The organism is Streptomyces albipurpureus, assembly GCF_023701525.1.
Lineage (GTDB): Bacteria > Actinomycetota > Actinomycetes > Streptomycetales > Streptomycetaceae > Streptomyces > Streptomyces albipurpureus.
The window spans coordinates 173,014-286,861 of sequence record NZ_JAMQAW010000001.1 but is presented as its reverse complement, the minus strand read 5'-3'; the positions used below and the strand labels follow the sequence as shown (position 1 = coordinate 286,861).

Annotated in this window: 101 protein-coding genes and 1 tRNA gene (1 of these 102 cut by a window edge); 51 read left to right on the top strand and 51 right to left on the bottom strand. The window is 69.3% G+C overall.

Features of this window, described 5'->3' with window-relative positions; genetic code table 11:
• Positions 1–88: 88 nt before the first annotated feature.
• The 4 genes from NBG84_RS01240 to NBG84_RS01225 form a co-directional block, all read right to left on the bottom strand.
• Entirely contained in the window at positions 89–2,134 is a 2,046-nt protein-coding gene (locus tag NBG84_RS01240; protein ID WP_250917302.1) for a methylmalonyl-CoA mutase family protein, read from the bottom strand.
• Between the two features lie 8 nt (positions 2,135–2,142).
• Positions 2,143–3,480 carry a crotonyl-CoA carboxylase/reductase gene (gene ccrA, locus NBG84_RS01235; protein ID WP_250917319.1) on the bottom strand — a complete coding sequence of 446 codons (1,338 nt, stop codon included), beginning with the start codon at positions 3,478–3,480 and terminating at the stop codon, positions 2,143–2,145.
• Positions 3,481–4,206: 726 nt separating this feature from the next.
• The gene (locus NBG84_RS01230; protein ID WP_425608552.1) at positions 4,207–5,112 is read right to left on the bottom strand and encodes a TetR family transcriptional regulator; all 906 of its coding nucleotides are present in this window, start codon (positions 5,110–5,112) and stop codon (positions 4,207–4,209) included.
• A 143-nt stretch (positions 5,113–5,255) separates the two neighbouring features.
• Complete coding sequence (locus tag NBG84_RS01225) at positions 5,256–7,055, bottom strand: 3-hydroxyacyl-CoA dehydrogenase family protein (RefSeq protein WP_250917300.1); 1,800 nt, start codon at positions 7,053–7,055, stop codon at positions 5,256–5,258.
• A gap of 498 nt (positions 7,056–7,553) precedes the next feature.
• On the opposite strand from NBG84_RS01225, the gene NBG84_RS01220 reads away from it, so the two are divergent.
• Positions 7,554–8,120, top strand: a complete 567-nt coding sequence (locus NBG84_RS01220; RefSeq protein ID WP_250917299.1) for a HEAT repeat domain-containing protein — start codon at positions 7,554–7,556, stop codon at positions 8,118–8,120.
• A 205-nt stretch (positions 8,121–8,325) separates the two neighbouring features.
• Here NBG84_RS01220 and NBG84_RS01215 read toward each other — a convergent pair whose 3' ends face one another.
• On the bottom strand, positions 8,326–8,916 hold the full coding sequence (locus tag NBG84_RS01215; protein ID WP_250917298.1) for a hypothetical protein: 591 nt from the start codon (positions 8,914–8,916) through the stop codon (positions 8,326–8,328).
• Between the two features lie 177 nt (positions 8,917–9,093).
• Here NBG84_RS01215 and NBG84_RS01210 point away from each other — a divergent pair, with 177 nt between their 5' ends.
• The gene (locus NBG84_RS01210; protein WP_250917297.1) at positions 9,094–10,848 is read left to right on the top strand and encodes a helix-turn-helix domain-containing protein; all 1,755 of its coding nucleotides are present in this window, start codon (positions 9,094–9,096) and stop codon (positions 10,846–10,848) included.
• A gap of 57 nt (positions 10,849–10,905) precedes the next feature.
• Here NBG84_RS01210 and NBG84_RS01205 read toward each other — a convergent pair whose 3' ends face one another.
• A complete protein-coding gene (locus NBG84_RS01205) occupies positions 10,906–11,430 on the bottom strand; it encodes a GNAT family N-acetyltransferase (protein WP_250917296.1) in 525 nt (174 codons plus the stop codon).
• Positions 11,431–11,972: 542 nt separating this feature from the next.
• Here NBG84_RS01205 and NBG84_RS01200 point away from each other — a divergent pair.
• The 4 genes from NBG84_RS01200 to NBG84_RS01185 all read left to right on the top strand — a co-directional run bounded on the left by NBG84_RS01200 (position 11,973) and on the right by NBG84_RS01185 (position 15,546).
• Positions 11,973–12,242, top strand: coding sequence for a sigma-70 family RNA polymerase sigma factor (locus tag NBG84_RS01200; protein WP_250917295.1), 270 nt, complete (start codon positions 11,973–11,975; stop codon positions 12,240–12,242).
• Positions 12,243–12,573: 331 nt separating this feature from the next.
• Positions 12,574–13,029 (top strand): SRPBCC family protein, encoded by a 456-nt coding sequence (locus tag NBG84_RS01195; RefSeq protein WP_250917294.1) that lies wholly within the window; start codon positions 12,574–12,576, stop codon positions 13,027–13,029.
• Between the two features lie 565 nt (positions 13,030–13,594).
• Positions 13,595–14,458, top strand: a complete 864-nt coding sequence (locus tag NBG84_RS01190) for a PAS domain-containing protein (RefSeq protein WP_425608551.1) — start codon at positions 13,595–13,597, stop codon at positions 14,456–14,458.
• A 341-nt stretch (positions 14,459–14,799) separates the two neighbouring features.
• Positions 14,800–15,546 carry a class I SAM-dependent methyltransferase gene (locus NBG84_RS01185; RefSeq protein WP_250917293.1) on the top strand — a complete coding sequence of 249 codons (747 nt, stop codon included), beginning with the start codon at positions 14,800–14,802 and terminating at the stop codon, positions 15,544–15,546.
• A 288-nt stretch (positions 15,547–15,834) separates the two neighbouring features.
• Here the strand turns inward: NBG84_RS01185 and NBG84_RS01180 are convergent, their stop codons facing one another.
• Positions 15,835–16,299 carry a DoxX family membrane protein gene (locus NBG84_RS01180; protein ID WP_250917292.1) on the bottom strand — a complete coding sequence of 155 codons (465 nt, stop codon included), beginning with the start codon at positions 16,297–16,299 and terminating at the stop codon, positions 15,835–15,837.
• 1,235 nt (positions 16,300–17,534) lie between these two features.
• On the opposite strand from NBG84_RS01180, the gene NBG84_RS01175 reads away from it, so the two are divergent.
• The 5 genes from NBG84_RS01175 to NBG84_RS01155 all read left to right on the top strand — a co-directional run bounded on the left by NBG84_RS01175 (position 17,535) and on the right by NBG84_RS01155 (position 26,266).
• Complete coding sequence (locus NBG84_RS01175) at positions 17,535–18,368, top strand: M55 family metallopeptidase (RefSeq protein WP_250917291.1); 834 nt, start codon at positions 17,535–17,537, stop codon at positions 18,366–18,368.
• Position 18,369: 1 nt separating this feature from the next.
• Complete coding sequence (locus NBG84_RS01170) at positions 18,370–19,725, top strand: M20/M25/M40 family metallo-hydrolase (RefSeq protein ID WP_250917318.1); 1,356 nt, start codon at positions 18,370–18,372, stop codon at positions 19,723–19,725.
• A 12-nt stretch (positions 19,726–19,737) separates the two neighbouring features.
• Positions 19,738–21,780 (top strand): S9 family peptidase, encoded by a 2,043-nt coding sequence (locus NBG84_RS01165; protein ID WP_250917290.1) that lies wholly within the window; start codon positions 19,738–19,740, stop codon positions 21,778–21,780.
• On the top strand, positions 21,777–22,709 hold the full coding sequence (locus NBG84_RS01160) for a S66 peptidase family protein (protein WP_250917289.1): 933 nt from the start codon (positions 21,777–21,779) through the stop codon (positions 22,707–22,709). The genes NBG84_RS01165 and NBG84_RS01160 overlap by 4 nt, the downstream gene beginning before the upstream one ends.
• A gap of 257 nt (positions 22,710–22,966) precedes the next feature.
• Positions 22,967–26,266, top strand: a complete 3,300-nt coding sequence (locus NBG84_RS01155) for an NACHT domain-containing protein (RefSeq protein ID WP_250917288.1) — start codon at positions 22,967–22,969, stop codon at positions 26,264–26,266.
• 164 nt (positions 26,267–26,430) lie between these two features.
• On the opposite strand, the gene NBG84_RS01150 is transcribed toward NBG84_RS01155, so the two are convergent.
• Both NBG84_RS01150 and NBG84_RS01145 read right to left on the bottom strand, forming a co-directional pair.
• On the bottom strand, positions 26,431–27,510 hold the full coding sequence (locus NBG84_RS01150; RefSeq protein WP_250917287.1) for an adenosine deaminase: 1,080 nt from the start codon (positions 27,508–27,510) through the stop codon (positions 26,431–26,433).
• A 104-nt stretch (positions 27,511–27,614) separates the two neighbouring features.
• Positions 27,615–28,361 (bottom strand): GntR family transcriptional regulator, encoded by a 747-nt coding sequence (locus NBG84_RS01145; RefSeq protein ID WP_250917286.1) that lies wholly within the window; start codon positions 28,359–28,361, stop codon positions 27,615–27,617.
• A 189-nt stretch (positions 28,362–28,550) separates the two neighbouring features.
• Between NBG84_RS01145 and NBG84_RS01140 the strand changes: the two genes are divergently transcribed.
• The 3 genes from NBG84_RS01140 (at position 28,551) to NBG84_RS01130 (ending at position 31,565) form a co-directional block, all read left to right on the top strand.
• Positions 28,551–28,793: a lipopolysaccharide assembly protein LapA domain-containing protein gene (locus tag NBG84_RS01140; protein ID WP_250917285.1), complete on the top strand. Its 243-nt coding sequence runs from the start codon at positions 28,551–28,553 to the stop codon at positions 28,791–28,793.
• A 30-nt stretch (positions 28,794–28,823) separates the two neighbouring features.
• Complete coding sequence (locus tag NBG84_RS01135) at positions 28,824–29,477, top strand: GNAT family N-acetyltransferase (protein ID WP_250917284.1); 654 nt, start codon at positions 28,824–28,826, stop codon at positions 29,475–29,477.
• 117 nt (positions 29,478–29,594) lie between these two features.
• Positions 29,595–31,565 (top strand): DUF5107 domain-containing protein, encoded by a 1,971-nt coding sequence (locus NBG84_RS01130; RefSeq protein WP_250917283.1) that lies wholly within the window; start codon positions 29,595–29,597, stop codon positions 31,563–31,565.
• 197 nt (positions 31,566–31,762) lie between these two features.
• Here NBG84_RS01130 and NBG84_RS01125 read toward each other — a convergent pair whose 3' ends face one another.
• The 4 genes from NBG84_RS01125 to NBG84_RS01110 all read right to left on the bottom strand — a co-directional run bounded on the left by NBG84_RS01125 (position 31,763) and on the right by NBG84_RS01110 (position 35,513).
• Positions 31,763–32,359, bottom strand: coding sequence for a TetR/AcrR family transcriptional regulator (locus NBG84_RS01125; protein WP_250917282.1), 597 nt, complete (start codon positions 32,357–32,359; stop codon positions 31,763–31,765).
• A 135-nt stretch (positions 32,360–32,494) separates the two neighbouring features.
• On the bottom strand, positions 32,495–32,848 hold the full coding sequence (locus tag NBG84_RS01120) for a VOC family protein (RefSeq protein ID WP_250917281.1): 354 nt from the start codon (positions 32,846–32,848) through the stop codon (positions 32,495–32,497).
• Positions 32,849–33,114: 266 nt separating this feature from the next.
• Positions 33,115–33,924: a class I SAM-dependent methyltransferase gene (locus NBG84_RS01115; protein ID WP_250917280.1), complete on the bottom strand. Its 810-nt coding sequence runs from the start codon at positions 33,922–33,924 to the stop codon at positions 33,115–33,117.
• A gap of 83 nt (positions 33,925–34,007) precedes the next feature.
• A complete protein-coding gene (locus tag NBG84_RS01110; RefSeq protein ID WP_250917279.1) occupies positions 34,008–35,513 on the bottom strand; it encodes a bifunctional phosphatase PAP2/diacylglycerol kinase family protein in 1,506 nt (501 codons plus the stop codon).
• 434 nt (positions 35,514–35,947) lie between these two features.
• Between NBG84_RS01110 and NBG84_RS01105 the strand changes: the two genes are divergently transcribed.
• The 3 genes from NBG84_RS01105 to NBG84_RS01095 all read left to right on the top strand — a co-directional run bounded on the left by NBG84_RS01105 (position 35,948) and on the right by NBG84_RS01095 (position 39,572).
• On the top strand, positions 35,948–37,156 hold the full coding sequence (locus NBG84_RS01105; protein WP_250917317.1) for a sulfite oxidase: 1,209 nt from the start codon (positions 35,948–35,950) through the stop codon (positions 37,154–37,156).
• A 106-nt stretch (positions 37,157–37,262) separates the two neighbouring features.
• A complete protein-coding gene (locus NBG84_RS01100) occupies positions 37,263–38,480 on the top strand; it encodes a pyridoxal phosphate-dependent aminotransferase family protein (RefSeq protein ID WP_250917278.1) in 1,218 nt (405 codons plus the stop codon).
• A gap of 12 nt (positions 38,481–38,492) precedes the next feature.
• Positions 38,493–39,572, top strand: a complete 1,080-nt coding sequence (locus tag NBG84_RS01095; protein ID WP_250917277.1) for an MBL fold metallo-hydrolase — start codon at positions 38,493–38,495, stop codon at positions 39,570–39,572.
• Positions 39,573–39,639: 67 nt separating this feature from the next.
• Here NBG84_RS01095 and NBG84_RS01090 read toward each other — a convergent pair whose 3' ends face one another.
• Both NBG84_RS01090 and NBG84_RS01085 read right to left on the bottom strand, forming a co-directional pair.
• Positions 39,640–40,308 (bottom strand): DedA family protein, encoded by a 669-nt coding sequence (locus tag NBG84_RS01090; protein WP_250917276.1) that lies wholly within the window; start codon positions 40,306–40,308, stop codon positions 39,640–39,642.
• Positions 40,305–41,075: an MBL fold metallo-hydrolase gene (locus tag NBG84_RS01085; protein ID WP_250917275.1), complete on the bottom strand. Its 771-nt coding sequence runs from the start codon at positions 41,073–41,075 to the stop codon at positions 40,305–40,307. Before NBG84_RS01085 ends, NBG84_RS01090 begins: the two co-directional genes overlap by 4 nt.
• A gap of 152 nt (positions 41,076–41,227) precedes the next feature.
• Between NBG84_RS01085 and NBG84_RS01080 the strand changes: the two genes are divergently transcribed.
• Both NBG84_RS01080 and NBG84_RS01075 read left to right on the top strand, forming a co-directional pair.
• Positions 41,228–41,632: a serine integrase family protein gene (locus NBG84_RS01080; protein ID WP_250917274.1), complete on the top strand. Its 405-nt coding sequence runs from the start codon at positions 41,228–41,230 to the stop codon at positions 41,630–41,632.
• Between the two features lie 431 nt (positions 41,633–42,063).
• Entirely contained in the window at positions 42,064–44,307 is a 2,244-nt protein-coding gene (locus NBG84_RS01075; RefSeq protein ID WP_250917273.1) for a phage holin family protein, read from the top strand.
• A gap of 303 nt (positions 44,308–44,610) precedes the next feature.
• On the opposite strand, the gene NBG84_RS01070 is transcribed toward NBG84_RS01075, so the two are convergent.
• Positions 44,611–45,090 carry a peroxiredoxin gene (locus NBG84_RS01070; protein ID WP_250917272.1) on the bottom strand — a complete coding sequence of 160 codons (480 nt, stop codon included), beginning with the start codon at positions 45,088–45,090 and terminating at the stop codon, positions 44,611–44,613.
• 263 nt (positions 45,091–45,353) lie between these two features.
• Between NBG84_RS01070 and NBG84_RS01065 the strand changes: the two genes are divergently transcribed.
• On the top strand, positions 45,354–45,782 hold the full coding sequence (locus NBG84_RS01065) for a hypothetical protein (RefSeq protein ID WP_250917271.1): 429 nt from the start codon (positions 45,354–45,356) through the stop codon (positions 45,780–45,782).
• Here the strand turns inward: NBG84_RS01065 and NBG84_RS01060 are convergent.
• The 6 genes from NBG84_RS01060 to NBG84_RS01035 all read right to left on the bottom strand — a co-directional run bounded on the left by NBG84_RS01060 (position 45,772) and on the right by NBG84_RS01035 (position 52,168).
• Positions 45,772–46,584 carry a helix-turn-helix domain-containing protein gene (locus NBG84_RS01060; RefSeq protein ID WP_250917270.1) on the bottom strand — a complete coding sequence of 271 codons (813 nt, stop codon included), beginning with the start codon at positions 46,582–46,584 and terminating at the stop codon, positions 45,772–45,774. The two genes, NBG84_RS01065 and NBG84_RS01060, sit on opposite strands and share 11 nt — an antisense overlap.
• Before the next feature lie 57 nt (positions 46,585–46,641).
• Complete coding sequence (locus NBG84_RS01055; protein ID WP_250917269.1) at positions 46,642–47,070, bottom strand: SsgA family sporulation/cell division regulator; 429 nt, start codon at positions 47,068–47,070, stop codon at positions 46,642–46,644.
• A 136-nt stretch (positions 47,071–47,206) separates the two neighbouring features.
• Positions 47,207–48,646 (bottom strand): MAB_1171c family putative transporter, encoded by a 1,440-nt coding sequence (locus NBG84_RS01050; protein WP_250917268.1) that lies wholly within the window; start codon positions 48,644–48,646, stop codon positions 47,207–47,209.
• A gap of 3 nt (positions 48,647–48,649) precedes the next feature.
• Complete coding sequence (locus NBG84_RS01045; RefSeq protein WP_250917267.1) at positions 48,650–49,201, bottom strand: hypothetical protein; 552 nt, start codon at positions 49,199–49,201, stop codon at positions 48,650–48,652.
• 307 nt (positions 49,202–49,508) lie between these two features.
• Complete coding sequence (locus tag NBG84_RS01040) at positions 49,509–50,987, bottom strand: FAD-dependent oxidoreductase (RefSeq protein WP_250917266.1); 1,479 nt, start codon at positions 50,985–50,987, stop codon at positions 49,509–49,511.
• Entirely contained in the window at positions 50,984–52,168 is a 1,185-nt protein-coding gene (locus tag NBG84_RS01035; RefSeq protein WP_250917265.1) for an MAB_1171c family putative transporter, read from the bottom strand. Before NBG84_RS01035 ends, NBG84_RS01040 begins: the two co-directional genes overlap by 4 nt.
• Positions 52,169–52,954: 786 nt before the next feature.
• Between NBG84_RS01035 and NBG84_RS01030 the strand changes: the two genes are divergently transcribed.
• Positions 52,955–54,535 carry an ATP-dependent DNA ligase gene (locus NBG84_RS01030; protein WP_250917264.1) on the top strand — a complete coding sequence of 527 codons (1,581 nt, stop codon included), beginning with the start codon at positions 52,955–52,957 and terminating at the stop codon, positions 54,533–54,535.
• 146 nt (positions 54,536–54,681) lie between these two features.
• Here NBG84_RS01030 and NBG84_RS01025 read toward each other — a convergent pair whose 3' ends face one another.
• Positions 54,682–55,533, bottom strand: a complete 852-nt coding sequence (locus tag NBG84_RS01025) for an NmrA family NAD(P)-binding protein (protein WP_250917263.1) — start codon at positions 55,531–55,533, stop codon at positions 54,682–54,684.
• Between the two features lie 80 nt (positions 55,534–55,613).
• On the opposite strand from NBG84_RS01025, the gene NBG84_RS01020 reads away from it, so the two are divergent.
• The gene (locus tag NBG84_RS01020) at positions 55,614–56,606 is read left to right on the top strand and encodes an AraC family transcriptional regulator (protein WP_250917262.1); all 993 of its coding nucleotides are present in this window, start codon (positions 55,614–55,616) and stop codon (positions 56,604–56,606) included.
• Positions 56,603–56,848 carry a hypothetical protein gene (locus NBG84_RS01015; protein ID WP_250917261.1) on the top strand — a complete coding sequence of 82 codons (246 nt, stop codon included), beginning with the start codon at positions 56,603–56,605 and terminating at the stop codon, positions 56,846–56,848. Before NBG84_RS01020 ends, NBG84_RS01015 begins: the two co-directional genes overlap by 4 nt.
• Before the next feature lie 52 nt (positions 56,849–56,900).
• Here NBG84_RS01015 and NBG84_RS01010 read toward each other — a convergent pair whose 3' ends face one another.
• The 4 genes from NBG84_RS01010 to NBG84_RS00995 form a co-directional block, all read right to left on the bottom strand.
• Complete coding sequence (locus tag NBG84_RS01010) at positions 56,901–57,401, bottom strand: RICIN domain-containing protein (RefSeq protein WP_250917260.1); 501 nt, start codon at positions 57,399–57,401, stop codon at positions 56,901–56,903.
• 366 nt (positions 57,402–57,767) lie between these two features.
• Positions 57,768–58,601, bottom strand: coding sequence for an aldo/keto reductase (locus NBG84_RS01005; protein WP_308311987.1), 834 nt, complete (start codon positions 58,599–58,601; stop codon positions 57,768–57,770).
• A 208-nt stretch (positions 58,602–58,809) separates the two neighbouring features.
• Complete coding sequence (locus NBG84_RS01000) at positions 58,810–60,609, bottom strand: AMP-dependent synthetase/ligase (protein WP_250917315.1); 1,800 nt, start codon at positions 60,607–60,609, stop codon at positions 58,810–58,812.
• A gap of 312 nt (positions 60,610–60,921) precedes the next feature.
• Positions 60,922–61,821: a LysR family transcriptional regulator gene (locus NBG84_RS00995; protein ID WP_250917259.1), complete on the bottom strand. Its 900-nt coding sequence runs from the start codon at positions 61,819–61,821 to the stop codon at positions 60,922–60,924.
• Between the two features lie 260 nt (positions 61,822–62,081).
• Between NBG84_RS00995 and NBG84_RS00990 the strand changes: the two genes are divergently transcribed.
• The 9 genes from NBG84_RS00990 (at position 62,082) to NBG84_RS00955 (ending at position 74,008) form a co-directional block, all read left to right on the top strand.
• On the top strand, positions 62,082–63,101 hold the full coding sequence (locus tag NBG84_RS00990; protein WP_250917258.1) for a bile acid:sodium symporter family protein: 1,020 nt from the start codon (positions 62,082–62,084) through the stop codon (positions 63,099–63,101).
• 243 nt (positions 63,102–63,344) lie between these two features.
• Positions 63,345–65,618, top strand: a complete 2,274-nt coding sequence (locus tag NBG84_RS00985; protein ID WP_250917257.1) for a SaeA-related protein — start codon at positions 63,345–63,347, stop codon at positions 65,616–65,618.
• Position 65,619: 1 nt separating this feature from the next.
• A complete protein-coding gene (locus tag NBG84_RS00980) occupies positions 65,620–66,849 on the top strand; it encodes a TRAFAC clade GTPase domain-containing protein (RefSeq protein ID WP_250917256.1) in 1,230 nt (409 codons plus the stop codon).
• A complete protein-coding gene (locus tag NBG84_RS00975) occupies positions 66,846–69,272 on the top strand; it encodes a GTPase-associated protein 1-related protein (RefSeq protein WP_250917255.1) in 2,427 nt (808 codons plus the stop codon). The genes NBG84_RS00980 and NBG84_RS00975 overlap by 4 nt, the downstream gene beginning before the upstream one ends.
• Positions 69,269–70,882 (top strand): TRAFAC clade GTPase domain-containing protein, encoded by a 1,614-nt coding sequence (locus NBG84_RS00970; protein ID WP_250917254.1) that lies wholly within the window; start codon positions 69,269–69,271, stop codon positions 70,880–70,882. The genes NBG84_RS00975 and NBG84_RS00970 overlap by 4 nt, the downstream gene beginning before the upstream one ends.
• A 58-nt stretch (positions 70,883–70,940) precedes the next feature.
• Complete coding sequence (locus NBG84_RS40380) at positions 70,941–71,075, top strand: hypothetical protein (RefSeq protein ID WP_285366197.1); 135 nt, start codon at positions 70,941–70,943, stop codon at positions 71,073–71,075.
• Positions 71,076–71,139: 64 nt separating this feature from the next.
• Positions 71,140–71,811 carry a vWA domain-containing protein gene (locus NBG84_RS00965; RefSeq protein WP_250917314.1) on the top strand — a complete coding sequence of 224 codons (672 nt, stop codon included), beginning with the start codon at positions 71,140–71,142 and terminating at the stop codon, positions 71,809–71,811.
• A 2-nt stretch (positions 71,812–71,813) separates the two neighbouring features.
• Positions 71,814–72,671 (top strand): PP2C family serine/threonine-protein phosphatase, encoded by an 858-nt coding sequence (locus tag NBG84_RS00960; protein ID WP_250917253.1) that lies wholly within the window; start codon positions 71,814–71,816, stop codon positions 72,669–72,671.
• Positions 72,671–74,008, top strand: coding sequence for a protein kinase domain-containing protein (locus NBG84_RS00955; protein ID WP_250917252.1), 1,338 nt, complete (start codon positions 72,671–72,673; stop codon positions 74,006–74,008). Before NBG84_RS00960 ends, NBG84_RS00955 begins: the two co-directional genes overlap by 1 nt.
• Before the next feature lie 59 nt (positions 74,009–74,067).
• Here the strand turns inward: NBG84_RS00955 and NBG84_RS00950 are convergent, their stop codons facing one another.
• The 4 genes from NBG84_RS00950 to fdhD all read right to left on the bottom strand — a co-directional run bounded on the left by NBG84_RS00950 (position 74,068) and on the right by fdhD (position 77,847).
• Complete coding sequence (locus NBG84_RS00950) at positions 74,068–74,412, bottom strand: hypothetical protein (RefSeq protein ID WP_250917251.1); 345 nt, start codon at positions 74,410–74,412, stop codon at positions 74,068–74,070.
• A gap of 28 nt (positions 74,413–74,440) precedes the next feature.
• Positions 74,441–75,955, bottom strand: coding sequence for a hypothetical protein (locus NBG84_RS00945; protein ID WP_250917250.1), 1,515 nt, complete (start codon positions 75,953–75,955; stop codon positions 74,441–74,443).
• A gap of 130 nt (positions 75,956–76,085) precedes the next feature.
• Positions 76,086–76,541 (bottom strand): hypothetical protein, encoded by a 456-nt coding sequence (locus NBG84_RS00940; protein ID WP_250917249.1) that lies wholly within the window; start codon positions 76,539–76,541, stop codon positions 76,086–76,088.
• A 466-nt stretch (positions 76,542–77,007) separates the two neighbouring features.
• Positions 77,008–77,847: a formate dehydrogenase accessory sulfurtransferase FdhD gene (fdhD, locus tag NBG84_RS00935; RefSeq protein ID WP_250917248.1), complete on the bottom strand. Its 840-nt coding sequence runs from the start codon at positions 77,845–77,847 to the stop codon at positions 77,008–77,010.
• 430 nt (positions 77,848–78,277) lie between these two features.
• On the opposite strand from fdhD, the gene NBG84_RS00930 reads away from it, so the two are divergent.
• Together NBG84_RS00930 and NBG84_RS00925 are read left to right on the top strand one after the other, a co-directional pair.
• The gene (locus NBG84_RS00930; protein ID WP_250917247.1) at positions 78,278–79,261 is read left to right on the top strand and encodes a beta-ketoacyl-ACP synthase III; all 984 of its coding nucleotides are present in this window, start codon (positions 78,278–78,280) and stop codon (positions 79,259–79,261) included.
• Between the two features lie 36 nt (positions 79,262–79,297).
• Positions 79,298–79,786 carry an NUDIX hydrolase gene (locus tag NBG84_RS00925; RefSeq protein WP_250917246.1) on the top strand — a complete coding sequence of 163 codons (489 nt, stop codon included), beginning with the start codon at positions 79,298–79,300 and terminating at the stop codon, positions 79,784–79,786.
• Positions 79,787–79,919: 133 nt separating this feature from the next.
• Here the strand turns inward: NBG84_RS00925 and NBG84_RS00920 are convergent, their stop codons facing one another.
• Positions 79,920–81,269, bottom strand: coding sequence for a DUF2254 domain-containing protein (locus NBG84_RS00920; protein ID WP_250917245.1), 1,350 nt, complete (start codon positions 81,267–81,269; stop codon positions 79,920–79,922).
• A gap of 189 nt (positions 81,270–81,458) precedes the next feature.
• On the opposite strand from NBG84_RS00920, the gene NBG84_RS00915 reads away from it, so the two are divergent.
• A tRNA-Leu gene (locus tag NBG84_RS00915) sits at positions 81,459–81,546 on the top strand.
• Between the two features lie 88 nt (positions 81,547–81,634).
• Here NBG84_RS00915 and NBG84_RS00910 read toward each other — a convergent pair.
• Positions 81,635–82,876 carry a tyrosine-type recombinase/integrase gene (locus NBG84_RS00910; protein ID WP_250917244.1) on the bottom strand — a complete coding sequence of 414 codons (1,242 nt, stop codon included), beginning with the start codon at positions 82,874–82,876 and terminating at the stop codon, positions 81,635–81,637.
• A gap of 39 nt (positions 82,877–82,915) precedes the next feature.
• Here NBG84_RS00910 and NBG84_RS40960 point away from each other — a divergent pair, with 39 nt between their 5' ends.
• A complete protein-coding gene (locus NBG84_RS40960) occupies positions 82,916–83,149 on the top strand; it encodes a helix-turn-helix domain-containing protein (RefSeq protein ID WP_250917243.1) in 234 nt (77 codons plus the stop codon).
• A gap of 68 nt (positions 83,150–83,217) precedes the next feature.
• On the opposite strand, the gene NBG84_RS00900 is transcribed toward NBG84_RS40960, so the two are convergent.
• From NBG84_RS00900 to NBG84_RS40370, 5 genes are all read right to left on the bottom strand, one after another.
• A complete protein-coding gene (locus tag NBG84_RS00900; protein ID WP_250917242.1) occupies positions 83,218–84,072 on the bottom strand; it encodes a hypothetical protein in 855 nt (284 codons plus the stop codon).
• Positions 84,053–84,958, bottom strand: a complete 906-nt coding sequence (locus NBG84_RS00895) for an aldo/keto reductase (protein WP_250917241.1) — start codon at positions 84,956–84,958, stop codon at positions 84,053–84,055. Before NBG84_RS00895 ends, NBG84_RS00900 begins: the two co-directional genes overlap by 20 nt.
• Positions 84,955–86,139, bottom strand: coding sequence for a JmjC domain-containing protein (locus NBG84_RS00890; protein WP_250917240.1), 1,185 nt, complete (start codon positions 86,137–86,139; stop codon positions 84,955–84,957). Before NBG84_RS00890 ends, NBG84_RS00895 begins: the two co-directional genes overlap by 4 nt.
• A gap of 14 nt (positions 86,140–86,153) precedes the next feature.
• Entirely contained in the window at positions 86,154–86,291 is a 138-nt protein-coding gene (locus NBG84_RS00885) for a hypothetical protein (RefSeq protein WP_165289379.1), read from the bottom strand.
• Between the two features lie 77 nt (positions 86,292–86,368).
• Positions 86,369–86,491 carry a hypothetical protein gene (locus NBG84_RS40370; protein ID WP_285366193.1) on the bottom strand — a complete coding sequence of 41 codons (123 nt, stop codon included), beginning with the start codon at positions 86,489–86,491 and terminating at the stop codon, positions 86,369–86,371.
• Between the two features lie 425 nt (positions 86,492–86,916).
• On the opposite strand from NBG84_RS40370, the gene NBG84_RS00880 reads away from it, so the two are divergent.
• Entirely contained in the window at positions 86,917–88,173 is a 1,257-nt protein-coding gene (locus NBG84_RS00880; RefSeq protein ID WP_250917239.1) for a helix-turn-helix transcriptional regulator, read from the top strand.
• A 14-nt stretch (positions 88,174–88,187) separates the two neighbouring features.
• Entirely contained in the window at positions 88,188–88,547 is a 360-nt protein-coding gene (locus NBG84_RS00875; RefSeq protein ID WP_250917238.1) for a hypothetical protein, read from the top strand.
• 508 nt (positions 88,548–89,055) lie between these two features.
• On the opposite strand, the gene NBG84_RS00870 is transcribed toward NBG84_RS00875, so the two are convergent.
• Positions 89,056–89,277, bottom strand: a complete 222-nt coding sequence (locus NBG84_RS00870; protein ID WP_250917237.1) for a hypothetical protein — start codon at positions 89,275–89,277, stop codon at positions 89,056–89,058.
• Between the two features lie 79 nt (positions 89,278–89,356).
• The gene (locus NBG84_RS00865; protein WP_250917236.1) at positions 89,357–90,208 is read right to left on the bottom strand and encodes a class I SAM-dependent methyltransferase; all 852 of its coding nucleotides are present in this window, start codon (positions 90,206–90,208) and stop codon (positions 89,357–89,359) included.
• 48 nt (positions 90,209–90,256) lie between these two features.
• Between NBG84_RS00865 and NBG84_RS00860 the strand changes: the two genes are divergently transcribed.
• On the top strand, positions 90,257–90,838 hold the full coding sequence (locus tag NBG84_RS00860; protein ID WP_250917235.1) for a helix-turn-helix domain-containing protein: 582 nt from the start codon (positions 90,257–90,259) through the stop codon (positions 90,836–90,838).
• A 259-nt stretch (positions 90,839–91,097) separates the two neighbouring features.
• Here NBG84_RS00860 and NBG84_RS00855 read toward each other — a convergent pair whose 3' ends face one another.
• Positions 91,098–91,595: a hypothetical protein gene (locus NBG84_RS00855; RefSeq protein ID WP_250917234.1), complete on the bottom strand. Its 498-nt coding sequence runs from the start codon at positions 91,593–91,595 to the stop codon at positions 91,098–91,100.
• Between the two features lie 231 nt (positions 91,596–91,826).
• A complete protein-coding gene (locus NBG84_RS00850; protein WP_250917233.1) occupies positions 91,827–93,797 on the bottom strand; it encodes an APC family permease in 1,971 nt (656 codons plus the stop codon).
• A 240-nt stretch (positions 93,798–94,037) separates the two neighbouring features.
• Here NBG84_RS00850 and NBG84_RS00845 point away from each other — a divergent pair, with 240 nt between their 5' ends.
• From NBG84_RS00845 to NBG84_RS00825, 5 genes are read left to right on the top strand one after another with little or no spacing between them, the layout of a single operon-like run.
• A complete protein-coding gene (locus NBG84_RS00845) occupies positions 94,038–94,313 on the top strand; it encodes a hypothetical protein (protein WP_250917232.1) in 276 nt (91 codons plus the stop codon).
• A complete protein-coding gene (gene kdpF, locus NBG84_RS00840; protein WP_037823947.1) occupies positions 94,310–94,399 on the top strand; it encodes a K(+)-transporting ATPase subunit F in 90 nt (29 codons plus the stop codon). Before NBG84_RS00845 ends, kdpF begins: the two co-directional genes overlap by 4 nt.
• Before the next feature lie 7 nt (positions 94,400–94,406).
• Positions 94,407–96,071, top strand: a complete 1,665-nt coding sequence (kdpA, locus tag NBG84_RS00835) for a potassium-transporting ATPase subunit KdpA (RefSeq protein ID WP_250917231.1) — start codon at positions 94,407–94,409, stop codon at positions 96,069–96,071.
• Positions 96,068–98,173, top strand: a complete 2,106-nt coding sequence (kdpB, locus tag NBG84_RS00830; RefSeq protein ID WP_250917230.1) for a potassium-transporting ATPase subunit KdpB — start codon at positions 96,068–96,070, stop codon at positions 98,171–98,173. The genes kdpA and kdpB overlap by 4 nt, the downstream gene beginning before the upstream one ends.
• 5 nt (positions 98,174–98,178) lie before the next feature.
• Positions 98,179–98,862 (top strand): potassium-transporting ATPase subunit C, encoded by a 684-nt coding sequence (locus NBG84_RS00825; protein ID WP_250917229.1) that lies wholly within the window; start codon positions 98,179–98,181, stop codon positions 98,860–98,862.
• 191 nt (positions 98,863–99,053) lie between these two features.
• Here the strand turns inward: NBG84_RS00825 and NBG84_RS00820 are convergent, their stop codons facing one another.
• From NBG84_RS00820 to NBG84_RS00795, 6 genes are all read right to left on the bottom strand, one after another.
• The gene (locus tag NBG84_RS00820) at positions 99,054–99,851 is read right to left on the bottom strand and encodes an N-formylglutamate amidohydrolase (RefSeq protein ID WP_250917228.1); all 798 of its coding nucleotides are present in this window, start codon (positions 99,849–99,851) and stop codon (positions 99,054–99,056) included.
• A 118-nt stretch (positions 99,852–99,969) separates the two neighbouring features.
• Positions 99,970–101,283, bottom strand: a complete 1,314-nt coding sequence (locus NBG84_RS00815) for a cation:proton antiporter (protein WP_250917227.1) — start codon at positions 101,281–101,283, stop codon at positions 99,970–99,972.
• A 2-nt stretch (positions 101,284–101,285) separates the two neighbouring features.
• Positions 101,286–101,756 carry a cation:proton antiporter regulatory subunit gene (locus tag NBG84_RS00810; RefSeq protein ID WP_250917226.1) on the bottom strand — a complete coding sequence of 157 codons (471 nt, stop codon included), beginning with the start codon at positions 101,754–101,756 and terminating at the stop codon, positions 101,286–101,288.
• 373 nt (positions 101,757–102,129) lie between these two features.
• Positions 102,130–103,383 (bottom strand): ROK family protein, encoded by a 1,254-nt coding sequence (locus tag NBG84_RS00805; RefSeq protein ID WP_425608550.1) that lies wholly within the window; start codon positions 103,381–103,383, stop codon positions 102,130–102,132.
• Positions 103,384–103,402: 19 nt separating this feature from the next.
• The gene (locus NBG84_RS00800; protein WP_250917312.1) at positions 103,403–103,933 is read right to left on the bottom strand and encodes a toxin-antitoxin system, toxin component; all 531 of its coding nucleotides are present in this window, start codon (positions 103,931–103,933) and stop codon (positions 103,403–103,405) included.
• A gap of 110 nt (positions 103,934–104,043) precedes the next feature.
• The gene (locus NBG84_RS00795; RefSeq protein WP_250917225.1) at positions 104,044–104,703 is read right to left on the bottom strand and encodes a helix-turn-helix transcriptional regulator; all 660 of its coding nucleotides are present in this window, start codon (positions 104,701–104,703) and stop codon (positions 104,044–104,046) included.
• 242 nt (positions 104,704–104,945) lie between these two features.
• On the opposite strand from NBG84_RS00795, the gene NBG84_RS00790 reads away from it, so the two are divergent.
• The 6 genes from NBG84_RS00790 (at position 104,946) to NBG84_RS00765 (ending at position 111,668) form a co-directional block, all read left to right on the top strand.
• Complete coding sequence (locus tag NBG84_RS00790; RefSeq protein WP_250917224.1) at positions 104,946–106,025, top strand: helix-turn-helix domain-containing protein; 1,080 nt, start codon at positions 104,946–104,948, stop codon at positions 106,023–106,025.
• Positions 106,026–107,022: 997 nt separating this feature from the next.
• The gene (locus tag NBG84_RS00785) at positions 107,023–107,640 is read left to right on the top strand and encodes an RNA polymerase sigma factor (RefSeq protein WP_250917223.1); all 618 of its coding nucleotides are present in this window, start codon (positions 107,023–107,025) and stop codon (positions 107,638–107,640) included.
• Complete coding sequence (locus tag NBG84_RS00780; RefSeq protein WP_250917222.1) at positions 107,640–108,467, top strand: zf-HC2 domain-containing protein; 828 nt, start codon at positions 107,640–107,642, stop codon at positions 108,465–108,467. The genes NBG84_RS00785 and NBG84_RS00780 overlap by 1 nt, the downstream gene beginning before the upstream one ends.
• A gap of 20 nt (positions 108,468–108,487) precedes the next feature.
• Complete coding sequence (locus NBG84_RS00775) at positions 108,488–109,384, top strand: ABC transporter ATP-binding protein (protein ID WP_285366224.1); 897 nt, start codon at positions 108,488–108,490, stop codon at positions 109,382–109,384.
• Positions 109,381–110,970, top strand: a complete 1,590-nt coding sequence (locus NBG84_RS00770; RefSeq protein WP_250917220.1) for an ABC transporter permease — start codon at positions 109,381–109,383, stop codon at positions 110,968–110,970. The genes NBG84_RS00775 and NBG84_RS00770 overlap by 4 nt, the downstream gene beginning before the upstream one ends.
• On the top strand, positions 110,958–111,668 hold the full coding sequence (locus tag NBG84_RS00765; RefSeq protein ID WP_250917219.1) for a hypothetical protein: 711 nt from the start codon (positions 110,958–110,960) through the stop codon (positions 111,666–111,668). The genes NBG84_RS00770 and NBG84_RS00765 overlap by 13 nt, the downstream gene beginning before the upstream one ends.
• A 361-nt stretch (positions 111,669–112,029) precedes the next feature.
• Here the strand turns inward: NBG84_RS00765 and NBG84_RS00760 are convergent, their stop codons facing one another.
• The 3 genes from NBG84_RS00760 to NBG84_RS00750 all read right to left on the bottom strand — a co-directional run bounded on the left by NBG84_RS00760 (position 112,030) and on the right by NBG84_RS00750 (position 113,294).
• On the bottom strand, positions 112,030–112,323 hold the full coding sequence (locus NBG84_RS00760) for a hypothetical protein (RefSeq protein WP_250917218.1): 294 nt from the start codon (positions 112,321–112,323) through the stop codon (positions 112,030–112,032).
• A 69-nt stretch (positions 112,324–112,392) separates the two neighbouring features.
• Positions 112,393–112,809: a hypothetical protein gene (locus NBG84_RS00755; protein WP_425608549.1), complete on the bottom strand. Its 417-nt coding sequence runs from the start codon at positions 112,807–112,809 to the stop codon at positions 112,393–112,395.
• Positions 112,803–113,294, bottom strand: coding sequence for an ATP-binding protein (locus NBG84_RS00750; RefSeq protein ID WP_250917217.1), 492 nt, complete (start codon positions 113,292–113,294; stop codon positions 112,803–112,805). Before NBG84_RS00750 ends, NBG84_RS00755 begins: the two co-directional genes overlap by 7 nt.
• Positions 113,295–113,423: 129 nt before the next feature.
• On the opposite strand from NBG84_RS00750, the gene NBG84_RS00745 reads away from it, so the two are divergent.
• A protein-coding gene (locus tag NBG84_RS00745; protein WP_250917216.1) for a helix-turn-helix domain-containing protein crosses the window boundary here: on the top strand, positions 113,424–113,848 show its 5' portion. 436 nt of this gene lie beyond the right edge of the window; the window shows 425 of its 861 coding nt (coding positions 1–425); its start codon is at positions 113,424–113,426; the stop codon falls past the right edge of the window.

Here is a 113,848-nt window from a genome sequence, read left to right as displayed (position 1 = left end):
AGCCCCTGGGCCTTCTCCAGGAACCGCGGGTTGGAGCCGGGCACCGCCAGACAGGAACGACGGGGACGCAGACGGTTCAGCGGCTGGGTCATACGGAAACCTCCAGAGGGTCGAGCTTGTTCGCTACACGGATCTCATCGACGATACGGCCGATGATCTCCGTGATGCCGAAGTCCTTCGGTGTGAAAACGGCGGCCACCCCCGCGGCCCTCAGCGCGGTAGCGTCCGCGCCGGGGATGATCCCGCCGACGATCACCGGGATGGGGGTGTCGCCAGCGCCGCCGCGCCCGGGGGAGGAGGCGGCGCCCGCCGCACGGAGCCGGTCGAGCACATCGGGTACCAACTCCGCGTGTGAACCGGAGAGGATCGAGAGGCCCACACAGTGCACATCCTCCGCCAGCGCGGCCGACACGATCTGTTCGGGGGTCAGCCGAATGCCCTGGTAGATCACCTCGAAGCCGGCGTCACGCGCTCGTACCGCGATCTGTTCGGCGCCGTTGGAGTGCCCGTCGAGACCCGGCTTGCCGACCAGCAGCCGCAACCGTCCCACCCCCAGCTCAGCGGCGGTCCTGGTCACCTTGTCGCGTACGGCGGCCAGCGGTGTGCCCGCCGCGGCGGGCACCGCGACCGGTGCGCTGGAGACCCCGGTGGGCGCCCGGAACTCACCGAACACATCGCGCAGCGCCCAGGCCCACTCTCCGGTGGTGACCCCCGCACGGGCACACTCCACGGTGGCCGGCATCAGATTGTCGCTACCCGCCGCCAGCTTCTTCAGCGCGGCCAGGGACTCGGCGGCCCGCGCCTCATCCCGGTCGGCCCGCCACTGATGGAGCGCCGCTACGACCCGTGCCTCGTTGGCCGGGTCCACGGTCATGATCGCCCGGTCGAGATCGGCGGTGAGCGGATTCTCCTCGGTGGACTCGAAGATGTTGACCCCGACGATCTTCTCCTCGCCCGCCTCGATCCGGGCCCTTCGCTCGGCGTGTGATGAGACCAGTTGTGATTTGAGATAGCCGGATTCGACCGCGGCCATCGCGCCGCCCATCGCCTGGATGCGGTCGATCTCGGTCAGACACTCCTCGACCAGGGCGGCCACCTTGGCTTCGATCACATGGGAACCGGCGAAGATGTCCTCGTACTCCAGCAGATCCGACTCGTGCGCCAGCACCTGCTGGATGCGGAGCGACCACTGCTGATCCCATGGCCTGGGCAGACCCAGCGCCTCATTCCAGGCCGGGAGCTGCACGGCACGGGCCCGTGCGTCCTTGGAGAGGGTGACGGCGAGCATCTCCAGAACGATCCGCTGCACATTGTTCTCCGGCTGCGCCTCGGTGAGGCCCAGCGAGTTGACCTGTACGCCGTAGCGGAAGCGGCGCTGCTTGGCGTTCTCGATGCCGTAGCGCTCTTGTGTGACGCGGTCCCAGATGCGCGAGAAGGCGCGCATCTTGCACATCTCCTCGATGAATCGCACGCCCGCGTTCACGAAGAAGGAGATACGGGCGACCACCTCACCGAACTTCTCCGGCGGGACCTGTCCGGAGTCCCTGACCGCGTCCAGCACGGCGATGGCCGTGGACATCGCGTAGGCGACCTCCTGGACGGGGGTGGCCCCCGCCTCCTGGAGGTGGTAGCTGCAGATGTTGATCGGATTCCACTTGGGGATGCGGGCCACCGTGTAGGCGATCATGTCCGTGGTCAGCCGCAGCGACGGGCCGGGCGGGAACACATGCGTTCCGCGTGACAGGTACTCCTTCACGATGTCGTTCTGGGTGGTGCCTTGCAGCGCACCCATCTCAGCGCCCTGCTCCTCCGCGACCACCTGGTAGAGGGCCAGCAGCCACATCGCCGTGGCGTTGATCGTCATCGAGGTGTTCATCTGGTCGAGCGGAATGTCGTGGAGCAGCTTGCGCATGTCCCCCACATGGGAGACCGGAACGCCGACCCGACCCACCTCGCCACGGGCGAGGATGTGGTCGGGGTCGTACCCCGTCTGGGTGGGCAGATCGAAGGCGACCGAGAGTCCGGTCTGGCCCTTGGCGAGATTGCGTCGGTAGAGCTCGTTGGACGCTTCCGCGGTGGAGTGGCCGGCGTAGGTTCGCATCAACCACGGCCGGTCCTTCTGGCGATCGGTCATGGGTGGCCTCAGACGTTGCGGAAGCGGTTGATGGCGTCGAGGTGTTGGGCGCGCATCTCCTCGTCGCGGACACCGAGCCCCTCACCGGGCGCGAGGGCGAGCACACCGACCTTGCCCTGGTGGAGGTTGCGGTGGACGTCGTAGGCGGCCTGCCCGGTCTCCTCCAGGGCGTAGACCCGGGAGAGCGTCGGGTGGATCTTGCCCTTGGCGACCAGGCGGTTGGCCTCCCACGCCTCCCGGTAGTTGGCGAAGTGGGAGCCGACGATCCTCTTGAGTGACATCCAGAGATACCGGTTGTCGTACTCGTGGTTGTAGCCGGAGGTCGACGCGCAGGTGACGATGGTGCCGCCCTTGCGGGTGACGTACACGGACGCGCCGAAGGTCTCCCGGCCGGGGTGCTCGAAGACGATGTCGACGTCCTCGCCGCCGGTCAGTTCGCGGATGCGCTTGCCGAACCGCTTCCACTCGCTCGGGTCCTGATGGTGTTCGTCGCGCCAGAAGCGGTAGTCCTCGGCGCTTCGGTCGATGATGGCCTCGGCGCCCATGGACCGGCAGATGTCGGCCTTGAGGTCGCTGGAGACCACGCAGATGGGGGTGGCGCCGCCGGCGAGGGCGAACTGGGTGGCGTATGAGCCGAGCCCACCACTCGCGCCCCAGATCAGCACGTTGTCGCCCTGCTTCATCGCGGCCCCGTTGCGCGAGACCAGTTGACGGTACGCGGTGGAGTTGACCAGTCCGGGGGCCGCCGCCTCCTCCCAACTGAGGTGCCCGGGCTTGGGCATCAGCTGGTTCGACTTGACCAGGGCTATCTCGGCGAGTCCGCCGAAGTTGGTCTCAAAGCCCCAGATCCGCTGTTCGGGGTCGAGCATGGTGTCGTTGTGGCCGTCCGACGATTCCAGCTCGACGGAGAGGCAGTGGGCCACGACCTCGTCGCCCGGCCGCCAGGCGTTGACGCCGGGGCCGGTGCGCAGGACCACGCCCGCGAGGTCGGAACCGATGACGTGGTACGGCAGATCATGGCGCCGGGTCAGCTCGGAGAGCCTTCCGTACCGCTCCAGGAAGCCGAAGGTGGCCAGTGGCTCGAAGATCGACGTCCACACCGAGTTGTAGTTGACCGAGGACGCCATCACCGCGACCAGCGCCTCACCGGGACCCAGCTCGGGCACCGGCACCTGCTCGACATGAAGTGACTTGCGGGGATCCTTGTCCTTGGTCTCCAGACCGGCGAACATCCCGGTCTCGTCCTTGTGCACGGTCACCGCGCGATAGGACTCGGGAAGGGGCAGCGCGGCGAAGTCCGCCGGCGTACTGTCCGCCGACTGAATCGCGTCCAGGATTTCCTTCACGGTGTTGCCTCCGGCCAAGCGCATCGGGGGAGTCCCTGGGGATACCCCGCGGAAAGTGAGGGCGGTGCTGCTGTGGAGGTGTGCCGTCGGTTCGGCTGGGGTGGTGCTGGTGGCTGCGCGGGTGGGCGCGGCGGGAGCCTGTGACGCAGGCGTCCGGGCACTCAAGCTCGATGATTTGAGGGGACAGCCGGCGTACGAGAGGTCTCTGCACGCCGGCCGCCCGGACGTTCTTCACGCTATGGCACGCCGTGCCATGTGACAAGACACTGCGTGCCAGTATTTTCTTTCAAGTGTGAACCTCGGGGCACGAATGAGCAACACGCGGTTCACCTCGGACGGGGCGGCCGCCCTACCGAGCCCGGTGCGGCGGCGGGCGCTGCGGCACTTCACCCTGGCTGTTCCGGGGTTGCCGAGACGTCGTGATACCTGGCACCCGATGTCAGTCAGCCACTCGCCGCGGAGGCTGCACGCGACGCCGGGAAGATCCGCCTCGACGGTCCTGGTGAGGAGCGTGCACCCGGCAACAAGGGCGGGGTCGGGCTGTTCCTCGGTGTCCCCAGCACCCGCGGATGCTGTCCGACACGGCTCTGGGCCTCCTCGGGGCGCGTCGGTCTCGACGGCCACCGCGGGCGGAGCTGGCCGGGACCGCCCGGCCAACCTGGGTGGGTCGTGAAACGGGCCCCCTGGGCCGAGGCGCCCGGTCTGGTCGTCCGCCCTGCTAAGGCATCAGTTGAGACGGCCCTGCAGCGCGCGCTCGATCGTGCGCATCACATCGTTCAGCGGCGCGTCGGTACGGGCCACGGCCACCAGGACCTGCTCCTGGCCGGTCACCATGGCCGAGGCCACTCCCTCCGGGGCGGTGATCAGCCGGGCGGGCGCATCCGCGTTCGGTGGGCCTTCGGGCGCCGACTCGCCGACACCCGCCCGCCCCGCCCCGATCCCCGTGCCGAAGGTATCCCGGACGATCGCGAAGGCATGGTCGAGCTGGCCCTCCACATCACCTTCGCCGCCCGCCCGCAGCCACCGCCGCAGCACATGGTTGTGCGCCGTGACGACCGCGGACGCCGCGACCTCCGCGAGCAGGGGGTCGTCGTTGCCGTCATGGTGGTCCCGCTCATCGAAATGGCCCAGCAGATAGCGGGTGAACAGCCGCTCGTAGCGGGCCACCGAAGCGATCTCCCGCTCGCGCAGGGTGGGCACCTCGCGGGTGAGCCGATAGCGCTCCACCGAGACCGCGGGGGAGGCCGCGTACATCCGCATGACCTCCTTGATGCCCCGGCAGACGGTGTCCAACGGATGCTCGTGGGCCGGCGCCGCGTTCAGCACTGCCTCGGCCCGTACGAGGGTGTCGTCGTGATCGGGGAAGATCGCCTCTTCCTTGGAGCGGAAATGCCGGAAGAAGGTCCGCCGTGCGACACCCGCCGCCGCGGCGATCTCATCGACCGTCGTCGCCTCGTACCCCTTGGTCGCGAACAGTTCCATCGCCGCGGTCGCTAGTTCGCGGCGCATCTTCAGGCGCTGTGCGGCGGCGCGATTGCCCGCCGCGCTTTCCGGAGCGTCAGCGGCTGACTTCTTACGGGGTGACCGACGACTGGGGTCGGAGGGCTGGGGCATGAGCCGAACGTACTCCATCGGCGCAGGAGAGCGCGCCTGCGATACGACGGTGACCGAGCCCTGAACGGGGTCCCGGCCGGGCGGTCGGGACCCCGTCGGACGCGGCGCCACGGGCGGTCCGACGAGTGGGGCCGGGCAACCCGCCCCAGCCCGCTCCGCGATCAGCGCCGGGCGTATTCGCGAAAGCCACGCCCTGTCTTACGGCCGAGACACCCCGCGGCCACCAGGTGTTCCAGTAGGGAAGCGGGTGCCAGACCGGGATCGCGGAACTCGCGGTGCAGCCCCTTCTCGATCGCGAGTGACACATCGAGCCCCACCACATCGAGCAGTTCGAACGGGCCCATGGGGTAGCCGCCGCCCAGCTTCATCGCCGTGTCGATCTCATCGGTGCTCGCATAGTGCTGCTCAAGCATCTTGATCGCGTTGTTGAGATAGGGGAAGAGCAGGGCGTTGACGATGAAACCCGCCCGATCGCCGCAGTCCACCGGATGCTTCTTGATGCCCGCCGTCACCGAGCGGACGGTGGCGTGGACCTCGTCCGATGTGAGGACCGTACGGACGATCTCCACCAGCTTCATCGCCGGCGCCGGGTTGAAGAAGTGCATCCCGATCACGTCCTCGGGACGTGAGGTGGCCCGGGCGCATGCCACGACCGACAAGGACGATGTGGTGGTGGCGAGTACCGCGCCCGGCCGGCAGACCTGGTCGAGAGCGGCGAACAGTTGCCGTTTGACCTCCAGGTCCTCGGCGACCGCCTCCAAGGCCAGATCGACTTCGCCGAAGGCGTCGAGGGAGCCGGCCGGGGCTATTCGGTCCAGGGTCAACTGCCGTGCCGCGGACGTCATCCGCCCTTTGCCGACGGAACGGGAAAGGGACTCGGCGATACGCAGCTTGGCGTTCTGAGCCTTCTCCAGCGAGCGGGCAGCCAGCACCACGTCATAGCCGGCCTTGGCGAACACTTCCGCGATACCGCTGGCCATCGTGCCGGAACCGGCCACTCCGACCGAGCGGACCTCTCGCCCCACCGCCTGCTTCAGGTCTGGTCGCGGGGTGAGTGAGTCCGGCACCACGGCCGATGAATCCGGGTCGCACGAGGTGCCGGCCGCGGCGTAGGTGTAGAACCCCCGGCCCGCTTTACGCCCGGTCAACCCGGCCTCGCTCAGTTGCTTCAGGACGGGGGACGGCGCGTGGAGCCGGTCCTTTGACTCGGCGTACATCGCCTCCAGGACGGTACGGGCGGTGTCGATGCCGATCATGTCCAGCAGGGCGAGCGGGCCCATCGGCAGCCCGCAGCCGAGCCTCATCGCGGCGTCGATGTCCTCCCGGGACGCGTACTTCGACTCGTACATCGCCGCGGCGTGGTTGAGATAGCCGAACAGCAGTCCGTCGGCGACGAATCCCGGCCGGTCACCGACCGCGACCGGTTCTTTGCCCAGATCGCGGGCGAGTGCGGTGACGGCCTCGACGGCGGTGGGTGAGGTCAGCACGGAAGAGGCGACTTGGACCAGTTTCATGGCGGGCACCGGATGGAAGAAGTGCATTCCCAGGACGCGCTCCGGATGTTCCGTTTCGGCTGCCAGCCGGGTCACCGACAGTGCGTTGGTGCCCGTGGCGATGATGGTGGTGGGGCTCACGATGCCGTCTAGCTGGTCAAGGACCTGCCGCTTCGCCTCATAGGACTCAGAGATCACCTCGATCACCAGATCGACATCGGCCACCGACTGGAGGTCGCAGGAGACCCGGAAACGAGCCAGAGTGTCACGGCGCTGGTCTTCGGTGATCCGCCCGCGCCGTACCGCGCGGGCGGTGGACGACGCCAACGAGATGGTGGCTCGACGGGCGGCGGCGGCACAGAGGTCGACACCGATGACCTCGCGTCCCGAACGGGTCAGGACGTCGCAGATGCCGGTGCCCATGGTGCCGAGACCAACGACGGCAATGGTGGGGAGTGGGATGTCCATCGGGGGACTCCAGAGTGAGTGACGACGACAAACAAGGGGAAAAAAGCCACAACGCGATGGAAACGACGCAAGGCGACTCTGCTGACTGCGGCCATCAAGGGCACGCGGGCGTCCAGAGCGGCAGTCCGCCTGTCATGGCGCAGATGCGGGGATTCATGGTGAGCGCCCGCCCTGTGTGCTGGGCGGAGAACCACAACGAGCGGCGGGAGCCGAAAGCCGCAACCGGCTTACGGAGCAGGCGCGTCGCTGAGTGGAAGAGGGGCCGACGGACTCTGTCCCGGAGCCCTGCCGTACTGCGGTGCGCTACCGACGTGCGCACGTCGTGCTGGCCGAACCGATGGCACTCATGGCGGCTGCGTCACCAGGCCGCCCGGAGCAATACGGGGGTTGCCCGCTCACCTGAGATTAACTGGCGAGTAACGAGCGCGCCAGACCTGGCCCGGTGTGATCTGAGTCGCCGTTCGGATGCGGCCGACTCCGGCACTACGCTGATCGCCCATGGACGAAGAGTTACGGTCGCTCGTGACGCGACTACGGGGGGAGTCCGATGGATCAGCGGATTTTGACCGATTGCTGCTGACGGCGGACCTCGAAGAACTGGCTGCTGTTCTCATCGAGCGCGAACGCCCCCTGTGGGCAAGGGAACTGGCTGCCTTCCGGCTCGGCTGCGCAGGCGACCCCCGAGCGTTTGAGCCACTGGTCCTCCTCCTCAACCATCGCGACGCCGAGCGCTGCGTCTCAGCGGCCCACGCGCTCGCCGAACTGGCCGACGCCCGTACCGCGCGGGCCGCCGCCGCCCTCGCCACCAATGAGTTGCGGGCCGCCTACGCCCTGGTACCCGTCCGGCTGCTGACCCGGCTGCGCGCCCCGGAGTCCGTGCCGGCCCTGATCACCGTGCTTCGCCGCAGACTGGCACCGGCCGATCCCTACGCGAGGTTGGCGCTGGCCTGTGTGGAGGGTCTGGGGGCACTGGGTGACGCTCGTGCCGAAGCGGTGCTGGAGTCCGCGCGGACGCATCACCGGCTCGCGGCAGCGGCAGAGGCGGCGCTCGCCCGACTGGGCTGACATCCGCTCGGCGCTTCGCAGCTGAGCTCTCGGTACGGTGTGAGCGCATGCCGCGGTCGGCGCGCCACGCACCGGTACGCGCCGAGGGCTCCGGGCCGCCGCTGCGGTCCCGAAGCCCTCGGCTCCCCCGATTCCACCCGCCGTACGCCGGGGTCCTGGCGATGGCAGGTGTGTCCTTGGTGCAACCCCAGAGTGGGGTCGCGGCTCAGTAGAGCTTGGCGACCGCGGTCTTCGTGGTCTTCTTGAAGCCGGCCAGCGGCGCACCGCTGAGATCGCCCAACTGGCTCCAGCCGATGACCGTCACCGTCCGGCCGTCCCGACCGACCGAGTAGAGCGCGATGTCCGTCGACCCGACCTTGGGGTCGGCGGTGTCCACGCTGTAGACGTACGCACCCTCTTCGACGCTGACCTTTCCGTGGTACTTGGTGGTGCCCTTCAGGGTCGGGTACTGCTGCTGAAGCCGCTTGAGGCAGCCATTGACGGAGCTGCGCAGTTTGGTGACGAGAGCCTTCGCCTTGGCCTCGCTCCCCGCGACCGTGATGGTCTGGTGAGCGCTGGTGTCCAGTTCGGTCTGGAAGAGGCGGTGCTTGCTCGATGACTTGGGAGCGATCTTCTTGGTGCAGAAGTCGGCGGCCGCCCCGGCCTTCACCGAACCCCCCGTCCACGGGGTGAGCGAAGCCGGCAGCTGCTTCGCGCTGAGGAAGGCCGGGGCGGGAGCGGCGGTGGCTGCGGACATCGAGCCGATGGTCATACCGATGGCTGCGGCGGTCACGGCAGCGGTACGGAGCATGTTCATGGAAGTGCTTCCCCCTGATGGTGGTTGGTGGAACGTCACCAGCTTCGGCCGCTCATCGGCCAGCGGGCAAGCATCCGGGCACCGGGTGGAACAGTGGAACCATTCCACCCCCGTTGACGTGGGAATACTCGGTAGGGGTGGAATGCCACCCTGGGACGGGTCGGGGAGCTGGAACGGGTGGGCACACACGACACGGAGGCATTCGCGCGGCGGCTGGCTGAGCTGCGGGAGGCATCGGGGCGCAGCTATGGGGCGCTGGCGCGCCGGATGGGGGTCAGCGCGTCGACCCTGCACCGATACTGCTCGGGTCACACCGTTCCGCTGGAGTTCGCGCCGATCGAGCGGCTGGCACGGCTCTGCGGATGCCGGGGGGAGGAACTCGTCGCCCTGCACCGGCTGTGGGTGCTGGCGGATGCTGATCGCCGCAGGCGCCAGGACGCGGCGGCGGTTTCCGGAGCACAGACCGGAACCGATTCTTCCGGCGGGGCGGACGGTACGGGTGCGGCCAGTGCTCCCGAGGGGCGCTCGGGCAAGAGCTCACCAGCTCCCGCCCACAACGGTGGTCCCGAGACCACGGGGCCGAAGGCTCCGCCGGTGAAGGCGGCGGAAGCAGCGCCGCAAACGGAAGCGGTACCGGAGTCAGATCAGACCGCCCGGGTCGGGGAGCCCAAGCCGCGAGTTGAGCGGGCCTCTGGAGCTGCCGGCCTTCCGACCCCTGCTGATCCGGCTCCTGCTGGCGCAACCTCCGCCGATCCAGCCTCTGCTGGTCCAACCCCGGCCGATCCGGTTCCGGAACGACCGATTCTCAGTCGTGCACCCCAGCCTGAGGCCCAGGCGCAGGGGAGCGACGCGGGCCGTCCCCGCGCGGATGCCGGGCCGGCCGACGGCCCTCCCGAAGCCACGGTGGTGCTGGGCGCTGGTGTCCCACGGCGTCGACGGCGGGCTGTTTACGCCACCGCCGCGGCGGTCGTCACCACGGTCACCCTGGTGCTCCTGCTGGCCTTCGACCGCTCGCCCCTCCACGGTGTGAACAGAGAACGCGCCACCGTCGGGCAGCCGGACGGGGTGAAGTCCACCTGGCCGTCCGCGATGACTCCCGATGGTCGTCGGAGCAGCCCGTCCCCATCCAAGTCCCCATCCTCCGGTTCTGTGACCGCCACCTCGTCTTCGCGTCCGTCCCCGGTGAGTACCGGCCCGACCGGTTCAGCTGCGGCCTCCGCCGGATCGGCCACCAAGGCACCGCCGCTCAGCGGCACACCCTTCTCCTGGAGCCTGGACCAGCATGTCTGGGAGAACGGCTGCGGCCATGCCTATCTCGTCGACCGCCCCCTCTCCGCCGTCCCCCCGCCGCCGGCCGAGTCCGACGCCGAACCGTGGGCCGGCTCCCTCGGCGCCGTGCACGGGGGCGAGACCATGGTGCGCATCACCGTGCAGGGCAAGAGCGACCAGGCGGTGGTCCTCCAGTCGCTCAGGGTGCGGGTCACGGCCAAGCGCACTCCGCCGAAGGGGAACGTCTACCTCATGAGCGTGGGCTGCGGCGGGTCCATCACCCCGCGAATGTTCGATGTCGATCTCGACCGCCCGCGCCCCCTCGCCCGGTCCGTGGCGGGTAGTGATGCCGGAGTGGACATTCCGGCGGTCTCGTTCCCCTACCGCGTTTCGGCGACCGATCCCGAGGTCCTGCTGGTTACGGGGCGCGCGGTCGGGTGCGACTGCGACTGGTACCTGGAGCTTGAGTGGAGTAGCGGTGACCGCAAGGGAACCGCTCGGATCGATGACAGCGGACGGCCGTTCCGTACCAGCGGGGTGAGGGGCAGGCCGACCTATGAGTACGACACGATCACCCGGGGCTGGCGCCCGGTCGAATCCGCCGAGAGCCGGGATGGGGCGGACCGGGGTACCCCCTCGGTGCAGGGCAGCCCATCGGCCTGAGCTGATTCCAGGTCGCAGGGGGTGTGTGAGGCGGGCGGTTGGATGGCCGGAGGGATGCTAGGGCGTCGGCGGGTGGGAGAAGTGCCGCATCGGCCCCCGGGCGTAGCGCACCTCTGGCACCTGCACCCCGGCCACCTCGAACGACTCCTCGGGGCCGTCGGGTGCGAAGCCCGCCTTCTCATAGAAGCGGCGAGCCCGGTCATTCCCCTTCACCACCCAGAGCAGCAGCTCCGGCAGGCCCCGGGCCTCGGCACGGGTGGTCAACTCCGTCATCAGCGCCCGCCCCACCCCGGTCGATATCTCCTCCGGCACCACATACAGCGCATACACCTCACCCTGGGTGGCCGGGGCGCCCTCGTCTCTACACGGTCCATAGCAGGCCCAGCCCACCACGCCGCCTTCGCGTTCGGCGACGAGATGGGTGGTGGCACCAGAGCCGTCGCTCAGAAATCCGCGCAACTTCTCCGTGTACTCGGCCGCACTCATCGCGTTGAGGTATGACCGCGGCATCAGCCCGGCATAGGCGTACTGCCACCCCCGCAGCCGAATCCGGGCGACTGCCCCGCAGTCCTCGATCGTCATGTCCCTGATAAGGAGGCTATGGAGTGTCATGGTGCGGACACAATCAGCGCGGTGACCCGTACGGTCCGACTGGCGGGCAGTAGCTCGGGAGCGAACACCTCATCTCGGGCAGTCCCTATGCCGACCGGATCTCGGAGATCGGCGATAGAACAGGGCAACCTCATGAGGTCATCCGGGGAAGCGGCTGCCGCGGTGAGGCACCGGCGAAGACCGTCACCACCCTGCCGCGCTTGCGTCCTTGGATCGCCCACTCCTCGGCACCTGTGCTTCTCATCGAACGCGCACCGCACGGATACGCCGACGAATCCGCCAGCACCCCGGGCGGCACGGCCATAGCCGCTGGGGGGAGCGACACCCCCGGCGCAGGGATCTGGGTGGGTTGCGTGGTCATATGGCCATCCTTGCCTGCACCACTGACAATCCAGTCGGGAATCTCGTGGAGATCGGCCCTGCCTTCATGGGGCCTCGCACCCTCCCCGCTGGGGACGATCCCGCTCCGGGACGGCCCTCAAGCGCTACAACCAAGGGGGTACCCTTAAAGCATGACCGACCTCGATGCCACCACCGCCATCCGAAACGTCTTCGCTCAGCTGGGAAGCATTCCGGACCCCGTCGATCGAGCCCGCGCGGTCGGTGTCGTACTCGACGACATCCCGACCCTCCAAGCCGAACTGCGCGCCCTGCGTCAGGACGCCGTGCTCGCCATGCGGGAGACCCGCAGCCTCGCCGAGACGGCGGCGGCCCTGGGTATCTCCCTGCCTCGTGTCTCTCAGATCGTGAAGGGCATCAGCCGCACCAGTAAGAAGAAGTAGCCCCGCGCTGCCCCTGGTCGCAGCCCGGGAGCCTGCTGATCGGTCTCCGGCGCCTCCCGCCCGCTCATGGTCGATCGTCGGCATGGCCGCCCATGGCGATGAGCGGCCCGCTACTTCCGCGAGCCGGGGCAGGGGCGCGGCGGCTTGGGCGCCGCGGTCGGCGCCGCGCCCCTCACCGCGATTTCACGAGGGAACAAACGTTCCCGCCAATGTGGGAACTCCGGCGCTCCATGCCATCAGGCGGCCCCGGATTTGGGCCCCCGCACCTGAGGTGATTGGCTAGGGCGCCCCTTGGGGTACCCCCGAACAACCGAGTGCTGGAGGAACAGCAATGGCGCAGGTCGAGTCCACGACGCAACGGATCATCGCGGCGGACGCGGCAACGGTGTTCGACACACTGGCCGACTACGAAAACACTCGCGCGAAGCTGCTCCCCGAGCAGTTCAGCGAGTACGAGGTCCGCGAGGGTGGCGATGGCGAGGGCACCCTCGTGCACTGGAAGCTGCAAGCGACCAGCAAGCGGATCCGCGACTGTCTACTCGAAGTCACCGAGCCGACCGACGGTCAGCTGATCGAGAAGGACCGCAACTCCTCCATGGTCACCACCTGGACCGTCACCCCGGCCGGGGAGGGATCGTGCCAGGCCGTTGTCACCTCGGTCTGGACCGGTGCCGGCGGTATCGGTGGATTCTTCGAGAGGACCTTCGCGCCCAAGGGGCTCGCCCGGATCTACGACCTGGTGCTCGCCAACCTCGCCACCGAGGTCGAAAAGGAGGGCAAGGAGTAGCCCGCCGGGTCGGATGGTCGTAACACTCTTTGATTCGAGTGGTTTTCCCGCGGGGCCGTGCTGCGCTTGGTGCGCCGTGGACCGCGGGAAAGCCTCTGCCGAGCGCCTCCCCGCGCTGTCGCACGCCCCATGCGCCCCCTCATTGGAGCGCTCTGCCGCACGATCATCCGTTCGAGTCGATGCCGAGTGGCGCCTCTCGCCCTGTCCGCTCCCGTGCGCGTCCCGGCTCCCGGATTCCGCGGTGTTCCCCTGTGCCCCGCGCTGCGCAGCGCTCTCGTAGGCCCCTCTGAACAGCGGTTATCCGCTACTCCTCGGCCGTGTCGAGGTGACTCCCCGAAGGCGCCCAGCTCGCGGTTTCGCCGCCCGTACTCGCTGCCCGATGGCCAGGCGGCGCTCGGTTTGGGGAACGTCAGTGCTATCGACTCTGGGAGTGGGCAGACTGAACAAACGTCAGTTTTGCGCGGGCGCACTACCTTTTCGCCCGTTGCCAGGCGGATGGAGTGCGCAGCGCCGTACGGTGATGACAGGCCGCGTGCCCAGGCGGCGGGGAAGGAGCCTTCCACCCATGGACAAGGGCGTTCCGTCGAAGGGGCCGCAGCGGTACGCCGTGGCCAGCAGAATCCCGCTCGCCGTGGTGATGGTGGATGGCGACGGCCTGGTATCCCACTGGTCAACCGGGGCGCGGCGGCTGTTCGGCCGTGCTCCGGAGGATGCTGTGGGGCGGCCCGCCGGCGATCTTCTGCCCGTGACGGGGGCCCTGGCGGACCAGGGTGAGTACGAGGCGTACGGCAGCAGCAAGAGGCTGGAGCCGGGCCTGGGCACCTCCCTGCGGGGGCGCACCTCTACGGCGATAGCCGGCCGAGCCCGTCTTTCTGATCTCGGCCGCGAGCAGCTCGATGTGCTCTGGTGGGCCTACCCCCTGGTCGGCCCGGGGGCTGAGCGCCTTCTGGTCCTGGCCGCCGATGCCCGTGCCTCCGGCGCTGCCGCGACCCTCGACGCAGGTGTTCCCCCTGGTGAGCCTGAGCGCCAGGGTGGGATCGGCATGGGTGAAGGGGGCGGACGCGGGGGTGCTGTCGATGCCAGCGGAGGCGCTCTCGGGGCCAGCGCTGGAGGTATGGAGCGCATCGCACCGGGCTTCGGCCGGCACGCCGAGTTCGTCGGCTCCGACGAGTTGGCTCGTGGACTGCCCGAGATCCTGCCGAGCATGAGCGTCGAGCAGTCGAAGCGGATCGTCTCGCAGATTCTTGACCTCGGTTATCCGATTCTGGAGTTCAGCCACCAGGATCGGATGTCGCTCACCTCTGACTGGGGTGTGTCCGGACGCGTCGAGCGTTCGAGAGCGCCGAAGGGCCGCAGCGGCCGAGGCGGCCGGCGCCCACTGCGTCGATGCCGGCCTGGCCAGGGGCCTCAGGCGCGCGGTGGTCCATGAGCGGGGGCGGTTCCCCGATGGGGGAGCGGATGGATCGGCCTTGGTGGCCTTGCGCGTATGAACCATGAGGTCAGTGCGGCGCCCCGGCACAGGAGCGGGCGCCCGCCGTACGGGGGATGGCACGGCGGTCTGGTTCGAGAGGGCATTGCCCTGATCGCGGGTGAGGCCTACGGTGGCGCATGAGGCCAGTGAACGCCATGAGCTTCGCCTGGGGAAAACGACGGTGCCCGTCCCACTCATGCCCGCACGCCGGGTGAAGGTCAGCTCCGCACACTTGCCCTGAGAACCCGCAGGCGATAAACCCCTCTTGACGTTGTGTCATATCCCTGGGGGAGTCGGACATGAGCGTGACGAGCCAGTATCGGGATGCTTGGGAAGGTTTCTGGAGCGAGGCGACTGAGGAGCCAGGGGCAGTCTTCTGGGACGCGGAGCCCGCTCTCACGGCCGGAATGCATCTGGCCCGGTATGAACCACTGGTGGATGACGCCGGTCTCACCATGCTGGACCTCGGTTGCGGCAACGGAACCCAGACCCGCTTTCTCGCGGATCGTTTCCCCAAGGTGATGGGCGTCGATCTATCGGCCGCCGCCATAGACCTGGCCCATCGGCAGCAGGCGCTCAACCCCGGGAAACATCCCACCGGAGAGCTCGTCTTTCGGCGGTTCGACGCGGTGGACGAGGAATTGGTCGCCCTGCTCCACGCGGAAGTGGGCGACTGCAATGTCTATATGCGCGGGGTCCTCCACCAGACCGATCCACCGGATCGTCAGCGCCTGGTGGACTCGATCGCCGTACTGGTCGGCGAGCGGGGCAGGGCCTTCGTGGTGGATCTGGCCGAGGCCGCCGGGGCGAAGCTGGGGCAGTTGGCGCAGTTGCCGTCGGGGCCGCCGCCCAAGCTCCAACCGGTCTTCCGGCACGGGCTGGTGCCGGGTGCGGTGACGGACGAGGAAGTCGCCGAGTACTTCACCGCCGCTGGCCTCACGGTGTTGATCAGTGGTGATCTGCCCCTGACGACAACGGAGTACGAAGCGGACGGCTCCCGTATCCAGCTGCCGTCGAAGTGGGTTGTCATCGGACGCGGGGCATGACCCAGCCGGGTGCCCGGCGCAGTTGAGGCAGACGTGGGGCAACGGCTCGACCTTCGACCCAGCGAGGTCAGTGAGCCCAGCGAACGGCTGGAATGGACCGGGGAAGTGAATGCCCCGCGTCCTCGATCTCCCGCGCGTCGAGGGCGCGGGCCGTGTCGGCGAGATCAGCCCCCGGCGAGATCCGTGGGCGTACGGACGTACGGGGCGGGAAACGGGGCGGCGGGGCGTACGGGCGGGTGTTCCCGTTCCGTACGCCCCGCACGGTGGTGAGCGGGCTCTGGAATGCGCCTATGGCCCGCGTTGATCGGCTGCCACGGCCAGGCAGGCGGCGATCAGCACCACATTCTTGATGATGTACTGCCCCTCCAGGGTCGGCGTGGCCATTTGGGCGTTCCACATCTCGTTGGGCAGTAGGAACAGTGCCGCGAACACGCCGGTCATATGGAGGAAGAAGGCCGTGAGTACCAGGCGTAACAGCACTCCGGAGATGAGTCCCACACCGATCGCCGTCTCGAACAGCGCCAGCAGGGGTCGGGAGAACTCCGGCGGTACGAGGTCGAAGGTCAGCACGCTCATGGTGCGGGTGGCGACATCTTCGGCGGGGCTGGCCGCCGGGACGAACTTCATCACCCCGAACCAGAAGAAGACCAGCCCGACGGAGACCCTGAGCACGGTCGTGCTGTGGAGGCGGTAGCGCGCGAGGGCGGTCCCGATGAGGGGTTTGCCGCGCCGGCGCCGACCAGTCGGGCTCATGAGCAGGGGGCGCTCACTCGTCCGCCGGGAAGTGCCCGTTGTTGTCTGTCCGGTATGACCCATCATTGTCAGTCCTTCCCGATAGCGTGGCCCCGCCCCTGGGTATCCCTGTGCTCTCCACTTGTAGGAGCGGGTCGGCCAACGCCTCGGTCTTGTGTCCTTCCTGTCGGTCGCTCGTGGGGTGCGACCGACAGGTTTCTGCGCAGGAGTGGCAGTGACCGCTGGCCCGGGTACCCGCCAGCCCATTGAGGTAGTCCGCGCATTCAAGCCATGGCTCGGTGGACCTCGCGCCTGGCTCAGGCCAATCCCGCGGTCAGGTGCTGTCTGCGTTTCGGCTATGCCGTCTTCACCCGTGGCCCGCCGGGCAGGTACGGACCGGCCCAGCAGGACCGCGTGCGCGAGGGGCTCGCGGCCTCCCGGGCTGGGGACGCGCGACCGGGGGATGCCGGAGGTCTCCCGTCGCGATCGAGCAACCTGCGGGTGGGAACGGCGGTCTGGCGTGGCGGGCGAGCACCATCGGGGGCGGTGATGGGGCGGCCGGCCGCTACGAGGCCCGCGTGCTGCGGCAGGGCCACCGCGCGAGGGGCAATCATGTTGGGGGCATGATGTTCGACGGCATGGTGGTAGTCATCCGTTGTGATAGGCGGTGTGGGGGCGCCGATCGGCTCTCGGTCAAACGCATGGTTCCTCATGGGGGTGGGGGGATGCAGCTGAGCTATGCGTTCGAATCTGGCGTCACGTTATAAGCTCCAGCCCATGTCCGTAAAGGTCTGGACCAGTACCCGTTTCCTGTATGCGGGTGCCGGCCCCGCCCGCCGCGGCCATCAGCCGGGCTCCCATCGGGCGCCGGGCCCTCGAAGCCGCCGCCCATGAGGTTGCCCCGCTCCGCCCCCGCCCCTGGAGGCCCCGCCCGATGTCCCCGGTGCGGCCGGCCCCGGGCTGGCGCGGGGTGTGGGCGGGTTATCCGCGGCACGCCTCCCAGGTCAAGGGGCCATACCGTCGAGTAGGCCCCATGAGGGCCTCCGCTCAGGCGCCTTGCCGCCGCCGTTGTCCTGGCGATTGGCTGGGTGGTGGTCCCGGGCCACCCGTCCCAGTCCCCTCCGGGAACACGGCAAGGGCCCAGTGCCGTGCCGGGGACCGGGGGAATGATCTACTCAAAGCCGACAGGACCGATGTCAACGACTGAGGTCAGTGGGCCGGCGGACCCCACTGACCTGGGAAGAGCAGGGCACGTAGTGAAGATCCTCATCAGCGCCGACATGGAGGGCGCGACCGGTGTCACCTGGCCGGCCGATGTACTGCCCGGGACCCCTCAGTGGGAACGCTGCCGCGGTATGTTCACCTCCGATGTGCAGGCGGCTGCCCTGGGTTTCTTCGACGGTGGCGCCGATGACGTCCTCATCAACGAGGCGCACTGGTCCATGCGCAATCTGCTGCTGGAGCAACTGGACGAGCGCGTGCAGATGCTGACCGGACGGCATAAATCACTCTCCATGGTCGAGGGCGTCCAGCACGGGGATGTGGACGGCATCGCCTTCGTCGGCTACCACACCGGGGCGGGTACCGAGGGCGTTCTCGCCCACACCTATCTCGCCAACTCCATCACCGGCGTCTGGCTCAACGGAACACGTGCCAGCGAGGGGCTCCTCAACGCACAGGTGGTCGCCGAATACGGCGTCCCGGTGATCCTGATCACCGGCGACGATCTGACCTGCGTCGATGCCGATGGCTACGCTCCCAACGCGCGGAAGGTCGCGGTCAAGGACCATGTCTCGCGCTACGCCGCCGTCTGCCGCACCCCCACCCGCACCGCTGCCGACATCCGGGCGGCGGCCAAGGACGCCATGACACTGGCCGTCCGGTATGAACCGGTTCGCGGCGGCCCGTTCACGGTGGAGTTGGAGTTCGACGCCGAGCACCTCGCCGCCGCCGCCACCGTGGTCCCCGGCGTCGCGGGCAGCGGTGAACGGCGTATCTCGTACACCAGCGAGACCATGTATGAGGCGATCCGCACCTTCAAAGCGGTCACGACCATCGTTTCGGCAGCTGTGGAGGAGCAGTATGGCTGACATGAACACACACGGCGGGCCCCCCTCGCCCGCTGACGGTCCCATCGATGGACTGGCCCTCGACGAGGTGGTGGACTTCACCTCCGAGTTGATCCGCATCGACACCACCAACCGCGGCGGCGGCGACTGCCGGGAGCGCCCCGCCGCCGAGTACGCCGCTGAGCGGCTCGCCGCCGCGGGTCTCGAACCCCTCATGCTGGAGCGCACCCCGGGGCGCACCAATGTCGTCGCCCGGATCGCGGGCACCGACCCCTCGGCGGATGCCCTGCTGGTGCACGGCCATCTCGACGTGGTGCCGGCCGAACCCGCTGACTGGTCGGTTCACCCCTTCTCCGGCGAGGTGCGCGACGGGGTCGTCTGGGGCCGTGGGGCCGTCGACATGAAGAACATGGACGCGATGATCCTGGCCGTGGTCCGGTCCTGGGCGCGGGCGGGCGTACGGCCACGCCGCGATATCGTCATCGCCTTCACCGCCGATGAGGAGGCCAGCGCCGAGGACGGCTCCGGCTTCCTCGCCGAGGAGCACGCCGGCCTCTTCGAAGGGTGTACCGAGGGGATCAGCGAGTCGGGAGCCTTCAGCTTCCACGCCGGTCCCGGAATGACGCTCTACCCCATCGGCGCGGGTGAGCGCGGCACCGCCTGGCTCAAGCTCACCGCGCACGGACGGGCGGGCCACGGTTCCAAGGTCAACCGCGCCAACGCGGTCAGCCGTCTCGCCGCCGCCGTCGCCAGGATCGGCGACCACCAGTGGCCGGTTCGGCTCACCCCGACCGTGCGTGCCTGCCTCGCCGAACTCGCCCGGTTGCACGGCATCCACACCGATGTACACGCCCCGGACTTCGACGTCGACGACCTCATCGGCAAACTCGGCCCGGCCGCGGCCTTCGTCGAGCCCACCGTGCGCAACAGCTCCAACCCCACCATGTTGGACGCCGGCTACAAGATCAATGTGATTCCGGGGCACGCCACCGCCTTTATCGACGGACGGATGCTGCCCGGCGCCGAGGACGAGTTCGCGCGGACGATGGACCAACTGACGGGACCCGATGTCGAGTGGGAGTTCCAACACCGCGAGATCCCGCTCCAGGCGCCCGTGGACTCGCCGACGTTCGCCAAGCTCCGTGCCGCCGTCGAACGCTTTGACCCGGACGGACATGTGGTGCCGTACTGCATGGCCGGCGGCACCGACGCCAAGCAGTTCTCCCGACTCGGCATCACCGGCTACGGCTTCTCACCGCTGAAGCTGCCCCAGGGGTACGACTACGCGGCGATGTTCCACGGAGTCGATGAGCGCGTCCCCGTCGAGGGCCTGCACTTCGGTGTTCGGGTGCTGGACCACTATCTGCGACTGGCCTAGGGGGAGTCGGACATGGCAGCCACAGCCGCCTTTGGCACCTGGCCCTCACCGATCGATGCGGCCCTCGCCGCCTCACACGACGGGCGGCCCGAGTTCCTCGGCACCGTCGGCGACGAGGTCTGGTGGACGGCCCCGCGACCGGCTGAGGGCGGTAGACGCGCCCTGATCCGCAGCCGGGCGGACGGCTCCGTGGGATCGGTGCTTCCCGTGCCCTGGAACGTCCGCAGCCGGGTCATCGAGTACGGCGGTCACCCCTGGGCGGGTGTGCAGCGCCCCGACGGCACCCCGTTGGTCGTCTTCGTCCACTTCCCCGACCAACGCCTCTACGCCTATGAACCGGACACCCCGGGCGCTGAGCCACGGCCGCTCACCCCGCTCTCCCCCCGCTCGCCGGGTGGCGGCGGACTGCGCTGGGCCGACCCCCAGATGCTGCTGGACCGGGGCGAGGTGTGGTGCGTACTGGAGGAGTACACCGGTGAGTCGCCCACCGATGTGCGTCGGGTGATCGCCGCCGTGCCCCTGGACGGCTCCGCCGCGGATGACCGCACCGCCGTACGTGAACTCTGCGATGACCGGCACCGCTTTGTCACCGGGCCCCGGCTCTCCCCCGATGGGCGGCAGGCCGCCTGGATCGCCTGGGACCATCCCCAGATGCCCTGGGACGGCACCCAGGTGATGCTCGGGCAGGTCAGTGCGGCCAACGGCCCGTTCACCCGGGTACGACCGATCGCCGGCGGTACGGAGGAATCGATCCCCCAGGTCGAATGGGCACCGGATGGCTCGCTGCTCCTGCTCTCCGACTCCGCCGGCTGGTGGGAGCCGTGGCGCATCCGACCCGATGCCCTGTCCGGCAGCGAGACCGAAGCCCTGTCGGTCGGGCAGGGCGGCTTCGGCGAAGCGCTCTGCCCCGGGCGCGGCGAGGAGTTCGGCGGACCGCTGTGGAAGATCGGCCTCCAGTGGTTGCGGCCCCTGGACAACGGACTGATCGCCGTCATCCACGGGAAGGGCACCACCGCACTGGGCATCCTCGACCCCGAAACCGGGGAAGTCGTCGACGCCGCGGGCCGCTGGACCGAGTGGGCCGCCTCCCTGGCCGTCCAGGGGGACCGGGTCATCGGCATCGCGGCCAGCCCCCGCAGCGCCTACGAGATCGTTGAACTCGACACCCGCACCGGCCGCACCCGGGTCATCGGTGCGGCGCATGAGGACCCCGTCGACCCCGCCCACTACCCGCGACCCCAGATCCGGACCTTCAGCGGTCCCGGCGGTCGCGAGATCCACGCCCATGTCTATCCGCCGCACAGCCCCGACCGGGTCGCGCCCGACGGTGAACTCCCGCCCTTCGTCATCTGGGCGCACGGCGGCCCCACGGGCCACTCCCCGCTCGTACTCGACCTGGAGATCGCCTACTTCACCTCACGGGGCATCGGCGTCGCCGAAGTCAACTACGGCGGCTCGACCGGCTACGGCCGCGACTACCGCAACAGCCTGCGCCACCAGTGGGGCATCGTCGATGTCCAGGACTGCGCGGCCGTCGCCGGCGCGCTGGCCGACGAAGGCACCGCCGACCGCGCCCGGCTCGCCGTCCGCGGCGGCAGTGCCGGAGGCTGGACCACCGCCGCATCGCTGACCAGCACCGATATCTACGCATGTGGCAGCATCAGCTTCCCCGTCCTGGACCTTCTGGGCTGGGCCACCGATGAGACACACGACTTCGAGTCCCACTATCTGGAGTCGCTCATCGGCCCCCTCGCCGAAGTCCCGGACCGCTACCGGGAGCGCTCACCGATCCACCACAGCGATCGCATCACCGCCCCCTTCCTCCTGCTCCAGGGGCTCGATGACGTCATCTGCCCGCCCGCGCAGGCCCAGCGGCTCCTGGCGCAGATGGTGGGACGAGGCGTGCCCCACGCCTACATCGCGTTCGAAGGGGAGGGGCACGGCTTTCGCCGAGCGGACTCCATGGTGCGGGCCATCGAGGCCGAACTCTCCCTCTACGCCCAGACCTTCGGCATCAGCCGACCCGATGTACCCCTGCTGGAGCTCAAGAAGTGACCCTCACCCCCCTCACCCGAGCCCGCCGGTTGCAGCCGGGGGCCAAGGTCGCCATCGTCGCCCCCAGCGGACCCGTGCCCGATGAACGACTCGACGAAGGTCTGGAGTTCCTCCGCGGTTGGGGGCTGGAACCCGTGGTCATGCCCCATGTCCGCGGCGCCCACCGGCAGTTCCCCTATCTCGCCGCGACCGACGGCCAACGGGCGCGCGACCTCAACGAAGCCTGGTGCGATCCCTCGGTCTCCGCCGTCCTCTGCGCCCGTGGCGGCTACGGGGCACAGCGGATGGTGGACCTGCTGGACTGGACGGCGATCCGGGCCGCCGGGCCGAAGGTGTTCGCCGGCTACAGCGACATCACCGCACTGCACGAGGCGTTCGCCACCAGGACGGGCCTCGCGACCCTGCACGGGCCGATGCCCGGTTCACTGACCTTCCTCAAGGACGAGTCCACCCGCGAGTCGCTGCGCGCCACGCTCTTCGAACCCGAGTCGGTCCGAGTCCTCGGCCTGGAGACCGCCCGCCCCCTGGTGCCCGGTCGGGCCCGGGGAATCACCCTCGGCGGCTGTGCCAGCATGCTCGCCGCTGACCTCGGCACCCCCCATGCCCGTACCGACGCGGCCGGTGGACTGGTGCTCCTCGAAGACGTGGGGGAGGACAGCTACCGAATCGACCGTATCCTCACCCAGCTGCTGCGCTCCGGCTGGCTGGACGGCATCACCGGTATCGCCCTCGGTTCCTGGGCCGAGTGCGGACCCTACGACCGGGTACGGGAAGTGCTGGTGGACCGGCTCGGTGGACTCGGTGTACCGGTGGTCGAGGAGTTGGGGTTCGGGCACGGGGACCGCAATCTGACCATGCCCCTGGGGGTGTCCGCGGTCCTGGACGCCGATGCCGGAACGGTGACCCTGGACGAGCCCGCACTGAGCTAGCCCAGGCCGGAGTGGGGACGCCACCCCAGGAAGGGGCCCGCGGCCCGCCCCCACCGACCAGTGGGGCAAGCGCCGCCCAGCGGAACACCCACACCGCGTGGGGTGCCCCACCGGGTTCTCCACGCGACGACGATCCCCGGCCGACCCGTCCGCGGCCGGCGCCATCGTCCCCGTATGTCTCGCCGATCGGGCGGCACTGCGCGCGTAGACGGCGACAAACGGGCGTGCACTGATCGTCCGAATGGCACGATGGGGGCATGAGGGGGCAGTTGGATGTGTGGCGTGCACGACGAACACGCCCTGTCCCCACCACCATCGTCACCCCGAAGAACGGCGGATACGCCGCGAACCTCACCCAGACCGGCCGCCCGGACGCCGGTCCCCATCTCCGCACCGACGCGCCAGGGCCCAGCAAGCCCCGGCCCTTCGGCACCGTTGTGGCGCTCCTCCTCGTCACGGCCGGTGCTTCCCTGGCCCTCTGGGGGGCCGACTCCCACGGGAAGGGCCCGAATTGGCTCGGGGCCGGCGTGCTCATCGTCGGAGTCCTGCCATGGGTCGGTGCCGGCCTGACCCGGCGCAACAGGGTCTTCGACCTCGACACCGAGCGTCTCGACAGCGCCGCGGCGCAGCTCGGCGGATGGCTGCGCACCGCCTACGACCAGGAGGAGCGCCGCTCCCGCATCCACGAGCCGGTTCCCCTGCAGCTCCGCTGGGGCCCGGGCGACCCCCTGCTGGTCGATCACTGGAAGAACATCAGCCTGGGCAGTAGCCAGCTCCCCGACCTGGGTGGGGAGTTCGACGACATCAACGATGTCTTCCACCGGCTACCTTCCCGCCGGCTCGTGGTGCTCGGGGCACCCGGGGCGGGCAAGTCCGTGCTGGCGCTGCGCCTTGCCCGCCGGGCACTGGGCAAGGGACCGGTACCCGTGGTGCTTCCGCTGGCCTCCTGGCAACCCGGGGGGCAGGGGCTGTGGCAGTGGGCCGCCGAACAACTCGCGGAGCGCCACCCCCGCCTCGCGGACTCGGCGGATGAGCGCACGGCCATCGCCCTGGCCCTGCTGGAGAGCGGCCGGGTCCTTCCCGTACTCGATGGATGGGACGAGATCCCGACGGCCGTCCAGGCATCGGCGTTCAGGGAGTTCAGTGCCAGCCTGCGGTCCGAGGCGCGGTTTGTGCTCACCAGCCGCACCGATGCCTACGCGCGTGTCGTGGCGGAGTGCGGTGTGCTGTCAGCGGCGGCCGTGATCGAGTTGGAGCGGCTGACGGTGGCGCAGCTCGCTGAGCATCTGCCCCGCACCAGCAGACCCACCAGTGCGGCAGGTCGCATCGCCACCAAGTGGGACCCGGTCCTCGATCGGCTACGCCAAGGTGGCGACGGCGGCGGCGATGCCCGGAGCGATACCGAGAGCGACAGGGCCGCACATCGGCTGCGCACCGCGCTCGCCACCCCGCTGATGGTCCAACTCGCCCGCGCCGCCTACAGCGATACCCAGGCCGACCCCGCGGAGCTCCTGGACGACACCGCCAGATTCCCGGACCACCACGCCATCGAAGCCCATCTCATCGACCGTTTCCTTCCCTCCGTGTACGCGGGTGCCCTCGCCGATCGGCGTTGGGACCCGGCTGCGGCCGAGGGCTGGCTGCGCTTCCTGGCCCGCCACATCCGCGCCGGCAGCACCCAGGAGCTGGAGTGGTGGCGGCTGGATCTCGCGGCTCCCCGATGGGCCGGCCCCCTCGGTTTTCTGCCCTCGATAGTCGCCATGACCGCCATCGCCTACGGGATCGGTCTCGGGGCGGCCCGTACCACCGCGGTACCCGCGGGCAGGGTCTGGCCCACACTGGCGCTTCTGGCACTGGTCGCCCTGGTGGTCGGCTGGCGCAGCATCGACCCCGCCGCACTGCCCGCCCCCCGCCGCTGGCGCGCCCGGATATCCCGCCCGCTGCCACTGACCGAACCCGCCGACACCTCCGCGGCCACTCCCTGGGAGGTGCTGCGCCAGGACCGGACCACGGCCCTCCTCACCGGCGTACAGCGCCCGCTCTCCCCGGACGGCTGGCTCGGCGCCCTCCGCACCACACTGATCCTCACCCCGATCGCCGTGCTGCTCTGGCTGCTGTCGGCCGGTGCGGACACCCCGGGGGACAGGACCTGGGCGGCGCCCGCCCTGCTGGGGTTGATCGCCTGGCTGCTCTACGGTGTCGCGCTCTCCGCCTGGGGACGCTATACGGTGGCGCGGATCTACCTCGCCGGGCGGGGCAAGCTGCCCTGGCGGTTGAGCGCCTTCCTCCAGGACGCTCATCGCCGGGGGGTGCTGCGACAGAGCGGCGGGCGCTATCGCTTTCGCCACCGTGAACTCCTCCACCGGCTCTCGGGTGACACCGTCTCGCTGCGGCCCGCTGCGTCCCAGGGCGGAAGACGTGCGGGCCGGGTGGGCCTGGAGGTCGGAGTCGGGCTCACCGTCGTCGTCTGGCTCGGTGCGGCCGCGGTGCACACGGTCGGCTCCGCGGGGCCCGTCCGCGCCGTTGCTCCCGCCTGCTCCCTGCTCACCACCGCGCAACTGGCACCCGCGATCAGTGATCCCTACAGCCGACCGGCCGGTCCAACCGGCGAAGCCGACCAGTGTCAGTGGAGCGAACTCGCGCCGTTCCACCGCGATGTACGGGTGGAGCTGACCATCACCGTCACACGCCCCGACGGGGGCAGGAGCGCACTCACCGTCGCCGACCGGCGCGTTCGGGAGGGGAACGGCGACAAGCTCACCGGTGTGGGCGACGCGGCGGTGGCGGACACCTGGAGCAACGGCTCCGGGCCGGGAGCGGCCACGGCCTCGGTACGTGCCCGGGCCAAGAACGTCGTGGTTGACCTCCGATACAGCGAACAGGTATCCGATCAGCCCCGGGTCATCTCCATGGCGGGCATCCTGACGCGTCAGGTGCTGCACAACGCCGGACTGGGGCCGTCCCCCGGCGTCGCTCTCTCCACCGTCTCCAGCCCTGTGCCGCCCACCCACTCCCCGTACTCCCGCTACCGCCGGGAGAGCCCGAGCTCCCTGGTCGGTCCGGTGTGGCAGCCGACCGACCGCTCCCAACTCCTGGAGGTGGACGGCGTCCCGCTGGTGTTCCGGGCGCCCAGGACGGACTGTGAGAGCGGCCCGGTCTGCGGAATCCGGGTCACCGGTGCCGGCGGGGAGATCGAGACCGTGCCCGGCTCGCTCAAAGCCGGCCTTCGACCGTGTGGAGCAGCGCCCTGCGACCATCAGGCCGTCGAACGCTCGCTGCGCGACCGCACCAACCCGAGCACCACGGAAGCCGACTGGTCCTGGGCTGATTCCACCACCGCGTTCGCCGATGTCCCCTGTCGGCCGGAGCCCTCCGTCGACCGGTCCGGCACGGACGATCCGCACTGCGTCGAACTGGTGCGGGCCATCAGCTACGACGGTCGCCACTATCTGCTGGAGCTACGGACCACCATCGCCAAGGAGCACGCGGATGTGATGCGCAAGACCGTGAACGACCTCTACACCCAGAGCCGCCCACCCGCCTCAGCACGGCGCTGATCACCTCACCGACCCAACGGAAGCGTCCGGGCGCCACGGACCGGGACCTCATGGTGGACGCGGCTGACCGACGGTGGCGGTGATGGTGACCACCACCCGTCCGGCAGCGGGCGTCGACGCCCGGTCCGCTCATGATCCACGTGGATGGCCCGGTGTTCCGCGGGCTACCGCGTCGGCTGAGTGGCGAGCGCCGCGTACCCCGGGCGGATGACCTCGTCGATCAGCCGCTGCCGCTCCGGCAGCGGGAGGAAGGCCGACTCGATCGCCGCGACGGTGAACTCCTCGAACACCTCCGGCCCGTACCCGAACGCCCGCACCATGTGCTGGAACTCCTGGCTCATGGTGGTGCCGGAGACCAGTCGGTTGTCCGTGTTGAGGGTCACGCGGAAGCCGAGCCCGCGCAGCAGATCGATCGGGTGGGTGGCGTAGTCCTTCGCCGCGCCCGTCTGGAGGTTGGAGGTCGGGCACAGCTCCAGCGCGATGCGGTTGTCGCGGACGTAGGCGGCCAGATGGCCGAGGGAGGCCGTGCCGTCGTCGTGCACCGTGATGTCATCGGTGATGCGCACTCCGTGTCCGATCCGCTCCGCGCCGCAGATCCCGACGGCCTCGTGGATGGACTCGGCGCCCACGGCCTCACCGGCGTGGATGGTGAAGTGGCAGTTGTGTCGCTTCAGATGCTGGAAGGCGGTCAGATGGCGGGCCGGCGGGTTGCCGACTTCGCCGCCCGCGATGTCGAAGCCGGCCACTCCGCGATCGCGGTGGGCGACCGTGAGCTCGGCTATCTCCAGTGAGCGGTCGGTGTGCCGCATGCCGGTGAGCAGCGTACGGACCGTGATCCGTCCCCGCGCACGACGCTCGCCCTCCCGGAAACCGGCGTTGACCGCGTCCACGACCTCATCGAGGGTCAGCCCGCGCTCCAGATGCTGCTCCGGGGCGTAGCGGATCTCCGCGTAGACGACCCCGTCGGCCGCCAGGTCCTCGGCGCACTCGGCGGCCACCCGCTCCAGGGCGCCCTGGGTCTGCATCACCGCGCAGGTGTGGGCGAACGTCTCCAGATACCGTTCCAGCGAGCCGGAGTCCGCCGCGTCCCGGAACCACTCGGCCAGGGCCCTCGGGTCCTCGGTGGGCAGCGCGTCATAGCCGTGCTCCCGGGCCAGCTCGATGATCGTGGCGGGGCGGAGACCGCCGTCCAGATGGTCATGGAGTACGACCTTGGGCACGGTGATGATGTCAGACAAGTGCATGGCCCGGGAGTGTACGGCACCCGAGGGCGGTGCCGCCGTGACGGCCGTCTCGGCCGCTGCCCGCTCCCCGTCGTCCCGGGGCTCCTCCGCGGCCGGTCGCCGGATCAGCCCGAGTGGAGCACGGGCAGGGCGGGCGCGCCCGTCGGCAACATGTGCTTGGCCGCCAGCACCGGGGTACCGCCCGCCCGCACCACCTGGGTGATCAGCACCGCGGGGGTCCCCGGGGCGCGGTCCAACTGCTCCCCGCGACGCTGTCCGAGGAGCGTCGCGGTCACCGCGCTGTGTCCGGTCAGCTGTGTCTCGCGCGAGGCCCCGACCAGTACGGCGAGCATGGAGCCGGCCGGGGCCGAAGAGGATCGCAGCGCCTTGGCGAAGGCGGGATGGGCCCCTTGCAGGACGTCTTCGGGGGCCGCCCACTCCTGGCTGAGCACGGCGGCCATGCCCTCGGTCTCCAGTACGGACTCCCAGAACCGCAGCTCGGACCCGGCGGGGGCGAGCAGTTGCTGAGTGGTGAAGTCGGTGGGCTCCTCGACCGCCCGCAGCAGCGGTCCCACCCGCGCCGCCGAGCCGCTGGACAGCAACTCCTCCAGGGGCTGGATACGCTCATGGCCGCGGCGCGGCGGGCTGATGTTGACGGTACGGCCGACCCCGCGGCGCACGGTCAGCAACCCGTCCTCCTGGAGCAGCAGCAGGGCCTCGCGGAGCGCGGGCCGGCTCACCCCGAGCTCGGTCGCCAGCCGCGGTTCCGACGGCAGGGTGGAGCCAGGGGGGTAGGCGCCTTCGTTGATGGCGTCGGCGATCCGTTCGTACAGGACGACAACAGGTCGGCGCTGTGGTCGGCTGACTGCCACCATCGACTCCTCTTCCAGGGCTCTTCCACGGAATGACTCTCTAGCTTGTCAGACAGGAGCCGGGAGGGTTTCGAGGTTCCAGAACCTTTGGCACTCACGCCGACGACGCGCTCTGCCGCCCCGACCGTTCCTCACCCGAACGGCCCGCTCCACCGAACCCCCCTGCCGGACTCGACCCATTCTGGTGGCATGAGCGCCCAGGGAACATCGAGAGGCCGGAAGAGCGGCTTCCGGGATCGGCTGACGCCCGCGCGGATCGCGGTCGGCGTACTCACGATCCTGGCCATCGTCTTCATCTTCGAGAACACCCGGGAAGTCAGGATCCGACTGCTCATCCCGGAAGTCACCATGCCGCTCTATCTCGCCCTGCTGGCCATGTTCGTCATCGGGGCCCTGTGCGGCGGCTACTTCTTCCGGCGACGCCCCAGATAGCGGCCCCAGCAGAGCCGATAACCTGCCGAGATGCCCACCTCCCCGCCCACCGGGTCAGCTGGCCACCACTATCTGGCGGTCGGCCCCAGAGTGGGCGTCCGACCCTTCACCCAGGAGGACGGCGAGGAGTTCACCGCGGCCGCGCGGGCCAGCGTCGGTCACCACCGGCCCTGGCTCTTCCCGCCCCTCACCGTCGAGGCGTACGCCACCTATGCGCGGCACCTCATCGACGACCCCGCCAGAGTGGGGCTGCTGGTCTGTGCGAGGGAACCGTCCCCCGGGAGTGAGGCCGGCCCTGGCGCGGCTCGCCAGCGTGAGCCTGGGCGGGCGAGCCCATCGGCGCGAGGACCGGATCGCATCGCCGGATTCATCAACATCAACAACATCGTTCGAGGCTCCTTTCGCTGCGGAGCCCTCGGCTACGGTGCCTTCGCCCACGCCAGCGGGCGCGGGCTGCTGCGCGAGGCCCTTGACCTGGTGCTGCGCTACGCCTTCGGTCCGCTCGACCTCCATCGGCTCGAAGCCAACGTCCAGCCCGGGAATCTGGCCTCCCTGGCGCTCATCCGGGGTGCGGGCTTCCGGCTGGAGGGCTATTCACCCGACTTCCTCCACATTGATGGAGCCTGGCGCGACCATGAGCGATGGGCGATCACCAGCGCCATGCGTGAGAGCGCCGAGTCGTAGTTGGCCAAAGACTGACCCCCCGGTACCCCTGTTCGCCGGCCCGATGACCCTGTTCCATGGTCATCGGGCCGCCGCCCGCTGGAGTCGGCGGCCTCCGAGAAGCGAAGTGAGGTTGCCTTGGCCACCACCGTGCGGCGTACCGTACTGAACCTGCCCGCGGCCCCGGTGGGCCCGGCCAATCCGCTGCCCGCACTGCGACCGCTCGGCGAGAAGCACTCCCTCAGCGAGCGGGCGATGGCGGAGCTGCCGCGCGACATGGCGCGCCAGATCCGCTATGAGCCACTGCGCACCTTGCTCCCGGTGCGGGTGCTCGACGGCTACGACCGAGAGCGCACCCCGGCTGAGTTCGCCGCCATCGTCATCGAGAACGACCAGCTGCGCGCCACCGTACTGCCGGAGTTCGGCGGCCGGATCCACTCCCTGCACCACAAAGCGACCGGACGGGAACTCCTCTACCGCAACCCGGTGTTCCAGCCAGCGAACTTCGCCCTCAACGGCGCCTGGTTCTCCGGCGGCATCGAGTGGAACATCGGCGCGACCGGACATTCCACCCTCTCCTGCGCACCGCTGCACGCAGCCGTGGTCCCCGCCCCCGACGGCGGCGAGATGCTGAGGCTCTGGGAGTGGGAACGACTACGCGACCTCCCCTTCCAGATCGACCTCTGGCTACCGTCGGACTCCGCCTTCCTCTACGCCGGCATCCGCGTCCGCAATCCCCATGAGCGGCCCGCACCCGTCTACTGGTGGAGCAGTACGGCCGTCGAGGAGCGCCCCGACACCCGCGTTCTCGCCCCCGCCGATGAGGCCTGGCACTGTGACTACGCCCGTAACCTCGAACGAGTGCCGGTACCCGAACAGCAGGGTGTGGACCGCACCTATCCACTGCGTAGCGACCACCCGGCGGACTACTTCTATGAAGTTCCCAGCGGCGCCCGCAAATGGATCGCCGCGCTCGACGGGGAAGGCCATGGACTCGTCCTGACGTCGACCGACACGCTGCGCGGCCGCAAACTCTTCCTGTGGGGGGCCGGCGGCGCCGGACGGCGCTGGCAGCGTTGGCTGACCGACCCGGACACACCCGGATACGCCGAGATCCAAGCGGGACTCGCCCGTACCCAGCTGGAGCACGTACGTCTCGAAGGCGAGAGCGACGTCAGCTGGCTGGAGGCATATGGACCGCTCAGCGCCGATCCCGCCGCGGTACACGGCGAGGACTGGGCCGGAGCCAGGACCGAGGTCGAGTCACGGCTGAGCGCGGCGCTGTCCCGGGAGGCCGTGGACGCCGCGTACCGGGCGTGGCTGCCCCATGCGGACACCGAGCCGGTCAGCTCGCTCGCCGCCGGATCGGGGTGGGGCGCCCTGGAGGTGCTGCGCACCGGCTTCAAACTGCCCGGCACCCCCTTCGGCGAGGCGACGCTCGGAGACGAACAGGCTCCCTGGCATGAGCTGCTGACCTCCGGGGTCCTTCCGGAGCCACGCCGGGTCCTTCCCCCGGGGCCATCGCTGGTGGCCCAGCACTGGCGCGACATGCTGGAGACCGCGCCCGCCGACCCGCTCACCGAGTACCACCTCGGCGTGGCGCAGTGGCACGCCGGCGACCTCGCCCAAGCGGTGCGCAGTTGGGAACGCGGCCTGGAACTGGCACCGTCCCGCTGGCCGCTGCTGCGCTGCCTCGCCGTGGCGGACCAGGAAGGCGGCCATCCGGAGCGCGCCGCCGAACGTTTCGCCGAGGCCTTCGACGACCTCTGCCAAGAGCGCCGCGACAGCGGGGAGACCTGGACGGCCGCCACGACCGCGCTGGGCCGGGAGGCGATCGAAGCCCTGCTGGCCACGGGCCGCACCGAGGAGGCCCGCACGGTCTGGGCCAGGCTGCGCCCAGCGGTTCAGCAGCGCGGCCGGTTCCGTCTGATCCATGCCCGGCTGCTGCTGGCCGAGGGATATCGCGACGAGGCGCGGGCGATCTTTGACGCGGGGTTCGAGGTGGCCGACCTCAAGGAGGGGGCCGAGATCCTGGCGGGGACATGGTCCGAACTGTCGGATGAGCCGGTGCCTGAGACATACGACTACCGGATGCGGCCCGCGGACTGAGGCGCGTGGGCGTGAGCAGGGGGAGGACCGGGCAAGCCGTGCAGTCGGAAGGGCGGCGCAGGCCGATCGGGCGCGACGCGACTGACGCTGATCGAGGTCGCGAACCCACCCGTGGTCGGGATCGTCAGGCGTCTGCCTGAGCCATGCGCTGGACCGCGGTCCGTACGCACGCCTTGGACGGGGCCGGTTGGGCCCGTTCAGGGCCGCGGTTCTCGTACGAGACCGGCGAGGACCGTGGTGACGACCCGGTGGACCGCCTCGGTCTTCGGCGGGGTGCTGTTGCGGTCGGCGAACTGCATACGCACCGCCCCGATCAGTGCCGGAGCGAGTGTGTCGACATCGGCCTCCACCGGGACGCGGCCCCGCTCCTGTTCGGCGGTGAGATAGGAGGCGATCATGGCAGCGGCCTCCGTCAGGACCGGCACGCCCGTCGGCCGCGCCGCGCGCAGTCGGGCGCGCAGCTCATCCCGGGAGGTGACGAGGCCGACGATCGCCACGGCGACCGACCCGAACAGGGACGTCGACGTAGCGGTGACATTGCCGGCGACGGTCCCGCTGCCTGCCAGGTCGCGCAGGGCGGCGCCCTGGCCGTCGATGCGGGCGACGCGGTTCAGTACGAGCTCCGCGAGGAAGGCGTCGAAGTCGGCGAAGTGACGGTGCAGCACCCCCTTGGCGCAGCCCGCTTCCGTGGTGACCGCCCTGCTGGTCAGCGCGCTCGGTCCGGCCCGGAGCAGAACGCGCTCGGCAGCCTCGAACAGCTGCTCGCGCGCATCGCGGATGGCTGTCCCCGTCATGCCTCGTGGCAGAGGTCGTCGATGGGGCGCTGAGACGAGGTAACTGTCCTAGCTGACCGCCCGGTTGATCCTCTGCTGCGAAGACCCGGACGGCCGCCGTTGTCGTCGCGGTCGGCGTTGGCGTCCGCGTAGGGCCTACACCGAGGCCTTGCGGTCGGCGTACTCGAACACCGAACCATCGGGGTGTACGGCGATGAGATTGCGGCCCACCGGTGTGGGAACCGGTCCGGCGACGACCTTGGCGCCCACTTCGCACAGCGAGGCGTAGGCCTCGTCGACATCCCTGACGGCGATGGTCGCCGTCACCTTGCGCAGGACTTCCAACTCCGACTCCGGTCCGCTCATCAGCAGAAAACACCCGACCGCGGCGACCGACACCCCACCGCGCTCGAACCGCAGTGGGGTGGTCCCGGTGAGTCGTTGGTAGAAGGCTGCTGCGGCCTCCAGGTCGTCGACGCAGACGCGCAAGGTCGTTCCGAGGATCTCCATGAGGGGAGCCTAGTTCGCGGCGGCCGGTGAGGGGGTCACTTGCTGGCAGTTGGTGATGATTACGGCGATTCCCTGCCAGAACGGTGGCTCAACTCCAGCCCTCCAGAGGCCTCTCGGAGGCCATCGGAACCAACGGGGCGGGCGTTGGATGACTCCCTCGCAGCCGTCCGAGGCGTTACGAGCAGCCCTGTGGGTGACCCCTCGCGCCTGTGCGCCGCGGTGCGCGCACACCCGTTGTGAGGTGTTGTGCTCTCCGCGCGGTGCGATCAGGCGCGGCAGAGCACTTCGCCGTGCGGCACCACGAACCATGCGTCGTCCCGGGTGCCCCACTCCCGCCAGCCGTCCGCGATGGCGGCCAGATGGCCTACCGCCGTATGGCCGCCGTCCACCGCCAGGTCCGCGTACACCGACGCCGTCGTACGGTCCGCCCATAGTCCGCTCCACCAGGCGCGCTCATCCGGTGTGGCGAAACACCAGACCGACGCCGAGGGGCTGATCTCGGTGAATCCCGCGCTCTGGGCCCAGGACAGCAGTCGTCGACCCGCGTCCGGCTCGCCGCCGTTGGCCCGGGCGACCCGCTGGTAGAGCGCCTGCCACTCGTCCAACACCGGAATGTGGGGGAACCAGGTGAAGGCGCCGTAGTCACTGTCGCGCACGGCGACGATCCCCCCGGGGCGGCACACCCGCCGCATCTCGCGCAGCGCGCCGATGGGATCGCCCACGTGCTGGAGCACCTGATGGGCGTGGACGACGTCGAAGGAGTCGTCCGGGAAGTCCAGGCCGTTGATGTCCGCCACGGCGAAGTCCACCTGGGTGAGCTCACGCCGCTTGGCGAACTCCCGTGCCTGGTCGACGATTTCCGCTGAGATGTCCACACCCGTGACATGGCCCTGCGGCACCAGCGCCGCCAGGTCCGCGGTGATGGTGCCCGGGCCGCAGCCGATGTCCAGAATCCGCATGTCCTGGGTCAGTTCACCCACGAGGTAGGCGGCCGAGTTCGCGGCGGTACGCCAGGTGTGTGAGCGAAGCACGGACTCATGGTGGCCATGGGTGTAGACGGCAGATTCCTGGGGCATGGCAGGTCTCCTTCGAATGGCGAGGCCTTCACAGTACGCCCGCTCATCGAATAGTGAGACTCGTATCTTGCATAGTGAGACGACTAGAGGAGTGCCTGCGGTCGGTAGACCGTGAGTGCGCCGACCGCCTTGTCCACGGTGAACTCGGCTGGCGCCACCGCCACTTCACCGTCGTAGGCCAGCGGAGTGCCGGGCTCGATGCCGGAGATCCGCAGCTGGTGCAACTGCTCCGCCGCGTGCACCGGCGACCGGCTGAACGGCCCGGCGAGTGCGGCGGCCAGCAGTCGCAGTCCCGGCCAACGCCCACCGTGCACCACCCGGACATCCAGCAGGCCATCCGCGAGGTTCTGGCGGTGGCCCGGCGTCGGACCCACCCGCTGGTAGACACCGTTCCCGGCGAAGAGCAGCCACATCGGCCTGCGCCTGCCCTGCACCACTGCCTCCAGCGGGCGCCCATGGCGCAGGACCCTTGCCGCCGCGACCACGCCCGCGGGCCAACCGCCGATCCTCGGCGACCAGTGCTCCCGGATGTTCACCAACTCCGGGTAGACGCCCAGACTGAACGTGTTGAGGAAGTAGCCCGGCCGGCCCTCTGACTCGTCGGGGCCAGGAGTGAACCGCCCCAGATCCACCTTCACCGCGTCCCCGCTGGTCAGTGCGCGACAGGTGTCATCGGCTGACTCAATGCCGAGGTCATAGGCGAAGTGGTTGAAGGTGCCACCCGGGAACACCGCGAGCGGCACCCCCTGCTCTATGGCTGAGACCGCGGCCCGGTTGATGGTGCCGTCCCCACCGAACACACCGAGTGCCCGGCAGTTTCGGGCTGCCTTGTCCAGGGCCGCCCCGAGCTCCCCGGGGCCGCACTCCACGATCTCCGCGCGCGGTAGCGCCTCCTCGATCAGAGCCGCTGAATCGGCCGAACCCGAGTGGCGGTTCACCACCATCACCAGCCCATCGCCGTCAGGCAGCGCTGGCGCACTCGTCTGGGGCCTGCCCGGCGACGGCAGCTGTGACCTGGTGGGCACCAGGCCCCGTACCGCGAAGGCCGCACCTACTCCCAGCGCCGCACCCACCAGCACATCGCTGGGGTAGTGGACGCCCGTGTAGACACGAGAGAACGCCACCGACGCGGCAACCGGAGCGACCACCGCACCCCAGCCCTTTGACTCCAGGGCCACCCCGGTGGCGAACGCCGCAGCAGACGCGGCATGACCGGAGGGGAACGACGTGGTGAAGGGCTGCCGCTTGAGCTGCCGTATCACCGGCACCCCGTCAAGCACCGGCCTGGCCCTGCGCACGGACCGCTTGCCGATGGTGTTGATGGCGGCGGACGCGAGGGCGAGCGACGCCACTCCGCGCATCGCGGCGCGCCGCGAGCGGGCTCCGCTTCCCAACGCGGCGATCCCGGCGGCCGCGCCCAGCCAGAGCAGCCCGTGGTTGGCACTGCGGCTCAGCCGGGGCAGCACCGGCTCGGCCCCTGGCCACTCCCGGGACGCGATGGAGTGAAAGACCCGTCGGTCCAGGTGGCTGAGCAGGTTGGGGACAGTGGTCCGCAGCCCTGCATTCTGCTGTGCTTGCGCAGGTGACATGGATCGCGCGTACCCCGTGTGGCTGCCTTCCACGCCCGCGGCCCCCCATTCGGCGCGCCCGGCGTCAGCTTGCCCACCTGGCCTGTCGGATGGCGGTGGAGCGGGGCTAGGATCGCCGGCATGCTCATCACCGAGGACAACTGGGCCTTCCCGGCAGCGATATCGCGCCGAGCGCGGTCCTGTCCCTGTTGACCTGATGACCGGTATGACCTGGTGAATCGCTGAGGCTCCGATCCAGCTGTCTGCTCCCTCACCGATCCGTCCCGGGGGGAGAGCTGCCGACACCTGTCGACCCGGTGAGGCCGGGTACCCCGGCTCCCCACCCTCGCGCACACCCTCCGCTGGTACCCAGGTGCCCAGGGGAGCCACCAGCAGCCGAGCACCCACCCACCCTCTCCATCTCGCCCACCACCGAGGAGGCCTCCGTGCTGCCCATGTCCGCCACCCACCGCCGTGATCTGCTGAAACTGCTGGCCGTCGCTCCCCTCACCGCCGGTCTCACGCCCGTTTTACCTGCCCGGGCCGCTTCCCCCACGGCGCCACACCCCCAGCTCGCCATCGCGCCGGGCATTGTCAAACCCCTTCCCTCCGAGGTCTTCACCATCCGCGGTACCAACGCCGAGACCCGTTTCGAGGCCCTGCGCGAAACCGGTCAGCTCACTCCCGCCGAGCGGTTCTTCGTCCGCAACCACACCTCCACACCGCGTCTCACCGAAAGCGATTGGCGCCTGAGCGTCTGGGGCAGTGGACTGCGCGGTCGCGGGCCAGTGGACTTCAGCTACGGGCAGCTCAGATCCCTTCCCTCCGTCACCCGTACCGCCGTGGTGGAGTGCGCGGGCAATGGGCGGAGCTTCTTCACCACCCAGCAGGGCGAAGCCGTCAGCGGTACCTCCTGGACCCTGGGGGCAATCGGCGCCGCCCGCTGGCGTGGGGTACGACTGCGCGATGTCCTGCATCGCGCCGGGATCGCCTCGTCCGCCGTCGATGTGATGCCGCGCGGCTTGGACGACGAGTTCATCAGCGGTGGCAACAACCTCGGCCGGGTCCGTCGCCCACTGCCCGTCGCCAAGGCCCTCGACGATGTGATCCTGGCGTACGAGATGAACGGCGAGCCCCTCCCGTACGACCACGGCTTCCCGGTTCGGGTGATCGTGCCGTCGTGGATCGGCATCGCCTCCATCAAGTGGCTGGGCGACATCGAGGTCAGTGACACTCCTCTGGAGTCTCCATGGAACACCCAGTTCTACCGACTCTTCGGGGCGGCTCATCCCCCCGCCGGCAGCGCGCCCCTCACCAGGCAGACCATCAAGAGCGCCTTCGAGCTCCCCAACGGCGCACTGCTGGAGGCGGGCAGGACCCATCGACTCACCGGCCGGGCCTGGTCGGCGGCCGCCCCGGTGCGCACGGTCGAGGTCAGCACCGACGGGGGAACGCACTGGCGAAGGGCGCGACTGCACGACACCCCGCGCCGCCATGGCTGGGTGCGCTGGTCATTGCCCTGGCGTCCACGAAGCGCCGGCACGGCCGAGCTGAGAGCCCGCACCACCGACCTCGCTGGAAACAGCCAACCCGAGCGCACCGTCCACAACACCCAGGGCTATCTCTTCGACGCGGTAGTGCGCCACCAGATCACCGTCGTCTGAAGTCCGACGCCCGCTCACCGGGCGGCCCGGCCCGAACCTCCGTATAAAGGGCACGTGGGCTAGGCGACGGGCCGGCTCCGGCGGAACAGCGGTCGGATGTGACGGTATGCGGCGGACGGACACCGAAGGGCACGGACCCGTCCGCTACGGGCCGCCCGCACCCGAACCAGGTCTCCCCGTCCCCGCCGAACTGGCCGAAGTCCTCGCCGGGGCCTCCGCAAGCGCACTGGGCGAGCCACCCGGCGGCGGACCACTGCTGCGCGAGGCGGCCTGCGGGTACTGGCGGCGGCGAGGACTACCGGCCGGCATCGATGAGGTGGTCGCCGCCGCCGGCCCGCAGCCGCTGCTCTTCGCACTGATCGGGGCCTACCACGGGGATGTGCTGATGCCCCGGCCCTGCCCGGCCTGGTGGACCCCGCAGGCCCGGCTGCTGAGCCGCCCTGCCTACCATGTGCCCACGCCGGCCGAGTGCGGTGGTGTGCCCGACCCCTACGCCCTGCTGGAGACGGTACGGCGGGTGCGGGCCGAAGGCGGCCGGCCCACCCTGCTGCTGCTCTCCGTCGCCGACGACCCCACGGCAACCGTTCCACCGCCCGAAACCGTACGCGAGGCATGCGAGGCCGCGATCGGTGAGGGCATGCAGATCATCAGCGACGAGACCTGGGGGGACACCCTCCACCGGCCCCAGGGCACCGTGCTCCTCAGTCCCGCCGAAATGTGGCCCGACCACGTCACCGTGATCAGCGATCTGGCGGGCGCCCTGCTGCCCTCCTCCTGGCCGGTGGCGATCGCTCGCTTCCCCCCGACCGCGGCGGGAGCCGCCCACCGCGCCAGAACCCTCGACATCATCACCGCACTCGGCGCGCTCATCGCCGAACCCCTCGCGGTGGCGGCCACGCACGCCCTTCGGGAACCAGGGCCGCTGGTCGCCCGTAGGGAACAGACCGTCGCCCTGCACGCGACCGTGGCCGCCGCCATACACCGCGCGGTCCTCAACTCCGGAGCCCTCGCCCGCCCACCGCAAGCCGGACGCCACCTCTATGCGGACCTCGGCCCCCTGCGCCCCCGGCTCGCCGCGCAGGGTGCCAATGACTCCATGGAACTGGAGGAGTATCTGACCGCCCGTCTTGGGGCACCCGCCCCTGGAGGGCACCGATTCGGCGATGAGTTGGGCGCGCTACGGGTGCGGTTGGCGACCGCACCCCTGCTGGGAGCAACCCCGCAAGAGCGGCAGGAGTCTCTCACCTCACCAGCGCCCCTGGAATTGCCGCATGTCGCGGAGGCGTTGAGCATTCTTGGAACGGCCTTCGACGAACTGCGTTGAACGGAGCCCAGGATGGCCGAGCAGGGAGAGCGCACGGACGGAGCGGACCAGTCGGAGGAGCAGACCTCCACCGTGAGCGGTGGGGGAACGCTGACCGGCGGTGGGGAGGGAAAGCCGCCCGCGACCGCGAGCCGGACCCGCGCCCTGGGCGAGGTCCGCCACTGGCCCCGGACCTTCGCCCATCGACTCACCGCGCCACTGCCCGGTGTCCGTGCCATGGCGCGGCTCGCCCGCGAGGGCGCGGTGCGCCCCGGACCCGACGGGCTACGGGACATTCCCCTGCTGCCCTTCGCCCCCGGCCCCCTCCCCGCGGTGGACAGCACCACCCTCGCCGCCACCTGGGTCGGGCACGCCAGCTGGGTGCTCTCCATCGGCGGGCTCACGGTTCTCACCGACCCCGTGTGGTCACGGCGCATCCTCGGCACTCCGGCCAGGATCACCCCCGTCGGGGTGCGCTGGGAGGATCTCCCGCCCATCGACGCCGTGGTGATCAGCCACAACCACTTCGACCATCTGGACGCCCCGACCCTGCGGAGGCTGCCTCGCCGCACCCCCGTCTTCGCCCCGGCCGGACTCGCCCGCTGGTTTCGCCGCCGCCGCTTCACCCGGGTGACCGAACTGGACTGGTGGGAGGGCGCCGAGTTGCACGGCGTCCGCTTTGACTTCGTACCGGCCCACCACTGGTCCAAGCGCACCCTGACCGACACCAACCGCTCGCTGTGGGGTGGCTGGGTACTCACCGACCCGCTGGGCCAATCCGTCTACTTCGCGGGCGACACCGGTTACGGGCACTGGTTCCAGGAGATCGGCCGCCGCCACCCGGGTCTCGATCTTGCCCTGCTGCCGATCGGCGCGTACGCCCCGCGCTGGTGGCTGCAGGATGTGCACACCGACCCGGAAGACGCGGTGCGGGCCTTTGTCGACCTCGGCGCGCGCAACATGGCCCCCATGCACTGGGCGACCTTCGTCCTCTCGGCCGAACCGGTACTGGAGCCCCTCGCCCGGGTTCGGGCGGCCTGGGAGCGGACCGGTAGACCACGCGGCCAGCTATGGGACCTGCCGGTGGGGGGCTCCCAGGTGCTCACCGCATAGCGGACAGGTGCACCAGGGGCGGTGGCCGTTCCACCCCCACGTCCGGCCACGGTCCCAGGAGACATCCTCAGGCGTGCTGCCCGGACGAGCCCGGACGCCGCCGCCGAACACCCCGCCACAGCGCCGGCACCCCACTGATCACCACGGTCACCGCCACCGCGACCGCCACACCCTTCCAGGCCTCGTTGAACAGCGACCCACCCAGAATGCCGATCAACTGATACGTCACCGCCCACGCCAGACAGGCCGGCACATTGCCCCGGATGAAGGTGCGCATCGGCATTTCGGCCAGCAGACACGCCAGCATCACGGGTATTCGACCCGCCGGCACCAACCGGGAGAGCACCAGCACGGCGACGCCATGGTCTTCCAACTTCTGCTGCGCCTGCTCAAGCCGTTCGGGTGCGGCATGACCGCGCAACCGCTCCAACCAGCGGGAGCCGTTCTTGGAGCGGACACCACGCTGCCCGAGCCAGTAGAGGGTCACATCGCCGACGAACGCCGCGGACGACGCCACCAGGAAGATCAGCAGCAGCGCCAAGGGGGCCGTCTGATGAAAGGCCACCACGGCAGCCGAGCTCACCAGGGCCCCCGTGGGCACCACAGGCACCAACGCCCCCAGGACGATCAGGAGGAAGAGCGAGGGATAACCCACGGCCTGCTGGGTCGACTCGGGAGGCAACTGCTCCACGAAGTCCGAAAGCCCGGACAGCGCGTCCGAGAGCAGGCTGGTCACGAGGATGCCTCCGGTCTGAACCGCTCGCCGTGACCCAGCCGGTGCACGGCCACCTCAGGGGCGAGCCGAGCTGTTTTGCGGACGAACTCCTCGCCCGGGGCGTGGAACTCATGCGGTCGGACACCGTCCAACCCGATCGGCCAGTAGGTGCCGTAGTGCACCGGCACCGCCGAGCGTGGCGCGAGAGCGGCCACCGCCTGCGCCGCCCGTCCCGCATCCAGATGGCCATGCCCCAAATAGGGGCCCCAGCCACCGACCGGGAGCAGGGCCACATCCACCTGACCGACCTCATCCGCCATGGAGTCGAACAGTCCGGTGTCCCCGGCGAAGTAGGTACGGGCCTCACCGGCGATCACAAAGCCCAGCGCGGGCGAGCGCTGCGGCCCCACCGGTAGCCGCCGTCCGTCATGGAGCGCGGGCACGGCCCGTATGGTCAGCGGCCCCACCCGCACCTCGTCATCCGGGGCGACCTCGGTGATCTCCAACCCCAGCCGGCAAAGACCGGGTACCGCCCGGCAGGCGCCGCTCGGTACCACCAGACGAGTGCCGGGGGACAGGCGAGCCAGCGAGGGAAGATGGAGATGGTCCGAGTGGAGATGAGAGACGAGGACGGCGTCCGCCATCGCTGCTTCGGGCGGCGGCACTGCCCCCCGGCGGCGGCGGAGATGCGCCAGCCGACGCACGAAAAGCGGATCGGTCAGCACCCGCACACCGGAATCCTCGACCGTGCAGGTGGCATGACCCCACCAGGTGACCTCCACCGGCACCTCCGTCCTCCCTCATCCCGTAGGGCTTCGAGTACGAGCGTAAGCGCTGTGCCGGCATCCCTGACGGGCGCGCGACCACATGGCGGGCCAAGCCCTCGGGCCTCATCCGGAGTAGGGTCGGCGGGCGAACGGCGATCGGCAGGGGGACAACCATGGGTGGCTTACGGGTGGCGGCGATCGCGAGCCTGACTCCCCTCGAAGAACTCGACCAGCACTCCTTCCTGGTGGACACCCGCAGTCAGCTGCGGATGTGTGCCCGGTGGGCTGATGAGCGGGGGCACACCGTGACGCGTCAGCTGGTCTTCTCCGGGGTGCGCCACGACCTCTGCGCCCTCTGGGCGGATGTGGAGGGCGGCACGGTCGATCTCTTTGTGGCCGCCAACGAACAGGTGCTGTCCCGGGCGCTGCTCTCGGTGCCGGAGTTCGCCGATGAGTGCGCGAAACGGGGTGTCGGGCTGGAGAGCGCGAATCTGCCCGAGCCCGTGTACGACGCGGCGATGAAGGCGGATGTCCACCGCAGGCTGTCCATGCCCACGGCGGGCTACGACGGCTGCTGACCAGGCCTTCCAGGCCGTCCAAGCGGTTGGCGACGCCGACGACGGAATGCCCCTCGCACCGGCGGCCGTGGTGCGTGCCCTTGCCCGCCTGCCTCAACGAGGGGTGGGGGCCTGCCCGCGGTTCCGGGCCGGGCCTCCCGGGACCTCGATCGGTTGGCCGGCAGTGGACGCCGAGTCGTGCTGGTCCCTGGCCCGCCCGTGCGTTTCGACGCCTTCGTCCCGTGGGTCGGGGCCGCCTCAGCCTCAGGACGTCCGGCGAGGGAGCCGAGGAGCGGGGATTCCCCCGGCTCGCCCGCGCCCCTGAAGCGCACCGGCCGGGCCGACCCCGCTCGGACCTCTCGGGCGTCCGTCCGGCGAGGAAGGCTTGTGGGCGGGTCATGCTCTCGGCTGTGCCAGGCTGGGGGTCTGTTTTCAAGTGAGGTGGGATCGGCGTGGCTGAAAGGCGGTGGCGCAGGGCCGGCAGTGCTCTCCTGCGTGTGATCGTGGTGTGGGCGGTGTCGACGCTTACCCTGCTGGCGCTCGCCGGGCTGCTGCCCGACTTCCAGCTCCAATCCGATGACGGGGACAGCATCACCCGCACCGCCGTCACGGCGGCCTGGGGCGCTGGTGCCTTCGGTCTGCTGACCGCGCTGGTGTGGCCCCTGGTCGTCCGCGCGCTCCTCCTCGTACCCGCACTGGTGCTGGGGTTGCTGGTCTTCTTCCTCAACGGCTCCCTCCTGCTGATCGCCCTATGGCTGATTCCCGATGGACGCGGTGACGCGGCTCCCGAGACGGCCGTGGTGGTCGCCGCGGTCATGTCCGCCGTCGCGTCCGCCAGTTCCACCGCGCTGGCCGTCAGGGACGACGACGCCTACGGCCGCAGACTCTCCCGGCTCGCCACCCGGCGTCGGCGCAGACAGGGCGCCGGTGCGGACAGTACCGGCATGGAGTGCCCGGGCATGATCTTCCTCCAGCTCGACGGGGTCGGCCACGAGGTGCTGCAACGCGCGGTCAAGGACGGGGTGATGCCGACCGTCGCCGAGTGGCTCGACGGCACCCACCGGCTCACCCCATGGCGTACCGACTGGTCCAGCCAGACCGGTTCCAGCCAGCTCGGCATCCTCCACGGCTCCAACCACGATGTGCCCGCCTTCCGCTGGTACGAGAAGGACGGCGGACGGATCATGGTCAGCAACCGTCCCGCCAGCGCCGTGGAGCTCCAGCGCCGTGCGATCGAGCGCACCGGAGACGGTGGGTTGCTCACGCTGGACGGGGCGAGCCGCGGCAATCTCTTCAGCGGTGGGGCCGACCAGGTCGCCCTGGTGCTGTCCGTCTCCACCCGCCGGGGCCGGGAGAATCGATCCCGCGCCGGCTACTTCGCCTACTTCTCCGACCCGGCCAACGCGGTGCGTACGGCACTGTCCTTCGTCGCCGAGGTCTGCCGTGAGCTACAGCAGTCGACCCGGGCCCGACTGCGCGGAGACCGACCACGGGTCGCGCGAGGTGGCCTCTACCCCTTCATCCGCGCCTTCGCGACCGTCATCGAAAGGGATGTCGTGGTGGCGGCAGTGATCGGCGACATGCTCGCCGGGCGTACCGCGGTCTACGCCGATCTGGTGGCCTACGACGAGGTGGCGCACCACTCCGGACCCCACAGCCGGGATGCTGTCCGGGTGCTGGAGTCGCTGGACCGTTCCATCGCCCTGATAGCCAAGGCGGCCGAACACGCCCCGCGCGCCTACCGAATCGTGCTGCTCTCCGACCATGGACAGAGCCCGGGCGAGACATTCGAGGGAGCGTACGGGCTCAGCCTCAAGGACTTGGTACGGGCGGGGTGCGGGCTGCCCGTGTCACGACGGGTGGAGCGGACCGCGTGCGGTGCGGAGGCCCGCGACGCGGCGGCGGACGCGCTGCGGATCGGCCTTCACCGCCGGGGCGCCTACCCCGAGGAGTTTGTGGCCCCTGAACTGACCAAGCTCGATCCATCCGGCTTCCAACCGCTGGCCCGCGATCCCGCCGCCCCTGACCTGTCTGGCCCCGATCCGATCGGGCAGGACCCCGCCGCCCCCACCCCTCGGGACCCTCGCCCCCCAGCCGCCGCCCCCATCGTGCTCGCCTCGGGAAATCTGGCGCTGATCTCCTTCCCTGATCGGCCGGGTCGGCTCAGCCGTGAAGAGATCGAAGCCCGCCACCCCGCGCTGCTGAGCACCCTCGCCAACCACCCCGGCGTGGGCTTCCTCCTCGTCCGTAGTGAGGAGCACGGCTCGGTGGTCATGGGCGCCGGTGGGGTCGAGGTCCCCCTGGCGGAGCTGGCCGATGACGGCCCACTGGCGGTCTTCGGCAAGGGCGCGGCCGAAGCCGTTCGCCGCACGGACACCTTCCCGCATGTCGCCGACATCATGGTCAACTCGATGTACGACCCCGAGACCGGCCAGGTCCACGCGTTCGAGCAACAGATCGGCTCCCATGGCGGGCTCGGTGGCGAGCAGTCCCAGGCCTTTCTGCTCGCGCCCCTCGAACTGAGCACACCGCTCGATGAGGAAGCGGAACTGGCGGGAGGGGAACTGGTGGGTGCGGAGCAGATCCATCGGGTGCTGCGGCGCTGGCTGCGCGAGTGCACGGGCCCGCAGGTGCCCATCGAAGGCGCCGCCGAGACGGCGGCAGAATCCCCCACCAAGGCCTCCTCCGCAGGCTGAGGCCCCGGACAACCCCTTCCATGCCCCGATCGACCGGGACCGGGGCCGAGTCCGAGACGGAAACCCAGGCCGGGAGCAGCTGGGGCGGCCCTGCGCAGGGCACATCACGAGGCATCGCACCGCACACCGGATCGCCTTGCCGTGGGACGTCGCCGGACCAGCGTCGGCGAACCGAGCCAACCGAGCCAACCGAGCCAACCGAACGTACCGAGCCAACCGAACGTACCGAGCGAACCGAACGTACCGAGCGGACAGAAGGTGGCGGCTTCTGCGATCGGCCGCCACCCGGGCGCCGAAGCGGGGCTAGCCGAGGGCTGCCAACTGCTGCGTCAGCGTCTTGGTCGACCGGAACGTGGCTCCGATGACGGCGATGTGCTTCCAGTGCAGCGTTCCGTCAGCCGCGATGATGAAGACCGAACGCCGCACTCCCAAACCGGGCATCGTGACGCCGAAAGCACGGGTCACCGCCATGTCGACATCGGCGAGCAACGGCATCCGCAACCCGTGCTTCCGGGCGAACGCCTCATGACTGTCCACGCCCTGCGGGCTGATGCCCCACACCTGCGCCCCGCAGTCGGTGAAGGCGTCGAGCCCGCTGGAGTACGCACACAGCTGCTTGGTGCAGACGCTGGTGTCGTCCCCCGGGTAGAACGCGAGCACCAGGGGATGTCCTCGGTGCTCGCTGAGGGTGAAGTCCCGCCGGTCGAAGACCCCGTCGGTGAGTACTCCGCCGGGGAGGGTGAAATCGGCGACCGGCTGGCCGCGCTCGGGTGATGCTGCCAAGGGGGACTCCAACCACGAAGTGGTGACGGCTGCGCTCGACCGCAAGGGGCCGGTTCACGCCCGGACCAGGACCATTGTCCCCACCGGCGCCCGGCCCTGTCATCACCCCCCGCCCATGCCACGTCAGTGCGGTCATTACCTCCCGGGTAATCGACCCCTCCCGGCCGTCCCGGCAGTCTTGTCGCACCGGGGGCCGGGCGGCGCACTCCGCCCGGACCTTGGGCCAAAACCATCCTCATGACCTCGATGGAGGCTGATCAGCCATGTCCGCCACACTCCTCACCGGTATCGCCCGCACCTCCGAGCCGCAGCGCATGCTCCGCCGCTTCCTTCTGCTCGATGCCGTCGTCACCGGGGTCAACGGGCTGGTCTACGCGGTGGCTCCCGGGACCGTCGCCCGACTGACCGGGGTCGACGACGGCGTCCTCCTCGGCCTTGGCGTCTTCCTGCTGGTGTTCACCATGGGTGTGGGCGCGCTCGGCGCGCAGCGGAACCCGTCCGGGTTCTCGGTGAAGCTGCTGATCGAAGCCAATGCCCTATGGGCCGCGCTGAGCTTGCTCTCGCCCCTCCTGTGGTTTGACCCGACCCTCGCGGGCTCGGTGTGGATCGTGCTCCAGGCGCTGGTGGTGGGCGGATTCGCCGCCCTCCAGTGGGCAGCCCTCGGCGTCCGGTCCAACGCCGTCAGAGCGTGAGGGAGCGCAGATAGTCGACGGTCGCCGGATCGGCCGGGAGGAAGGTCTCGATGGCCAACTCGGCGACCGTCACATCCATGGGCGTGTTGAAGGTGGAGATGGACGAGACGAAGGACAGCACCCGCCCGTCGTGTTCGATCCGCATCGGTAGGGCGAAGAAGGGGTACGGAGCCGGATCCTGCTGTTCCGTGATCGCATCGAAGCCCCCCGGCGGTGGGGGGTAGGCGCTGACCTCCTCGTAGAGCGAGCACAGTTCGGGGGAGCGGGCGAGGGCGATCTGGCGCTCCATCTGGGCCCGTAGATGGCCGCGCCACTCCGGTAGGTTCCGAATGCGTGGGGCCAGCCCCTCGGGGTGGAGGGTGATCCGCATGGCGTTGAGCGGGGGCACCAGCAGATGGCCGGGTATGCCCTCCAGCAGCATGGCGATACCGCGGTTGGCCGCCACCACGTCATAGACGCCGTTCACCACGAGTGCAGGATAGGGCTCATAGCCCTTGAGCAGCCGCTCCATACCTTCGCGTAGCCCCAGCATCGAGGGATCGGTGAGTGGGGTTTCGGCGTATCGAGGGGCGTAGCCGGCCGCGAGCAGCAGGGAGTTGCGTTCCCTGACGGGGACGTCGAGGTGCTGGGCGAGCCGGAGAACCATCTCCTCGCTGGGTCGGGAGCGCCCCGTTTCGATAAAGCTGATGTGCCGGGCGGAGGAGTCAGCGCGCAGGGCCAAGTCCAACTGGCTCACCCGCCGCCGCTCCCGCCAACCGCGCAGTAGCGGACCCACTTCCGTGGTGGATACGACAGTCGTCATGGCTCGACCGTAGTACGGCGGCCACCCCGGCGGTGGCGCCGGTCCCCGGTGGCCTGGTCAGTCCTGCCAGTCCTTGGCCTCACCGAGCAGGGCGGCCAGGCCTGTGTCGATGTCGAGTGCCCGGCTCTCCAACTCCGCCGGGACGGTCGCATAGGAGTGGAGGAGGAAGTGCCGCAGCCGACCGCTCGCGAAGCGCATCAGTGCCACCCCCTCGGCGGAGCGCAACTCCACCATGGTCTGTGCCCGGTCATAGGGCCAGATGTGCACATCGCCCTCACCGGACGGGGTGTGCAGTCCCGAGTCCAGCAATTCCCGGGCGAAAGTCCAGGTCACACAGGCACCATCGAGGGAAACCGCGGTGGGAAAGATCATCCGGACGGCGAGCGGGTCATGGGCGCTGTAGTGCAGACCCACCGTCACGGGCACGGGTTGCGGCGCATCGCTGATGAGGTGTGCCGGGATCGACTGTTCAACAGTGGGGAACATCAAGTCGCTCCTCTGCGGTTGATTGTTCAACTCCTTGCGATCTACGACGCAGTTCGGTGCCACAGCACTTCACCAGGAGGGCGATCAGACGCTGTGACCTATGTCACAGTAGGGGCGGGTGGGGCTTCTTCGCAGCTCATCCGGGGTCGGTGGGCGATCCCTTGGAGGCGGACGGTTGGACCGCACAGCGGAACCAGTACGACAACCAGGTGATTCCGCGACGACATGGGGTGCGACAGAGCGATCCCCCGGTGATGGTGGGGTCGGGCTCGCCCGTCACGGGCCACGCCTCCTCTCCTGGCGCCTTCGACGGCTCGGTCTGCGTGGGTGAGGAGCCGTTCGGAGCCTTCGAGGTACTTCTGGCATGCGGTGAAGGGGGCAGTCCCGCTCCGGCGGCCTCCTTGCGTACGGCATCCGTCAGATAGGGGGAGCGCAGTATCTGGGAGAGTCGTACGAGTCCTTCGCGGCCGGGGCTGAGTGCCGCGGTCAGGGCGCGCACCCCCGCCTGGGCGCGGTCCGAGGCCTCGCTCGGCGGTTCCCCGACGCGGCGCGCCTCCACCGCGGTGATCACCATCGCCGCGACGCCCACCGCCTTGGCGCACCGCCGCGGCGCATAGCCGATGACCGCCGACGCGTAGGCACGGCGTCGGACCCGGTCGTCCAGATAGGGCTGGAGCCGCAGCAGTTCGTCATGGATCACGGTCTCGCGGACCGTCAGTCGCAGTTCGGGCGCGGCCCACCAGGGAATCCTGGGTCGGGCGGTGGTGTCCCCTCCTCGCTGGGCCGGACTGAGCCAGTGCCAGAGGGCGCCGAGCCGGGTGTAGGTGAGGCCTGCGTAGAGCGCTGCGGCGCAGCGCGGACCGAGCAGCGGCACCAGAAAGCCGATCGCGGTGGTCAAACCCCCGGTGGAGGCCAAGAGAGGCGCCGCCGTCGTACTCAGTTCGTCCCAGTCGTGCCCCGCCCATCGAGCCGCCACCGCGGTCAGTTTGGCGATGCCGAAGGACAGGTTGAAGAAGAACCCGGCCACCAGCAGACAGAGCCCCGCCCGGAGCCACTGGCCCACCGCACGGGCCCACAGCAGACACATCATCGTGGTCACCAGGGCCGCGACGGTGTGGGCCAGCAGATAGAGGACGATCATCTCGCGGAGGAACGGGGTGTTCGCGTAGTAGGTGTCGAAGTCCCGCAATCGCTCCACCGGGGCGTCCCCGAGCGCGAAGAGGACGCCGAGGGCCGCGATGACGGTGCCGTACGCGATGACCCATCCGCGGGTGCCGCGCCGTACCCGCTCCGGCGCCCCGCCCCGCCATTTGGCGATCAGGATCAGACACGTACAGCTGAACGCGCAGAGGAAGCAGTAGACCAGGGGGGCCGCGATGTTCGGCTCGCCGGTGAGGCGGTTGATGCGCGCGATGGTGGCTGGAGCGGCGAGTACGAAGCACGCCGATGCGGTGAAGAGGAGAAAGTGCACCGAACGCACCAGGGGGTCGCGCCAGCCGCGCCGTAACGCGGGCAGTTTGGCGGCCAACGCGATGGCAAGGACGACCGATGGGACGTAGTAGTCGCTGTTGTGCATGGATCAGCCTTGGCGGTGTCCGAGGGATGCCTGGATACGTTGGGCGACTGCGCTGGTGGGTGCCTTGTCGGGGGTGCGCTCCAGCCATTTGCGCACCTGGGCCCCCAACTCCAGACCGAAGGTCTCGGCCTCTGACTCCTGTGCCTGTCGAAAGTCGGTACGTGCGGCGAGTTTCTGGACGCTCGATGCCATGCCGGCGCTGTCGGTGGCCAGCAGGGCGGCGGCCGTCGGCCCTGTCGGGCTCGTACCGGTCGTGCCCACCGGGCCGGTGGCGGGCGCTGTGCTGTGCCCGGCCACCATGTGCCACACCTCATGACCGAAAATGATCAACTGGTGCAGTGGGTGGGTGTTCGCCTGGACGCAGATGATGTCCCGGTCGGCCATGTCCAGATAGAGCCCACTGGCCGTCTGGGGCGGGAACTCCACCAGATGGAGCACCACCGGTCGGCCGCGGCGTTCGCTGAGTCGGGCGCAGAGAGCGGCGAACACCTCCTGGGGCCCGACCGGCCCGGCCTCTTCGAGTGCGCGGGCCAGTTCGTCGCGAAGCTGGCGCATGGCGCTCCTGGTGCCCACTCCACTCCCCTGCTCGACAGCCTCGGCCTGGTGTCACACCGTACCGAGGGTTAGGGGGCGTGGGCATGGACTCCCGGTAACGTCATCGGGAATCTGGACACGATCAGGTGACGTCTGGTGGATCCTGGGCTGCCGTGCGTCCCGAGGGGAGTGCGCGGTGCGGTCGGCGCCAGGCCCCGAACGGCAGCCCACAGCCCCGCACCGCTGGGCATGTGCCGGTGTGCCACCGGCCCCGATGACCCGATCGCCGTTCCCCGTGCGTGCGCTCCCCGGAGCGGGTGTCCCGCTCCTACGGCTCGGTTCGGCCGGAATCGCGCCGGACGCCGTCGCGCGCGTCGGGGCCGCTCGCACCGCTCCCTCCGGGGCGGAGGAATCCCAACTCCCGCCGGGTCAGTGGCGGCTTGGAGAGCCTCGGCCGCAGGGGTCCCCGTACCGCCCCGATCAGAACGTCGGGGCGGACCAACCGGTCAAAGCCGGATTGGAGCGTCATCACATCGGTGAGCGCCTTGGCCATGGAGTAGGACCCGGTCGAGGTCTTCACCAGTCGATTGACATAGCGACTCAGCAGCCGATCCGCGGCGTTGGGCAGCCGTCCCCGGGCGCCGGGATAGAAGATGTCCTGGCCGGTGGCGAGGCCCCAAGCCACCTGTGTGGGGCGGGCGATCGCCCGCTGGGCGCGACGGGCGAGCCCCGGCGCTGTGACCCCGGCCCGGCGCAGCTCGCCCCGCAGCGCCACGGCTCCCAGCGCGGCCACCGACATGCCCTGGCCGTAGACCGGGTTGAGGGCGGCGACGGCGTCACCGATCGCCACATAGCCCTCCGGAGTGTGTCGGCACCGCTCGTAGAGCCGCCGTCGATTCACCGTGCTCCGGGTGACGGTGATCTCGCTCAGCGGTTCGGCATCCGCGATGAGTTCACCGACCAGGGGGTGGCGCACGCCTTTGGCGAAGTCAAGGTAGGTGGACTCATCGTCGGTGGGCTCACCACCACGAGTGCCCGAGAGGCTCACCAGCCAACGCTGATCCTCTATCGGCATGATGCCCGCGGACTGGCCGGGGCCAGGCAGCCGGGAGTCGGGCTGGATGATGAAGAGAGGGGAGTCCTCGGATCCGGCTGGCGCTCGATAGACCCGGCTGGCGTAGGCGACTCCGGCATCGACTGCCAACTCCCGCACCGGGCTGACCCCCAGGTCCTTGAGCCACTGCGGGCCGCGGGAGGAACGGCCCGAGGCATCGACGACGAGATCGGCCGCCAACTGCTGTTCGGAACCGTCCTCCAACCGTATTCGTACGCCGTCGATACGCCGTGCGTCGCCGATCAGCCCCACCGGTTCGGCGCTCTCCACCACCGTGACATGCGACTGCCGCAGCACCAGATCCCTGATCGCCCAGTCCAGGAGATCGCGGCTGCAGGCGATGAGGTAGTGCGACTCAGGCCAGCGCCGGTACCAACCGCCCGGTGAGAGGGACACCATCCCGGTGGGCAGCGGGACTCGGCGTGCCCCCGCGGCCAGTAGTTTCCCGGTCACCCCGGGGACGAGTGACTCGACCGCGTTCGCGCCGCCCGACCAGAGGGCATGCAGATGGCGGGCTTGTGGAAGGCCCTTGCGGGGGAGGGGGCCATTCGGCAGGACATCCCGCTCCACGATGGTCACCTCGTCCACGAATGCCCGACACGCTGCGGCGGCCAGGACGCCCGCGAACCCTCCTCCGATGATCACTGCCCGGCGGCTGCGGGTTCTCCGGGGGGATCTCAGGGGATCACTCATGAGTTGCTGCTCTCCGATGTGGCCGCGCGGCGGCTCGCTTCGTGGACGAGTGGTGAATGGCGTAGGGCGAGGGACATCCGTACAAGATCATCCGCTTGGGTGGAAGGTTGCACGGACTCCTTGCCTTCGGCAAGGGTGGTCCGGCCGGGATGCGCCGACTGCACCCGGCTCGCCGCCGCGATCATGGCCGCGTCCGCCAGAATGCGAGCCTGGGCCGGTGGATGCCCCTGAGCCAGCGCACGGCCGTGGACATCGCTGTGCACCAAGCGGTCGAAGTACGGGCGCAGGCCGATGATCCCATCGTGGATGGCCGCCTCGCGCTGGGTGAGCCGCAGCTCCAGTGGTGCCCAGGGGCCGATGGCCACCCCGGGCCCGCTGCGGCCGGCGTCGGCCGTCAATTGCCTCTGAAGCGTCGCGAGTCGGCGGTAACGCACCGCGGTACGCCAGCCGATGCCCACCCGCTGAGTCACCAGCGGAAGGACGAAACCCCCTCCGACCAGCGGCGCTGCCACCGAGGCAAGGGGCCGGGCCACATCGGTGGACAGCGTGTCCCAGTCATGGCCGGTCCAACGCGCGCCGACAGCGAGCAACTTCGCCACATCGAAGCCGAGATTGAGGATGTAACCGCCGAAGATCAGCAAAAGGCCGACTCGCAGCACCCCCTTGACCTGGAGTGACCACCGCCAGCACAGCACCGTCATCACCACGGCGGCCACACTGTGCGCCAGCAGGTACAGCACGATCATCTCGCGGATGAACGGGGTGTTGGCGTAGTAGGTGTCCAGGTCCTCACGCCGCTCGACCGGCGCGTCTCCGAGCAGGAACAGGAGGTTCAACGCGACGATCACCAGGCCGTAGGCGATCACGCAGAGGGTGGACGCCCGCCGGGTCTGATCCGTTGTGCCGCCGCGCCAGATGATGATGAGGACGACACAGGCGCCGCTGAAGGCCGTCAGTACGCTGTAGACCAGCGGGGCGGCGAGATTGGGCACTCCGGAGATCCGGTTGATCGCCGCCACCGTCGGCACCGCGGCCAGGAGGAAGACCAGGCTGGCGACCAGCAGCAGTCCACAGACCGCCCTCAGCAGGATGTCCTGCCGATTGCGGACCAGCGCGGGGAGTTTGAGCAGGAAGGCCCCGAAGAGGAGGGCGGCCGGAGCGGTCATGCTCAGGTCATCCATGGACACCACCCGTTCCGGGGTCCACCGCCGGATGACCGCCGCGGCCCGGCCATGGCTCCGCGCACCGCCGGCGCACTCCTTCGCGCTCGCCTCGCACGGCACTCACCCCCGGTTCTGCCCGATGTCCGCGACTGCCCTCCGAGACGGCACACCCCAGGCAATCCCACCCCGCGCCACGGTACGCCGCGAGCTCCGTCCCCTGGCGCTGTGGTCTGAACAGAGCTGTCGCACAGGGAAACAGAGGCGTGGTGGGGAGGAGTTGGGGCGTGTATCCCGCGAGTCCCGCATCAGTATGCAACAGAGCGGATTCGGCCCGGCAGTTGCCCATCGGACCGGTGGCGCGGTACGAGCTGTCCGGCGGTGACACGGGTGGGCGGCCCGGTCGCGCTCAGTCCACGCGACCTCGCTCAGGGACCGGTTGAGGGTGGTCTGCCCGGCTTCTCACCGGCGTTACGCGCCGCCACAGCGGCCGGAAGCCGCGGGACACTCCTGGTTCCGAGTTCTGCCATGTTCTCCGTCGCTCAAGGGAGAGCCCCGCGCTGTGGGCGCGGAGGGAAATGCCCGAAGGGAGGGAACGGAGGCCGCACCGATGGCATCACTCCGATGGATTCCCCCCCTGGTCACCGGGGCCGGGCCGCGCAGTGCCCGTTGCCGAAGCGGTCGACGAGCGATGGCGCGGGACTGATGGCCGCCGCCAGGCCCCCGTCTTGAGCGCCGCGCTGTGGGCGGTGCGGCAGTCAGCGGCTCCCGGATGCGGCACTCGGCGTCGCGATGCACCATGGCCACATGCTGCTGGCTCGACTCGCGGAAGCGTCCCGGGACGTGGCCGCCACCTCCGCACGCTCACGGAAGATCGGCCTGCTCGCCAAGGTGTTCTCGGACACCGATCCCCAGTTGGTCGACCTGGTCATCGCCTATCTGGCCGGACGGGTCCCGCAGGGCCGTATCGGTATCGGCTGGAGCGCCCTCAAGGACCCGCCACCGCCCGCCGCGACGGCCACCCTCACCGTCTCCGGACTCGATGCGGCCCTCACCGCCCTCGCCGCCGTCCAGGGTCCCGGCTCCCAGCGGATGCGCCGGCGCCTGCTGGCAGAGCTGATGTCCGCCGCGACCGACGAGGAGCAGCAGTTCCTCACCCGGCTGCTGCTGGGGGAGGTGCGCCAGGGAGCGCTGGACGCGATCGCTCTGGAGGCCGTCGCCCGGGCCGCGGACGCCCCCGCCGCCGCGGTCCGCCGGGCCGTCATGGTGGATGGCTCACTGCCCCGGGTGGCTCAGGTGCTCCTCACCGACGGGAGTTCCGCGCTCGCCCGCTTCGGGCTGCGGGTGGGCACCCCCGTACAGCCCATGCTGGCCCATACGGCGAAGTCGGTCACCGAAGCCGTACGCACCCTCGCCGAACCCTGTGCGGTCGAGGAGAAACTCGATGGCATCCGCATCCAGGTGCATCGGGACGGTGAGCTGATCAGGGTCTTCACCCGCTCACTGGACGACATCACCGAACGGGTGCCCGAGGTGGGCGCGGCCGCGCGCGCTATGGCGGGGGATCGGTTCATCCTGGACGGGGAGGTCATCGCCTTCGACCCGAGCGGTCGGCCCGTCCCCTTCCAGGAGATCGCCTCCCGGGTGGGCTCGCGCACCGATGTGGCGGCTGCGCGGGCCCTACTGCCCGTGTCCCCCGTCTTCTTCGATGTCCTCACCGCCGATGGCGAGGACACCCTCGATCTCTCCGGTGAGCGGCGGCAGGCGGTACTCGCCCGTATCGTGCCGGAGCCGATGCGCATCCGCCGGATGGTCGTCGGCGATCCCCATGACAGGGGTCAACTCGTCGCCGCGGAGGAGTTCATGGCCGACACCCTGCGCCGCGGCCATGAAGGAGTCCTGGTCAAGGCGGTCAAAGCGCCGTATGTGGCGGGTCGGCGCGGGCGCACATGGCTCAAGGTGAAGCCCGTGCACACCCTCGATCTGGTGGTCCTGGCCGCCGAATGGGGTCATGGCCGCCGCACCGGGCTGCTGTCCAACCTCCATCTGGGAGCCCAGGCCGCCGATGGCACCTTCGTCATGCTGGGCAAGACCTTCAAGGGGCTCACCGATGAGATGCTGCGCTGGCAGACCGGCCGACTGACCGAACTCGCCGTCGAGGACGACGGATTCACGGTACGGGTCCGCCCCGAACTGGTGGTGGAGATCGCCTACGACGGAGTGCAGCGCTCCCCGCGCTATCCGGCCGGGGTCACCCTGCGCTTCGCCCGGGTGGTGCGCCATCGCCCCGACAAACCGGCTCGGGAGGTCGACGGCATTGACCGGGTCCTGGAAGCCGGCCCGGTCGCACGGACCGACGAGGTACCGGGGCCTGCCTCCGACAGCTGAGCGGGCAACCCCGCCGGGCGCTCCGCATCCCGTTCGCCGACTCGGCGCCCCGACGGGTCGTGGGCGCCGGAAGTCCAGCGCCCACCACACCTCGCCGGACCTCCGCGCTCACCGCGGTTCCAGCGCGGTTCCAGCGCCGGGACCAGTCAGCTATGCCAGGCGTCCGCCGCCACCGCGTCCCGGGCGAAGTCCTTGAAGTCCTTCGGATCACGCCCCAGCACCTCCCGCACCGCGTTCGTCGTCGATGCGTTGTGACCGTCCATCAGCATCGTGCACAGAGCCGCCAGCCACTGCGCGTCCGGCTCCGGGAAGCCCGCCTGCTGGAGCAGGGCGGCGAACTCTGGACCCGAAACCGGCAGATACCGGACCTCACGGCCCAGCGCGGACCCCAACTCCGCCGCGGCCTCGCCAAAGGTGACCAGCCGAGGGCCGGTGACCTCATGGACCTTCCCCCGATGGCCGCCCTCGGTGAGCGCGGCCACCACCACGTCCGCGATGTCGTCCGCGTCAATGAAGGGCTCCGGCGTCTGAGCACCGGGGAAGGCGATCGCACCGCCGGCGACAAGGTCGGCCAGCACGCCCTCGGAGAAGTTCTGAGCGAAGAACGCCGCCCGTACGACGGTCAGCGGCACCCCCGAAGCACGCAGGGCCTCCTCCGACACCACCGCATCCGGCTCACCGCGCCCCGACAGCAGCACCAGGTGCCGCACACCCTGCTCCGCCGCCACCCGGCCGAACCCGCTCATCGCCTCGACTGCCCCCGGAGCCGCCAGATCCGGGTAGAAGGCCACATAGGCCGAGTCCACCCCGACCAGTGCCGGGCCCCAGGTGGCCGCCGAGTCCCAGTCGAAGACAACCTCGCCCCCACCGGCCCCCGGAGTACGCGAACCCGCCCGCACCGGCACCCCGCGAGCCTGGAGCCGCGCTACCACCCGTCGGCCCGTCTTGCCCGTCGCCGCCGTCACCAACACCGTTTCCTGCTGTGCATTCGCTGTCATGACCCAAGACTCGGGCACCCGGCATGGACGATCCATGCTTCAGAGGCTCAGTTCCATATGCCTGCGTCTACGCTGACCCCATGGATGCTCTCGCCGGACTCTTGGCCGGACCTCGCGCCCGAGGGGCCTTTCTGCTGCGGATGGTGATGGAACCACCCTGGTCCATACGGGTCGAGGACCAAGCGCCCCTCACGCTGATGTGCCTGGTCGAGGGAACGGCCTGGATCATCCCCGACGACGGGGACGCCATCCTGCTGCACCCCGGTGACCTGGGGATCGTCCGCGGGCCTGCCCCCTACACGGTGGCAGGCAGCCCCGACACCCGGCCACAGGTACTGGCCGGCCCCGGCGGCACCTGCCACACCTTGCGGGGCGAACCCCTCGACCAATCCCTGCGGATGGGCGTGCGGACCTGGGGCAACGACCCCCACGGCTCCATGGTGATGCAGGTCGGCACCTACCAGGTGGGGAGCGAGATCAGCGGCCGACTGCTCGATGCCCTGCCTCCGCTGGTCCATCTCCCCTCCGACGCGTGGAACTGCCCCTTGATGCCGTTCCTCGCCGAAGAGATGGAGCGCGACGACCCCGGCCAGAGCGTGATGCTCGACCGGACCCTCGATCTCCTGCTGATCGCCGCGCTGCGCTCCTGGTTCGCCCGCCCCGAAGCCCATGCCCCTGCCTGGTACCTCGCCCTGGGCGACCCGGTGGTGGGGCGAGCGCTGCGACTGATGCAGGACACCCCCGCCCACCCATGGACCGTCGCCACCCTCGCCGACGAATGCGGAGTCTCCAGGGCGCAACTCGCACGGCGCTTCCATCAACTCGTGGGCGAACCTCCGATGACCCACCTCACCCGCTGGCGGCTGGATCTGGCCGCTGATCTGCTCCGCACCACCGATGCGACGGTGGACACGGTGGCTCGCAGAGTCGGCTACGGCGGCTCCTTCGCCCTGAGCGCCGCCTTCAAACGCGTACGAGGCGTCAGCCCCCAGGAACACCGCACCGGCAACGCGCCGCCAAAGCGGCGACAGGCCTCGCCCCAACGCCGGCCGCAGGCGATTCTGACACCATGAAGGAGGAAGTCGAGGACTGGCCTGCTGGCCGTGGCGGGTCTTTCGCCCAGGGGGCCACGGACCTTCCTCCTGGATATCCCGGCCCTCCCAGAAGGGTGCGAGACCACCGTGTCCACGGCCTTCGGCAGCACCGCGATGTGCTGGATGAACTACTCGAAGCGGACGGCACCGCCGTACTGGAGCGGCTGTCCGAGCCCGGCGATCCGAGGGGCTGGCGCATCGTGCGGACGTCTATCTGCTGAGCGCGCGAACGGTATCTGGGGCACTGCGCTGAGCTGGGGGCTTGACCGAGGCCTACCCGCTGGCGCCTGAGGGGCACGGCTCGAACTGCCACTGCTGGCCGGGTGAGTCCGTGTCCTCCCACTGCTGGCCGGGTGAGTCCGTGTCCTCCCACTGCTGCACCCGTGCACCGTCATCGGTGCTTCCGTCCACGGTCTCCAGGAGCAGGCCGCTGATGAAACTGACGATGGAGACGGTGCCCGGGGCATCGAGGCGGCGCTCGATGATCCACTCCTGAGCGCCGAAGTTGTTGGGGCGCCACTGCTGGATCCGGGCGCCGTTCTCGGTGGAGGCGGCCGCCACATCGAGGCGCTTGCCACTGGCGACGCTCACGAAGTGGTAGAGCCCGCCGCCGTTGGGTACCGGATCGATCTGCCACTGCTGGGCCGCCGTCCCCTTCTCGACTCCCAGCTGCACCACGGCGCCACTGCCCTTGACCCCGCCGTACACCTCAAGGAGCAGCCCGCTGCCGGTGTTGCGCACCAGATAGCGGCCAGCCGGAAATGCCCCGCTCACGTCATGTACTCCTTGCTCGGCCGAACGCCGCCCACTCTTTGCATCGAACAAGTGTACGAGAAAACGGGGGGTGGGGGAGGCGCGTGTCCCCGTCCGCGGTGGATACGGCGGACGGGGACACGCGGGGTCCGGCACGGTACGGCAACGGTGGGGAGACGGCTGACCGGCGGACATCGGCGAGCTGCGCTGTATCGATGGCTGGGAAACGATCGCGTAGTCGTACTCGCCCAGCCCGCGTGGTCGCCCCGACCGCGGCGGCGCGGGGTCTACGGCTGGGAAACGATCCACTGACCCACCCTCTTGCCGGCTTCCGCCGCTGGTCCCGGATCGCCCTTGGTCCGGGGCGCCCGGCAGCGGTGTGGCAGGTCAGGCGACGTTGAACGTCGCCGGGTCCGGGCCCAGTCGCCTGTCCTCGTCGAGCGCCCGAAGTGCCGCCAGATCGTCCGTGTCGAGCTCAAAGCCGAACACGTCCAGGTTCTCCCGGATGCGAGAAGGCGTCACGGACTTGGGGATCACCACATTGCCGAGCTGGATGTGCCAGCGCAACACCACCTGTGCCGGTGTGCGCCCGTGCTTCTGGGCGACCGCGATCACGGTCGGAACCTCCAGCAGACCCTTGCCCTGGCCCAATGGCGACCACGCCTCGGTCGCGATGCCGTGCTGAGCGTGGAACTCGCGCAGCTCGTCCTGCTGGAGGTGGGGGTGCAGCTCCACCTGGTTCACCGCCGGGACCACCGAGGTCTTCTGGATGAGCTGCTCCAGATGCTCGGTGAGGAAGTTCGACACACCGATGGCCTTGACCCGACCGTCCTGAAGGAGCTTCTCGAACGCCCGGTAGGTGTCCGCCGCCGTGTCCTTCGCGGGCATGGGCCAGTGGATCAGGTAGAGGTCGACGTAGTCGAGACCCAGGCGCTGCTGGGAGGAGTCAAAGGCGCGCAGGGTGGCGTCGTAGCCCTGGTCGCTGTTCCAGAGCTTGGTGGTGATGAAGAGGTCCTCGCGGGGGAGGCCCGAGGCGGCGACGGCACGCCCGGTGCCGGCCTCGTTCTCATAGACGGCCGCCGTGTCGATGCTGCGGTAGCCGGCCTCCAGGGCCGTGGTCACCGCGCGCTCCGCTTCGTCGTCCGGCACCTGCCAGACACCGAATCCGAGCTGGGGCATCTCGACGCCGTTGTTGAGGGGGATGGAGGGGACCTTGCTCACGAGGGGGGAATCCTTACGTCGTCGGTTGGTACTCCCATTCTCCCTCCCACAACGATCAATCCCGGGAGGCCATTCCCAGCCACCGTACGGTCCCCACGGCCATTCGGGCCCTGGGGCGGGCCGAGGCGGGCACGCGGCAGGCTGGGGGAGCGTGGACCCTGCCCGGCCGCGCGGGTGTCGTCATACGAGGGCGCCTTCGCTCGGTGGCTCAGCGATAGAGCGCCGCCACTTCGGCGGCGTACGCCTCCTCGATGGCCTTGCGTTTGAGCTTGAGGGTGGGAGTCACCAGACCCTGCTCCTCGGTGAAGGGGTGGGCCAGGATGCGGAACGTACGGATGGACTCGGCCTGTGACACCAGGCTGTTGGCCGCGACGACGGATCGCCGGATCTCTGTCTCCAGTTCGGAGTCCCGTACCAGTTGGGACGGTGTCAGGGGCTTGCGCCGTTGCATTCTCAACCAGTGGTCCACCGCCTCCTGGTCGAGGGTGACCAGAGCCGCGATGTAGGGGCGGTCGTTGCCGACCAGAATGCACTGGGACACCAGCGGATGGGCGCGCACCCGCTCCTCCAGCGCCACCGGGCACACGCTCTTGCCGCTGGAGGTCACCAGGATCTCCTTCTTCCGGCCGGTGATGGTCAGATAGCCGTGCTCGTCGAGGGATCCGATGTCGCCCGTGGCCAGCCACCCTTCGTGGAGCACGGTGTCCGTGGCCTTGCGGTCGTGCAGGTAGCCGGCGAAGACATGGGGGCCGTGCAGCCACACCTCGCCGTCCGCGGCTATATGGACCGTGGTGCCGGGCAGGGGCTGCCCCACCGTGCCGTAGCGGGGCCGCCCGGGTGGGTTTCCGGTCGCGGCCGCGGTCGACTCGGTGAGTCCGTAGCCCTCGTACACGGCGACGCCCGCACCTGCGAAGAAGAGGGCGAGTTGACGGTCCATCCCCGAGCCGCCGGACATCGCGTACCGCACCCGGCCGCCCATCGCCGCGCGCAGCCGGGCGTACACGGCCTTCTCGAAGAACTGATGCTGCACCCGAAGCCCCGCCGCCGGTCCGGGGCCGAGCCCGAAGGCCCGATGCTCCAGGGCCTCCGCGTACCGCACCGCCACCTCGACGGACCTGTCGAACTGCCCGGCCCGCCCCTCGGTCTCGGCCCTGCGGCGGGCTGACTGGAAGATGTTCTCCAGGACATAGGGCACGGCCAGGAAGAACGTCGGTCTGAAAGCCGCCAGGTCGGGCAGTAACTCGCCGGTCCGGAGGGTGGACTGGTGACCCAACCTGACCCTGTTGCGGATCGCGGCGACCTGGACCATCCGTCCGAAGACATGGGCCAGGGGCAGGAAGAGGAGGGTGGCGGGTGTGCTCCCGGAGCGAGAGCGCAGAAGCGGCGCCCAACGGGCGGCCAGGGTGTCGGACTCGAACATCAGATTGGCATGGGTGATGACACAGCCCCGAGGAGTGGCGGTGGTGCCCGAGGTGTAGATCACGGTCGCGGTGGAGTCGGGGGTCACCGCTCGTCGATGCCGGTGCACCACCTCATCGTTGATGTGGATGCCCGCCGCGAACAGTTGGTCGACCGCCCCCGCGTCCAGTTGCCACAGCCGTTTGAGCAGCGGCAGCCGACTGATCACCGAGCCGATGGTCATGGCGTGGTCTTCGTGCTCGACGACGCAGGCCGAGACCTCGGCATGGTGGAGAATCCACAACACCTGCTCCGCCGACGATGTGGGGTAGATGGGAACCGACTGCGCTCCCACCGTCCAGATCGCGAAGTCGAAGAGGGTCCACTCGTAGCGCGTACGGGATATGAGCGCTACCCGGTCACCGAACCGCACCCCCTGCGAGATGAGCCCCTTGGCCAGGGCGAGCACCTCATCACGGAACTGCCCGGAACTGACATCGTGCCAGCCGCCCTCCGCGTCCTTGCGGCCCAGGGCCACTCGATGGGGGTCCTCACGGGCGTGGTGAAAGACAGCATCGGCCACTCCACCAACCAGCGGCGCCGCGTCCAAGGGAGGGACAGTGAACTCGCGCAAGGGCCTGCTCCTTGTGGTGCTCCGCACAGCGCCGCGACCGTACCCCACTTGACGGTGCGGTGTGACACCGTGCCAGAACCGCATCTGAGGAGCATCCGCGCAGGTCGGGGCCAGAGAAACGATCTTATGACCCCGGATTGGTACAGACTTCTGACCCCTGGGTCAGTGGAGGTGTCCGGAATCTCCACGGAATCTGTACTGCGCCATGACCGCCACACCGCCGATCCGCAGGCGCTGCATTACGGACTTTGGTGGAGGCCGGTGTGGACACCTGCCCGGTGGGGCCGATCAGATGTGATCGCCGCTGGGGGTGTCGGGGTTGCGGTGCAGTCGATCGCCACCGGCGAGGATCGCGGCTGCCAGGGCGTCCGCCGCCTCCTGGGTCCCGGGCGCCGTGGTGGGCCTTCGGCCGTGCAGCAGGACGAAGTCCACCTCACCCAGGTCGGGGAGCCCGGCCCGGGCGGGTACCGGGACCAGCCCCGGGGGGATCAGTCCCCGGGTGTGGGCCATCACGCCGAGCCCGGCCCGCGCTGCCGCGATCAGCCCACTGAGGCTCCCGCTGGTGCAGGTGATCCGCCAGGCCCTGCCCTCCGCCTCCAGCACCTCCAGGGCGCGGGCCCGGGTGATGCCCGGCGGGGGAAAGGCGATCAACGGCACCGGACGCTCCGGATCAAGTCGCAGCCGGTCCGAACCGATCCACACCAGCGCGTCCTGCCAGACCAGTTGGCCATGGGTGTCCCCGCTCCGCCGCTTGGCGAGCACCAGATCGAGCCGTCCGGCCTCCAGCCGGCGGTGCAGGGTGCCCGACAGCTCCACGGTGAGCTCCAGATCCACCTCGGGATGATCGCGGCGAAACGACTCCAGAATCTCCGGCAGCCGCGTCTGCACGAAGTCCTCGGAGGCCCCGAACCGCAGTCGCCCGCGCAGTCGTGTGCCGGAGAAGAAGGCGGACGCGCGCTCATGCGCCGCCAGGATCGTCCGGGCGAAGCCGAGCATCGCCTCGCCGTCCTCCGTCAGCGCCACCCGATGGGTGTCCCGGCTGAACAGCCGACGGCCCGTCGCCTCCTCCAACCGTCGTACGTGCTGGCTTACCGTCGACTGGCGCAGTCCCAGGCGGCGCGCCGCCTGGGTGAAGCTCAGCGTCTGGGCCACGGCGAGGAAGGTGCGCAGCTGAACGGGCTCGTACACCCCTTGATGGTAGGGCCCCCGCCGGTGGAGGCGGCCTCGGGGGCCTCGCGCCGGGTCCTCCGCATCCGATCGATGCCGTGCTGTGGGCTCGGTTCTCCATCTCTCCGTCCCTGGGTCAGTTGATCGCCTTATCTGCACGTCAGAGGCCTGTCTATCGCATATCGTGATGACAGTAAGAGCGGTATATGTGATTCCCGATCGTTGGGTTCCAGGGCACCATGTGAGGGTCACGACGCCCAGTGCAAGCGCGAGTGGAGCCCATGAGCCGCCCCAGGTTTCGTCTGCCGTCCTGGCTGCCGATCGACCCCTACGTCCTGGCCCTGCTGGCCACCGTGGGGCTCGCCGCGCTGCTTCCCGTCTCCGGTGGCGCGGCCGACGCGGTGGGGGGTGCGTCCATGGGGGCGGTCGCCCTCCTCTTCTTCCTCTACGGCGCCCGCCTCTCCACCAAGGAAGCCGTCGACGGGGTCAGGCACTGGAGACTGCACACGACCGTGCTCATGGCGACGTTCGTGGTCTTTCCCCTGCTGGGGCTTGCCGCGTCGCGAGGACTCCAGCCCTGGGCACTGACACCGGAACTCGCCACCGGGCTGCTCTTCCTCTGCCTCGTGCCCTCCACGGTCCAGTCGTCGATAGCCTTCACCTCCATAGCCCGCGGCAATGTGCCCGCGGCGATCTGCGCGGGCTCCTTCTCCAGCGTCATCGGCATCTTCGCGACCCCGCTCCTCGCGGCACTGCTGCTGGGCGGCCAGACGGGCGGCTTCTCCCCGGACGCCGTGTTCAGGGTCGCCCTCCAACTGCTGGCCCCCTTCATCGCCGGTCAACTGCTCAGACGGTGGATCGTCCGCTTCCTGGACCGTCATCGCGCCCTCCTGTCCTACGTCGACCGGGGCTCGATCCTGCTCGTCGTCTACAGCGCCTTCAGCGCCGGGATGACCGCCGGCGTCTGGCAGCGGATCACCCCACAGCGCCTGGGGGTGCTGCTGCTGGTCGCCGCGGTACTTCTTACGGTGATGCTCTGTCTGACCTGGTACGCAGCGAAATGGCTGGGTTTCGGGCGGGCGGACGGCATCGCGATTCAGTTCGCCGGCTCCAAGAAGAGCCTGGCCGCCGGACTTCCGATGGCCAGCGTGCTCTTCGGAGCGGACGCGAGCCTGGCGGTACTGCCACTGATGCTCTTCCACCAGCTCCAACTGCTGGTCGGGGCGGTGCTGGCCAAGCGGCACGCTGCCGCGGCAGGGCCGGCACCCTTGCCGGAGCCAACGCCCGAGCCGGCGAACTAATCGACACCAGGTGCCCGCCCGGCGCCTTCGCCGGGTCCACAGCGGCCCGCGGAACCGACCTGCGGGCAGCGATCCCAGCCCGCACCCTGACGGCTCCGGTTCCTCCTGCTCACCACTGTGTGGCCACTGCCCCATCGAGATCACCCCCTTATCGGACGCAACCCGACTTTGTCACCGAATGCTTGAGGTAAACGGCTACCGCCGATGATCGCGATCTGCTGAGATATGGGCACGGATCGTGACGTGGGGGACGGACTGATGCCGCAGCACTTCGGGCACCTGCTGGGACTGCCCGCAGCCGTCCCGCCGCTGCCCGCGTCCCCCCTCGTCCCCCGAGCCGGTGAACTCTTCACCCAGCAGCGCGGACTGCGCCTTCGGCATGCGGCAGACGCCCTCTTCCCCGACACCCCCAGACCGTCCATACGCTTTCGCGTCCTCGACGGGCTCCAGGTGCCCGGCCGGGGCCGGCACTGGCGCACGGTGAACCGCCGTCACCTCGCCGACACCAAAGCCGCCTGGCTCCTACTCCCCGGTGTCGACCGGCGCGCGGTCACCTCGCTCTTCGCCCGCTACGACCGGGTCCTGGAGTCCGACCCCATGGGGCTGCGCCGGATCGCCCTCTACGAACTCACCGCACTCCTCCACCAGGACCCCCGCGGCTGTGTTCGCGAAGCCGCCCGGGAGCTCGGGGTCGACCCGGACGAGTGCGAAGCCCTCGCGATGGCCGCCCGACAGCGCCCGGTGCGCACCGCCGAAGCAAGGGAAGGCGCGGAGCGCATCCTGGACGCCTGGCACTCGGGACAGCTACGCCGGGCCCACACCTACGCGAGCCGTATCGGCGACACCGGCGGGGACCAGCGCCTCGACGCCCTGTTCCGGCGCATCGCCCGCCGTCGCGCCGGGCTCACCGCCTCCTTGGCCCAGGCTGATCGGCTGGAGCAAGCCGGGGACCGGGCCGCCGCCGCCGCCCTGCGGCTGCGTGCCGCCCGTACCGCCGTCGATGAACCCGTCGCGACCAAGGCTCTGTTACGGTCCGCCACCGGCAACACGGAGATCAGCACCAGGGTCGCGCCCGACTCCGTTCGACTGGAGTGGACCGCACGCGGCGATGGCCCCTACCGAGTGCTGCGCGGGCGCGATGGACGATGGACCGAACTCACTCCGGCCACCGCCGCGACCACCTTCACCGACACCACCGCACCCCTCGGCGAACGCCACCACTACGCCGTTCTGCCGCTGGAGGGCCCCGATGACCCCAGGGTGTCCGAACTGCCCCTGCGGAGCGCTCCCGTACTCTTCGCCCCCGAAGTCATCGAGCCGCGGCTCACCGACGCCCGCTCCCGTGTCACCGGCCAGTGGCAGGCACCGCCCGGCGCCCGTGAGGTCGATGTCGAGCGCCACCCCGGTGGGCAGGGCGTCGCGGCAGGGCTCGACGGGTTCACCGACGAAGGAGTCGCTCCGGGCGACCACCGCTACCTGGTTCGCTGCCGCTACCGCACGGCAGCCGGCCAGGACACCCTCTCGCCCGGTGTCACCCTCCTCGCGACCGTACACACCTGGCCCGAAGCGGTGACCGCGCTCGACATCACCCCCGGCGCGGATCCCGGGTCCATCCACGCCGTTTGGCGCGGCGGTCAAGGGGCCGAGGTCAGATTGCTGGATCTGCCGACCTACGCCCCCGCCGAGGGCACCGACCTGCTGGCCGACGACCTCCCGACCCAGAGCGCCTTCGACCACACTCCCGTCAACCACCGAGGTGTGGAGCTACGGCCGCCGCGGGGCACCCGGGCCCGGCTGACCGCGGTGAGCGTCCTGCACGGACGGGCCCGCATCGGCCCTTCCGTCCGTATCGAACTGCCCGCGGCGGTGGAGAACCTGACCGTCCGCAGGGAAGCACCCGACCAGGCCCACCTCACCTTCGACTGGCCCGGCGACGCCGGCCGTGTCCTGGTCAGCTGGGAGCAGTACGGACAGGGCCACGAACGGACCGTCACCAAGTCCGCCTATCTGACCAGGGGAGGACTCCGGTTGGACATCGGCACCGCCGCGGCCCGCTTCCGGGCCGAACCCGTCGTCCTCGCCGAGGCCGATGTGGTGATCCCGGCCAGAACCACCGCCGCCGTCGAGCTCCCCGCCTATCTGGCCATCTCCTATGACCTGGTCAAACCCGGTTGGTTGGCCGGCAGCCGCCGGCGCCTCGTGCTGCACGCCGAATACCCCAACCATCCCCACCACCAAGACCAGACCGCCGCCGACCTACCGGACTTCGTGCTGGTCGCCCGCGCCGGCGGCACCAGGAAGCAACCCGCCCCGCGCCCCCGCAACCCCGCCGACGGCTCCACCGTGCTACGGCTCAGCGGCGCCGAGATCGGCCGGGGCGAACCCGTTCACCGCGACATCGATCTCGCGGACACCGGCGAAAGCCCCCCTTACACGCTCCGCGCCTTCCTGCTTGGGCCCCGCGCGGACTGCACACGATTGAAAGAACCCCCGCACGAACGCTTGGTGGTGCGCTGACGTGACAACCGTCATCTGTCCCTACTGCTTCGCCCGTGGAGCAGCCTCCCGACTCCGCTACCGCTGTCTGATGACCCGGACCGGCCTTCGCGGCGGGCGGCAGCCCTGTACACCCCAACGGGACGACACCTGGGCCGAGTTCAAGGGCAATCTCATAGGCCCCCAGGCCCGTATGCGCGGTCCCGTCTTCGACGGCCGGCGCAACCTCGGCCCGGTCCGCAGCAGGGTCGCCTGCCCCGACTGCGGAGTCCTCACCCCCGTACGGGTCTGCGCCTCCTGCCACAGCGATCTCCCCAGCGACTACTGCGACCAGGACAGCCGCATCATCGCCCTCGTCGGCGCCAAGGCCACCGGCAAGTCCACCTATGTCTCCGTGCTCGTCAACGAACTCCGCCACCGGGTCGGCAGAGACTACAAGGGCGCACTCGCCGCCATGGGCAGCGACACCCAGCGCCGGGACAAGGAGATGGCGGCCGAGCTGTACGACCGGCTGCATCTCCCCGGCGCCACCCGCCCCGCCGCGCTCGGATTCAACGACCCACTGCTCTACCGACTCAGCCTGCCCAGCACCTCACGGTTCGGCGACGGCAGCAGACACACGGCCCTCGTCTTCTTCGACGCCGCCGGCGAGGACCTCGGCGACGCCGCCGCCCTCGACCGCTACACCGACTACCTCGCCGCCGCCGACGGGATCATCCTCCTCGTCGACCCCCTGCAACTCCCCTCCGTACGGCAGGAACTCCCACCGGGAGAAGGACCACCGCTCCCACCGATCGAGACATCCCCCCAGCAGATCGCCGCCGACATCGCCGGGCAGTTGCGCGGCCACGGCAGACGCGGTGCCCGCGGCAAGGTGAGCACCCCCCTGGCCGTCGCCCTCACCAAGACCGACATGCTCCGCCCCCTGCTCCAGCCGCAATCACCGCTGCTCCACAACGCCCGTCACGAAGGCGGAGCCTTCGACGACACCGGACGCATCGCCGTACACGAGGAGGTGCGCTCCCTCCTCGACGGCTGGGACGGCGGCGAGCTGTACCGCAGACTCGACCGCGACTTCGCCGATGTCTCCTACTTCGGCCTCTCCTCGCTCGGCGCCCCACCACCCGCCACCGCCCCGGCCGACGCGCCCAAATCCGGGCCACAACCCATCCGGGTGGAGGACCCCCTGCTCTGGCTGCTCGTCCGACGCGGACTGGTGAACGTGCGCAAGGCCAAGGGAGGAGGCGCGTGAACAGGCCCACCGCCCTGCCCCAACTGCACTACACATCCGCCGCCCCCGGTCCCGATGGCTCCGGCTTCCGCTTCACCGCGGTGAGCGAGACGGTGCCCGCCAACCTGCTGCGCGAGATCGAACAACTGGTCGGCTACGAGCCCCCGCCGGACGCACCCAGCCGGCCCAGCCGGGCCGAACTGAACTCGTTCCCGGTGGCGTTCACCCACAGCACCCTCTCCGACGGCAGCCGACTGCTGTGCCACAGCGTCTACACCGGAGCCGACTACAGCGGCCGCTACGGAAACTTCCACGCCCATGTCGTCTGGCTTCCCAACGGCAGTGCCGTACCCGGCGGACTGCTCCCCGTCGAGCTGTGGCGATCCCCCTCCTGGTCCGCCGCCACACCCGAGAGCGGCAGGCCGGACCCGCTGCCCGAACTCCTCCCGGGCCGATCACTGGACCGCAACCGTCTCACCGCGTTCGCCGTCGCCCAATCCGATCGGCTGCCCGCCTTCCTCGCCGACGTACGCGCCCTCTTCCTCACCTCCGACGCCCCCCAGTTGATCGTCGCCGAACCCGAACCGCACGACATCATGCAGTGGGTCGCCCTCGCCAGTGCGGCGCTCCCACGGGAGCTCGCGGCACGGCTCACCTTCACCTCGTACACGCGCCGCCCCCTCCAGGCGACCCAGCAGATCGTCGGCATCCGCCCCGAAGCCGGTGCCGGGCAACTCGGCGGCAGCGACCACCGCTACCGGGTGCACGACGCCGACTCCACCACCGGTACGACCACGGGCGAGCACCTCTGGGCCGCGGTCGCCGCCCGGGTCTGGGCGTCCGGACTGCCCCATCTGTTCGCCGCGGTGCAGGCCCTACCCGCCGAGCGGGCCGCCGAGGGCCCCTTCGACCCGGCTCGGCTCGCCGCCATCGCCACCGCCGAGTGCGTGGCGCTCGACTCGGCGGGGCGAGCCGCCGCGGCCCGCTGGGCGCACCGCAACGGCCGAGGTCGGGAGGCCGACTTCTGGGGCCCCCTGCTCATCACCATCGCCCAGGGCGGCGGTGGCCGTACCCCCGCGGAGTGGCTCGCACTCGCCCCTCTCGCCGACCAACTCGCCCATGTCACCGGTCATCCCGCCCTCGCCACGCTCAAGGACGATCTACGCACCGCACTCGCCGATGTCGAGGGGTACCCGCTGGACCTGGTGCTGGCCCTGCTCGATCTCGCGGACACCCTCTCCGTCGCGACCACCGAAGCCCTCCCCGTACTGGCCGAGCGGGCTACCGCCGCACTACTGACCAAGCACGGCCCCCCAGGAACAGTCGCTCTGAGGCCGCAGGGAACAGCCAGCGCACCGATCGACGCGCCTACCGAGGACCCGGCCGCCATCACCGCCGCACTCGGCCGCTACCCCAGCGTCCGCACCGCCGTACTCGCCACTCTGGACCGAGCGGCCGAAACCGGCGACCCCACCGCCCTCGCCGCCGTCGTCCGTGCCGCCCTCCCCGACGCCGACCTCACCCCCACCCCCCATCTACGGCTGGGCGCGGTCCACTGGCGAGACAGCGATGACCCGGTCCAGGTCTTCCACGCCCTCATCGCCGAAGCGGGACCCGAACACCGCGGCCGGCCCACCATCCTGCGCACCGCCTACCGGCTCGTCTGGCGCGAGAGGCCCCTCACTCCCGCCCACGCCCGGCTACTGGTCAACCAACTGCCCCCCGACTGGCTCGACCCCTCCGGCATCGAAGAGCACGCCACCCGCGCCGCCCTGACCGCGGCCATGAGTGACCCCGACGCCCCCCAACTCGCCGCGGACCTGCTCTACTACGCCATCCGCCCCCTTGAGCCCCGCACCCGCAGCGCCCTCTCCCTCCTCGCCCTCACCGGGCGGATCGCGGACGGCACAGCGGCCCCCGGCTTCACCGAGCAGACCGTCATCCTCTGCCGGACCGCCGACCCCGTCGAGGAGACCATCGCCGAACGCGCGGGTACCGTCATCGCCGAGCGACTCCTCGCCAGCCAGCCACCGCAAGGCGAACTGGAACACCTCGCCCGCTCCGGGCAACCCACCCTGCTCACCGCCTATCAGAACGTCGCCGCCAGCGACACCATCCGTGATCGGCTGCGGGTCTCACCCCAGTACCTCGCCACCTGCTTCATCCACTGGAACAGCGGACGCAGCCTCAACCCCAGCTGGGAGAAGACCCGCACCATGCTGCTCACCGATGTGCTGCGGCCGATCGTCCGGCGCCTGCCGCCCGAGGCCGTCGCACAGATCGTCAGTGAACTGGAACGCCCCGGCGGCCGTTGGGCCGTCGACTTCCAGGAGTGGAACAGACCGGGCCGCATCGCACGGATCGGCGGCCGGCTCCTCGGCCGCAAGGCAACCGACCCGACCGGCCACGGCACCACCCCACCCGGTGAGGAACGCCGCCGATGAACCCCTGGTCGATCAACCCCTGGCTCTCCTACCCCCTCACGATCTGGGCCGTCTACACCCTGGCCGTCAGCCTCTGTGTCGCGCTGTACGCCCTTCCCACCGCGGTCATCCGGACCATCGGCGCCCAGGGCAAGCGGATCGGACCCCTCACCAGCGGTGCCCACGACCCCCGCATCGTGCCCATCGCCAGCGGCGAACCAGCCCAGCACTCCTACTGGACCCGCCAACTCCGCGCCGATGCGAAGAGTTGGGTCAAGGCAGCAACCACGGTCCTGCACACCCTGCTCATCACCCGCTGGCTGGGCACCACCGCACGCAACCTGCTCCGCGGCCGACGCCCGTCCACCCCCCTCGGTCACCGCTCAGGCCGTCCCGAGGGTGCCATCACCTCAGTGGCCCTGACGCTCACCGGCCCGGGCTACGGAGCCGGAGTCATGGTCGGGACCACGGTGGCCGCCGCCTTCCTCTGCCTGGTCACCGTGGTCTTCGGCCTCCTGATCGGCATGGTCTGCGCCGCGTTAGCCACCGCCTCACTCATCCTGCGTGGGCTGGACCTGCTCGCCCAGTGGGGCCGGCGCATCCACCTGAAGTGTCCCTACCCGGGGTGCTACCAACCCATCGCCCTACCCGTGTACCACTGCCCGCGTTGCTCGGCGGTCCACCAACGGCTGCGCGCCGGACGCTTCGGTGTCTTCCGCCGGGTCTGCCAGTGCGGCGAACGGCTGCGCACCAGCGCGCTGCTCGGCCGGCACACCATCCCCGCCTACTGCCCGCACTGCGACCTGCCCCTGCCCCGGGCGTTCGGCACCACCCGTATCGTCCACATCCCCATCGTGGGCGGCACCTCATCCGGCAAGACCATGCTGATGGCCGCCATGTTCGCCGGTCTGCGCTCCTGGTCCGACCGCGGACAGCTGTCCGTCACCTACGCCACCGAAGACGACCGGCGCGAGGTCAACCGCATCAAGGGCCAGTTGGACCGGGACGGCTGGGTGCACCAGACGGCGGTACAGCAACCCCGGGCCATGATGCTCCAGATCACCCGGGGGCGCTCCCGACGGCTGCTGTACCTCTACGACCCGATGGGGGAGACCTTCGGGGACTCCGTCATCGTCCGCGAACAGCAGTACCTAGCCCATGCCGATGGTGTGGTGCTGGTCGCCGACGCGCTGGCCGAACCCGAGGTGCGCCGCCGACTCAACGGCCGTGACGCCCCACGTGCCGTCGACGCCCGGCCCTCACCCGAAGGGCCCAAGGACACCTACGACCGGCTCGCCGGCGAGTTCACCGCCCTGTCCGGACGCCGGGCCAGAACCCCCGTCGCCACCGTCGTCACCAAACGCGATGTACTGGACCAGCTGACCTCACTGCCGGTACCCGGCGCCCGGATCGACGACTGGTTGACCGCGATAGGCCTGGGCGACCTGGTGCAGAGCCTCGAACACGACTTCGGCCGCACCCGCTACTGGGCCGTCAGCGCCCACGCCGCCACCGGAGCGGGCGCCCTCGACGGCGAGAGCAGACGCGCCGCCGAGCCAGTGCTCTGGCTTCTCTCCCGCACCGGGCTCCCCGTGAACCCCCTGCTCACCAGTGAGGCGGGAAAGCGATGACGCGACCCCTCGACCGGACTAGGGTCGAGTTCAGCAGCAGAACTCGGGGGAGTGGACGATGAGTTACGTACCCGACCACACGGCACGCGCCAGGCGTGTCGTACTCGGCCTGTTCATCACCGCGGTCGTCGCGGTGACGGCCGGAGTTCTGTTGACAGTGGGACTGCTGCTGACTCGGGTCATGCCCCGGTGAGGGCGATTCCGCACCGCAGCGGCGAACAGGAGGACATGGAGTGAGTGACATTCCCGGCGGCCCGATGGAGAACCGGCCGGTCCATTTCATCTGGATTCTCGACGTCTCGTACTCGATGATGGGCGAGAAGATCGGGCAGCTCAACTACGCCATCCGCGAGGCCATTCCGGAGATGCAGTCCGTCGCGCACGACAACCCCGCGGCGCAACTGCTGCTCCGGGTGCTGACGTTCTCCTCCACCGCCAACTGGCATATCGCCAACCCCACCCCGGTGGAGAGCTTCACCTGGCAGGACGTCCAGGTCGACGGCGGCACCAACCTCGGCGACGCGCTCTACGCCGTCGCCCGCGAGTTGGAGACACCGCCCATGCCCCAGCGCGCCCTCAAACCCGTACTCGCACTGGTCTCCGACGGCCAACCCCTCGATGAATGGCGAGACGGCCTTCGCGCCATTGACGCCACCCCTTGGGGAAAGAAGGCCGTACGCGTGGCCATCGGTATCGGAGCGGACGCCGATCGCGGTGTGTTGCAGGAGTTCCTCGCCAACCCCGAACTGCAAGTCCTCGACGCCAACAGCCCCAAGCAGCTCGCCGCCGCGATCCGCTGGGCGTCCACCGCCGCCGTCAAAGCCGCCTCGCAACCCGTCGCGGGCGGCACCCCCGGAGGAGCCAAACAGCTCGCTCCGGCCTACGCGCCCCCCGCGCTCGACGACGACGATGACGACGATGTGTGGTGAGCGTGCCACAGCCTGACAACCCAGCACAGCCGTGGGACACCCGGCACCACAGCGTCCAGGGTCCCGCCAAAGCACGCAACCAGGACTGGAGCGACGTCGAGTACACCCCCGACGGCGCGCTGCTACTGGCCGTCGCCGACGGCCATGGCTCGGCGGCACATCCACTCAGCCACCTCGGCGCACGCTATGCCGTCGACGTGTTCAAACTCTGCGCCGCACAGTTCGCCACCCGGGCCCGCGCCGCCGGCGATGGTGCCGGCGGCGGGCTGCGGCGACTGTGGGCCGACGCCCATGACCGGATGCCCCGTGAACTGGTACGCATCTGGCAGGACTGGGTCGTCGACCGGCACACCCCGGCCGACGGTGAGGAGCACCGCACCGGGCCCGCCCTGCTGCGCGCCCACGGCACCACACTCATCGGTGCCGTACTCACCGAGGGACTGTTCGTGGCCTGGCAGCTCGGCGACGGCGATCTCATGGTCGTCCACCCCGACGGCACCGTTGCCCAGCCACTCACCCCGGAGCAGGCCGAGCTCGGCGACGAGACCGAGTCCATGTGCAGCCGACAAGCCTGGGACCTGGTACGGGTCCACTGGGCGCCCATCAGCGACCCCGCCCGGCTACCCCGCCTGGTGACCCTCTCCACCGACGGACTCTCCAACAGCTTCGCGGCCCGCGACGGCTTCATCCGCTTCGTCCGGGAACTGGACCAGCGCATCAACACCGAGGGCCTGGCCGCCGTCGGTGACGCTCTCCCAGGATGGCTCGGCCGGGCCGGGAGCTACTCCGGTGACGACACCACGGCGGTCGTCGCCTCCCTCAAGCGGCCCGCCCCCGCACCCATGGAAACGGAGGACTGATGTCCGGGATGCTCGACAACGGAGCCCAACTCACCACGGACACCGGGGACGAGGTATCCGTCGCCGGAATGCTGGGCGCGGGCGGTCAGGGCGAGGTCTACCGGGTGAAGACACCCACCGACGACAAAGCCCTCAAGTGGTACTACCCGGCCTGCGCCACCCCCGAGCAGCGATCCATCGTCGAAGGACTGGTCGGCCGGGACTTCGACGACGACCGGTTCCTGTGGCCGCACGCCTTTGTCACCGGCGGCAAACACGGCGGCTTCGGCTATCTGATGGACATCCGACCCGACCGGTTCAAGGGACTGCCCGCGCTCTTTCGACGACAGCTGAGGACCAGCCCGCTGGCGCTGATCACCGCGGGGCTCAATATGGTCGAGGCCTACCAGGCACTGCACTCACGCGGCATCGCCTACCGGGACATCTCCTGGGGCAACATCTTCTTCGACCCGGACAACGGCGACATCCTCGTCTGCGACAACGACAACGCCGTCAGCGAGGGAGACAGCACCGGCATCTCCGGAACCATGGAATTCATGGCCCCCGAACTGGTGCGCGGCGACCCCGCGGCCGTCCCCGGCACCCAGACCGACCTCCACTCCCTCTCCGTGCTGCTCTTCATGCTGCTGATGAACCACCATCCGCTCAAGGGCCGAGCCGAGTTGGAGATCCGCTGCCTCGATGAGGCAGCCGAGAAGCGGCTCTACGGAAAACGCCCGATGTTCGTCTTCGACCCGGTCAGCGACAGCAACCGCCCCGACCCCGTGGAACACGGCACCGTCCTCGCCACCTGGGCAGCGGCACCCCCCATCCTGCAGAAGCTCTTCACCCAGAACTTCACCGAAGGACTCCACGACGGCACCCGCAGGGTCCGGGAAACCCAGTGGCGCCACGCCCTGAGCGAGGTGCGGGACACCATCGTCGTCTGTGCCGGATGCGGACGGCAGAACATGACAGAACCCCGGTCGGCGACCCCAGGCATCTGCTGGTCCTGCAACCGCGTCCTGGTCCTACCGCCCCGGCTCCTCGTCACCACCCTGCGGCCGAAGGTCGAGCGGAACCTACGGCTGCGCCGGGCAGCCAAGGTGTACGCACACCATCTCCACGCGGAACCGGCACGCCACCGCTACGACAGTGCCTCCCTCGTCGCCGAACTGGTGGAACACCCGCAGAAGCCGGGCAAGTACGGGCTCACCAACCGGTCGCAGGAGAACTGGACGACCCGCAGGGCGGACGGCACCGACCAACAGGTAGCCCCTGGTCAGAGCGTTCCCCTGCGCGCCGGTCTGGAGATTCAGCTGGGATCGTCAGCCCGGGCAGTGGTGAGCGCGACCTGACGCCACCGCGCCGCCGGCCGGGCTCACCCCGGCCGACGGCGCCCCACGCCCAGTGGGCTCTACAGTCCGATCGCGCCACCCAGTGCCTGGGCCAGTGCCAGTGCTCCACCCGCCGCGCCCGCGCCCGCCGAAATGGCCTCCAACCAGCGACGCACCCGCCCCTGGTCGACCTCGCGGCCCTCCCGCTGCGCGCTGACGAGCTCCCCCTCCAGCAGTTCGGCCTGACCCACCAACGCGGGCTGGTCCTGCCGCAACCGCCGCACCAGCTCCCCGGCGAGACGAATGGCCTCCGCCGGCGAGGCACCATGGTTGATCTGCGCCCGGCCACCGCCGCTCACATTGACCCCGTGGTCACCGAACTGGTTCTGACCGCCACTCACACTGCCGATGTTGTACGTGTTCATCGCTCTCCCCGAGATCGCCCACGCCGACTCATGTCGTCCTGGCCCCGCCCGCCGGCTGGGCCGGAGGCTGTGCCTGCTGGTTGCCTTGCCCGCCGGCCTGCGGGACGTTGCTGTTGATTCCCTGGTTACCGAACTGGTTCTGTCCGCCGCTGACACTGCCGATGTTGTACGTCTGGTTGTTGATCACACGCTGGGCGCGGTCGAAGTCACTGGTGTCGATGTTGTGATCCTTCAGGAACTTCTCCGTGGCCACCAGCACGCCCTGCTGGAGCCTTTGCAGCACATCCAGCGCGTCCATGCGTTCGTCGAAGTCCATGTCGTCCACCTGGCAGGCGGCCCGCTCCCGCAGGCTGTCCGTGGCCCCGTAGTCGTAGCCGACTCGGTGCTTGGAGATATCGCGACGGATCCTGCGCAGCTGCTTGGTTCGCCGTGTCTGTGCCGCCCCTCGACGCCGAATGCGGCCCGGTGCGCCGAACAGCATCCACCGCAGGCCCCTCCCCGTCGCCTTGAACAGCTCCCACCACTCCTCGAAACCACCGAGTGGGATATAGGCCACATGGTCGAAGCGCTCCTGCACCGGTGGCAGCACATAGGCCGCCACCTGCCAGGAGAGCCGGTTCACGGTGCGGCGGGCCCGTAGATGCATGGACACCACGAACTTGCCGCCCTTGCCCACCACCTCAAGGCTGAGATAGGTGCGCATCCCGCCGCCCTCCTGCAGCACACCGGACTGCACGAGTCGTTCATCGATCCTCGGTAGCGGACGCTTCAGCGGATCGGGCAGGAGGTCCGGACCCAGCGAGTGCACATGCAGCCCTCGTACATACAGGCGGTTGCGCGTCCGCAGTCCGCTCAGACCGGCGATGCCGCCCATCTCCCGGGCCATATAGGCATGGAGGTCAACGGTGTCGAACGGGATGATGGTGAGCTTGCCGCCGGTTGGCGCGTCATCGGGCCGACCCACGTCGATGCTGGGCCAGACGTCTTCCTTGATCTGGTCGCCGCTGCCGACGAAGGGATTGTCCGCCTCGGCCCGTGCGTCGTAGGGAACGACATTGGCCCGGCGCAGTGCCCGCAGCCGATCCTCGACCTCCTTCTCCACGGCGGGTGCGAGGTCCTGCGGACGATCCTGGCCCCGGTAGACCTCACGGGCCGCACGCCAGGCGGAGCGCAGAGCGTGCTGGACGACCGCCGCCCCGATGAGCACGGCGAGGACCGCGCCGCCGGCGAACACCACAGCCGAGTTCTGGGCACCTTCGGACAACGAGACCACCGCGGCCAACAGGGCGGCCACCATCATCAGGAGCACCAGCGACAGTTGGATGTCCCGGAGCCTTCTGCGCCGCTGAGCGGCGTGGGCATGGCGTACGAGTGCCACCAGATTGATGCCCAACGGCAACCCGATCGCCTTCAGGCGGTCCGCGGTGAACTCGTCCAGTACCTCCTGCGCGAAGTTCTCATCGAGATGGGTGTGGGCACTGAGCTGCCGAGTGACTGCGTCGTCTCGATACTGTGGCAGGGGTGGCAGGGTGCGTGGCGTCATGGGTCCCCCTCCGGTGATGCCAGTCTTAGCCTAAGCAGAAACCGCGCGGTTGTCCGCCGCTCAGACGCGGCGGTGACCGCTGTCCCGGAGGGGGCCCGCCGCTCCGGTGGCGCCATGCCGTCAGAGGACATCAGGACCGGATGAAGACGACCTCCGGGTTGCCCGGAGAGGGCCCGTCCAGCAGTGGCTGGGGGCGGCCCTTCAGATGCTGATCAAAGAACGCCACGACATACCCACGGCTCGCCAGCTCCTCGGCGAGGAGGGGCATGGTCGCCCTCGGCCGGTCGAGCCCGGGGGAGATCACCACCAGCGGGAATCGACCCCGCGCCGGAACCGCGCGGTCGCGCGCATGAGTTCGCGTGGCACTCAGCAGTGCCTCGCTTCCCGGGGGAACGGGCACACCGAAACTGGTCTTCGCCAGCAGTTGCCGGGCTTCGTCAGCCGTCAAGTACGGCTGGGAGGCGGGCACTCCCGACCCTTTGCGCGCCGGATAGTAGAGGGAGACCAGGATCTTCCGGTCTCCCGCGGCGGGAAGCCAGGGGTCGGGGCGTCCGACGTCGGTCAGGGCCAGTTCGGAAAGCCCCACGCCGTGCGGACCGGTCGGGCGGGGTAGTTCAATCCGGGCAGGGCGCCGATCAGCGGGGTTCGCCGCATCGGTCAACTCAGCGGAGAGGGCGGACGGGGCTCCCAGGGGGAGAGAGCCAGGGGCGGTGCGAGGAGCACGGCAACGACGCCGCTACGCAGTCTGATCACCCCGGTGACCCTAGCGCTGTGAGCGATGCACGGCCTCCGACCACGCGGCTCGACCGAGGCTCCACCGCCAAGGTGCGCATCGCCCCGATCGCGCGCGGGCGGCTCGAAGCAGCCGTGCCGACAGTTCGACGAGTGCGATCGGGGCGACTGCCGCAACGAACGGGCCCCGGGCCTGTCAGTCGGCTTGCGCGTGACTCCTCCCGCCTCGGGGCCGGAGTCCGTTTGAAAGGCTGGGAACAAGGCGCTGTGGACCCGGCCAACGCGGCTCCTGAGCAAAGCGTCTGAGCGAGCAGGGCCGATCAGACCATGCCGTCAAGGACTATGCGCTCCTCGCCCGCGTAGACGTTCATATTGCCACCGCGGAGGAAGCCGACGAGCGTGAGCCCCGACTCCGCTGCCAGGTCCACGGCGAGTGACGAAGGCGCCGAGACCGCGGCGAGCACGGGTAGGCCGGCCATCACGGCCTTCTGCGCCAACTCGAACGACGCACGGCCCGAGACCAGCAGAACCGCCCGCGAGAGCGGGAGCCCACCATTCTGCAGCGCCCGGCCGATCAGCTTGTCGACCGCGTTGTGCCGACCCACGTCCTCCCGTAGGTCGAGTAGCTCGCCCTCCTCCGAGAACAGGGCCGCGGCATGGAGCCCCCCGGTCCGGTCGAACACGCGTTGAGCCGCTCGCAGCCGGTCGGGGAGCGCGGCGAGCAGCTGGGGCGTCACCCGGACCGGAGGAGTGTCGGCGATCGGGAAGCGGGTGGTCGTACGCACGGCGTCCAGGCTCGCTTTGCCACAGAGACCGCAGGACGACGTGGTGTACACATGGCGTTCCAGACTGATGTCCGGAACCGTGACGTCGGGTGCGAGCTGTACATCTACGACGTTGTACGTATTCACACCGTCCGCAGTCGCCCCAGCGCAGTAGGTGATGGACCGCAACTCCTCCGCGGTACCGATCACCCCTTCGCTGACGAGAAATCCCGTTGCGAGAGCAAAGTCATCCCCCGGGGTGCGCATGGTGATGGCGAGCGGCTTGCCATTGAGTCGGATCTCCAGCGGCTCTTCGCCGACCAGGGTGTCGGGACGGCTGGACACCACTCCATCCCTGATGCGGAGGGTGCGGCGAAGCTCGGTGGCCCGTCCCATACGTATCCCTTCTCCTTCAGCTGTTTCCGGGGAAGGTCGAGGCAGCGCGGGCGCTGAACGACGCTGTGGCTGCTGCTCCGCGGGGTGTGCCCCGGCCCCGCTGAACCCCATTCTCCCGCATCGGGGGCCCGATGGTGAGGGAGGGCTGGCCGGACGGGGCTCGGATGCGTGGGAGGGGCGCCGACTCGCTTTGCTTCAGCTACGACGGACCGGCGGCTTGAGAGACGCGGGTCACGTCTGCCCCATGGTCCTCGGGTCGTTTGCAACACTCTGAGGGCTGCCTCCGACCGTCGAACACTCAAGCTCGCTTCGCAATCCCTCGGGAAGCTCCAAATTCAGGGGGTCTAATCCTGTTGGATCACCTGCCTTCGTACCGGTTGGTAGCAGCCAAGACTTGGGTCTTCCACTGCCCGCATGGAGGGGATCGCAGATGACCGGTTCACGTATCACCGCCCTAGGGCACTACCAGCCCGCCACCGTGCTCACAAATGAGGACATCGCGGCCCTGGTCGACACCAGCGACGAGTGGATCCGTACGCGGGTGGGCATCGAGAAGCGCCATCGGGCAGGGGACGACGAGCCCGTCGATGAGCTGGCGGCGCATGCCGGCGCCAAGGCGATCGCCGCGGCCGGTCTCACCCCGCAGGACATCGGGCTGGTCCTCGTCGCGACATCCACCGCTATCGACCGATCGCCGAACATGGCGGCGCGAGTGGCTGCCCGGCTGGGCATGGAATCGCCCGCGGTGATGGACCTCAACGTCGTCTGCGCCGGCTTCACCCACGCCCTGGCCACCGCGGACCACGCGGTACGGGCCGGCGCCGCCGAACGGGTCCTGGTGATCGGGGCGGACAAGATGACCGCCATCACCGACTGGACCGATCGCACCACCTGCGTCCTCATGGGTGATGGCGCCGGCGCGGCGGTCGTCGAAGCCGACCCGGTGGGATTCGAACCGGTCAACGCCCGCGGCGGCGAGCAGGAGCGGACCCCGGGCATCGGCCCCGTGCTGTGGGGTTCGGTTCCCTCGATGGGCAACGCCGTACGGATCGAGGGCACCCCACCCCGGTTCGCCCAGGAAGGGCAGTCCGTCTACCGCTGGGCCACGACCCAGTTGCCGCCCATCGCCCGGAAGGTCTGCGAACGCGGTGGGGTGCGGCCCGATGAGCTGGCCGCCGTCGTGCTCCATCAGGCGAATCTGCGGATCATCGAGCCCTTCGCACAGAAGATCGGTGCGGTGAACGCCGTGATCGCCCGTGATGTCATCGAGTCCGGCAACACTTCGGCCGCATCCATCCCGATGGCCCTGGCCAAGCTGGTCGAACGTGGCGAGATCTCCACCGGGGACCCGGTGCTGCTCTTCGGCTTCGGTGGCAACCTGTCGTACGCGGGGCAGATCATCCGCTGCCCCTGACCAGACATAACGGCGTTATCCGGCAGACTGGATGGTATGGCGACCAAGAGAAGCGCGGGACTGCTCCTGTTTCGCATCCCCGATCGGAGTACGGGTCTCCCCGTAGAGGTCCTCATCGGGCATATGGGGGGACCGTTCTGGCAGAACCAGGACGGCGAGGCGTGGTCGACGCCGAAGGGGGAGTACACCCCTGACGAGGAACCCATGGCGGCGGCCCGTCGAGAGTTCGAGGAGGAGCTGGGATTCCCTCCGCCGGACGGCGTCTGGCTGCCGCTCGGTGAGGCCCGGCAGCCCAGTGGAAAGATCAACACCATCTGGGCGATGGAGGCCGATCTTGATACCGCGCTCTTTGTGCCCGGCACCTTCACCATGGAGTGGCCACCGCGATCGGGGCGCCGGGTCGAGTTCCCCGAGATCGACCAGATCGAGTGGACCGGGATCGACAAGGCCCGCTCCAGGCTCGTACCGGGCCAACTGATCTTTCTGGACCGGCTCGAAGAGCTTCTGTCGGCCCGACGGGACTGAACGGCCCTCCCCTGATGTCGCTCGGGCCCATGGGCAGGGGGCTTGGCGCCTGGATGGCAACTCCCCGGCCAGCTCTGAGGCGTTGACGGGCGGCCCCGGCATACCGAATCCCGGTACAGCCCAACAGCGCGCCTCAGCCGATGCCCTGACGATTGGGCAGCAACGCGAACTCCCGCTCCGCGGCCTCGGGTACCGCCCGCACCACCGACTGCACCAGCAGGGTTCGATGGCGCAGCAGTGGTGTACGACGGTCCTCGGTGGACATCCGCCCGCTCTGACTCCACGACGACGGTGGCCCCTGCGTCGCCAGCAGGAGCAGATCATCGATCGCGGCCATCAGACGCCGGGTGACCTGCGGGGTGTCCGCCGCGGCCTCGCGGATCTCCGCCAACCCCAGATCAACGAGGTCCTCCCAAGTCGGCACGTCCTGTTCGAGTCGCACCGCACCCTTGGCGTCCCGGTGGTGGATGGCCCCGAGCGGCTCGTTCACCAGCGCCGAAAGCACCTGCACGATCCGGTCCACACACTGCACGGCCGTCGTGGGATCGTGCACCGCCGGGGAGAGCGCTCGAAGAGCGATGTCCGAGAGTTGCCGCAGCCCGAACCCGATGTCCTGATGGAACGTCCGCTCGGTCCCGACATGGACGGCGAAGGACGCCACGCGCAACGGCGCGTCCGGCTCTCCGTGCACGGCGAGCATCGGGGTGCCCGGAACCACGAAGTCTCCGATGCGAGGGATCAACCGCAGGACGACCCCTTGCCGCCTGGCCTTTCTGACGAGCGCGGTCACATTGACATCGCGCAGCACCCCGGCCCGCCCCCGATAGGGAATGCGCACCGACTCCACCGGCAACTCCACCGGCGTCCCCTCACCCGTGGGCTGGCGCGTCAGGGCATGCATCGCCTCTCGCGTAATCCGATCCACCACCGGCCCCACCTGCATCAGCCGCAGAGTCGACGACACATACGCGATGAAGAGCAGCAGGCTCAAGGCGACGAGTGCCATGGTCAGCAGGCTCTGGACCACCGGTACGGAGGAGATCCGCCGTGGATCGACGACGCTCTCGTAGGAGGTCAGGACGAGCAGGGAGAACAGAAAGGTGGCGAGGAAGACCGTCAGGGTGAGCTTGCTGATCCGGCTGCGTACGAAGATCCGCACCACCCGGGGGGTGAGCTGTCCACTGGCCATCTGCACGGCGACGAGCGAGATGCTGAAGACGACGCCGACGAACGTCATCATGGCCGAGCTGATCGTGGTCACGATCGTCTTGGCGTCCTCGGTGATCGACATCAGGGAGCGGAGCTCCTCGTAGGCTCGCTCGTCCTGCAGATGCCTCACGATCTCGGCATCGACCGCGGACGCCCCCCACCACAGAAGAAAGACGCAGACCAGTCCGGTGGTGGGGGCGAACCAGAGGGTGTCCCTCAGATGCTCCCGCAGCGGTGAGAGCGGGCGGGGCCGTCGATAGCTGCGAACCGTCACACAGACGAAGGTAGCGTCACTCAGCGCAATGAAGGGGACACATTGTGCGATGCGGGGTGGGTGCGTGTGTCGCGCACCGGTCGAGGGTGGTCTCCACACCTCACTGACCACGGGATATGCAGGTGAGGGGGGTCTCAAACCCCTGCTATTGTTGTCCATGTCGCCACGGGAAACCGCGGTGGTCACCTAGTCCGGGTGGCGGAATGGCAGACGCGCTAGCTTGAGGTGCTAGTGCCCTTTAACGGGCGTGGGGGTTCAAGTCCCCCCTCGGACACCAGCTGAGACCCCACTTCATGTGGGGTTTTTTGCTTTTCCAGGCTGTGGCGTGACCAACCACGTGACCAACGGCCCAGAGATTCCCCAGGTCAGACCAGGGATGACAGGCCGAGTCGGCTGGCGCTCGAAGCGGCCAGCTTCTTCGCTCCTTCGGCGCGTCGCCTGCCGTACCGAGCCATGGTGTAGCCCGGCGAGTGGTGCCGGGCGTTGGCCGAGACCTCGACCGGGTTCTCGTGGGCATCCAGATCGTTCGTGATCTTTGACGCCCGCCAGTCGTGCAGCCGGAAGTTCTCCGGCAGGTGCAGGCGGTTGCGCGCCGTGCGCCACCGGGCCGACACCTTCTCGGGGTCCTGTGGCCCACCCGCCTCGCCCCGGTACAGCTTGAAGCCGTCGCGGGCGAACACGAGGTCATGGTCCGTCCAGAGATCCCCGAGCCGTTCCCGTTCCACGTCCTGGCGTTCCTTCTGCCACTTGAGGACGTTCATCAGGGCTTGGTCTACGTAGATGATCGCGTTGTCGTCTCCATCCTTGGTCAGCTTCCGTAGTCGGTACGTGTTGCCTTCCTCCACCACGACCCAGCCCAGTTCGATGGCGCACTCATCCCAGTGAATGAGCGACCACCTCCACCCCAGCACTTCGCTACGGCGGCACGAGGTCGCCGCGTACGAGGTCCACAGCGGGGCATCCCGAAGGCAGTGGTGGGTCAGGCCGTCGTCACAGGCCCGGTTGCCGCGCGGCTTCCAGATGGCCGCCAGGAACCGCCCCGTCTCGTGATCATTGAGGGTCGGGAAGTCCGGCTGCGCCGCCTTGATCTGCCGCTCCGTGGGTGGGTTGGCCGTGTGGGCCGGGTTGACCGCAAGGAGCTTCCTCGGCCCGGTCACGGAGTCGAGCGCGGCCGACACGATGTTGTGGATGTGGCGGACGCTCTTGGGCCCGAGCGGCTTGTTGCCGTTGGCCTCGATGGGCGTGGTCTCCAAGAGCCGGTACAGGTCGTCGAGCCGCTCGTCCGTCACCTCCACTACCTTCTCCCTGCCTATGTGCGGCTTGATGTGCAGCCGGATCGTCGGCTCGTACCCTTCCTTTGTGGTGTCCTCGCCCCGATGCTTGGCAAGCCACCCGTCCATGAGCTGGCCCATGGTCATGTCGGAGCGGGGCGTGAGGGTGCCTGCCTCGTGGTCGCTGTGCCACTTGCGCAGCGCCCGTTCCGCTTCGGTCTTGTTCCTGTAGTCCCGGCCTATCCAGTAGTGCTCCCTCTTGCCCGTCGCCGGGTTGAAGTGCAGGGGCGTACGTACACCCCAGGTGTTCGGTCGGCCCGTGCGCGGGATCTCCACCGGAGTGACCCGAACGGGGCGGGTGCCATCGTGTTCGCCGTGCTCGCCGTGAGCGCCGAGGTGGAGCGGGAAGGCATCCGGGAGAAGACGTTGGAAGGGCTGGACGCTGCGGCCCGCAAGGGCAACGTCGGTGGGCGTCCGACCGTCGTGGACGACGGCAAACTAGCCGTGGCTCGCGCCCGGCACCGTAAGGGAGAGAGCGTCACGTCCATCGCTAAGGCCCTGGGAATCGGTCGTGCCACCTTGTACCGCCACCTTGGAGAGAGCGCCTGAGACGGGCGCACACGGACACAGGCAGACCCCCGGCACCACGTCGGGGGCCGCTGTCATGCACAGGCCTGTCAGGCGCTGACCTCCGAGTGCACCGGGACCGGAGGCCGAACGCCCGTGAGTGACTCCGCGCGAGCGAGTAGGCGCGGGGCCAGTTCCGGATACCAGCCACGGGCGACGGCTTGCAGCATCTCTGCCAGGGCCGCGAGTTCTCCGACTCGGCCGGCTGGGGTGTCCAAGACCGAAGCGAACTCCAGCCGGATGCGGTCCGCCACGTCGGGAACGAGCAGGCTGTTGGCGTGGAGAAGACCCGCGTCGTAGCCGTAGGGCACCAGGCCCCACCGCTCCCAGTCCAGCAGGGTCAGGGGCATGGTCGTGAGGTTGCCCCAGTGCAGGTCACCGTGACCGGTCGCCCGCTCCACCTTGGCAGGGGCCGGGATGCCGAGGAACTGGGGGAAGGCTCGTTCGATCCACCCGTCCCGCACAGTGACCTTCACTCCCTCCGCCCCAGCGAGCGTGGCCAGGGCTCGGCGCAGATTGGCCCACCACTCGTCAGGCAAACCTGGGTCGCGATCTAGGGCGGCCCGCTCCGGGGACACCACGGGGTGCGTCAGGTAGTCGAGGACTTCGGCCTCGAAGGCCCACTCGCCGTCAGTCCAGTCGTACACCTCGTACAGACGCGGGCGCGGGACCGCGTCAGGCACCAGCAGGGAGGCTCCCACGATGCCCTCCCCCTGCTTCCTGCCCGCGTTCCTCCTGGCGGTCCGGCTTACCCGTAGCCACCGGTCCCCTGCCTGCCGCCCGAGGGTGACACCTTGGAACCCCCATGTCGGCGGGCCCACGCACGTGAGACCCAGTGCCTTGCCCGCCCGCTCGTGGGCAGCCTCCATCAGGGTCTGTACGTCCTCACTCGGAGGCGAGTTCATCGGTCACCCTCCTCAGTTCATCGGCCGTCAGGGGCGCAGTCAGAGCCTTCGCCGCATCGTCCCAGTGTTCGCGGGTGCTCGCGGAAGTCAGGACGACATCGAGGCCGGGGCACGATCCGGCAGCCAGCAGGGCAGCGGCTGCGGCCGACAGACCGGGGCGGATGAAGTTCACCAGTTCGGGTGTCATGGCATCCAGCAGTTCGCCGCCGTGCAGAGGGGCGGAGCCGAACGTGATCAGCCCCGCGTCCTTCGCCTGCACCAGCGGTCCGCCGCCGTCGAGTGCCTGCCTGATCAGGTCATCCATGATCAGATTGACGGGCATCTGCAACCCCGTGAAGTGGTGCTCGGCGGAGCCCGCGGCCTGTCGGGCGAGCGCGAGCAACTCGGGAACCGTGAACGCTTCGGAGGTCAGGCCCGTCCAGGTGGCGACGCCGTACCCGCCGATCTTGCCCGCATGAGCGAACTCTTCCAACGCCGTGAAGGCTTCCCGTACACGCCAGTGCAGAGCGGCACGGTCAAGGCCGTGCCCGTGGTGCTCGGGGTTGTGCACGAACACCAGGTCCACGCGGCCGAGTGTGGCCAATGAACGCTCCGTCTGCCAGCGAACGAAGCCCGGTTCAAGGCTGTGCCGACTGGCCGTCTCTTCCCGGGTGAGCGCGCACTCCGCCAGGGCGGTGCGGCCTTGCTCCTCCGTGAAGAACCCCGTTTTCGTAGCTACCCGCACGCTCGGGTACTCCCCAAGGACCGGGCGCAGCTCCTCATGCGCCCGGCCATGGGCGTAGTTGGGTGCCGTGTCCACCCAGGGGCTACCGGCAGCCAGGGCGGTGCGTGCCGCCTGACCGACGGCACGCACGCGGTATGTCCCCAGGGAGAGAGCGGCGGTCACAGCGCGGTCCCCACGACTGCGGCCTGGCCCTCGATGAGGGCGGAGACCAGTTCGGCCACGTCCTTGATCGCCAGTCCGGCGGAGTGGGCCATCTCGCCGAGCGTGGTCGGCTGACCGGTCAGCAGCGTGCCCAGTACGGGCGCGGCCGACTCGGCGAAGTCCCAGGCGGTACCGGCCGCCGAGAACGTGACCGTGCTGTGTGCGGAGTTCGCCATCAGACGGCCCCGAGGGGCGGTCAGCTTGACCGTGATCTCCGGCCGTGCGGGCAGCCCGTCCACGTAGGGCAGCGAGGGAATCGCGTGCCCCATGTCGGTCGTGTCGATGGACTCCGCCCACAGTTCCACCAACCGGGGGTCCGCCATCATGTCCAGCACCTCACGGCGCACGGCCTCGATGAAGTCCGACTGCTCCACCAGGGAAGCGAACCGCGGGATGTCCTTGCGCAGCGCGAGGGATGACCGGAGCTGATCCACGACCCAGAGCATGAGGTCCGCGCCCGTGTGCGGGACCATGCCGAACGTCAGGTGAAGCGACTCCGTCCCTTGATCGGCCGTGACCGCGTGCCACCAACCGCGCGGTAGGTAGAGCACATCACCGGGGGCGAGAACGATGTCCGCCACCGGGTCACCCTCGGGCCTCTCCGGCGACTCCACGTCCCGGAAAGTCGGAGCCTCACGGGTGGAGCCGTACAAGCGCCACCGCTTCGAGCCGTGGACCTGCACCACCACGACATCGTGGTCGTCCCAGTGCAGGCCGAAGCCCTCACGATCCGTCCAGGACGCGTACGCGTTGGCCTGCACGGACGTGCCGAGGAACCGTTCAAGACCTTCGGCAGCCGCACTCACCGCCAGGTGGATCTTCTCGACCGCATCGAGGACCAGCGACGCACCGTCCTTGAGCTGGGCGTGGAAGTCGGCCGGCTGAATGCGCGACCAGGTGACCGCCCGGCGGTTCGTGGTCGGGATCGCGTAGCGGTGAAGGGGGACCATCTCGCCGTCGGCCGACAGGCGCAGCCGGGGCGGCTCCAGTCGCTGCGTGGCGATGATCCGGTTGAGGTCGTCCCAGGAGAACAGGCCCGCCGTCTCGGCGGTGCCGGGGAAGTGCGCGTAGGAGCGGTGGTACGTCTGGGCGAGGAACGTGTCCCCGCCCAGACGCCCCGCCCACGAGGCTGCATCAAGCATCGTGGGCAACCCCGCTAGTCGTTGCCGTCGGAACGGCCGCTACTGACGTCGGACTCCTGCTCGGCGCGGGTGCGGGCGGCGACGATCTTCCGCTTCGCGACGAGCAGGCCACCCCCCTCGGGGGCCGCCGAACCGGTGTTCTCTTCCACCATCGGACTTACCTCTCTACTCGGAAACACCCGCCGGGAATCCGGCGGGAGGAACGGGAGGGCAGCAGCCTTCGAGGCAGCTACCGCGTCGCACGGGCTCCGGCGAGGAACACGGCGGAGCCGCCGAGGATCATGGCCAGGTAGAGCGGACCTGCGTACCGACCGAAGCGGCGCAGTACCCAGTTGCGTAAGCCAGACCTCACGCCGTCCTCGGCTCGATGTCAGCCGGGCGGAGCGACGTGGCGGACAGCGGCTGGTGGCCCGTGCAGCGGGCACACCCGCAGGGCGGGTATCGCCCCGGATCGGACAGGATGACGAACGCGTCACCCTCCTGGACGCTGGTGCTCTGCTGCCAGGTGCGACCCGAGTCGCGGGATACCCGAAGGGTCATGAGAACGCGGCGGTCAGCTCCAAGACCCGGAGACTGGGCGGAACCGAGACCATCACGCGCCATGCCGTTCTCCGTTGCCATGTCCGCACCCTTCCGCAGGTTTGCCCCCGTGCCCGTTTGCGACAACACCAAGGAAAGCGCGGGGAGTCCGAGCCCTCCACGGCATCAATGCGGCACTCTTGATGCACATCCGTGCACGGGAACGCCGTGGGTTCAGGTCACGGGAAGAGGGGCGTCATGGGACTGGCGGAACGGCGCAAGACCCTGGGTTACAGTCAGGAGAAATTGGCCGAGTTACTTGGCGTGGACCGCACAACGGTCGGACGCTGGGAGAGCGGCAAGATCGCACCGCAGCCGCCTCAGCGGCCAGGATTGGCAGCCGTCCTCGAAGTGAGCCTTCAAGAGTTGGACGCCCTTCTGACACAGCCACGAGCCGTAAGCCGGACGACCAGATGCCAGCAGCCCAGTGACCACTCGAGTGCGGGAGACCCAGACGAAGTGATCCGCCGCGAATTCCTCCGCATCCTCACCGTCAGCGGGGCACTGACCGCCCTGCCGCTGGATGAGGCGGAAGCCCTCTCCGATGGGGTCCTCAGGGGTGCACCCGGTGACTTCGCGCGGATGAACAGTCACCTCTGGCAGGTCTACCAACTGGCCCGGTCCAAGGGGTCCGTTTACCCCATCGTCCGCGACCAACTGACCACCCTGAACGAAGCCCTCGCGGCCGACACCCGAGGCAACTCCCGCCCGCTCCTGAGCGCGGCAGCCGACCTCTTCCAACTGGCCGGCGAAGTCGCGTTCGACGCGAACCGGTACACCGACGCGGCTGCCTCCTACGCCCTCGCGGCATCCGTCAGCAGGGACGCCGGAGCCTACGACCTGTGGGCGTGCGCACTCGTCCGGCACGCCTACGTGGACGTGTCGGAGCACCGCTACCAGCAGGCGGCCCAGGTCCTGGGAGCCGCTGAGCGGCTGGCCGGGCGAGGTGACCGTAACCTCGCCACGCGGCACTGGGTCGCCTCCGTCCAGGCAGAGGCGTACGCCGGCCTGGGCGACCTCACCGCATGCGAGCGAGCCTTGGACCAGGCGGAGCACGTCATGGGCCTGAGCGCGGGCAGCACCAACGGCGGGTGGCTGCGGTTCGACGGGACGCGGCTGGCCGAGGAACGGGGAGCTCGCTACGTCCAGCTCGGACGTCTCGACCTGGCGGAGGAAGCGTTGCGACGGGCATTGGAGCAGACCGCCCTTGCCTCCGGGCAGTCCTACCGGCGGCGCGGCGCTGTCCTGACCGATCTCGCCGCCATCGGCGCCAAGCGGCGAGACCCCGAACACGTCGTCGCGTACGGCCGGGAAGCCCTCCTCCTGGCCCAAGCCTCATCCTCCGGATACGTCGCCAGTAGACTCCAGACCCTGTGCGACGAGTTCGGCCCCCTGAGCAGGGACCACCGCGTAGCGGAGCTGGGGGCGGAGATCGCCGCGCTCAGCACGCCATGACGAGAGGGGTTGGCATGTCGCAGACCGAAGGTGCACGAGTGTTCCGGGAAGCCTGGATCGAGGGAGTGCACCAGCACTTCCCGGGGGAGCCGAAAGCTGGGTACGTGACGCCTTGGGACGACACCCCGCAGTGGGAGCGCGAGGCCGCAGGCTCGGTCTACGACCAGGTCCGGCAGTTCATCGAGATCAGCGGTGGGCACGCATCGAGGCTGTCCCGCGAGCAGAAGAGTCGGTTCGTCGCGACGTGCTGGACCGCCCAGATGTTCAAGCACTTCGAGGACCCCAAGCCGGGCTACGTGGCCGACTGGCCCGACCTGCCGAAGTGGCAGCAGGAGACCGACGCCGACATCTTCGAGGCCATCGAGAAAGCCTGATCGAGTGGGCAAGATCGCTCGTCCTGGCCAGGTTGGGCACATGACCAACGGGTGACCAACAGCGTCCTGAGACGGCCTGAAACAGCAGGAAAAGACAGGAAGAGTAGGACTGTCGAACCCCTGCCACGACAGGCATTTCCGCAGGTCAGAACGCCTACAGGCTGGTGCCCGAGTGGAGAGTTCAAGTCCCCCCTCGGACACCAGAACGACAAGGTATTGCGGGTAACCCTCCCGCATTCCTGATATGACTCTCAGCGCGGCTTGATCCGGGCTGGGGGTTCTTTTTTGTTCGGGTTCCGCGCCCGGCGCGGGTGGGCTGACGGGTGTTGGGGGTGTCCTCCGGCTACGCCATCCGTTGATGCTGATCCGAAGAACCGTTTGGCCCGGCTCTGGCGGGCACGGCTCACGCCCGCACCCGCACCCGCCCCAGCCGAGGGCCCTGCGCTTCGCTGCGCCCGTCGCCTGCCGCAGTGCCATGCCCGGCGCTGATCCCCAACCCCGGAACAGCCTATGGCGGGGATTCGGCCCAGTTGTCCGGCCCGCCGCCCCGCCATTCGACGATCTCGGGGTCACTGAGGTCGATGTCTTCGGCGTCCGCCATCCCGGCCGCTGCGAGGAAGACCGGGATGTCGCTCATCTGGTAGGCGGTTCCGAGGACCTGCCCGTCGTAGCGCACCCGGCGCCATCCGTTGCCGTCGGGCGGATACACCACCAGAAGGGGTCCGCTCATGGGCCCAGCTTCGCCCCGATATCCCCGGCCCGCATCGCAGGACCATCGCCGAAGCCGCTGCCGCCGTATCCCGGCGGTCTCAGTGGCGCCGAGCCGCCCATGCCGTGCGGCTGCCGCGGACGGTCAAGTCCGTGCGGCGCAGCAGCGACTCCGCGGAGTCATCGGCCAGCAGGCGGTCGAGGGCATGGAGGTCATCCGCGGCCAAACGGTCGCCGACGCCGAAACGCATGGCGCTCAGCATGGTGTGGGCATAGCGTCCGGCGCTAGGCGGCGCCGGACTCACCGCGATGGGAAAGCTCCGCTCCTGGACGACCTCGAACCCGGCCCGCTCCAGATACGGGCCCCAGTTCGGGTGGGCGTTCCACCGCTCCTGCGCCGCCGCGTCATGGCAGCGCGTCTCCAGGCCAGGGCGGCCGATGCCGAGGTCGTCGGGAAGGAACCGGGGCAACGCGTCCATCTCGATGACCACGAGCAGGCCGCCTGGGGTCAGTGCCTCGTGGAGGTCGCCAAGGAGTCTGTCGGGATCCTTGACGTGATGGAGCGAGGAAGCGGCCCAGGCGAGATCTGCCGTACCGATCGGAGGCGAAGCAGCGTCCAGGTCGGTCTCCACGATCCGCAACCGCTCGGTCAGCCCCTGCTGGAGCGCCTTGGCGCCAAGGCGCTCCAGCAGCAGCGGCGACTGGTCGATCGCGACCAAGTCCGCCTGTTGGAAGCGACGGGCCAGTGCCAACAGGCCGGTGCCGGTGCCCGCGCCCACATCGGCGATGGTCCGCGGCGCAGCCGGGGCGTATCCGGCGACCCACTCGATCACCTCATCCAGGTACGAGCCGAGCACCTCGGCGTCCAGGTCCAGTACATCGGCCAGCCCCGCTTCACCGTGGTGTCCGCCCTCATGGTGGTCGTGATGGTGGTGTGTGTGCTTCTGTGCCATGGCGCCAGGCTAGACATGGTCATGCCTTGAGCGCATATCCTCTTGCCTATGGAGCAAGAACTCGACCTGGACGGCATGATCCGCCAACGCATCCGCGGTCTGCGCCTGGCCCGCGGTTGGACCCTGGACACCCTCGCAGCTCGCAGCCATCTCAGCCCGTCCAATCTGAGCCGCATCGAGACCGGGCGCCGCAGGATCGCCATCGATCAGCTGGTCCCCATCGCCAAGGCCCTGGACACCACCCTCGACCAGCTCGTCGAATCCCATGACGACGCGGACGTGGTGATCCGACCACAGGCCTGCGACTCCCCGGGGCTGACCAGCTGGCTGCTTTCCCGGGAGCGCTCACTACACGGAGTGACCGTAGCGAAGATGCGTATTACTCCCGACCGGCCGACGGGAGCGGAGCACCTGAAAGTACATCCCGGTCGAGAGTGGTTCACCGTGCTCTCCGGAACCGCCCGCCTGGAACTGGGGGAGCGCACCATCCTGATCCAGGAGGGCAACGCGGCCGAGTTCTCGACCATGACCCCGCACTCCATCGGCGCCCACGACGGGCCGGTGGAGATTCTCACCATCTTCGACGGAGAAGGGGAGCGCACCCACCTCCACGGCAACGACTCGGTGTGACACTCCGCCGAGGTGCGCGCGGGATCTCGGACGGACGGCGTTCACCCCGTACGTCACCGTGCCTGATGACGCCACCGCGCCCGCGGCCTCCGCTCTGCCTGGACATGGCGCAGCGGGTACGGCTGCCCGGCGGGTGTGCTGATCGGCGAGGTGCTGGCGTCGGGGTTTCGTCCATCTCCGGGTACTTCCGCCTCGCCGGCGAGGGCCCCTCGGCTCAGTGGCCCTCGGGTCAGTGGCCCTCGGCTCAGTAGTCCTCGGTTCAGTAGTCCTCGGGTTCCGGCAGGATTCTGACCGTCAGCGGCTGGGTTTCCCCAAGGAGGGTGAAGGAACCGCTGAAGTAGCCCCCCTCGTACGGCGCGTCGTAGTCGGCGGCGATATCGACGGTCATGGGGCGGAGGAAGGTGACCCGGTTCCCCGGGAAGTACCCGCTCGCGCTCAGGCCGTCGGGTGCGACGCGTGTGGTGCAACCCGGAGCGTCGCAGTTGGTGTTCAGGGCGATGATCCTGGTGTACGGGGGTGCCTCGATGTCGACGTAGCCCGGGCCGCGCCTGACCTGGCGGTCCGGCGGGATGGTCACCCTGCGGGCGACGCCTCCCGCCTGCAGTTCGGGAATGTTCTGCTGCGGAGGCACCGCGAGAGCCGCTCGCGCCGGCGCGGCGGTGGTGGGCGCCGCCAGCGCGGCAGGCGCGGCCAGACAGCCGAGCACCGCGGTGGCCGTGACCGCCAGGGCCGACCACCGCGCCTTCCTCGTGACCATGGTGGAGTCCTCTCCTCGAAAACACTGCCCGACGGCCGCGGTAGTGCGACGGCGGCCCAGTTCCCCGGCGATCCTTTGCCGCGTACAGCCGGAAATGCGGAAGAGGCGCGAGATTCCCCTGAAAGAGGGCAGCCATGGGGCCGGACTGCCGAGTGGGAGTGAGTGCGCGCGCAGCCGGACACCTCGGTGAGCTCAGCCACCCCAAAGGAGATGGCAGCCCCTTGGCGCTCCCTAGCCCACGTGCACGCGTGGTCGGCGTTCGGGGACGGGCTCGGCTCTGCGGAGGACCTCCCTGGTCACGGGGGCGGTCTCGCCGTCGCCGAAGACGAGGAAGCGCAGTAGGTGCCCCAGCGGAGCGCCCTCCGTCCAGGTGAAGTAGGCGTGCGGAACCTCGCCCGTGAGATCCCGCAGGCGTAGCAGGATCGCCGCGATCGCGTTGGGAACCGTCGCCGCCTCCACCCGGAGCCTGCGGACTCCGTGCTTCTCCTCGCCCCGGACCGTCAGGTCCGCCGTGAAGTCCGAGGAGTCCTTCACGAACACCTCAAGGAACAGCACCGGACGGCCGTCGGGGATATGGGTCTCCTGTCGCTGGCTGTACTCCTTCAACCGGTACTCGGCCGAAGTGTGTTCCGACGGCTCGTTCGCGATGATCCGCAGCGGCCCCGACGCCGAGGCCTCCTCGATGATGCGCGTCGCTGTGGCGTCGAAGTCCACCTCCGCGGAGCGCAGTTCGAAGGCGCGGTGCACCCGGGACGCGAAGGAGGTCATCACGATGACGATGATGAACAGCGCCGCGATCTTGATGCCGTCGGGGCGTTCGATGACATTGGCGACCAGGGTGTAGGCGAAGACCACGGTGATCACCCCGAAGCCGAGGGCAGCCCTACCGCGTCCCGCCCGGTGTACGGCGACCGTGGAGGCGAACGCCGCCGACAGCATCAGCACCAGGACGCCGGTTGCGTAGGCGCCACTCTGCTTGTCCACATTGGCGTCGAAGTACCAGGTGATGATGGTCGCGATGGTCACGAACACCAGCACCAGGGGGCGCACCGCCCGGGTCCACTCGGGAGCCATGCCGTAGCGGGGCAGGAACCGCGGCACCAGGTTGAGGAGTCCGGCGAGCGCGGAGGCTCCGGCGAACCACAGGATGCAGATGGTGGAGATGTCGTAGGCCGTGCCGAAGACCTCCCCCAGATAGCGGTGGGCCAGATAGGCGAGGGCACGGCCGTTCGCCGGGCCGCCCGCCTTGAAGTCGTCCTGGGGGATCAGCAGTGTCGTCGCCAGGCTGGAGAGCAGCAGAAACACACTCATGATCAGGGCCGCGGTGGTGAGCAGCTTGCGGGTGTCCCTGATGCGGCCCACGGGTCTCTCATACGTATCGGTGGGGCCTCCTTTGATCTGGGGCATGACGGCCACGCCGGTCTCGAATCCCGACATCCCCAACGCCAGTCTCGGAAAGACCAACAGCGCCACGCCGATCATGACGAAAGGTGAGGAGTGCTCCGCGGTCATGGCGTCCCACCAGTTCGGAACCACCACCGGGTCGCTGGCGACCTGCCAGGCGGCGGCTGCCAGGACCACCACATTGAGCGACAGGTAGAGGGCGACGAGGACCACGGCCACACCGATTGCCTCCCGGAAGCCCTTGAGGAAGACCGCGCCCAGCAGACCGATGAGCACCAGGGTGATCCAGAGGTTGTTGCCGTGCAGCCAGTTCGGTGCGTAGGGGTTCTCCACCACATGCGCCGAGGCGTCGGCGGCCGAAAGGGTGATGGTGATGATGAAGTCGGTCGCGGCGAACCCCAGCAGGACGAGGACGAACAGCTTCCCCGCCCACCAGGGCAGCAGCCGCTCCAGCATGGCGATCGAGCCCTCCCCGTGGGGCGACTCCCTGGCGACCCGCCGATAGACCGGTAGCGCTCCGAGCAGGGTCAGTGCCAGCAGTACCAGGGTGGCCAGCGGGGAGAGCAGGCCGGCCGCGAGTGCCGCGATGCCGGGCTGGTAGCCCAGGGTCGAGAAGTAGTCCACGCCGGTCAGGCACATCACCCGCCACCAGCGGTGTCCCTTGTCCTCGGCGGGCGGGTTGGCATGTGGCCCGGGGTGACGTGCGCTCTGCTCGCTCAGCCCCTGGAGCAGCCAGGCGCGGCAACGTTCGGCCGTGTCCCCACGCAGGGGCGCGGTGTGCTGCCGTTTGCCACTCATCGTCCGCCTTCCACCGAGGCCCACCGCTGGGATGACGCGTGCCAGAACTGCCGGATGGCTCGGGCGCCCGCCGTCAGACACCCGCCGTCAGTCACCCGCCGTTGGGCGCCCCGGGCTCCCCACGCTGACCGTGGACGCCCTGACGTAGACCCTTGCCACGCCCCGCTGGGGCGCACACCACCTCCCAGCGCTTCACCGACCGTCGTGAGTGAGTGAGTGAGTGAATGAATGAAGGAATGAGTGAGTGAGTCGTCAGTCAGCCACTCTGATCGGCCCGCTCCCATCGTCACCCGGCGATCCGTGCCCGGCAGCCGTACAGGTTCCGTCAAGAGCGCCCGTACCGCCGTATGGGACGCATCAACGAACCCGGCGGAGTGGCTGAAAAGGGGTTTCCTCGAACAGTCCTATCCCATTCCACTCAGGGAGCTCACGGTGGCCGATCTGGCCTTCGTCGTCACCATGGTCGCGGTGTTCGCGCTGGTGGCCGTTGTCGCCAAGGGGGTGGCGAAGCTATGACTGCCGAGAACGTCGTCGGTCTGATCGTGGCCGTCGCCCTGCTGGGCTATCTCGTCCTCGCCCTTCTGTACCCGGAGAGGTTCTAGCCCGGATATGAGTCCCGTACTTGCCGGTGTGCTCCAGTTGCTGGCGCTCATAGCGGCACTCGCCCTCGCCTACCGCCCGCTGGGCGACTACATGGCCCGCGTCTACTCCTCGGAGAAGCACCTCAAGCCCGAAAAGTGGATCTACAAGGCCATCGGCGCCAACCCCGACACCCAGATGCGCTGGCCCGCCTATCTCCGTGGCGTTCTTGCGTTCTCCCTGGTGAGCGTGGTCTTCCTCTATCTGTTGCAGCGACTCCAGGGGATGCTGCCCGGCTCGCTCGGCTTCCAGGCGATCGACCCGGACCAGGCGTTCAACACCGCGGCGTCGTTCGTCGCCAACACCAACTGGCAGTCGTACTACGGCGAGCAGGCCATGGGCCATGTGGTGCAGACCGGTGGGCTCGCGGTACAGAACTTCCTCTCCGCGGCCGTCGGGATAGCCGTCGCCATCGCTCTCGTACGGGGCTTCGCCCGCTCCCGCACCGGCGAACTGGGGAACTTCTGGGCGGACCTGGTCCGTGGCACCGTCCGTATCCTGCTGCCGATCTCGGTGGTCGCCGCGATCGTGCTGGTCGCGTGCGGCGCCATCCAGAACTTCGCCGGCATCCATGACGTCGGCCAGTTCCAGGGCGGCAGCCAGCAGTGGAACGGCGGCGCGGTCGCCTCCCAGGAGGCCATCAAGGAGCTGGGTACCAACGGCGGTGGCTACTTCAACGCCAACTCCGCCCACCCCTTCGAGAACCCCAACGGCATCTCCAACCTGCTGGAGATCTTCCTCATCCTGCTGATCCCGTTCTCGCTGACCCGCACCTTCGGTCAGCTGGTGGGCAGCGTCCGGCAGGGATACGCGATCCTCGGCACGATGGCCGTGATCTGGATCGGTTTCACCGCCTTGATGATGTGGACCGAGTTCGCTCACAACGGCCCCGCCTTCGAGATCGCCGGCGGCGCGATGGAAGGCAAGGAGACCAGGTTCGGCATCGGTGGCTCGTCGATCTTCGCCGTGGCCACCACCCTCACCTCCACCGGAGCGGTGAACAGCTTCCACTCCTCGTACACCGGATTCGGTGGCGGCATCACCATGCTGGGGATGCAACTGGGCGAGATCGCACCCGGTGGTGTGGGCTCCGGCCTCTACGGCATGCTCATCATGGCCATCATCGCGGTCTTCATCGCGGGCCTGATGGTCGGCCGCACCCCCGAGTACCTGGGCAAGAAGATCGGCACCCGGGAGATCAAGCTCGCCGCCTGCTACATCCTCATCACCCCCGCCCTGGTGCTCTGCTTCACCGCCGCCGCCATGGCACTGCCCACCCCGGGCAACTCCATGACGAACTCCGGCGCCCATGGCTTCTCCGAGATCCTGTACGCCTACACCTCGGGCGCCAACAACAACGGTTCCGCCTTCGCCGGCCTGAACGCCGACACCCAGTGGTTCAACACCACTATCGGGCTGGCGATGCTCCTCGGACGCTTTCTGCCCATCGTCTTCGTGCTGGCACTCGCCGGGGCCCTGGCCGAGCAGAAGCCCGTCCCCGAGACCGTCGGCACCCTGCGCACCAACAAACCCCTCTTCACCGGGCTGCTTGTCGGAACCATCCTCATCATCACCGGACTGACCTACTTCCCGGCCCTGGCGCTGGGTCCGCTCGCTGAAGGGCTCGCGTCATGAGCACGATGACACCCACCCGGGCACCACACCCGAAGACCCCGGCCGAACCCGCGGCGGCACCAGGCCGGGTCGGTGGCGGGCTGTTCGATCCCAGACAGCTCATCGCCTCCTTCCCCGACGCACTGCGCAAGCTGGACCCCCGGATGATGATCAAGTCACCGGTCATGTTCGTGGTGCTGATCGGCTCGGTCCTCACCACCGTCCTCGCGGCCCTCGACCCGGGAGACTGGTTCGGCTGGGCGATAACCGGCTGGCTCTGGCTGACGACCATCTTCGCCAATCTGGCCGAAGCCGTCGCCGAAGGCCGGGGCAAGGCGCAGGCCGACACCCTGCGCAAGGCCAAAACCGACACCGTCGCCCGCAGGCTGGCCGGCACCACCGAAGAGCGGGTGCCCGGCACCGAACTGCGCATCGACGATCTGGTGGTCTGCGAAGCCGGAGACATCATCCCCGGCGACGGAGATGTCATCGAGGGCGTGGCGAGCGTGGACGAGTCCGCGATCACCGGTGAGTCCGCGCCGGTGATCCGTGAGTCGGGCGGCGATCGCAGCGCGGTCACCGGCGGTACGAAGGTGCTGTCCGACCGGATCGTGGTCAAGATAACCACCAAGCCGGGGGAGACCTTCATCGACCGGATGATCAGCCTGGTCGAAGGCGCGGCACGGCAGAAGACACCCAATGAGATCGCACTCAACATCCTGCTCGCCTCACTCACCGTCGTCTTTCTACTGGCCGTCGTCACCCTCAAGCCGTTCGCCAACTACGCGGGCGCCGATGAGCAGACATCTCTGATCGTGCTCACCGCACTGCTGGTCTGCCTGATCCCCACCACCATCGGCGCACTGCTCTCCGCGATCGGTATCGCCGGCATGGACCGACTGGTCCAGCGCAATGTGCTGGCGATGTCGGGCCGAGCCGTCGAAGCGGCGGGCGATGTGTCCACCCTGCTGCTCGACAAGACCGGGACCATCACCCTCGGCAACCGTCAGGCCGCCGAGTTCGTCCCCGTCGAAGGGGTCAGCGCCGCCGAACTGGCCGATGCCGCACAGCTTTCGTCACTCGCCGACGAAACGCCCGAAGGCCGATCCATCGTCGTACTCGCCAAGGACGGCCATGGCCTCCGCGAGCGCGACCAGGGCCAGTTGGCGGACGCCGAATGGATCGCCTTCACCGCCCAGACCCGCATGTCCGGCGTTGACATCAACGGCCGACGCGTCCGCAAGGGCGCGACCGGCTCCATCGTCGCCTGGGTCAGGGAACAGAGCGGAACCATCTCCCCGGACGCCGACCGCATCACCGATGAGATCGCCGAAGCCGGCGGCACCCCACTGCTCGTCGCCGTTCAGGACTCCGCCGGCGCCCGGGTGCTCGGGGTGATCCACCTCAAGGACGTCGTCAAGGAAGGCATGCGGGAGCGGTTCGACGAACTGCGCCGGATGGGCATTCGCACCGTCATGATCACCGGTGACAATCCGCTGACCGCACGCGCCATCGCCAGGGAAGCCGGCGTGGACGACTTCCTCGCCGAAGCCACCCCCGAGGACAAGATGGCCCTCATCAAGCGGGAGCAGGCGGGCGGCAAGCTGGTCGCGATGACCGGCGACGGCACCAATGACGCCCCCGCGCTCGCCCAGGCCGATGTCGGCGTGGCGATGAACACCGGCACCTCGGCGGCCAAAGAGGCCGGAAACATGGTCGACCTCGACTCCAACCCCACCAAACTCATCGAGATCGTCGAAATCGGCAAACAACTCCTCATCACCCGAGGAGCACTCACCACCTTCTCCATCGCCAACGACGTGGCGAAGTACTTCGCGATCATCCCGGCGATGTTCGCCGTCGCCTATCCGGGCCTGGACCAACTCAACATCATGAGGCTGGCATCGCCCGAGTCGGCGATCCTCTCCGCGGTGATCTTCAACGCGCTCATCATCATCGCGCTGGTACCACTCGCCCTCAAGGGCGTGCGCTACCGACCCGCCAGCGCCGACCAGATGCTCCGCCGCAACCTCGCGGTCTACGGCCTCGGCGGCCTGGTCGCCCCCTTCATAGGCATCAAGATCATCGACCTTCTCATCTCCCTCATTCCTGGCATCGGGTGACGATCATGAACACCTCTCTGCGCAACACCGGACGCCTGATCACCGCCGCCGTCCGCACCCTCCTGGTGCTCACCGTGGTCTGTGGAGTCCTCTACCCGCTCGCCGTCACGGGAGCGGCCCAAGCGCTCTTCCCGGGCAAGGCGAACGGCTCGGAGGTGAAGGCGGACGGCAAGGTCGTCGGCTCCTCCCTGATCGGGCAGAGCTACTCGCTGCCCAAGGAGAACCCCGACGACGCCGACGAAGCCGCGCGGGCGGATCTCCGCTGGTTCCAACCGCGCCCGTCCAACGGGCTCGGCAGTAACAGCGTCAACACCCAGTACGCGCTCATCCTCTCCGGGGCCACCAACCGCTCCGGCGACAACGCCGAGCTGATCCAGTGGGTCAAGGACGCCAAGGCGGCCGTGGTCAAGGACAACTCCACCGCCACCCACCAGGTCAAACCGTCCCAGGTACCCGTCGACGCCGTCACCTCATCCGGCTCCGGACTCGATCCGCACATCTCACCCGAGTACGCCGAACTCCAGGTCCACCGGGTCGCCGAACGCAACGCACTGCCCGTCGGGAAGGTCGACAAGCTGCTCGAAGAACACACCGACGGCCGCATCCTCGGCTTCATCGGCGAACCCCGTGTCAATGTCCTCCAACTCAACATCGGCCTCAAGGAGCTGATGTCCCGGCCGACCTCCTGACCAGTGCCCGCCCCCACGGGGTGATGACACCGCGCCAACGGTCAGGACCCACCACCCCCGGGCCCTGACCGTTCCCCTCCGCGCACTGTGCGCGGGGGTGACCGAACGGGCCAGACGTACGGCGTCGGCAAGGACCTCGCGCGGCTGACGGGCGGGCTTAGCCGGCGGAGGTGTACGACCGGAGGCGGTCGCTATCCCTGTGCGTCGACGAGCTCCGTCAGCGCCTTTGCCACCGTCACCAGGCCAGGACCCGCGGGCCCGCCGGGCTCCCGCAGATAGAGGTCCCGACGGATCTCCACCATCAAGGCGCTGACCCTCGCGTCCTTGCCGTAGAACTCCAGCGGCACATAGGTGCCCGCGAAGGGAGTGTTCACCGCCGTATCGCCGCAGTGGGCGAATGCCTCGCGGGCCTGGGCGAGCAGCTCGCCGGGTGTGTGGAAACCGTCGGCGCCCAGACAGACCGGTGGGCGCGCGCCCTCGCCATGGAGTTCGTAGGGCAGCCGCCGCGACGGGTAGGAGTGCACATCGATCACCACGGCCCGGCCGGTAGCGGCCAGTCGGTCCGCCACCGCCGCGGCCATGGCCCGTGCGTAGGGGTGGAAGTACCGGGCGATCAGCGCAGCGGGGTCTTCGTCGGATGGTCTCAGCGTCTCACCCCGGGTGGTGCGGGTGTAGACCGCGCCCATGCCGACCGCCACCATCTCCTCGCGCTCATCGGGGAACCGCTCGGGGTCGATGACCAGCCGAGACAGTCCATTGACGAACTGCCACGGGGTGCTCCGGGCCCGCCCGGCTGCCTCAGCGGCCAGTTCCGCCGTGTGGGAGTCGGTGATGTGGTCGAGTTCGTCCTCCAACTCGACGTCACTGAGCACGATGCCCGCCCGAACGGAGGCCGGGATCGCCCGCGAGGAGTGCGGTACATGAAGGATCACCGGCGATCGGTCCCCGCCGGGCAGCAGCTCAAAGGAAGGGGCCGGCTCATCGTCCATGCGGTATCTCCTGGTCGAGCATCGTCCACCGTCCCATCGTGCTCCACAGAGAACGGGCAACCCCTGTGCGAGGGCGGCCCAGCGTGTGGGCCGCGGGGCTTCTCGTGTCAGCGCATGGCTAGCGCGGGTCGCTCACGGCGATGCCGTCCTTCTCCGGGCCCGGCACCGGACCGTTGCCTTCCGTAACCGTGGCGGCATCAACCGCCGGAGCCTCTGGCGCGGGATCGGCGACCGTCTGCTGGGTGCCGTCATGACACTCGGGCAGTGGCTCCTTGGGCTTGCGGCTCTCGCGCAACCGGACGCCCAGCGGTTCCGTCCAGCGTGCCGCCAGCGGCCCCAGCACCACCAGGATCAGCACATACGCCGTAGCGATCGGGCCGATCTTCGGTTCCGTACCGACGGCCAGACCCGCGATGACGATCGAGAACTCGCCACGAGCCACCAGCGCGCCCCCGGCTCGCAACCGGCCACGCGCCCCGATCCCGACCCGGCCCGCCGCGTACCAGCCGGTGAGGATCTTGGTGCCCGCGGTGACCACCGCGAGCAGCAGCGCGGGAAGGATCACCGGTGGGATGGCGGTGGGGTCCGTGGAGAGACCGAAGAAGACGAAGAACACCGCCGCGAAGAGATCACGTAGCGGAGTGAGCAGCTTCCGCGCTCCCTCAGCGACCTCACCGGACAGCGCGATGCCCACCAGGAAGGCGCCCACCGCGGCGGAGACCTGCAGTTCCTGGGCGATACCCGCGACCAGCAGGGTCAGACCCAGGACCACGAGCAGCAGCATCTCCGGGTTGTCCGATGAGACCGCGCGGCTGATCAGCCTGCCGTGCCGCAGTGCCAGATAGAGCACGATGCCGACCGCGCCGAGCGCGATCAGCAAGGTGACGCTGCCACCCGCCAGGCCGACCCCGGCGAGCAGAGCGGTCAGCAGCGGGAGATAGACCGCCATCGCCAGGTCTTCCATCACCAGGATGCCGAGGACCACCGGAGTCTCCCGGTTTCCGAGGCGGCCCAGATCGGTGAGCACCTTGGCGATCACACCCGAGGAAGAGATCCAGGTGACACCGGCGAGGGCGACCGCGGCCACCGGTCCCCAGCCAAGGAGCAGCGCGGCGGCCGCTCCTGGCAGTGCGTTGAGCACGAAGTCGACGGCACCCGATGGGTACTGCGTCTTCAGGCTGCCGACCAGTTCGGAGGCGCTGTACTCCAAGCCGAGCAGCAGGAGCAGCAGAATGACGCCGATCTCCGCGCCGACGGCGACGAAGTCCTCACTCGCGCTGAGCGGCAGCAGCCCGCCCGTCCCAAAGGCCAGTCCCACCAGCAGATAGAGCGGAATGGGGGAGAGGCCGACGCGTCCCGCGAAGCGGCCTATCAGCCCCAGCCCAAGAATGATCGCACCCAGTTCGATCAGAAGTGTGGTGGTGTGATGCACGCTCAGCCTCCGGCCATGATCTCGGCGAGGGCATCGACGCCCTCTCGGGTGCCGACCGCGACCAGGACATCGCCGAGAGCGAACCGAAAGTCCGGGCCGGGGGACGGATGCGCGCTCGTCCGGCGCAGTACCGCCACGATCGAGGCGCCCGTGCGCGAGCGCGCTTCGGTATCGCCGAGGAGGCGTCCCAGATAGGGGGAGCGGGAGCTGACGGGAATGTGCTCGGTGACCAGGTCGATCCCATCGGTCCTGACCGCGTCGATCGGCGCCGGGTCGATGAGGTGCGCCAGCGCGGTCGCCTCATGCGAGGAGAGCGGGACTTCCAACTGACAGGCATCGGGGTCGTCGGACGCGTAGAAGCCAAGGAAGCGCCGGCCGTCGTGGTGCACGACGACAGAGATATGACGTCCTGCCTCGGTGGTGAAGTCGTACTTCGTACCGACTCCCGGCAGTGAGGTGCGACGGGTGCCCATGCTCGCCTCCCAAGGCGTGGGTCGCTCTCTCACCGCGGGCGGGTGAGGAGGAAACTGGAATGAGGTGTACCGGACAGTCTACGGAAACGCATCAGGCCTGGTCGGAGGGGGCCGTCAGGGAGCGGGGGACCGATGGCGCGGATGTCGTACGGGTACGGGCACCCAGGTCGGTGTTCCGCCGGACTCCGCGAGTCCGGGGGCAAGCCGCGGTAGACGCCCGGAGGGCGATGCCCGGCCCGGGCGTTGACCCCGCACCCTGCCGCCCGTTCCGGTACCCGCGAAGCCGGAGTGGAAGGGGGGTCTCCTCCCGAAGTGGGCCGCCGGGCACGCCAATGCTCCGGGGGCGGAGCCGTGAGGCCCCGGTGGCAGGGCGTCAGCCCCCCGCCGCTCGATGGGCGAAGGAGAGCGGGTCCGACAGCACGTCCTGGACCACGAGGGCCGCCGCGCCTCTGGCCGCATCCGTAGCGGGAGACGAAGGGCGCAGCCGGGCGCTCGTTTGGGGCCATAGGCCCGAGACCACATGGGCGGAGAGCTCTAGGGCCGCCCCGGGGATCAACCAGGGTGCCAGCGGACCGTAGATGCCCCCGAGGACGACCGCCGCGGGATCGAAGAGGTTCACCGCGCCGGACAGCACCCTGCCCAGCATCAACCCCGCTTGGTTGAGCGCGGCCAGCGTCCTGCAGTCACCAGCGCGCGCCCTGCGTTCCAGTTCCGCCACTCCGGCCGCGCTGCTCGCCCGGTCGACATGGGCCGCGCGCAGGAGCGCCGACTGTCCCGCGTACTGCTCCAGGCACCCGCGTGAGCCGCACCGGCACTCCGGGCCGTCCGTCGCCACCACCACATGGCCGATCTCGCCGGCGAACCCATGGGCTCCCCGCAGCAGTTCCCCTTCGAGGACCAGCGCACCCCCGACACCGGACTCCCCCGTGAGATAGAAGAAGGTGCGGACCGTCCCCAGATCACCGAACCAGAGCTCGGCGAGGGCGGCCAGATTGGCCTCGTTCTCCGAACGGACGGGCAGGGCGGGCAGCTCCGGGCGGAGACCGGCGAGTGCCCGAGCGAACGGCTCCTCCGCTGCTACGCGGGTCCAGCCCAGATTGGGGGCCTGCCAAACCGAGCCGGACGCCACGAGCCCGGGCAGTGCCAATGTCGCTCCGACCGGGTGGAGTTCCTGTTCGGCGGCGGAGATGAGCGCCCGAGCCGCTATGGCTGCCGCGCGGCGGAGCACCTGCGCGGGGGCAGCACCGCGGTTGTCGAGGTGTTCCACCAGACGCACACGGTCCGTGCCCGCCAGATCCACCACACAGACCGATACGTAGTCGACATTGATCTCGGCCCCGATGCCGGCGACCCCGGTACGGGCCACCTTCAGCACGGTGCCCGGCCGGCCGGCCAGACCGCTGAACGTCTTTCCCGACTCGGAGAGGAAACCGATGGTCAGTAACTGCTCGACCAGTGAGGAGATGGCTGCCCTGGTCAGTCCCACCCGGGCGGAGACCCCGGCCCGGGTGATCTCTCCAGCATCGCGCACCGCACGGAGAACCAGGCTGAGATTGTGGCGTCGCACCGTGTCCCTGCCCGCTTTCGGCACCAGCGGGTCCCGGCTGACCGAGCTGGTCAGCCGCACGCGTGCGCGTGGTTCCACCTCAGCCCTGCGGCCCGCGGTATCCCAGGGACGCCTCGATCCGTCCGGCGAGTCCCTCCCGCTTTCTGGGGCCTCGCCCCGTGGAACCAGCCAGCCACGAGCGACACTTGCTGCCGAGGAGAAGGCCAAAACTCTCCGCGTCGTTCTCCTCGGACTGGTCGAAGCGGGTTCTGGCCGCCACCTTGAGGACGGTCGCCTGAAGGTCAGCCTCGTCCGAGAGGAGACGGGCGGCCACAGCCGCACCTTCGATGTGATGGGTACAGTGCCCGGCCTTCATATGCCACAACTCATGGCCCAGAATGACGAGCTGGTGGTCCGGAGCGGTCCGCTCCTCGATGACGATCAAGTCTTGGTCGGTCATGTCGAGCCAGAGTCCGCTGGCCGTGCCAGGTGGGAAGGTCGCCATCCGATACCGCACGGGCCGGCCCCTGCGCTTGCTCATCTGGCCGCACAGGGCGGCGTAGAGGTCGGCGGGCTCGGCTGGGGCGGGCAGATCGATTCCGGCTACCAGCTCGCCGCAGAGCCGACGCATTTCTTTGCCAATGCTCACCGTTCTCCTCTCCCCCTCCGCGGCCATACGCATACCTGCGGCATTAACCCTGCCCTGACATCAGGTCTCTTCTGAAGTCATGTTTCCGTCAGTCATGCGTCAGTCGGCTTCGATGAATCGGCCGGATCTGTCGGTTTGACGCTTTCGAGCAACATGTCGAGCCATTCGGTGACCTTGTCCCGATGCTTGTCGGTGGGCAACTGGGCGGCCCGCCAGGCGATGCCTCGTACCCCGTGGTCCTGGAGCAGCCGCTCCAGCGGATCGCCGTCGCCCGCGTAGTCCTGGAGCAGCCGCTGCTCGGTACGTTGCAGTGCTCCATTGAGCGCGTCCGCGTCATCGGCGGTCAGAAAGCCCGCGTGGACCTTGAAGAACCGCTGGATGGCGTCACAGTGCTCCATGGTCGGGCGGCGGTCGCCGTTGATCAGCGCCCCCGCCTGCTGGCGGGACATCGCGGCACCGTCGGCGATCTCCTGCTGGGTGTAGCGGCGGCCGTTCGGTTTGAGTCGAGTACGGCGCAACAGGTCAAACCGCTGGAGGAAGCGGGCCTGTAGGTCAGGCTGCCCGGCCTGTCTGCCCTCCAGCAGGGCGGTCACCACATCGAAGGGGACACCCGACGCCTCGGAGAGTTTGTGTACGTCAAAGACCTCGCCGTGGCTGAGTCCGAGTCTGCCTGCGAGTTCGGCGACGCGGGCAACCGACGCCGCCAAGGGGCCTGCGGTTGCCGGGCCCGGAACCAAGAAGCCGTCTGTCACCAGTAGGTCTCCTAGATCACGCGAGATGGCTCCGCACACAGTTGGCTGCCTGGAGATTATCCGTTTCCCGGACGGACATCCAGGTATTGCCACAGCTGTGGCGCGATCTCGGCGTTCAGCGACGTGGAATGCCACGATAGTTGACATAGCCGCTCCTGCGGTAGCAGGATCACCAGGCGGGGTGAAGATCAAAATGCGCTGCCGCAGCGGTACTTCGGGAAGCGGGAAGGGTGGCGTTCTCGATGACACATGAGGCGGGTGTTGACCGTCCTGGTGTCCACGGACGTCGAGGGTGCGCGGGGACAGGCCGCGGGACCCTCCGGTCGAGGAGGCTCACCGACATACTGCGCGGACGTCGGGAAGAGCTGGGGCTGAGCGAGGCGGACGTAGCCGCGCGGCTCGACATCAGTGCCCGCGCATACGGCAATTGGGAGCGTGCGGCTGCGGAGGAATGGACCGACGACAAGCTGAACGCGTTGGTGAAGGCCCTGGAGATGACCGACCAGCAGGGCGGCTGGCTCTTCCGGTTGGCGGTCGACCGCGAACCGCCCACGGGCCTCGGCGGTGGTGACCTCACTGGTGCGAAACGCAGGACGACCTCGCCGTTGGGCCCCGCACGTCCATCCGGACCTGCCTTCCCCTCCGGCCCCATCCGTGCCTACGTACCGCTGCCCACACCCGTGCGCCCGGCCGAGCCGGCGTCCGGCAACGACGCGCCGGACCTTCAGGACCCGAGCGTCCGGGCGTACCTACGGGACTACGCGGCCATGATGGACGCCGTGCCGCTGCCGTCGGTCCTCTTCGACCAGCGCTGGGACGTGGCGCATGTCAACCCCGCCTTCCAGGATCTGTTCCGTGGCGTGGGGGAGCACCCCACGGCGATGCCGGACCAGAACTTCCTTCGATTCGTCCTGTTCCACCCCGATGCGGGAGCGGTGCTGGGCGATCGGGAGACGAGTTGGTGCCTACCGCTCCTAGCCCAGCTGGAAACAGCTCTGGAGCGTTACGAGAACGATGGGGTGCTTCAGGCCATTCGCGGCGATATCGCGAATGACCCGATCATGGACGCCGCCTATCGGTTCGGACTGCCCCACTGGATGAGTGTGACGGGAGCGGCGGCCGTGCATCACGACGGGGCCGTACGGCCGCTGCATCACCCTGACCCTGAGTGGGGGCACGCTGAGTGCCGGATTGTGGATGAGACTCCAGCGACACTTCAGGACCGGGGATTCACCCGGATGACGCTGGTGCTGCGCGAGCGGCCATCCACATCCGGCACCCGGCGGGGTAAGACACATCTGCGAGCGGTCTCCGGCGGCTAGCCGGGTGATGTGGGCGTGCCGGGCGCGACCGGCCCGGCACGAAAGCCCTCCGCTGGGCCGGTTGGGGCTGGGCCGAAACCACCCGGCCCGCGGAAGGAACGACCAGGGGCGGCCAAGTGATCCCCCGGCTGCCGCGAGCCGCGCCCGCTCCCGCCCGCTCGGCGGGGCCCGTTCGTCCGCGCGCCGCGGCAGCACACGAGCGGAACGCGGATCGGTTTGGATGCCCCCGGACCTGACCTGCGTTGGCGCTGACAGTGCGCGCCGATGGCGGAATATCGCCCTCTGGGTGGCGTGCGGGGGCTGAACCCGGGCCGGTACCTCCAACAGGCCGACCGGCCCGCGGATCGGTCCGGCCGTACTCGAAGCGGTCCAGATCACTCGACAACCACCCGACCGGGCGGACCCGGTGCTGGGCGGACTCGGCGCGGAGCTCCATGCCGCTGACCGAGCGCCAGCAGGAGCGGACGCCTGGCAAGAGGCACGGGACGTCCACGCACCACTGGACCGCGCGGAACCCCGTCACCGTTCGGCCCTGGCGCTGGGCACCCTCCGACCGGCGCGGGTCCTGTGGCCGAGGGCCGTCGAGCGGACGCCCCGGCAGCGGCTTACCGCATGGTGACGCTCCACCAGGAACCGAGCACGGCCGGCCCGGGGCAGGACACATCCGGGACGGAGGCGCCGGTGCGGCCGAGTGACTCACCGGACTGAGGGCTGATCCGCCCCAGAGCGCGGCAGTCCTCAGGGCGGCTCCTCCCGTTCTCGGAAAGCGGTTGCCGTCGACCCGGTTTCCGAAGGGCCGAGACCGCACCCCACCAGCCCCACCGGACCGCGTCGTGTTTCCCTGTGTGCGGCGAACCCGTGCCCGTGGACGCTGAGTCGCCTCGCCGGGCCGGGGCGCGGTCCCTGGCGTGCCGCGAAACCATGCCCGCCGACGCTGGGTGATGTACATCACATCCATTTCGCGAACCATCCCACCCCCCGTTCCCGACGAGCAGATGTGAACGTCACAACGGGCGACCAACCCGACGACGCCGAGCTGCTCGCCGCGCTGAGAGAGCGCGATCGGGTCGCATTCGAGGCGCTGTACCGCCGCTATGCGCCCTGGCTCAGCGCGCGGTTGCAGTATCGGTGCGCCGATCCTGCCGAAGTCGACGACATCGTCCAGGAGGCCTTCCTCTCGGTGTGGCGGCGCTGCACCGAGGGACGACAGCCCGAAGTGCAGGACTTCGCCGGGTGGCTCTGGCGGATCGCCGCCCGCCGCCTCGCCGACGCCGCCCGCACCCATGGCAGCCGCGGCCGGATACAGCGCGCACTCGACGCCTTCCGGCGTACTCCCACGCCTTCGGCCGAGGAGCAGGTCCTGGAATCGGGCGAGTTCGGTCCCGTACGGGCCGCCCTGGGGCGGCTTCCCCCCGATCTGAGGGACGTCCTCCAGGCCACCGTCCTCGAAGGACTGACGACCCAGCAGACCGCACAGCGGCTACGGCTGCCCACCGGAACCGTCAAATCCAGAGCCCAACGCGCCCGCAGACGACTCCGCGCGGAACTAGCGGAACCCTCACCCCGCCCTGACGACGCCTTACCGCACCACCCACCAGAGAGGCAGCAGCGTTGATGGAGCACCCCCCGACACCCCATCCACCAGGCGAGGCACTGCGCCACTACGCGCTCGGCACCCTTCCCCCCGAATCCCGCTGCCGCCTCGAACCCCATCTGGAGCACTGCGCACCCTGCCGCTCCCGACTGGTCCCCTTCGTCGACGCCACCGCGGTGGAACGGAACTGGCACGCCCTGGACCGGGCCATCGACCTCCCCACCCCAGGACCCTGGGAGCGAGTCCTGCTCGCTCTCGGCGTGCCCGACGACGCGGCCCGGCTGCTGACCGCCACCCCCGCGCTCCGTGCCACCTGGCTCCTCGGCACCTGCTTGACCCTGGTCTTCGCGGCACTGACCGTGCGGCTCGCCGAACCCGGTGGGCCACCACTCATCTTCCTGACCGTCGCACCCCTGCTCCCCGCGGCCGGGATCGCCGGCACGCTCGGCGGCCGCCTGGACCCCGGATACGAACTGGGCAGGGTCGCCGCGCCCAGCGCCTTTCGGCTGGTGCTGCTGCGCACCGCGGTCGTCCTCGCGACCACCGCCCTCCTCACCGCCGCAGCCTCCCTCGTCCTGCCCCGGTGGGGTCCCGCCGCCTTCGGCTGGCTGCTGCCCTCCTGCCTGCTGACCGTCACCAGCCTGCTGCTGTTGCCCCGCATCGGCTCGCTGCCCGCAGCCGCCACCACCTCGGTCGCCTGGCTGAGCGCGGTGACCCTCACCCGACACTCCGGAGCGCTGTTCTCCCTGCCAGGGCAGTCAGTACTCGCCGTGCTGCTGCTCATCGCCCTGACCCTGCTGATCCTGCTACGCGCCGACTTCGACTTCCAGAAGGGCATCCGCCTGTGAAACCACCACCCCCCGCACCCCTGGCCACCGACACCGGAGCAGCGGCCGAACCCGTATCCCCCGGGGCCAGCACTTCCGTACAGGGGCTAACCGTCCGCTTCCGCGGCACGCTCGCCCTCGACGGAGTGTCACTGACCCTCTCCACCGGGGTCATCGGCCTCCTCGGCCCCAACGGCGCCGGCAAAACGACCCTGCTGCGCATCCTCGCCACGGCCCTGGTCCCCGACCGGGGAGAGCTTCGGATCCTCGGCAGAAACCCGCTGGTCCCCACCGAGCGGCAGGAGATCCGCCGTCGACTGGGCTATCTGCCCCAGACCCCGGGATTCCATCGGCAATTCACCGCCTTTGAGTTCGTCGACTACATCGCCATCCTCAAGGAACACACCGAGCGAGCCGCGCGCCACGAGGAGGTCCGACGGGTCCTGGCAGCCGTCGGGCTGAGCGAGGAACGGGGCAAGAAGATGAAGTCGCTCTCCGGCGGGATGCGCCAGCGGGTCACCCTGGCCGCCGCGCTCATCGGAGAGCCCGAACTACTGATCCTCGACGAGCCGACCGTGGGTCTCGACCCCGAACAGCGGCTGCGATTTCGCGACCTGATCGCCGAGTTCGCATCCGATCGCACCGTGCTGCTCTCCACCCACCAGACCGAGGACGTCACCGCGCTCTGCCATCGCGTGGTCGTACTGGAGGCGGGCCGGGTCCGCTGTGACGAGACCCCGGAAGGCCTGTGCGAGATCGCCCGCGGACGTGTCTGGTTCGGCGAGGACCGCGACCCGAGCGCCATCGCGGGCTGGCGCACCCGCGCCCGTACCTACCGCAACATCGGCACCCCGCCACCCGGCGCCGAACTGGCCGAACCCACCCTTGAGGACGCCTATCTGCTGCTGAACTCTACCCCGGACGGAGCAGCGGAATGACGGTAGCCGAGCAGGTCCGCCCCACCGCACTGCCGCTGACCATGGCGTCGGCCGCCGTCCGCGCTCTGGCCTGGTGTGAAGCACGCCGACTGCTGCGCCACCCGGCCGTACTGGTCTCACTCGCACTCTGTCTGACCGTCTGGGCCTACCCCACGGCCAGCGGACTGACCGAGTACCCGGTGCTCCACGAAGAGGACCAGGTACTGCAACTGGAACTGCTGCTGCCGGCCGCCGGGGTGCTTCTCGCCTCCCATATGGCGGTGGTACGCGCCGCACGCGAGGGCACCGCCGCCTGGCTCGCGACACTGGTTCTGACTCCCGCGCAGCGCGTCGCGGCTCATCTTCTGGCGCTGCTTCCCGTCGTGGCGCTGGTCGCGACCCTCGCGGGGATCAGGTTCTGCTGGCTGGCGCTACTCCCCGGGGCCGTGAGTAGTCCATCGGCGGCCGAACTCGCCACCGGGCCCGCTCTCGTACTGATCACCGGCGCTCTCGGGGTACTGATCGGTACGGTGACCCGCTCCATCGCGGCGGGGCCGATCACCCTGGTCGTGCTGGGATTGGTCACCATCGCGGAAGCCCTCTTCGGGTACATGGCCTCCCCATGGCGGCGGTTGGATCTGATCGACTCCGACTTCGGCAGCGGCGACTCGCTGCCCGCCGAGCTCATGGACCGCCCCGCAGAACTCCATCTGCTCTATCTCCTGCTGCTCACGATCGCCTTCGGGGCGTTGGCGCTGCTGCGATCCGGACACCGCGGTCGGGTGGTCAGCGGCACCGCGGTACTGGCGCTCGTCGGGGTGATCGCGACCGGAGCGGCCCAACTGCGTCCGCTGCCCGAGTCGGTGTCGGCAGCGAGGAAACGGGCCGAGGAGGCTCCGGCGGCGCTCCACACCTGCGTACGCAAAGGGGTGGTCACCTACTGCGCCTTCCCCGAGTTCATCGACAGGCACCGGCAGTGGTCCCAGATCACGGACGGCATCGTGCGCCGGGTTCCGGACAGTGCACGCCCTGAACCCATCACCGTCCGCCAGCGCCTGGCACCCATCACCACCCCAGGCCCGGGGGTCGTCGTGGAGGCACGGCCGAACCGCTGGGCCGAGGACGATCGCCGCGCGGGCACTCCGGGCGCGGTCTCGGTCGGCACGCACTGGGGCAACGGCAGCGATGCGGCGGATGACGATGTCAGTGGCTATGCCACCGCACTCGCCCGGCGCATCATCGAGGGCCCGTCCGAAGCCAACGGCGAAGCGGTCTGCGGTGGTCGGGGGATTCTCACCGTCTGGCTCGCCGGCCAGGCGACCAAGGAGAGCGAGTCCGCCATCCGCTCCCTGCTGGTACGGCACTACGGCATGGTGATCGGCTTCGGCGGGATGCTGGAGACCACCGCCGTGGAAAGCCCCGATGTGAACCTCGCCCTGAAGCTGCTCGACCGGCCCGCCGACGAGGTCGGAGAAGTGGTCGAACGGCACTGGGACAAGCTGACTCACCCCGCCACCACCAGCGCTCAGGCCGCTCGCATCCTGGATGTCCCACCTCCGGCGGCCATCGACTCCACTGAGAAGAGCATCTATTCATGCCCTCACTGACCCCTGGGGCCGCGCCCGGCCGGCAGTCCGATCCGGTGGCGCTGGGACACGTCCTGCGGGCCGTACGCCCACTGCTCCCCCATGAGTTCCATGCGGCACGCACCATGCCCCTGCTGTTCGGAGTACTGCTGGGGACCGTGCTCTGTGCCGCGGCCCCCGCCTTCCTCCAGCCGCCCGATCCGAGCGGCGCGGTCACACTGCTGCGGTTCGCCGCCGTCCTGGGCGGCCTGGGGCTGGCCTTCGTCCTGGACGATCCCGCGAGCGACATGACTGCCGTATGCCCCTCGCCGTGCTGGCTACGACGCCTGCTGAGGGTCATCGGCGGGCTGATGGTTCTTACCGCCGTGTGGTGGCTCGATATCGCCCTGCTGATGATGGCCCTACCGGATGACGCGCGCTCCGCCCTGCCCCTCGCGGATCTGGCAGCCGAGTGTCTGATCGTGGCACTGGTGGCCGTGGCGCTGACGCTTGTCGGGCTACGGCTCACCCGGGGGCTCGGTGGCGGACTGCTGGGCGGGGCCGGAGTGGTCCTCTTCGCCGTGGCGTTGGCCGTGCTTCCGGCGGAAGCCGCCTTCTACGCCCAACCGGACGACGTCCGCGGCTGGGCCGAGTCACTTCCGCGCTGGCGGCTCCTGGGCGCGGTGGCGTTGTCGACGACGGTCTTCCTCCTGCCCAGACAACCGTCCGGCAAGAGCTAGCGCGCCCGGAACCCGGCAGACACCAGGCCAACCCGGCAAACCCCGGGCACAGAACCGCTCATGGCGTCGGCGGCTACCGCCGGGCCCGGCTCCGGGCTGTCCCGGGCGCCGCGTGAGCCAAGGGCGTGCGGTGGTCGAGGCGCCCTCCCCAGGACACCTCGACCACCACACGCCGGGTCGGGTCGGGCCGGCCTCCCCCCAGGAGGTCGGCCCTCGGACCAGGTTCCCCGCCTTCCCCCGCGCGGAAGCCTGCTCGCTACCCTTCCCCTCTTTCCCCCGTGGTCTCTGTGGTCTTGAGCGGTTTCCCGCTGCTCTTCTCTCTCCTACCGCGCAGGGCCTTCTCTGCGGCGTCGGGACTCTCTCAGCGCATCGATGCGATCGCCCACTCCGCCGCCAGCGTCACAGCCACACCAGTCCCCAGGACCACTGTGGCCACTCGGGTACGCCCTTGCTTGCTCAGTACCAGCGCGCTGCCCGAGAGGATCAGCGCGATGCCATAGAACCCCATGGTCAGAACCGAGTGCGTACTACCGAGTCGGAGGACGAGAGTCAGCCCCACCGCGAGCATGATGATCGCGGAGAGCGCTATGCGGACATGGCGTGCCTGACGTGGTGTGAGCCCCTGCCGTTCCGGGCTTGTGTTGGCTTCCGACATGCTCGCAAGACTATCCGTCTCGCCTTGGCCCGGGCCGCCCGGACCAGCCGTTGTGGTGATCACCGCGTGCTAACCGTGCCCGCCGACCCCGACCGTCCACAGCGGTGCTGTCCCGGTCAACTGGCAGGTCATGAGGTAGAGCGGGATCGGCGGTGTGTAGGGGCTCTGGTCGGTGGGCCAGCGGATCAACCGGGCCTGTGTCGCCGGTACGTAGGCTCCTTTGGCGTAGTACGAGGGTAGTGGCCAGATGAGCTCCTGGTCGGAGCCCGCCGGGACGATCCACCACCACCAGGCGGAATTGGCGAAGACGCAGCCGCTGCGAGGCAGCCGTCCCAGCAGCCGAAACCCATAGCGGGCCGGCACTCCCACCGCGTCGCAGCCCATCGTCGGCACGACGGTGGCCGGCAGCGCGAGTCGGGTGAGGCCGTCCGCCTCGGTGCGCCGGCCGGCGCTCCAGCTGAGTCGGGCCGTCAACTGTGTCAGCAAGATCGCTCCGTCCGCCGCGGGAAGTCCGCTCCGTACGGAACATCTGTGTGCAGCAGTTCCGCCCAGACGACTCGACCGCTGCCCTGCTGGGTGGCGTGTGCCCCCCATGAACTGGATACGGCCTCCACGAGGAGCAGGCCCCGTCCTCGCTCCTCGGCGGCCTTGGTGTGGCATACCCGCGGGCCACTGGGCGCACAGCCCTGGTCCCGCACGCTGATTCGGAGCCGCTCGACACCATTGAGCAGCTCGCAAGAGATCCGATGGCTGCCGCTGTGAACGACAGCATTGGTGACCAGTTCGGAGACCACCAGCATCGCAGTGTCATGGACGTCGCCGCCTATGCCCCAGCAGTCCAATCGATCGCGAGCGAACTTTCGGGCTGTGGAGACATACTCGACGCGCGCCGGTAGCTCGAAGCCGTACCGATGGTGGTCGGCCCCGGAGCATGGGTCCAGGAGTGGGGCGTGGAGCGCGTCACGATTCACTTGACCACTGTTGCGTTGGAATGGACACCTTGGCAAGACCCACTCTGAAATTTTCAGAGTGGGCATATTCATCGATGCGGTCGCGTGGCAGACTGCTCGCAACAACAGAGCACGTGGGGAGGTCTCGAAGTGAGCGAACCGCGGTCCGCCCCCACGGTGGGGCAGGTCGTACTCGGAAAGCGCTTGCAGGATCTACGCGAGCGCGCCGGGCTGAGGCGCGAGGAAGCCGCCAAGGTTCTTCGGGTGGCCGCGGGCACTATTCGCCGCATGGAGACCGCCGAGGTCGCGCTGAAGATCCCGTACGTTCAGCTGCTCCTTGGCGCGTACGGAATCAGCGACGACGAGGCTCGCGGCTTCATCGAGTTGGCCGAGGAAGCCAATAAGCCAGGCTGGTGGCAGCGCTTTCACGATGTCCTGCCTGGCTGGTTCAGCATGTACGTCAGCCTGGAGGGTGCGGCGAGCCTCATCCGCGCCTATGAGCCTCACTTTGTGCCCGGTCTGCTCCAGACGGAGGAGTACGCGCGAGCGATCATGCTCAGCGGTGCCGTGGGTCA

Coding starts and splice junctions, on each gene's coding strand:
- NBG84_RS01120 (WP_250917281.1), bottom strand. CDS start 32,848: ATGGAGATCCTCGGAACGACCTTGCGCGTCTGCGTCGACGACCTGGAG.
- NBG84_RS01015 (WP_250917261.1), top strand. CDS start 56,603: ATGAAGGAGGAAGTCGAGGACTGGCCTGCTGGCCGTGGCGGGTCTTTC.
- NBG84_RS00865 (WP_250917236.1), bottom strand. CDS start 90,208: ATGGCACAGAAGCACACACACCACCATCACGACCACCATGAGGGCGGA.
- NBG84_RS01195 (WP_250917294.1), top strand. CDS start 12,574: ATGGCGCAGGTCGAGTCCACGACGCAACGGATCATCGCGGCGGACGCG.
- NBG84_RS00825 (WP_250917229.1), top strand. CDS start 98,179: ATGAACACCTCTCTGCGCAACACCGGACGCCTGATCACCGCCGCCGTC.
- NBG84_RS01050 (WP_250917268.1), bottom strand. CDS start 48,646: ATGCACAACAGCGACTACTACGTCCCATCGGTCGTCCTTGCCATCGCG.
- NBG84_RS01080 (WP_250917274.1), top strand. CDS start 41,228: ATGGGTGGCTTACGGGTGGCGGCGATCGCGAGCCTGACTCCCCTCGAA.
- kdpB (WP_250917230.1), top strand. CDS start 96,068: ATGAGCACGATGACACCCACCCGGGCACCACACCCGAAGACCCCGGCC.
- NBG84_RS01225 (WP_250917300.1), bottom strand. CDS start 7,055: ATGGACATCCCACTCCCCACCATTGCCGTCGTTGGTCTCGGCACCATG.
- NBG84_RS01045 (WP_250917267.1), bottom strand. CDS start 49,201: ATGCGCCAGCTTCGCGACGAACTGGCCCGCGCACTCGAAGAGGCCGGG.
- NBG84_RS00900 (WP_250917242.1), bottom strand. CDS start 84,072: ATGAACTCGCCTCCGAGTGAGGACGTACAGACCCTGATGGAGGCTGCC.
- NBG84_RS01100 (WP_250917278.1), top strand. CDS start 37,263: ATGCGGCGGACGGACACCGAAGGGCACGGACCCGTCCGCTACGGGCCG.
- NBG84_RS00930 (WP_250917247.1), top strand. CDS start 78,278: ATGACCGGTTCACGTATCACCGCCCTAGGGCACTACCAGCCCGCCACC.
- NBG84_RS01180 (WP_250917292.1), bottom strand. CDS start 16,299: ATGAGCCCGACTGGTCGGCGCCGGCGCGGCAAACCCCTCATCGGGACC.
- NBG84_RS01135 (WP_250917284.1), top strand. CDS start 28,824: ATGCCCACCTCCCCGCCCACCGGGTCAGCTGGCCACCACTATCTGGCG.
- NBG84_RS01150 (WP_250917287.1), bottom strand. CDS start 27,510: ATGCACTTGTCTGACATCATCACCGTGCCCAAGGTCGTACTCCATGAC.
- NBG84_RS01190 (WP_425608551.1), top strand. CDS start 13,595: ATGGACAAGGGCGTTCCGTCGAAGGGGCCGCAGCGGTACGCCGTGGCC.
- NBG84_RS00780 (WP_250917222.1), top strand. CDS start 107,640: ATGGAGCACCCCCCGACACCCCATCCACCAGGCGAGGCACTGCGCCAC.
- NBG84_RS00885 (WP_165289379.1), bottom strand. CDS start 86,291: ATGGTGGAAGAGAACACCGGTTCGGCGGCCCCCGAGGGGGGTGGCCTG.
- NBG84_RS01200 (WP_250917295.1), top strand. CDS start 11,973: ATGACCGACCTCGATGCCACCACCGCCATCCGAAACGTCTTCGCTCAG.
- NBG84_RS01155 (WP_250917288.1), top strand. CDS start 22,967: ATGAGGGGGCAGTTGGATGTGTGGCGTGCACGACGAACACGCCCTGTC.
- NBG84_RS01040 (WP_250917266.1), bottom strand. CDS start 50,987: ATGAGTGATCCCCTGAGATCCCCCCGGAGAACCCGCAGCCGCCGGGCA.
- NBG84_RS01230 (WP_425608552.1), bottom strand. CDS start 5,112: ATGGAGTACGTTCGGCTCATGCCCCAGCCCTCCGACCCCAGTCGTCGG.
- NBG84_RS01125 (WP_250917282.1), bottom strand. CDS start 32,359: ATGACGGGGACAGCCATCCGCGATGCGCGCGAGCAGCTGTTCGAGGCT.
- NBG84_RS00850 (WP_250917233.1), bottom strand. CDS start 93,797: ATGAGTGGCAAACGGCAGCACACCGCGCCCCTGCGTGGGGACACGGCC.
- NBG84_RS00765 (WP_250917219.1), top strand. CDS start 110,958: ATGCCCTCACTGACCCCTGGGGCCGCGCCCGGCCGGCAGTCCGATCCG.
- NBG84_RS01025 (WP_250917263.1), bottom strand. CDS start 55,533: ATGACAGCGAATGCACAGCAGGAAACGGTGTTGGTGACGGCGGCGACG.
- NBG84_RS00820 (WP_250917228.1), bottom strand. CDS start 99,851: ATGGACGATGAGCCGGCCCCTTCCTTTGAGCTGCTGCCCGGCGGGGAC.
- NBG84_RS01030 (WP_250917264.1), top strand. CDS start 52,955: ATGCTGCTGGCTCGACTCGCGGAAGCGTCCCGGGACGTGGCCGCCACC.
- NBG84_RS01205 (WP_250917296.1), bottom strand. CDS start 11,430: ATGACGATCGAGGACTGCGGGGCAGTCGCCCGGATTCGGCTGCGGGGG.
- NBG84_RS00990 (WP_250917258.1), top strand. CDS start 62,082: ATGAGCCGCCCCAGGTTTCGTCTGCCGTCCTGGCTGCCGATCGACCCC.
- NBG84_RS00965 (WP_250917314.1), top strand. CDS start 71,140: ATGGAGAACCGGCCGGTCCATTTCATCTGGATTCTCGACGTCTCGTAC.
- NBG84_RS00875 (WP_250917238.1), top strand. CDS start 88,188: ATGTCGCAGACCGAAGGTGCACGAGTGTTCCGGGAAGCCTGGATCGAG.
- NBG84_RS01240 (WP_250917302.1), bottom strand. CDS start 2,134: ATGACCGATCGCCAGAAGGACCGGCCGTGGTTGATGCGAACCTACGCC.
- NBG84_RS01020 (WP_250917262.1), top strand. CDS start 55,614: ATGGATGCTCTCGCCGGACTCTTGGCCGGACCTCGCGCCCGAGGGGCC.
- NBG84_RS00870 (WP_250917237.1), bottom strand. CDS start 89,277: ATGAGCGGACCCCTTCTGGTGGTGTATCCGCCCGACGGCAACGGATGG.
- NBG84_RS01185 (WP_250917293.1), top strand. CDS start 14,800: ATGAGCGTGACGAGCCAGTATCGGGATGCTTGGGAAGGTTTCTGGAGC.
- NBG84_RS01165 (WP_250917290.1), top strand. CDS start 19,738: ATGGCAGCCACAGCCGCCTTTGGCACCTGGCCCTCACCGATCGATGCG.
- NBG84_RS00945 (WP_250917250.1), bottom strand. CDS start 75,955: ATGACGCCACGCACCCTGCCACCCCTGCCACAGTATCGAGACGACGCA.
- NBG84_RS00770 (WP_250917220.1), top strand. CDS start 109,381: ATGACGGTAGCCGAGCAGGTCCGCCCCACCGCACTGCCGCTGACCATG.
- NBG84_RS01170 (WP_250917318.1), top strand. CDS start 18,370: ATGAACACACACGGCGGGCCCCCCTCGCCCGCTGACGGTCCCATCGAT.
- NBG84_RS01110 (WP_250917279.1), bottom strand. CDS start 35,513: ATGTCACCTGCGCAAGCACAGCAGAATGCAGGGCTGCGGACCACTGTC.
- NBG84_RS01115 (WP_250917280.1), bottom strand. CDS start 33,924: ATGCCCCAGGAATCTGCCGTCTACACCCATGGCCACCATGAGTCCGTG.
- NBG84_RS00970 (WP_250917254.1), top strand. CDS start 69,269: ATGAACCCCTGGTCGATCAACCCCTGGCTCTCCTACCCCCTCACGATC.
- NBG84_RS01055 (WP_250917269.1), bottom strand. CDS start 47,070: ATGTTCCCCACTGTTGAACAGTCGATCCCGGCACACCTCATCAGCGAT.
- NBG84_RS00860 (WP_250917235.1), top strand. CDS start 90,257: ATGGAGCAAGAACTCGACCTGGACGGCATGATCCGCCAACGCATCCGC.
- NBG84_RS01060 (WP_250917270.1), bottom strand. CDS start 46,584: ATGACGACTGTCGTATCCACCACGGAAGTGGGTCCGCTACTGCGCGGT.
- NBG84_RS00760 (WP_250917218.1), bottom strand. CDS start 112,323: ATGTCGGAAGCCAACACAAGCCCGGAACGGCAGGGGCTCACACCACGT.
- NBG84_RS01215 (WP_250917298.1), bottom strand. CDS start 8,916: ATGAACATGCTCCGTACCGCTGCCGTGACCGCCGCAGCCATCGGTATG.
- NBG84_RS01105 (WP_250917317.1), top strand. CDS start 35,948: ATGTCCGCCACCCACCGCCGTGATCTGCTGAAACTGCTGGCCGTCGCT.
- NBG84_RS00950 (WP_250917251.1), bottom strand. CDS start 74,412: ATGAACACGTACAACATCGGCAGTGTGAGTGGCGGTCAGAACCAGTTC.
- NBG84_RS00855 (WP_250917234.1), bottom strand. CDS start 91,595: ATGGTCACGAGGAAGGCGCGGTGGTCGGCCCTGGCGGTCACGGCCACC.
- kdpF (WP_037823947.1), top strand. CDS start 94,310: ATGACTGCCGAGAACGTCGTCGGTCTGATCGTGGCCGTCGCCCTGCTG.
- kdpA (WP_250917231.1), top strand. CDS start 94,407: ATGAGTCCCGTACTTGCCGGTGTGCTCCAGTTGCTGGCGCTCATAGCG.
- NBG84_RS00800 (WP_250917312.1), bottom strand. CDS start 103,933: ATGCGTCGGCTCTGCGGCGAGCTGGTAGCCGGAATCGATCTGCCCGCC.
- NBG84_RS00890 (WP_250917240.1), bottom strand. CDS start 86,139: ATGCTTGATGCAGCCTCGTGGGCGGGGCGTCTGGGCGGGGACACGTTC.
- NBG84_RS00880 (WP_250917239.1), top strand. CDS start 86,917: ATGGGACTGGCGGAACGGCGCAAGACCCTGGGTTACAGTCAGGAGAAA.
- NBG84_RS00925 (WP_250917246.1), top strand. CDS start 79,298: ATGGCGACCAAGAGAAGCGCGGGACTGCTCCTGTTTCGCATCCCCGAT.
- NBG84_RS00955 (WP_250917252.1), top strand. CDS start 72,671: ATGTCCGGGATGCTCGACAACGGAGCCCAACTCACCACGGACACCGGG.
- NBG84_RS00790 (WP_250917224.1), top strand. CDS start 104,946: ATGACACATGAGGCGGGTGTTGACCGTCCTGGTGTCCACGGACGTCGA.
- NBG84_RS40380 (WP_285366197.1), top strand. CDS start 70,941: ATGAGTTACGTACCCGACCACACGGCACGCGCCAGGCGTGTCGTACTC.
- NBG84_RS01065 (WP_250917271.1), top strand. CDS start 45,354: ATGTCCGCCACACTCCTCACCGGTATCGCCCGCACCTCCGAGCCGCAG.
- NBG84_RS01095 (WP_250917277.1), top strand. CDS start 38,493: ATGGCCGAGCAGGGAGAGCGCACGGACGGAGCGGACCAGTCGGAGGAG.
- fdhD (WP_250917248.1), bottom strand. CDS start 77,847: ATGGGACGGGCCACCGAGCTTCGCCGCACCCTCCGCATCAGGGATGGA.
- NBG84_RS01220 (WP_250917299.1), top strand. CDS start 7,554: ATGGACGAAGAGTTACGGTCGCTCGTGACGCGACTACGGGGGGAGTCC.
- NBG84_RS01035 (WP_250917265.1), bottom strand. CDS start 52,168: ATGGATGACCTGAGCATGACCGCTCCGGCCGCCCTCCTCTTCGGGGCC.
- NBG84_RS00810 (WP_250917226.1), bottom strand. CDS start 101,756: ATGGGCACCCGTCGCACCTCACTGCCGGGAGTCGGTACGAAGTACGAC.
- NBG84_RS01140 (WP_250917285.1), top strand. CDS start 28,551: ATGAGCGCCCAGGGAACATCGAGAGGCCGGAAGAGCGGCTTCCGGGAT.